98 protein-coding genes and 1 tRNA gene (1 of these 99 cut by a window edge) are annotated in these 115343 nt (G+C 71.2%); 40 read left to right on the top strand and 59 right to left on the bottom strand.

Annotation, left to right across the window (positions count from 1 at the left end; all coding sequences use genetic code 11):
• Positions 1 to 223: 223 nt before the first annotated feature.
• From GQF42_RS24480 to bldG, 3 genes are all read right to left on the bottom strand, one after another.
• Positions 224 to 2626 carry a sodium-translocating pyrophosphatase gene (locus tag GQF42_RS24480; RefSeq protein WP_158923274.1) on the bottom strand — a complete coding sequence of 801 codons (2403 nt, stop codon included), beginning with the start codon at positions 2624 to 2626 and terminating at the stop codon, positions 224 to 226.
• A 322-nt stretch (positions 2627 to 2948) separates the two neighbouring features.
• Positions 2949 to 3377 carry an ATP-binding protein gene (locus tag GQF42_RS24475; RefSeq protein WP_158923272.1) on the bottom strand — a complete coding sequence of 143 codons (429 nt, stop codon included), beginning with the start codon at positions 3375 to 3377 and terminating at the stop codon, positions 2949 to 2951.
• A gap of 157 nt (positions 3378 to 3534) precedes the next feature.
• Complete coding sequence (gene bldG, locus GQF42_RS24470; RefSeq protein ID WP_158923270.1) at positions 3535 to 3876, bottom strand: anti-sigma factor antagonist BldG; 342 nt, start codon at positions 3874 to 3876, stop codon at positions 3535 to 3537.
• Between the two features lie 81 nt (positions 3877 to 3957).
• Between bldG and GQF42_RS24465 the strand changes: the two genes are divergently transcribed.
• Positions 3958 to 6471 carry a DEAD/DEAH box helicase gene (locus GQF42_RS24465; RefSeq protein ID WP_158923268.1) on the top strand — a complete coding sequence of 838 codons (2514 nt, stop codon included), beginning with the start codon at positions 3958 to 3960 and terminating at the stop codon, positions 6469 to 6471.
• On the opposite strand, the gene GQF42_RS24460 is transcribed toward GQF42_RS24465, so the two are convergent.
• From GQF42_RS24460 to GQF42_RS24445, 4 genes are all read right to left on the bottom strand, one after another.
• Entirely contained in the window at positions 6377 to 6826 is a 450-nt protein-coding gene (locus GQF42_RS24460; protein WP_158923266.1) for an Rv3654c family TadE-like protein, read from the bottom strand. The genes GQF42_RS24465 and GQF42_RS24460 overlap by 95 nt on opposite strands.
• Positions 6823 to 7161: a TadE family type IV pilus minor pilin gene (locus GQF42_RS24455; protein WP_158930525.1), complete on the bottom strand. Its 339-nt coding sequence runs from the start codon at positions 7159 to 7161 to the stop codon at positions 6823 to 6825. The genes GQF42_RS24460 and GQF42_RS24455 overlap by 4 nt, the downstream gene beginning before the upstream one ends.
• Positions 7162 to 7183: 22 nt before the next feature.
• Positions 7184 to 7291 (bottom strand): DUF4244 domain-containing protein, encoded by a 108-nt coding sequence (locus GQF42_RS24450; RefSeq protein WP_233273448.1) that lies wholly within the window; start codon positions 7289 to 7291, stop codon positions 7184 to 7186.
• 245 nt (positions 7292 to 7536) lie between these two features.
• Positions 7537 to 8187, bottom strand: a complete 651-nt coding sequence (locus GQF42_RS24445; RefSeq protein WP_233273447.1) for an MBL fold metallo-hydrolase — start codon at positions 8185 to 8187, stop codon at positions 7537 to 7539.
• A gap of 253 nt (positions 8188 to 8440) precedes the next feature.
• On the opposite strand from GQF42_RS24445, the gene GQF42_RS24440 reads away from it, so the two are divergent.
• The 4 genes from GQF42_RS24440 to GQF42_RS24425 all read left to right on the top strand — a co-directional run bounded on the left by GQF42_RS24440 (position 8441) and on the right by GQF42_RS24425 (position 12312).
• Entirely contained in the window at positions 8441 to 9412 is a 972-nt protein-coding gene (locus GQF42_RS24440; RefSeq protein ID WP_158923262.1) for an alpha/beta hydrolase, read from the top strand.
• A gap of 511 nt (positions 9413 to 9923) precedes the next feature.
• Positions 9924 to 10763 carry a hypothetical protein gene (locus GQF42_RS24435; protein ID WP_158923260.1) on the top strand — a complete coding sequence of 280 codons (840 nt, stop codon included), beginning with the start codon at positions 9924 to 9926 and terminating at the stop codon, positions 10761 to 10763.
• Entirely contained in the window at positions 10763 to 11743 is a 981-nt protein-coding gene (locus tag GQF42_RS24430) for a hypothetical protein (protein WP_158930521.1), read from the top strand. Before GQF42_RS24435 ends, GQF42_RS24430 begins: the two co-directional genes overlap by 1 nt.
• Complete coding sequence (locus tag GQF42_RS24425) at positions 11740 to 12312, top strand: hypothetical protein (RefSeq protein WP_158923258.1); 573 nt, start codon at positions 11740 to 11742, stop codon at positions 12310 to 12312. Before GQF42_RS24430 ends, GQF42_RS24425 begins: the two co-directional genes overlap by 4 nt.
• Before the next feature lie 52 nt (positions 12313 to 12364).
• Here GQF42_RS24425 and GQF42_RS24420 read toward each other — a convergent pair whose 3' ends face one another.
• The 7 genes from GQF42_RS24420 to ssd all read right to left on the bottom strand — a co-directional run bounded on the left by GQF42_RS24420 (position 12365) and on the right by ssd (position 20910).
• Entirely contained in the window at positions 12365 to 12934 is a 570-nt protein-coding gene (locus GQF42_RS24420) for a DUF6262 family protein (RefSeq protein WP_158923256.1), read from the bottom strand.
• Entirely contained in the window at positions 12931 to 15462 is a 2532-nt protein-coding gene (locus GQF42_RS24415; RefSeq protein WP_158923254.1) for a tyrosine-type recombinase/integrase, read from the bottom strand. Before GQF42_RS24415 ends, GQF42_RS24420 begins: the two co-directional genes overlap by 4 nt.
• Entirely contained in the window at positions 15459 to 16499 is a 1041-nt protein-coding gene (locus tag GQF42_RS24410) for a tyrosine-type recombinase/integrase (RefSeq protein ID WP_199273092.1), read from the bottom strand. Before GQF42_RS24410 ends, GQF42_RS24415 begins: the two co-directional genes overlap by 4 nt.
• A gap of 395 nt (positions 16500 to 16894) precedes the next feature.
• Positions 16895 to 17677, bottom strand: a complete 783-nt coding sequence (locus GQF42_RS24400) for a type II secretion system F family protein (protein WP_199272776.1) — start codon at positions 17675 to 17677, stop codon at positions 16895 to 16897.
• Positions 17678 to 17738: 61 nt separating this feature from the next.
• On the bottom strand, positions 17739 to 18611 hold the full coding sequence (locus GQF42_RS24395; RefSeq protein WP_199272775.1) for a type II secretion system F family protein: 873 nt from the start codon (positions 18609 to 18611) through the stop codon (positions 17739 to 17741).
• Between the two features lie 5 nt (positions 18612 to 18616).
• Positions 18617 to 19807: a TadA family conjugal transfer-associated ATPase gene (locus GQF42_RS24390; protein WP_158923250.1), complete on the bottom strand. Its 1191-nt coding sequence runs from the start codon at positions 19805 to 19807 to the stop codon at positions 18617 to 18619.
• Complete coding sequence (gene ssd / locus GQF42_RS24385; protein WP_158923248.1) at positions 19804 to 20910, bottom strand: septum site-determining protein Ssd; 1107 nt, start codon at positions 20908 to 20910, stop codon at positions 19804 to 19806. Before ssd ends, GQF42_RS24390 begins: the two co-directional genes overlap by 4 nt.
• Positions 20911 to 21501: 591 nt before the next feature.
• Between ssd and GQF42_RS24380 the strand changes: the two genes are divergently transcribed.
• Positions 21502 to 22332 carry an HAD family hydrolase gene (locus GQF42_RS24380; RefSeq protein ID WP_158923246.1) on the top strand — a complete coding sequence of 277 codons (831 nt, stop codon included), beginning with the start codon at positions 21502 to 21504 and terminating at the stop codon, positions 22330 to 22332.
• 351 nt (positions 22333 to 22683) lie between these two features.
• On the opposite strand, the gene GQF42_RS24375 is transcribed toward GQF42_RS24380, so the two are convergent.
• Positions 22684 to 23508, bottom strand: a complete 825-nt coding sequence (locus GQF42_RS24375; RefSeq protein WP_158923244.1) for a Fic family protein — start codon at positions 23506 to 23508, stop codon at positions 22684 to 22686.
• Between the two features lie 169 nt (positions 23509 to 23677).
• Between GQF42_RS24375 and GQF42_RS24370 the strand changes: the two genes are divergently transcribed.
• Entirely contained in the window at positions 23678 to 24670 is a 993-nt protein-coding gene (locus GQF42_RS24370; protein WP_199272774.1) for an ATP-binding protein, read from the top strand.
• A 44-nt stretch (positions 24671 to 24714) separates the two neighbouring features.
• Here the strand turns inward: GQF42_RS24370 and GQF42_RS24365 are convergent, their stop codons facing one another.
• Complete coding sequence (locus GQF42_RS24365; RefSeq protein WP_158923240.1) at positions 24715 to 25989, bottom strand: polysaccharide deacetylase family protein; 1275 nt, start codon at positions 25987 to 25989, stop codon at positions 24715 to 24717.
• A gap of 492 nt (positions 25990 to 26481) precedes the next feature.
• Between GQF42_RS24365 and acs the strand changes: the two genes are divergently transcribed.
• The 4 genes from acs (at position 26482) to GQF42_RS24345 (ending at position 31635) form a co-directional block, all read left to right on the top strand.
• Positions 26482 to 28437 carry an acetate--CoA ligase gene (gene acs, locus GQF42_RS24360; protein WP_158923238.1) on the top strand — a complete coding sequence of 652 codons (1956 nt, stop codon included), beginning with the start codon at positions 26482 to 26484 and terminating at the stop codon, positions 28435 to 28437.
• Between the two features lie 206 nt (positions 28438 to 28643).
• Positions 28644 to 30092 (top strand): Na+/H+ antiporter NhaA, encoded by a 1449-nt coding sequence (gene nhaA, locus GQF42_RS24355; protein WP_158923236.1) that lies wholly within the window; start codon positions 28644 to 28646, stop codon positions 30090 to 30092.
• Between the two features lie 125 nt (positions 30093 to 30217).
• Positions 30218 to 30706 (top strand): phage holin family protein, encoded by a 489-nt coding sequence (locus GQF42_RS24350; protein WP_158923234.1) that lies wholly within the window; start codon positions 30218 to 30220, stop codon positions 30704 to 30706.
• Positions 30703 to 31635, top strand: a complete 933-nt coding sequence (locus GQF42_RS24345) for an alpha/beta fold hydrolase (RefSeq protein ID WP_158923231.1) — start codon at positions 30703 to 30705, stop codon at positions 31633 to 31635. Before GQF42_RS24350 ends, GQF42_RS24345 begins: the two co-directional genes overlap by 4 nt.
• A 354-nt stretch (positions 31636 to 31989) precedes the next feature.
• On the opposite strand, the gene GQF42_RS24340 is transcribed toward GQF42_RS24345, so the two are convergent.
• From GQF42_RS24340 to nth, 3 genes are all read right to left on the bottom strand, one after another.
• On the bottom strand, positions 31990 to 33189 hold the full coding sequence (locus tag GQF42_RS24340) for a MarP family serine protease (protein ID WP_158923229.1): 1200 nt from the start codon (positions 33187 to 33189) through the stop codon (positions 31990 to 31992).
• A 118-nt stretch (positions 33190 to 33307) separates the two neighbouring features.
• On the bottom strand, positions 33308 to 34000 hold the full coding sequence (locus GQF42_RS24335; protein ID WP_158930513.1) for an NUDIX hydrolase: 693 nt from the start codon (positions 33998 to 34000) through the stop codon (positions 33308 to 33310).
• A 56-nt stretch (positions 34001 to 34056) separates the two neighbouring features.
• Positions 34057 to 34992 (bottom strand): endonuclease III, encoded by a 936-nt coding sequence (gene nth / locus GQF42_RS24330; RefSeq protein ID WP_158923227.1) that lies wholly within the window; start codon positions 34990 to 34992, stop codon positions 34057 to 34059.
• Positions 34993 to 35268: 276 nt separating this feature from the next.
• Here nth and GQF42_RS24325 point away from each other — a divergent pair, with 276 nt between their 5' ends.
• Both GQF42_RS24325 and GQF42_RS24320 read left to right on the top strand, forming a co-directional pair.
• A complete protein-coding gene (locus GQF42_RS24325) occupies positions 35269 to 35943 on the top strand; it encodes a Crp/Fnr family transcriptional regulator (protein ID WP_158923225.1) in 675 nt (224 codons plus the stop codon).
• Positions 35944 to 36102: 159 nt separating this feature from the next.
• Positions 36103 to 36924 (top strand): nucleotidyltransferase domain-containing protein, encoded by an 822-nt coding sequence (locus GQF42_RS24320; protein WP_158923223.1) that lies wholly within the window; start codon positions 36103 to 36105, stop codon positions 36922 to 36924.
• A 7-nt stretch (positions 36925 to 36931) separates the two neighbouring features.
• On the opposite strand, the gene GQF42_RS24315 is transcribed toward GQF42_RS24320, so the two are convergent.
• From GQF42_RS24315 to GQF42_RS24300, 4 genes are read right to left on the bottom strand one after another with little or no spacing between them, the layout of a single operon-like run.
• The gene (locus GQF42_RS24315) at positions 36932 to 37762 is read right to left on the bottom strand and encodes an MBL fold metallo-hydrolase (protein ID WP_158923221.1); all 831 of its coding nucleotides are present in this window, start codon (positions 37760 to 37762) and stop codon (positions 36932 to 36934) included.
• Positions 37759 to 38643: an NUDIX hydrolase gene (locus GQF42_RS24310; protein ID WP_158923219.1), complete on the bottom strand. Its 885-nt coding sequence runs from the start codon at positions 38641 to 38643 to the stop codon at positions 37759 to 37761. Before GQF42_RS24310 ends, GQF42_RS24315 begins: the two co-directional genes overlap by 4 nt.
• 59 nt (positions 38644 to 38702) lie before the next feature.
• Entirely contained in the window at positions 38703 to 39179 is a 477-nt protein-coding gene (locus GQF42_RS24305; RefSeq protein WP_158923217.1) for a RidA family protein, read from the bottom strand.
• Entirely contained in the window at positions 39176 to 39337 is a 162-nt protein-coding gene (locus tag GQF42_RS24300; RefSeq protein ID WP_003975360.1) for a DUF4177 domain-containing protein, read from the bottom strand. Before GQF42_RS24300 ends, GQF42_RS24305 begins: the two co-directional genes overlap by 4 nt.
• 164 nt (positions 39338 to 39501) lie before the next feature.
• Here GQF42_RS24300 and GQF42_RS24295 point away from each other — a divergent pair, with 164 nt between their 5' ends.
• Both GQF42_RS24295 and GQF42_RS24290 read left to right on the top strand, forming a co-directional pair.
• Positions 39502 to 40479 carry an ArsA family ATPase gene (locus GQF42_RS24295; protein WP_158923215.1) on the top strand — a complete coding sequence of 326 codons (978 nt, stop codon included), beginning with the start codon at positions 39502 to 39504 and terminating at the stop codon, positions 40477 to 40479.
• Positions 40476 to 41897, top strand: a complete 1422-nt coding sequence (locus GQF42_RS24290) for an ArsA family ATPase (protein ID WP_158923213.1) — start codon at positions 40476 to 40478, stop codon at positions 41895 to 41897. Before GQF42_RS24295 ends, GQF42_RS24290 begins: the two co-directional genes overlap by 4 nt.
• A gap of 594 nt (positions 41898 to 42491) precedes the next feature.
• Here GQF42_RS24290 and wblA read toward each other — a convergent pair.
• Positions 42492 to 42830 carry a transcriptional regulator WblA gene (wblA, locus tag GQF42_RS24285; protein ID WP_199273091.1) on the bottom strand — a complete coding sequence of 113 codons (339 nt, stop codon included), beginning with the start codon at positions 42828 to 42830 and terminating at the stop codon, positions 42492 to 42494.
• A gap of 493 nt (positions 42831 to 43323) precedes the next feature.
• On the opposite strand from wblA, the gene GQF42_RS24275 reads away from it, so the two are divergent.
• Complete coding sequence (locus tag GQF42_RS24275; RefSeq protein WP_158923211.1) at positions 43324 to 45639, top strand: transglycosylase domain-containing protein; 2316 nt, start codon at positions 43324 to 43326, stop codon at positions 45637 to 45639.
• A gap of 169 nt (positions 45640 to 45808) precedes the next feature.
• Here GQF42_RS24275 and GQF42_RS24270 read toward each other — a convergent pair whose 3' ends face one another.
• The gene (locus tag GQF42_RS24270) at positions 45809 to 46276 is read right to left on the bottom strand and encodes a GatB/YqeY domain-containing protein (RefSeq protein ID WP_158923209.1); all 468 of its coding nucleotides are present in this window, start codon (positions 46274 to 46276) and stop codon (positions 45809 to 45811) included.
• Positions 46277 to 46429: 153 nt separating this feature from the next.
• Between GQF42_RS24270 and GQF42_RS24265 the strand changes: the two genes are divergently transcribed.
• From GQF42_RS24265 to GQF42_RS24255, 3 genes are all read left to right on the top strand, one after another.
• Complete coding sequence (locus tag GQF42_RS24265) at positions 46430 to 47356, top strand: metallophosphoesterase (protein WP_158923207.1); 927 nt, start codon at positions 46430 to 46432, stop codon at positions 47354 to 47356.
• Positions 47357 to 47627: 271 nt separating this feature from the next.
• Positions 47628 to 48386, top strand: a complete 759-nt coding sequence (locus tag GQF42_RS24260; protein WP_158923205.1) for a Pr6Pr family membrane protein — start codon at positions 47628 to 47630, stop codon at positions 48384 to 48386.
• Positions 48387 to 48452: 66 nt separating this feature from the next.
• Positions 48453 to 48526 (top strand) — tRNA-Pro (locus GQF42_RS24255).
• A 268-nt stretch (positions 48527 to 48794) separates the two neighbouring features.
• Here the strand turns inward: GQF42_RS24255 and GQF42_RS24250 are convergent.
• The 5 genes from GQF42_RS24250 to GQF42_RS24230 form a co-directional block, all read right to left on the bottom strand.
• Positions 48795 to 49850: an NHL repeat-containing protein gene (locus GQF42_RS24250; RefSeq protein WP_233273446.1), complete on the bottom strand. Its 1056-nt coding sequence runs from the start codon at positions 49848 to 49850 to the stop codon at positions 48795 to 48797.
• Between the two features lie 287 nt (positions 49851 to 50137).
• Entirely contained in the window at positions 50138 to 51352 is a 1215-nt protein-coding gene (gene dxr / locus GQF42_RS24245; protein ID WP_199272773.1) for a 1-deoxy-D-xylulose-5-phosphate reductoisomerase, read from the bottom strand.
• A gap of 152 nt (positions 51353 to 51504) precedes the next feature.
• Entirely contained in the window at positions 51505 to 53322 is a 1818-nt protein-coding gene (locus tag GQF42_RS24240; RefSeq protein WP_158923201.1) for an APC family permease, read from the bottom strand.
• A 210-nt stretch (positions 53323 to 53532) separates the two neighbouring features.
• The gene (gene lysA / locus GQF42_RS24235) at positions 53533 to 54861 is read right to left on the bottom strand and encodes a diaminopimelate decarboxylase (RefSeq protein WP_158923199.1); all 1329 of its coding nucleotides are present in this window, start codon (positions 54859 to 54861) and stop codon (positions 53533 to 53535) included.
• A 14-nt stretch (positions 54862 to 54875) separates the two neighbouring features.
• Positions 54876 to 55214, bottom strand: a complete 339-nt coding sequence (locus tag GQF42_RS24230; RefSeq protein ID WP_158923197.1) for an SAV_915 family protein — start codon at positions 55212 to 55214, stop codon at positions 54876 to 54878.
• A gap of 277 nt (positions 55215 to 55491) precedes the next feature.
• Here GQF42_RS24230 and GQF42_RS24225 point away from each other — a divergent pair, with 277 nt between their 5' ends.
• A complete protein-coding gene (locus tag GQF42_RS24225) occupies positions 55492 to 56058 on the top strand; it encodes a universal stress protein (RefSeq protein ID WP_158923195.1) in 567 nt (188 codons plus the stop codon).
• Positions 56059 to 56116: 58 nt separating this feature from the next.
• On the opposite strand, the gene GQF42_RS24220 is transcribed toward GQF42_RS24225, so the two are convergent.
• The 7 genes from GQF42_RS24220 to GQF42_RS24190 form a co-directional block, all read right to left on the bottom strand.
• Positions 56117 to 58663 (bottom strand): sensor histidine kinase, encoded by a 2547-nt coding sequence (locus GQF42_RS24220; protein WP_158923193.1) that lies wholly within the window; start codon positions 58661 to 58663, stop codon positions 56117 to 56119.
• A gap of 1 nt (position 58664) precedes the next feature.
• A complete protein-coding gene (locus GQF42_RS24215; RefSeq protein ID WP_158923191.1) occupies positions 58665 to 59348 on the bottom strand; it encodes a response regulator in 684 nt (227 codons plus the stop codon).
• Positions 59349 to 59440: 92 nt separating this feature from the next.
• Complete coding sequence (locus GQF42_RS24210; RefSeq protein WP_158923189.1) at positions 59441 to 60148, bottom strand: potassium-transporting ATPase subunit C; 708 nt, start codon at positions 60146 to 60148, stop codon at positions 59441 to 59443.
• Positions 60149 to 60153: 5 nt separating this feature from the next.
• Positions 60154 to 62289 (bottom strand): potassium-transporting ATPase subunit KdpB, encoded by a 2136-nt coding sequence (kdpB, locus tag GQF42_RS24205; RefSeq protein ID WP_199272772.1) that lies wholly within the window; start codon positions 62287 to 62289, stop codon positions 60154 to 60156.
• Positions 62286 to 63950: a potassium-transporting ATPase subunit KdpA gene (gene kdpA, locus GQF42_RS24200; protein ID WP_158923187.1), complete on the bottom strand. Its 1665-nt coding sequence runs from the start codon at positions 63948 to 63950 to the stop codon at positions 62286 to 62288. Before kdpA ends, kdpB begins: the two co-directional genes overlap by 4 nt.
• An 8-nt stretch (positions 63951 to 63958) precedes the next feature.
• Positions 63959 to 64048: a K(+)-transporting ATPase subunit F gene (kdpF, locus tag GQF42_RS24195; protein WP_018533641.1), complete on the bottom strand. Its 90-nt coding sequence runs from the start codon at positions 64046 to 64048 to the stop codon at positions 63959 to 63961.
• A gap of 404 nt (positions 64049 to 64452) precedes the next feature.
• Positions 64453 to 66309: an APC family permease gene (locus GQF42_RS24190; RefSeq protein ID WP_158923185.1), complete on the bottom strand. Its 1857-nt coding sequence runs from the start codon at positions 66307 to 66309 to the stop codon at positions 64453 to 64455.
• 222 nt (positions 66310 to 66531) lie between these two features.
• On the opposite strand from GQF42_RS24190, the gene GQF42_RS24185 reads away from it, so the two are divergent.
• Both GQF42_RS24185 and GQF42_RS24180 read left to right on the top strand, forming a co-directional pair.
• The gene (locus GQF42_RS24185; RefSeq protein WP_158923183.1) at positions 66532 to 67044 is read left to right on the top strand and encodes a hypothetical protein; all 513 of its coding nucleotides are present in this window, start codon (positions 66532 to 66534) and stop codon (positions 67042 to 67044) included.
• 24 nt (positions 67045 to 67068) lie between these two features.
• Positions 67069 to 67275, top strand: a complete 207-nt coding sequence (locus GQF42_RS24180; RefSeq protein ID WP_158923180.1) for a hypothetical protein — start codon at positions 67069 to 67071, stop codon at positions 67273 to 67275.
• A gap of 290 nt (positions 67276 to 67565) precedes the next feature.
• On the opposite strand, the gene GQF42_RS24175 is transcribed toward GQF42_RS24180, so the two are convergent.
• Together GQF42_RS24175 and GQF42_RS24170 are read right to left on the bottom strand one after the other, a co-directional pair.
• Positions 67566 to 68360 carry a DUF4118 domain-containing protein gene (locus GQF42_RS24175; RefSeq protein ID WP_158923178.1) on the bottom strand — a complete coding sequence of 265 codons (795 nt, stop codon included), beginning with the start codon at positions 68358 to 68360 and terminating at the stop codon, positions 67566 to 67568.
• A gap of 10 nt (positions 68361 to 68370) precedes the next feature.
• On the bottom strand, positions 68371 to 70893 hold the full coding sequence (locus GQF42_RS24170; RefSeq protein WP_158923176.1) for an ATP-binding protein: 2523 nt from the start codon (positions 70891 to 70893) through the stop codon (positions 68371 to 68373).
• Positions 70894 to 71127: 234 nt separating this feature from the next.
• Between GQF42_RS24170 and GQF42_RS24165 the strand changes: the two genes are divergently transcribed.
• Positions 71128 to 72705, top strand: coding sequence for a Na+/H+ antiporter (locus GQF42_RS24165; protein ID WP_158923174.1), 1578 nt, complete (start codon positions 71128 to 71130; stop codon positions 72703 to 72705).
• A gap of 109 nt (positions 72706 to 72814) precedes the next feature.
• Here the strand turns inward: GQF42_RS24165 and GQF42_RS24160 are convergent, their stop codons facing one another.
• On the bottom strand, positions 72815 to 74185 hold the full coding sequence (locus tag GQF42_RS24160; RefSeq protein WP_158923172.1) for a hypothetical protein: 1371 nt from the start codon (positions 74183 to 74185) through the stop codon (positions 72815 to 72817).
• 1055 nt (positions 74186 to 75240) lie between these two features.
• Between GQF42_RS24160 and GQF42_RS24155 the strand changes: the two genes are divergently transcribed.
• The 4 genes from GQF42_RS24155 (at position 75241) to GQF42_RS24140 (ending at position 79854) form a co-directional block, all read left to right on the top strand.
• Positions 75241 to 76050: an SDR family NAD(P)-dependent oxidoreductase gene (locus GQF42_RS24155; RefSeq protein ID WP_158923170.1), complete on the top strand. Its 810-nt coding sequence runs from the start codon at positions 75241 to 75243 to the stop codon at positions 76048 to 76050.
• A 198-nt stretch (positions 76051 to 76248) separates the two neighbouring features.
• Entirely contained in the window at positions 76249 to 77046 is a 798-nt protein-coding gene (locus tag GQF42_RS24150; protein ID WP_233273445.1) for a GNAT family N-acetyltransferase, read from the top strand.
• Positions 77047 to 77169: 123 nt separating this feature from the next.
• Positions 77170 to 77688, top strand: a complete 519-nt coding sequence (locus GQF42_RS24145; RefSeq protein ID WP_158923168.1) for a hypothetical protein — start codon at positions 77170 to 77172, stop codon at positions 77686 to 77688.
• A gap of 123 nt (positions 77689 to 77811) precedes the next feature.
• Positions 77812 to 79854, top strand: coding sequence for an NAD(+) synthase (locus GQF42_RS24140; protein ID WP_158930503.1), 2043 nt, complete (start codon positions 77812 to 77814; stop codon positions 79852 to 79854).
• Between the two features lie 23 nt (positions 79855 to 79877).
• On the opposite strand, the gene GQF42_RS24135 is transcribed toward GQF42_RS24140, so the two are convergent.
• The gene (locus GQF42_RS24135) at positions 79878 to 80678 is read right to left on the bottom strand and encodes a TIGR03943 family putative permease subunit (RefSeq protein ID WP_158923166.1); all 801 of its coding nucleotides are present in this window, start codon (positions 80676 to 80678) and stop codon (positions 79878 to 79880) included.
• A complete protein-coding gene (locus GQF42_RS24130) occupies positions 80675 to 81694 on the bottom strand; it encodes a permease (protein WP_158923164.1) in 1020 nt (339 codons plus the stop codon). The genes GQF42_RS24135 and GQF42_RS24130 overlap by 4 nt, the downstream gene beginning before the upstream one ends.
• Before the next feature lie 159 nt (positions 81695 to 81853).
• Here GQF42_RS24130 and GQF42_RS24125 point away from each other — a divergent pair, with 159 nt between their 5' ends.
• Positions 81854 to 83722 carry an NAD-binding protein gene (locus tag GQF42_RS24125; RefSeq protein ID WP_158923162.1) on the top strand — a complete coding sequence of 623 codons (1869 nt, stop codon included), beginning with the start codon at positions 81854 to 81856 and terminating at the stop codon, positions 83720 to 83722.
• A gap of 12 nt (positions 83723 to 83734) precedes the next feature.
• Here GQF42_RS24125 and GQF42_RS24120 read toward each other — a convergent pair whose 3' ends face one another.
• The gene (locus GQF42_RS24120; RefSeq protein ID WP_199272771.1) at positions 83735 to 85534 is read right to left on the bottom strand and encodes a S9 family peptidase; all 1800 of its coding nucleotides are present in this window, start codon (positions 85532 to 85534) and stop codon (positions 83735 to 83737) included.
• A gap of 83 nt (positions 85535 to 85617) precedes the next feature.
• Between GQF42_RS24120 and GQF42_RS24115 the strand changes: the two genes are divergently transcribed.
• Positions 85618 to 86457, top strand: coding sequence for a class I SAM-dependent methyltransferase (locus tag GQF42_RS24115; RefSeq protein ID WP_233273444.1), 840 nt, complete (start codon positions 85618 to 85620; stop codon positions 86455 to 86457).
• Between the two features lie 62 nt (positions 86458 to 86519).
• Positions 86520 to 87323 (top strand): SURF1 family protein, encoded by an 804-nt coding sequence (locus GQF42_RS24110; protein ID WP_199272770.1) that lies wholly within the window; start codon positions 86520 to 86522, stop codon positions 87321 to 87323.
• Positions 87324 to 87333: 10 nt separating this feature from the next.
• Here GQF42_RS24110 and GQF42_RS24105 read toward each other — a convergent pair whose 3' ends face one another.
• From GQF42_RS24105 to GQF42_RS24090, 4 genes are all read right to left on the bottom strand, one after another.
• Positions 87334 to 88452: a hypothetical protein gene (locus tag GQF42_RS24105; RefSeq protein WP_233273443.1), complete on the bottom strand. Its 1119-nt coding sequence runs from the start codon at positions 88450 to 88452 to the stop codon at positions 87334 to 87336.
• A 148-nt stretch (positions 88453 to 88600) separates the two neighbouring features.
• Entirely contained in the window at positions 88601 to 89284 is a 684-nt protein-coding gene (locus tag GQF42_RS24100) for a SigE family RNA polymerase sigma factor (RefSeq protein WP_158923154.1), read from the bottom strand.
• A gap of 352 nt (positions 89285 to 89636) precedes the next feature.
• Positions 89637 to 90689 carry an aspartate-semialdehyde dehydrogenase gene (locus tag GQF42_RS24095; protein WP_158923152.1) on the bottom strand — a complete coding sequence of 351 codons (1053 nt, stop codon included), beginning with the start codon at positions 90687 to 90689 and terminating at the stop codon, positions 89637 to 89639.
• 40 nt (positions 90690 to 90729) lie between these two features.
• The gene (locus GQF42_RS24090) at positions 90730 to 92001 is read right to left on the bottom strand and encodes an aspartate kinase (protein ID WP_158923150.1); all 1272 of its coding nucleotides are present in this window, start codon (positions 91999 to 92001) and stop codon (positions 90730 to 90732) included.
• Between the two features lie 195 nt (positions 92002 to 92196).
• On the opposite strand from GQF42_RS24090, the gene GQF42_RS24080 reads away from it, so the two are divergent.
• Positions 92197 to 92925 (top strand): sulfite exporter TauE/SafE family protein, encoded by a 729-nt coding sequence (locus GQF42_RS24080; RefSeq protein ID WP_158923146.1) that lies wholly within the window; start codon positions 92197 to 92199, stop codon positions 92923 to 92925.
• Between the two features lie 64 nt (positions 92926 to 92989).
• On the opposite strand, the gene GQF42_RS24075 is transcribed toward GQF42_RS24080, so the two are convergent.
• From GQF42_RS24075 to GQF42_RS24065, 3 genes are read right to left on the bottom strand one after another with little or no spacing between them, the layout of a single operon-like run.
• Positions 92990 to 93652, bottom strand: coding sequence for a DUF5063 domain-containing protein (locus GQF42_RS24075; RefSeq protein WP_158923144.1), 663 nt, complete (start codon positions 93650 to 93652; stop codon positions 92990 to 92992).
• On the bottom strand, positions 93645 to 94244 hold the full coding sequence (recR, locus tag GQF42_RS24070; RefSeq protein ID WP_158923142.1) for a recombination mediator RecR: 600 nt from the start codon (positions 94242 to 94244) through the stop codon (positions 93645 to 93647). The genes GQF42_RS24075 and recR overlap by 8 nt, the downstream gene beginning before the upstream one ends.
• Before the next feature lie 51 nt (positions 94245 to 94295).
• On the bottom strand, positions 94296 to 94640 hold the full coding sequence (locus GQF42_RS24065; RefSeq protein WP_158923140.1) for a YbaB/EbfC family nucleoid-associated protein: 345 nt from the start codon (positions 94638 to 94640) through the stop codon (positions 94296 to 94298).
• Between the two features lie 269 nt (positions 94641 to 94909).
• On the opposite strand from GQF42_RS24065, the gene GQF42_RS24060 reads away from it, so the two are divergent.
• The gene (locus GQF42_RS24060) at positions 94910 to 95659 is read left to right on the top strand and encodes an SLATT domain-containing protein (protein WP_158923138.1); all 750 of its coding nucleotides are present in this window, start codon (positions 94910 to 94912) and stop codon (positions 95657 to 95659) included.
• A gap of 48 nt (positions 95660 to 95707) precedes the next feature.
• On the opposite strand, the gene GQF42_RS24055 is transcribed toward GQF42_RS24060, so the two are convergent.
• The 4 genes from GQF42_RS24055 to GQF42_RS24040 form a co-directional block, all read right to left on the bottom strand.
• A complete protein-coding gene (locus GQF42_RS24055; RefSeq protein ID WP_158923136.1) occupies positions 95708 to 97237 on the bottom strand; it encodes a substrate-binding domain-containing protein in 1530 nt (509 codons plus the stop codon).
• Between the two features lie 137 nt (positions 97238 to 97374).
• A complete protein-coding gene (locus GQF42_RS24050; RefSeq protein WP_158923134.1) occupies positions 97375 to 99285 on the bottom strand; it encodes a serine/threonine-protein kinase in 1911 nt (636 codons plus the stop codon).
• Positions 99286 to 99361: 76 nt separating this feature from the next.
• The gene (locus tag GQF42_RS24045; protein WP_158923132.1) at positions 99362 to 99820 is read right to left on the bottom strand and encodes a MarR family winged helix-turn-helix transcriptional regulator; all 459 of its coding nucleotides are present in this window, start codon (positions 99818 to 99820) and stop codon (positions 99362 to 99364) included.
• Positions 99817 to 100461, bottom strand: coding sequence for a DJ-1/PfpI family protein (locus GQF42_RS24040; protein WP_158923130.1), 645 nt, complete (start codon positions 100459 to 100461; stop codon positions 99817 to 99819). The genes GQF42_RS24045 and GQF42_RS24040 overlap by 4 nt, the downstream gene beginning before the upstream one ends.
• 119 nt (positions 100462 to 100580) lie before the next feature.
• On the opposite strand from GQF42_RS24040, the gene GQF42_RS24035 reads away from it, so the two are divergent.
• From GQF42_RS24035 to GQF42_RS24020, 4 genes are all read left to right on the top strand, one after another.
• A complete protein-coding gene (locus tag GQF42_RS24035) occupies positions 100581 to 101936 on the top strand; it encodes an aspartate aminotransferase family protein (RefSeq protein WP_158923128.1) in 1356 nt (451 codons plus the stop codon).
• Positions 101937 to 102043: 107 nt separating this feature from the next.
• Positions 102044 to 102739, top strand: coding sequence for a GntR family transcriptional regulator (locus tag GQF42_RS24030; RefSeq protein WP_158923126.1), 696 nt, complete (start codon positions 102044 to 102046; stop codon positions 102737 to 102739).
• Positions 102740 to 102840: 101 nt separating this feature from the next.
• Positions 102841 to 103491, top strand: coding sequence for a hypothetical protein (locus GQF42_RS24025; protein WP_158930499.1), 651 nt, complete (start codon positions 102841 to 102843; stop codon positions 103489 to 103491).
• A 170-nt stretch (positions 103492 to 103661) separates the two neighbouring features.
• Positions 103662 to 105119: a hypothetical protein gene (locus tag GQF42_RS24020; RefSeq protein WP_158923124.1), complete on the top strand. Its 1458-nt coding sequence runs from the start codon at positions 103662 to 103664 to the stop codon at positions 105117 to 105119.
• Positions 105120 to 105186: 67 nt separating this feature from the next.
• Here GQF42_RS24020 and GQF42_RS24015 read toward each other — a convergent pair whose 3' ends face one another.
• The 3 genes from GQF42_RS24015 to GQF42_RS24005 all read right to left on the bottom strand — a co-directional run bounded on the left by GQF42_RS24015 (position 105187) and on the right by GQF42_RS24005 (position 108817).
• A complete protein-coding gene (locus tag GQF42_RS24015; RefSeq protein WP_158923122.1) occupies positions 105187 to 107004 on the bottom strand; it encodes a bifunctional metallophosphatase/5'-nucleotidase in 1818 nt (605 codons plus the stop codon).
• A gap of 255 nt (positions 107005 to 107259) precedes the next feature.
• Entirely contained in the window at positions 107260 to 107487 is a 228-nt protein-coding gene (locus tag GQF42_RS24010) for a hypothetical protein (protein WP_158923120.1), read from the bottom strand.
• A gap of 46 nt (positions 107488 to 107533) precedes the next feature.
• Positions 107534 to 108817, bottom strand: coding sequence for an adenylosuccinate synthase (locus tag GQF42_RS24005; protein ID WP_158923118.1), 1284 nt, complete (start codon positions 108815 to 108817; stop codon positions 107534 to 107536).
• A gap of 197 nt (positions 108818 to 109014) precedes the next feature.
• Here GQF42_RS24005 and GQF42_RS24000 point away from each other — a divergent pair, with 197 nt between their 5' ends.
• The gene (locus GQF42_RS24000; protein ID WP_158923116.1) at positions 109015 to 109836 is read left to right on the top strand and encodes a diacylglycerol kinase family protein; all 822 of its coding nucleotides are present in this window, start codon (positions 109015 to 109017) and stop codon (positions 109834 to 109836) included.
• Positions 109837 to 110123: 287 nt separating this feature from the next.
• Positions 110124 to 111635 (top strand): APC family permease, encoded by a 1512-nt coding sequence (locus tag GQF42_RS23995; protein ID WP_158923114.1) that lies wholly within the window; start codon positions 110124 to 110126, stop codon positions 111633 to 111635.
• A gap of 6 nt (positions 111636 to 111641) precedes the next feature.
• Here GQF42_RS23995 and GQF42_RS23990 read toward each other — a convergent pair whose 3' ends face one another.
• On the bottom strand, positions 111642 to 112142 hold the full coding sequence (locus tag GQF42_RS23990) for a GbsR/MarR family transcriptional regulator (protein ID WP_199272769.1): 501 nt from the start codon (positions 112140 to 112142) through the stop codon (positions 111642 to 111644).
• 74 nt (positions 112143 to 112216) lie between these two features.
• Between GQF42_RS23990 and GQF42_RS23985 the strand changes: the two genes are divergently transcribed.
• Positions 112217 to 113128: an ABC transporter ATP-binding protein gene (locus GQF42_RS23985; protein WP_158923110.1), complete on the top strand. Its 912-nt coding sequence runs from the start codon at positions 112217 to 112219 to the stop codon at positions 113126 to 113128.
• Entirely contained in the window at positions 113125 to 114708 is a 1584-nt protein-coding gene (locus tag GQF42_RS23980) for an ABC transporter permease (RefSeq protein ID WP_158923108.1), read from the top strand. Before GQF42_RS23985 ends, GQF42_RS23980 begins: the two co-directional genes overlap by 4 nt.
• Before the next feature lie 16 nt (positions 114709 to 114724).
• Here GQF42_RS23980 and GQF42_RS23975 read toward each other — a convergent pair whose 3' ends face one another.
• Positions 114725 to 115343, bottom strand: the 3' portion of a protein-coding gene (locus GQF42_RS23975) for a cytochrome P450 (RefSeq protein ID WP_158923106.1). 605 nt of this gene lie beyond the right edge of the window; only the last 619 of its 1224 coding nucleotides appear in the window; the start codon falls outside the window, past its right edge — the gene reads right to left on this strand; it ends in the stop codon at positions 114725 to 114727.

Genomic DNA, 115343 nt, shown 5'->3' with positions numbered 1-115343 from the left:
GATAGGTCCCTTCCCTGGCTCTCGGCCCACGGACCCTACACGGCGAACGCACACCCTCCACATCCCGTACGCCCCCTAAAGCGCCCTTTGTGACTCTTTACACCAAGAGAGAGAAGGCTCACCACGTGGGCGAGCCCACAGACGCAAGCGGGCGGGCGGCGCGTCAGCACGCGCCGCCCGCCCGCCCGTTGAACAGAGCTTCCCGGGCACCCTCCGGGCAGGGTTACGAAACCACCGCCGTATTGGCCGAGTTGGCGACCCGCTCGGTGCTCTCGTCGTCGCCGACGGCGATGCCGCGCCGCTTGGAGATGTACACGGCGGCGACGATCACGGCGAGTGCGAGGACCGCGATCAGGATCCGTACGCCTAGGTTCTTGTCGCTGCCGTACGAGAACTTGATCACCGCGGGCGCGATGAGCAGCGAGACCAGGTTCATGACCTTCAGCAGCGGGTTGATCGCCGGTCCCGCGGTGTCCTTGAAGGGGTCACCGACCGTGTCTCCGATCACCGTGGCCGCGTGGGCCTCACTGCCCTTGCCGCCGTGATGACCGTCCTCCACCAGCTTCTTGGCGTTGTCCCAGGCACCGCCGGAGTTGGCGAGGAACACCGCCATCAGCGTGCCCGCGCCGATCGCGCCGGCGAGGTAGGAGCCGAGCGAACCGACGCCGAGCGTGAAGCCGACGAAGATGGGCGCCATCACGGCGAGCAGCCCCGGTGTGGCCAGCTCCCGCAGGGCGTCCCTCGTACAGATGTCGACGACCTTGCCGTACTCGGGCTTCTCGCTGAAGTCCATGATCCCGGGCCGCTCGCGGAACTGCCGACGTACCTCGAACACCACCGAACCGGCAGAGCGCGACACGGCGTTGATGGCCAGTCCGGAGAAGAGGAAGACGACCGCGGCGCCCGCGATGAGGCCGACGAGGTTGTTGGGCTGCGAGATGTCCAGCGACAGGCTCAGCGGCGCGCCCGGCCCGGTGAGCCTCGTCCCGACGGCCTGCACGTTGGTGGTGATCGCGTCGCGGTACGACCCGAACAGCGCCGACGCGGCGAGGACGGCGGTGGCGATGGCGATGCCCTTGGTGATGGCCTTGGTGGTGTTGCCGACCGCGTCCAGGTTGGTGAGCACCTGCGCGCCCGCGCCCTCGACGTCCCCGGACATCTCGGCGATGCCCTGGGCGTTGTCGGAGACCGGACCGAAGGTGTCCATGGCGACGATCACGCCGACCGTGGTGAGCAGACCGGTGCCGGCGAGGGCGACCGCGAACAGCGCCAGCATGATCGACGTACCGCCGAGCAGGAACGCGCCGTACACGCCGAGCCCGATGAGCAGCGCGGTGTAGACGGCGGACTCCAGGCCGAGCGAGATGCCGGACAGGACAACGGTTGCCGGGCCTGTGAGGGAGGTCTTGCCGATGTCTCGCACCGGACGGCGGTTGGTCTCGGTGAAGTAGCCGGTGAGCTGCTGGATGACGGCGGCGAGCAGGATGCCGATGGCGACCGCGACGAGGGCGAGGATCCGTGGATCGCCGTCCTTGCCCCGGATCGCCGCGTCCGTCACACCGTGCAGGCCGGAGTACTTCGACGGCAGGTAGACGAAGACCGCGACCGCGACCAGCACGAGGGAGATCACCGCGGAGATGAAGAAGCCACGGTTGATCGCGCTCATGCCACTGCGGTCGGTGCGCCGCGGGGCGACGGCGAAGATGCCGATCATCGCGGTGACGACGCCGATGGCGGGCACGAGCAGCGGGAACGCCAGCCCGGAGTTGCCGAAGGCGACCTTGCCGAGGATCAGTGCGGCCACCAGCGTCACGGCGTACGACTCGAACAGGTCGGCCGCCATGCCGGCGCAGTCGCCGACGTTGTCGCCCACGTTGTCGGCGATGGTCGCGGCATTGCGCGGATCGTCCTCCGGAATGCCCTGCTCGACCTTGCCGACCAGGTCGGCGCCGACGTCGGCGGCCTTCGTGAAGATGCCGCCGCCCACACGCATGAACATGGCGATCAGGGCGGCGCCGAGGCCGAAGCCCTCCAGCACCTTCGGCGCGTCGGCCGCGTACACCAGCACCACGCAGGAGGCGCCCAGCAGGCCGAGCCCCACCGTGAACATGCCGACTACGCCGCCCGTGCGAAATGCGATCTTCATTGCGGTGTGCGAGACGGTGGTGAGATCCTTTTCCGGTTCGCCCGGTGCCGGTGTGGCTTCCCGGGCGGCCGCGGCGACCCGCACATTGCTGCGCACGGCGAGCCACATGCCGATATAGCCGGTGGCCGCCGAGAAGGCGGCACCGACCAGGAAGAACACCGAGCGTCCCGCCCGCTGATTCCAGTTGTCCGCGGGCAGCAGCATGAGCAGGAAGAAGACGACGACGGCGAATACGCCGAGGGTGCGCAACTGCCGGGCGAGATACGCCTTCGCGCCTTCCTGGACCGCCTCGGCGATCTGTTTCATGCTGTCGGTGCCCTCGCCCGCCGCCAGCACCTGGCGCACCAGGACCGCCGCTACCACCAACGCGGCCAGGGCGACCACCGCGATGACGGCCACGAGGATCCGGTTGTGATCGGTCAGGACCGCGGCTGCGAGGGACAGGGGATGGTCCGGCTGAGATGTAGAAAGCCCCGCCATTCGTCCTCCTTGACGCTTGGGCTGAGCTCAAGATGTGGACGGATTCTAGGTACCCAGGAGTGATCTCAACAGAGCGCGGTAAACGGAATTAGCCTCCACCGGCTCAGAAACAAATGATCGAGATCCCGCCATGACACCCGAATGGAGTAATGCCCTCGGCCCATTGGCCCCCGGATTGCCGCTTGATCGAATCGGCGAGGGTTTGATCGTGAATTCCTTCACGAATTCGACGGCCCTGGAAGGGGACACGGAGGGGTCCGGAAAAGCAGCGAGGGCCCTGCTCGGCAGGGCCCTCGGAAGCGTGAACGCGAACGGCGGCGGTTCAGAGCAGCGCGGCCGACGGGGGTGTGGTCGGCCAGGTCATGCGGATCAGGCCGCCGTCCTGCCCGGTGGTGACCTCCACGTCGTCGACGAGGCCGCTGATGACCGCCAGGCCCATCTCGTCCTCCTCGACCTCCGCCTCACCGTCCGGCGCTGCGCCCGACGCATCCGGGACGGCGTGCGGCGCCTCGTCGCCCACCTCGATGGAGAACTGTTTCTCCTCCTCGATCAGCGCCACCTTCACCGGCGCCGAGATACCGATGCTCTGGTGCAGCCCCACGGCACGGGAACAGGCCTCGCCGACGGCGAGCCGGACCTCGTCCAGGACGGCCTCGTCCACTCCGGCCCTGCGTGCCACCGCGGCCGCCACCAACCGGGCGGTCCGGACGTGCTCGGGCAGCGCGCTGAAGCGGAGTTCGACGGTGGCCATGCATCCCCCTCGCGACTACGGGCGTGCGGTGGAGGGCCGGGCCGCCGAGCGCCCGCGCCCCCTGGTGTACTTCGATGCCCCGGGCCGCCGCCGGCCCGGGACGGGGACCGACCGGCGCACGGGCCCACGAGGGCCCGGCACCGGTGACCGGTCCGGGTCAGTCGGTGGCCGCCACCGCTTCCTCGACCGAGGCGTGGATCGGGAACACCTTGGTGAGGCCGGTAATGCGGAAGATCTTGAGAATGCGCTCCTGGTTGCAGACCAGGCGCAGCGAGCCCTCGTGGGCACGCACCCGCTTCAGGCCGCCGACCAGCACGCCGAGACCGGTGGAGTCGAGGAAGTCCACGCCCTCCATGTCGACGACGAGGTGGAAATTGCCGTCGTTCACCAGCTCGACCAGCTGCTCGCGCAGCTTGGGCGCGGTGTATACATCGATTTCGCCACCGACCTTGACGATCGTGCGATCGCCGACGGTCTCGGTCGACAGAGACAGGTCCACGGATCCTCCAGCACCTTGCTATCGAGCGGTCGCCCCTCGGGCACCTCGGCTTGCGGCCCCCGGGGCGCTTCGCCAGCCGCGATGGCATTCAATCACTTACCGGCAGGCGTGCACGACGCCTTGGCTCCATTGTCCGTCACGCCAGTGACACACTCGGTGCCGATGGCCAAGAATCACCGATCCGATCGATCCCCGGCGGACCCGGCGTCCCGCCCGTCTCCGGGCGTGGTCCTGGACCGGCTCGCCTCGGGGCCGAGCCGGGCTGCGCGCATCACTCATACGGAGCACTTGCCCCCGCGCGTGGGCCGCCATGCCGTCTGGCCTGACCGGATTCGGTCCGAGGTGATCGCGGCTGTGCAGGAGGCGGGCATCGAGCACCCCTGGGCGCACCAGGCGCTGGCCGCCGAGCACGCCCTGGACGGCGCATCGGTGGTCGTGGCCACCGGCACCGCCTCCGGCAAGTCCCTCGCGTACCTCGTGCCCGTCCTGTCCACCCTCCTGGACGGCTCCGAGGCCCCGAACGGCCGCGGGGCCACCGCCCTGTACCTGGCCCCCACCAAGGCACTCGCGGCGGATCAGTGCCGGTCGGTGAAGGAACTTTCACAACCCCTTGGCAACGCCGTACGCCCCGCCGTGTACGACGGCGACACCCCGTTCGAGGAACGGGAGTGGATCCGCCAGTACGCCAACTACGTCCTGACCAACCCCGACATGCTGCACCGCGGGATACTCCCCTCCCACCCGCGCTGGTCCTCCTTCCTGAAGGCGCTCAAGTACGTCGTCATCGACGAATGCCACACCTACCGGGGCGTCTTCGGCTCGCACGTCGCCCAGGTGCTGCGCCGCCTGCGCCGCCTGTGCGCCCGCTACGGCGCCTCGCCCGTCTTCCTGCTCGCCTCGGCGACCGCCGCCGAACCGGCCGTCGCCGCCCGCCGGCTGACGGGTCTGCCCGTGGTCGAGGTCGCCGACGACGCCTCCCCGCGCGGGGAACTCGTCTTCGCCCTGTGGGAACCCCCGCTCACCGAGCTGCACGGCGAGCGGGGCGCCCCCGTACGGCGTACCGCCACCGCCGAGACCGCCGACCTGCTGACCGACCTGACCGTGCAGGGCGTTCGCTCGGTGGCCTTCGTGCGGTCCCGGCGCGGCGCCGAGCTGATCTCGGTGATCGCCCAGGAGCGACTGGCCGAGGTCGACCGCTCCCTGGCCCGGCGGGTCGCGGCCTACCGGGGCGGCTACCTCCCCGAGGAGCGGCGCGCCCTGGAACGCGCCCTGCACTCCGGCGAACTCCTCGGGCTGGCCGCCACGACGGCCCTGGAGCTGGGTGTGGACGTCTCCGGCCTCGACGCGGTGGTGATCGCCGGCTATCCGGGCACGCGCGCGTCCCTGTGGCAGCAGGCGGGCCGTGCGGGCCGCTCCGGCCAGGGCGCACTGGCCGTGCTGGTGGCCCGCGACGACCCGCTGGACACCTTTCTCGTGCACCATCCGGAGGCCCTGTTCGACCAACCGGTGGAGTCGACGGTCCTCGACCCCGACAACCCCTACGTCCTCGCCCCGCACCTGTGCGCCGCCGCCGCGGAACTCCCGCTGACCGAGCAGGACATGGACCTGTTCGGTCCCGCCTGCGCGGACGTGCTGCCGCAGCTGGAGGCCGCGAAACTGCTGCGCCGGCGCACCAAGGCCTGGCACTGGACACGCCGGGAGCGGGCCGCCGACCTGACCGACATCCGCGGCGAGGGCGGCCGCCCCGTGCAGGTCGTCGAGTCCGGCACCGGCCGCCTGCTGGGCACGGTCGACGCGGGCGCCGCACACTCCGCGGTCCACGAGGGCGCGGTCCACCTCCACCAGGGCCGCACCTATCTGGTGCGCCGGCTGGACCTGGAGGACTCGGTCGCCCTGGTCGAGCAGGCCGACCCGCCGTACTCCACGGTGGCCCGCGACACCACCTCGATCTCCGTCCTGGAGACGGACACCGAGATCCCGTGGGGCACCGGCCGCCTGTGCTACGGCTCGGTCGAGGTCACCAACCAGGTGGTCTCCTACCTGCGCAGACGCCTCATCACCGGCGAAGTGCTCGGCGAGACGAGACTCGACCTCCCTCCCCGTACGCTGCGCACGCGCGCGGTGTGGTGGACGGTCACGGACGACCAGCTGGACGAGGCCCGGATCAACCCGGAGATCCTCGGCGGCTCCCTGCACGCCGCCGAACACGCCTCCATCGGCATGCTGCCCCTGTTCGCCACGTGCGACCGCTGGGACATCGGCGGCGTCTCCGTGCCCCTGCATCCCGACACCCTCCTTCCGACGGTCTTCGTCTACGACGGCCACCCGGGCGGCGCGGGCTTCGCCGAGCGCGCCTTCCGCACCGCCCGCAGCTGGCTCGCCGCCACCCGCGAGGCCATCGCCTCCTGCGAGTGCGAGGCCGGCTGCCCGTCCTGCATCCAGTCCCCCAAGTGCGGCAACGGCAACGACCCGTTGCACAAGCGGGGGGCCGTACGGCTCCTCACGGTGCTGCTGCGAGGGGCGCCGCAGGAGCAGCCCGGGTACGGGGCGAAGGAGGATCCGGCAACGGCCCCGCAGGGCCCGCTCTCGCCCTGACCCGCGCCGCGAACGGCCCTCTTCCCGAAGCCGCCGTCACGTCCGAGATCTCGCCCACGAGCGCGCACCGCACCAGCCGTACGTCCTGGGCCGCCGCCACCCGCTCGGCCCGGGCACAGGCCGCCGCAGCGCCCTCGGCCCAGTGGTCCGCCGCCGCGAGCGCGGCCAGATCGGCGCCGCCGGCCGCGCGGTGCCGGACGACGACGGCGTGCCCCAGCGCGAGCACCGCGCCGAACACCGCACACAGCAGCGCGATCGCCCCGAGGCTCCACACGGTGGCGGATCCCCGGTCCCGGTCGCAGCACGGCCGGGCCCCGGAAGACCCCTGTCCTCTGCCCTGCTCCTGCCCTCTCACGGCCCCTCCTCCCGCGCTCCCACCGTTTCCTCGGCCGACGCCACGGCCTGCTCCCGGACTTCCAGGGGCAACCCGCGCAGCACCTGCAGTCCGGCCACCACCGTCACCCGGACCTGGCCGTCCTCGCGCTCCACGCTCACGCGGGCCCCGGGCGGGGCCGCCTCCCGGGTCACCGTCACCACCGCGTCGGCCGGGTCCTGCCGGGCGGCGGCCCGGGCGCCCGCGCGGGCAGCGTCCACGCACTGGATCTGTGCCGCCACCACGAGCAGCGCCCCGGCCAGCGCCATCGTGAACGCCACCAGCACACAGAGCACCACGGCCGCCTCCGCGGTCACGAACCCCCGGTCCGCGTCCCCCTCACATCCGCGCACTGAGGGCCTTCTTCACGATGGCCTGCAGCTCCGCCCGGACCTGGCCGCTGGTGACGACCTCGTAGAGCAGCAACGCGAATCCGACGGCCGCCACCGTTATCTAGGGTTGTCAAGCGATCCTGCTGGTAGCTGGCGTACAAGCGTGTAAGGCACATGAGGCAAGTACGAGGTTGAGGCTGACTGGCTACCTTGGCTGTGCAGGTGACGAAGCGCCATCGATCGGTCTGATCCTGCCGTGCGCCTGTGTGAGAGGCCGCATGATCCGTGGCGGTCCCGGGAGTGCGAGCTAACGGAATGTGCACAGCGGGGTCATCAAGGACGCCTGCCGCGCCAAGTGCCCTAAACAGGCGTGTTTTCGCTGGGTGCGAAGGGGACTCCGTGGCCGGGAACGATCAATGCCGGTTGCAAGTCGAGGATCTTGCGGCGGTTGATGCGCAGGGCGTCGGGATCACTGGCGAAGGGGTCCTCGGCGGGGCCGTCGGTGTGCCACCACATGTGGGTGAGGGCAATGGTTCCTTCATCTGTCTCGGCGATGGTCGTGATGTCCTGAGGGCTGTGTCCAGGAGTTTCGATGAGTCGGATAGAGGAGGAGATCTGGAAGCCGTCGGCGGGCCGGACGGTCCAGATGTCGTTGTAGTAGATGGCCCAGAAGTCGTGACAGCGGGCGTTGGGGAAGAGGGCGGCGTTGACGGTGTGGTCAGGGTGATGGTGGCTGAAGACCACGTCCGTGGCCTGCCCCGGTGTCACGCCCGCGGCGGTGAGCGGGTCGAGGATCAACTTGCGGTCGGCGACCATGCCGGGGTCGACGACGACGATCGCGTCTCCGTCGCGCAGCAAGGCGACGGTGGAGGCGACGTGCCATGGTTGATCGCGGCCGTCGCGACCGACATTCCGCGGGGCAAGCGGGTCGTAACCAGCAGTCAACAGGGTAAATGTTGCTACCACGGGGTAAATCACTCCTTCTTGGATAGAGGCGAAATATCCGATCAAAGGGTATGTGTGCACTGTCCGTGTCGGCGGCCTGGAGGCGTGCCTGTCGGGGGCCGTGTTGGCGGTCTCAGGGCGGTGTCGCAGGTTCGAATCCTGCCGGGGCACGGCCGACTCGCCGGTAGCCATCGCTTGAGCAAGGGGCACCCGGGTTGCGCGGAAGACCCAGCCATGAGGGCATGTAAGTAGGTTTTCACCCGAATGGACTATTTTGGCGGGTCAGCCCGAACCTATATCGAGAGAGGTAGGTCTCCCCATGGTGGATCTCCCCAACCCCCCGACCCCGTTTCTTGAGCCTGCGGCTCAAGAACTGGCTGACGCCACCTCCGGGCACCCCCAAATCCACGAGGTACCGCCGGCCCAGGGTCGCGACATCCTTGCCGGCCTTCAAACGGGAGAAGGAGTGGCCAAGCCGGACATCGATGAGCAATGGGTGACGGTCGACGCTGGCGAGTACGGTCAGGTCCGTACACGCATCATCAGGCCGGCCGGAGCCAGCGGCATGCTCCCTGTCATGCTGTACATCCACGGTGCCGGCTGGGTGTTGGGGGACGAGAACACGCATGACCGCCTTGTGCGCGAACTCGCCACCGGCGCAGGTGTGGCGTGCGTCTTCCCGGTCTACGACCGGGCTCCCGAAGCCAAGTATCCGACGCAGATCGAACAGAACTACGCGGTCGGAAAATGGATCACCCAGCACGGCGCAGAGTATGGCCTAGACGCCTCTCGCCTGGCGGTGTGCGGCGACTCTGTGGGTGGCGACATGGCGGCCGTGTTCGCTCTGATGGCACAAGAACGTGGCGACGTACAGGTCAAACGCCAGATCTTGCTCTACCCCGTCACTGACGCCAACTTCGACACCGCCTCTTACCTGCAGTTTCAGGACGGCTACTACCTGACACGCGCAGGCATGATGTGGTTCTGGGACCAGTACGCACCCGATGTCAGTCAGCGACAGGACCCCTGGGTATCACCGCTTCACGCCAGCCTGGACCAGCTCAGAGACCTGCCACCCACCCTCGTCATCACTGACGAAGCCGACGTTCTGCGGGACGAGGGAGAGGCCTACGCAGCACGCATGCGTGAAGCAGGCGTTGACGTCACCGCGTTGCGCGTCGAGGGAATGCTGCACGATTTCCTGATGCTCGACAGCCTCCGAGACTGTAAGGCAACCAACGTGGCACGCCACCTCGCCGTAGACACCCTGCAAGAGCTTGCCTCAGCTTGACCGACAACACCATTTCGGCTTCGCCCCATCCCGGGGCCACCGTGTGTCCGCATCTCGCGGGTCCGGGGTGGGCCGCCCTAGCCCCACCCCTTGCGTGCAGCCCGTGGGGGGCATGCAGGTCCCAAGCGGTTCTGAGGTCAGAACGGGAGCTCGGGCCTGACGGCGCCGAGGGGCTTGCGTCCCCGAGACGGCCGTCTACGACCGCCCGCGCTGTCGCGTAGTTGCTCCCCGCAGGCCGAAGCAAGGATCGACTTTTACTGGACCGGGCCGCATCACCAGCAGCATCTTTCGCACAACATCAACGGCTACTGAGGACTCGTCGGCACGGGCTGACGTACGGCCTCATTCACCGGCGCGAGTGCTCCCTGGCCGCCACTTGACGGTACAGCCACGCTGCTCAGCACAGGAACGCGTCAACTCGGCAGACATAACAGCCGCCTCGAAGATCAAACAGTGTGCGTTCATCCGATTACTCTGTGCGCTCGTCTTATCGGTTCTATGAGGAATCCGTATGAGCTACACAGAGCAGGACGTGCGCGAGGGGCGCCGGCTGATGGACAACGGCCGGGAGAACCGGCTGGTGATCGGCGACAAACTGCTGTCCGTCACAATCCCGGGCCAGGACGGCGCCTTCGACCGGTACTGCGACGAGATCAGCCTGAACCCACGCACCGCTCGCGAGTATCGCCACACCGCCCGGATGTGCACCCCGCCCGTGCGGCAGTCCGTGGCCGACAGCGGCGTCCACGTCAGTTACAGCGCGCTTCGCGAGGGGGCCCGCCTGGCGCCGTCCGGCAAGCCGTACGACGAGGGCTACGGCATGCTCCGCTCGCTGCTGAAGGAAGCGCGTAAGGCGGGCGCCGGCCGCGTCAGCGTGCCCCAGTACCGCCGCGCCCTGGGGGTGGAGCCGGCTTTGCGGGACCTGCTGGACCCCTCCAGCGGCACGACCCTGGCCGACTATCTCGACTCCCTGCCGCCCCAGGAGCGTGACCAGGCTCTTCGGGACCTGGTGGAGAAGAGGGCGGAGGTCCACGACGCCCTCAAGCGGGTCATGGACGACAAGCGTCGCCGGGACCGCGAGACCCGCGGCCCGGACTGCGGTGGAGGGAGGTCCGACAAGGCCGCAGCCGCGGCCCGGGACCTGGTGCGGCTCAGTGACCAGGGAGCCGCTTTCATGAGCCGCTACCCGCCGTCCGCCTCGCTCGCCTTCACCGACGAACAGATGATCGCCTGCAAAGAAGCTCTGGGGACCCTGGAAGTCCTCGCCAAGTGGATCAGGGTCAGGGTCCTCGACGCCCAGACGGCTGGCGCTGGCAGCCACACCCAGACCCGCGATCTGGTGGGTGTGTGATGGAGCCGGCTGCAGACGATGGCGAGGACCGCCTCAACGCCGATATCGAGGAGTTCGCCACCCATGACCGCAAAGGCGGCTGGGCCCGAGCACTCCTGATCGCCCGCCGCGTCAAGCCCGACGAAGGCCACGGCGTTGGATTCGAACAGGAGTCCACGAAACGGTTCGACCGAACCGTTTTCCGGCGTATCAGCGCGCGAGAGTTCGCCCGCCGATCGCACACCAGCCACAAGCGCGTCATGGCCTTCCACGAGGCATGGAAGCGGGCGGCGGCCGACAAGCGTGTTCCCTCGATCGACGAGCTGGAACCCGGCCGCCACGTCGATCTGCCGGACGAGGAGGAAGTCCCGTTCTTCGGCGAGCACGGCTACTACCGCAGCTACGAGGCCCGTATGAACAACGGCGAGCGACGGCAGGCGATCGAGCAGGAAGCCGAACGAGCCGGAATCAAGCCGGGCTCCCCGGTCTACGTGGCTCAGCAGCCGAAGGCGCTGAAGACGGCGATCCTGGCCGACGCCACCACTCGTGCCGCAGCCCAGGAGGCGCTGGCGGAGTTCGAACGGCGCGAGGCACGAGCGGACCTCGAAGACCGTGTCGCAGCCCGCCAGGCGGCCAGGGAAGACGACCGCGAGCGCGATGTGGACCAAGCCCTCCCGGGCCGTCGGGCCCATGAGGAGGAAGCCGCGGAAGTCGAGCGGGCAGTTCGCACCGCGTCGCGGGAGGCGTCCGAACCCGACGTGGCCCTGCAGGTCTTCACCGAGATGACCGAGGTCCGCCTGGCCACGCTGCGGACGCTGTCGTTGCTGCAGCGCCATCAGGTGCAGTTCACCGGCGACCGCACCCGGGCCATCACCGACCTGTGCACCGCCTCCGAAGCGGCCATCGCCTTCATCCGCGACCTGACTGCCGGCCCTTACACGGCGCTGAACGACGACGCTCTGCAAGCGTTCCTGGACGAGAGTGAGAAGAAGCTCCGGTGAGCCCCAAACACGACAACGACACCCCCTCCCAGCTGGAACAGGACGCCATCGACGTCCTGCTGTGGCTCGGACCCAACACAGGCCGTGAACTGTCCTACGCAGACATCTCCCGCGGCACCGGCATCCCCGATGGCCGGCTGCGGCGTGCAGTGCCGAAGGCTCGGGCCGCCGCCCACGTGCTCGGGCACCGGCTGGAGCAGTTCATGACCTCCCGCGACCCGCTCAAGCGCGGTGCGAGGGTGACACGCTTCCACAAGTCCGGGCAGGGCGACGAGTTCGGCGCCCGGGATGCGTTGCTCGCCTGCCGCAAAGCGGTGGCCTACATGGGCGACATGCACCGTGCATGCTCGTTCGAGGCCCACAACCCCAACAGTCTCGACCGGGAAGCGTTCGGGCAGATGGCGGATGCCGCCGAAGGCGGCATCCGGACCTTTAGCGGCGTGGAGAGGCTGGGCAGCAAGGTCGTCCAGAATCAGGGAACGATGCGGCGCCAGGCCGAGCGGATCGCGGATCTGGAGGCCCAGATCGCCGAGTTGACCTCGGGCGGCCCGTCCGCCGCCCCGGCCTGACCCCGGTGTGCCCGGCGGCTGTCGCCGCCGGACCGCCTCACCTCGCGCCGGGTCAGGTGCGGTTGATCCGCTTGAACATCTCCTTGCCCGCGGTCCGGGCGGCGGCCAGGTCGTCCTCCGTCTCGGTGAGTTTGCGCTTGAGGTCGTCGCGTTCGGCACGTATCTCGTCGCGTTCCAGGGTGATCCGTTCCACGGCCGCCAGCAGTTCGTTGACCCGCGCGGTCAGCTCCTTGGTCCCGACCTGGTCCAACTGGGCGCCCAGCGAGCGCTGGACGGCCTTCTTCAGACGGTCACGCTCCTCACGCAGGGCCTTGTTCTCCTCGCGGACCAGGGCCAGATCGGTGGCCAGACTCGCCGCGGAGGCGTCCCGGCCGGCCTGCTTCGTGCGGCGCTCGGCCTTGGTCTGGCTCTTCATGGCAGCCTCGATGTGCTCGCGGACGCCTTCGGCGTAGACGAGCCACCTGGACACGTCGGCGGCGCGGGCGACGGCGAGGAAGGTGACCGTCTCACCCCTGGCCTTCATCGCGTCCACCGTGGCCAGCACTCTGGTCCGCTTGGTCCGGCTGTCCTTCTTGCGGGTCTCGCGCAGGATGTCGCCGGGGGTCCGCTTGGCCTCGCTCATGCCGTGCTCCCGCCCCGCTGGCCGGGCAGGCCGGGCATGCCCAGGGAGACCGAGCCGTGGCCCTGGACGGCCCGCACCTTGCGCAAGACGGCCGATGCCTCCTCTACCTCGTCCCGCTCGTCCTGTCCCATGGCGTCCATCAGCTTCCGAAGTGTCTCGACGGTTCCCTTGAAAGCCGTGATCTGGTCGTCCAGGTTCCTCACCACGAACTCGTCCGCCTCCATCATGACCGCCATCTCCTTGTCGGCCTTCAGCGAGCGGATGTGGTCCTCGATGACAGGCAGATAGGACGGGTCAGGCCGGTAGAAGGGACAAGCGGCGCACTGGAAACGGATCGGGCATGCCTTCCCGCCCGCCTTGACGTTGGAGGGTTCGGTACAGTTGCCGAACACCACCGCAACCGAGCGGGCCTCGTACGCGGTAGCGGACGCCATCGGTGCCGACTTGCCCCTGCGGTCGACGGTGTGCAGACGCATCACGTTGACCGCCTCCCGCTTCCGCTTGTGACTGATCTTGTAGTACCGCTGGGTGGTTTGCATCGATTTGTGGTCCATCAGCTCCCGCAGCACCTCGATGCGCACCCCGGCGTCCGCGTAGCGCTGGCAGAACGAGTGACGGAAGACGTACGGGTAGATCAGCGAGCGGTCGAACGGCAGCCGGTCGCCGTTCCCGTCGAACTCCTCGGACAGCAGGACGGGGACACTGTCGGCCCATTTGCGGATGATCGGTGCGATCTGCTCGGGCGCCAGGTGGCGGATCTTGCCGTTCTCCCCGGCCGGCGGGAACAGGAACGTCTCGCTGCCCGTGGGCAGGTCGAGTGTGTCGCGCACAGCCAGCCACGTGCGGATGGTCTGAACGGTGTCACGCTCGATCTCCAGGCGCCGGTTCAGACGGCGTCCCTTGCGGTTGTCCCAGATCAGCAGCCATTCCCCGTCGGCGTATTCGAGGCAGTCCGTCCGCAACTCGGCGATCTCGTAGGGGCGCCGTCCGGTGTCCCGCAGCAGCTCGTAGACCGCACGGGCCATGGCACCCACCTGCTCGGGCGTCATCTTCCCGTGCGTCATCCCCTGCCCCAACAGTTCCACATAGCCGTCGAGTTGAGCGATGACGGACTCGGGTAGGGCCTTGCCGACGTCGTCCTCGTCGATCTCCTCGCTCTTGATGACGTGGCTGGAGTGCCGGGCGAAGCTCGCAGACATGCCGTCCAGGTGCCCTGCGGCCCGGTTGTAGTCGAGGATCTTGAAGAAGAACGACAGCAGGGCTCCGCGCTGCTTGCTCGACATGGCCCCGCCGTCCAGCTTGGGCAGCACGCGGAAGGTGTCGACCACGGCGTTCATGTCGGCGAAGACCAGCGCCGAGGGGTCCATGCCGCCGCCGGGCCGGACATCGAGGGCCCGGGAGGCGGCCTCGCACGCCCGCAGGCCCCTGCGGGTCTCGGTGGTGTTCGGCTTGTTCTCGGCGATCCAGGTGACCAGGATCTGCCTGAGCCACGGCTGGCGGATGTCCGTCACGTCCAGGCCGCCCGGCCGCTGGGTGGTGCCCCCGCGCAGGCTCTTGACGCCGAGTTCGGACAGGTCCAGCACGTCCCGGCCGGCCGGATCGACGCCCTCGAAGCGGTCGAACGCCAAGCGCAGGATGCGGTGCGTCTCGCGCACCAGCGCGTCCACGTTCGCCTGCATCCCGCCCGGCAACTGGTCGTTCGTCGCGATGGCGATGGATTCGGCCTTCCCCGCGAGGTGCGAGACGGCCTGGCGCACGGCCACGGGGTCGATCTTCTGACCGCGCTCGTCGCGCTGCTGCAGCGCGTACAGCATCTCCAACCGGGCCACCGGATGCAGTGGGGCCAGAGAGAACTGGTGGACGTTCAGGAACGGCGCCTGCCGGTCCAGCCACGCCGGCGTCGGGGCGGACCGCTGTCCCCGGGAAGCGGCCGTGGCCTTCTTCCAGCGGTTGTGGTGCACGCCGCACAGCCCCCAGGTGGCCCGCGCGTCGTAGCGGCAGCCCGCCACCCGGCATGCAGGCGACGGCGGATACGGCGTCTGCCGCTCGATCCACGCCTGAAGTCCGGAGTCGGGGTCACGCTGCAGGTCCCTGTGCCGCAGCGTGCCGTGCGCGTTGCACAGGCCCCACAGGACCGAGTCCCGCGGGCACCCCGTCACGCGGCAGTCGGCCCGCTCACCGGAGATCACCCGGTTACGGTCCGGCACGTAAACAGCCTTGAACTCCTTCAGCCCCAGGCTGCCGTCGCGGTGGGCCTTCTCGCAGGTGGGACACAGGCCCCGGCGGGTGCGGGTGAGCGCGTCACAGGCAGCCACATCGCACCGGTAGACGGCCGTACCCGCGTGGTCGACGTCGCCGCTGAACAAACGGGCCTCCCCGTCCCATTCACCGGGCCGCCAGGCCGGCTCGATCCGCTCGCGCAGCCAGGCCGTCCACTCGGTCAGGACCTTCAGCGGCAGACCGTCCGCCGCCTGGCCGTCGTCCCTGCGGGGCTGGTGGAGCGGGACGACGTTGCCGGACACCGTCACTGACGGGCTTCCTTCCTCTTGGCGGCCACCAGCTTCACGGCGTCGCGTTTGTCCTGGTCGGTTGCGTGGGTGTAGGGGTCCATCGACTGCGGCGACTGGTGCCCGGCCATGTTCTGGGCCACGTCACGGGCCACCCCGGAGCGCAGCCACCGGGTGATCGCCGAATGCCGCAGCATGTGCGGGCGGGCACGGAACCCGGCGCGGGCCGCGAGCCGCTTGAACAGCTCATACGTGCTGGGATACTTCATCGGCTCGCCCAGCGGGGCGCGGAACAGGTTCACGAACACCATGTCGCAGCCCTCCGCCTCCGGTACCGCGTCACGTTCGTAGCGGTAGGCGGCATACAGCTCCACGGTCTCGGCCTCCACCGGAATCCACCGCGGGTAGTGCGACTTGGCATACGCGTTGTTGCTGTTCAGCCGACGCCGCACATGGACGTGCGGCCCGTCGATGCGGCAGCCCAGCGAGGTGGAGTCGGGCAGGAAGTGCATGTCCTCGCGCCGCAGCCCCAGCCCCTCGCCGATCCGCATCCCGGTGACCGCCAGCAGGGCCACCAGGAACCGGTCGCGGGCGTGCGTCGTGCAGTCGAGGACCTTCTCGATCTGGTCGTCAGACAGCCACTCGTAACCCGGCACCGCGACGCGGTACTTGATCCTCCGGGCCTGGATCGCGCGGTGCTGGCCGTCCTCACCCGGATCGAACCCAGGCGGGGTGTAGTGCAGGAACTTCGGCTGCACGAGCTGGCTCACCACGGTCTGCGGCACCCAGCCCTGAAGCGCGGACCACGTCAGGAACTCCCCGACCGTGCCCATGATCTTGTTCGCCGTGCCCTTGTCACGAAAGCGCGGCTCAGCAGCCGGGCGACGCCCCTTCGGCGGCAGCGGCTCATCGACCAACCACCGCATCATCGCCATCAGTTGGGCCAGGCTGGGGCAGCTCCAGTCGACCGCATACTCGGTGCAGTACGACAGGTACAGGGCGATCCGGCCCGCGTACGTGCGCTGGGTGTTGTACGCACGGTCCTTGCGCCCTGCCAGCCAGGCGCACGCCTCGGTGTGAAGCTCGAAGGCGTCGTTGACCACCACCCAGTACGTAGACCCGTCCCCCGATATGGCCCGCTCAGCCCGGTAGTGCCAGTAGAGGACAGCAGACGTAGCCAACGTGCCTAACTCCCCTTGGATACCGTTCAGGCAAGTACAGAACTACCCCACTTGCCTTACATGCCTGACGTCATTCAGGAACCCAAGATAACGATGATCCCCATCGCGTACTCGGACGTCACCATGCCGGCGTCCTGCCGGCACCTCTCCCGCAGCCGTACCGCCGTTTCCCTGATCTTTCCGTTCATTCCGACCCCCGTGAGGTTCCGGCCTTCTGTGTCATGTCGTTCGTGCCCGTGTGCGCCCGCTCGGTCCCGTTCGCCCCGTATGCCTCACCCCCCTCCCAACGCCCCGCCCGCGAGTCCGATCACGACCGGAAGCACACCGACCGCGATGAACGCCGGCAGGAAGCACAGGCCGACGGGCGCGGAGATCAGTACGGCGGCGCGCCGGGCCCGGGCCGTCGCCGTGCGGGACCACCGCGCGCGTGCGTCCGAGGCGAGGCGGGCGGCCGGGCCGGCCGCCGGCAGCCCGGACTCGTCGGCCCGCTCCAGCAGCCGCGCCAGCGCCCTGGCGTCGGGCAGTGCGGCCAACCGGCGCCAGGCATCGGCCGGTTCACCACCGAGCCGGACCTCTGCCGCACCCCGCGCCAGCGCCTTCCCGACCGGTCCGCCGAGCGCCTCCCCCACCGCCTGGGCGGCGACCACCGGGCCGGCTCCGGCCGCGACACAGGCGGCCAGCAGGTCGGCGGCGAGCGGGAGTTGGCGTGCGGCTGCGACCGTGTCCTCCGCCTGCGCCGGCCCGGCCGCCGCCGCGTGCCGGCTCCGCCACCGCCACAACCCGACGCCGACGCCCAGTCCCAGCAGTGCCCCGGTGGCACCGCCGACCAGCACCCACACCCCGCACACCGCCCCGGCCGGCGGCAGCCAGCGCTGCACCGCGCCCGCGATCCCGAACGACGGCCCGGTCCGCACCACGTCCAGCCCCAGCAGCCCGGCCACCCGCCGCCGCGCCCGGCGGCGCCCCCGGACCAGGGCCAGCCGCCACACCGCCCAGCCGACCCCCAGCACCGAGACCGTGGCCGTCCCCACCCTGTGGACAGTTTCCCCGCTCATACCGCCTGCCCTCCTTGATCCGCGATCCGCACTCCGCTCCCGCCCTCACCCGCTCCCGCGCTCACACCGCCTCCGCTACCCGTACGATCCGGGCCGCCCACGCCAGCCCGGCCGCCTCGAACGCCGTGCCGACCACCAGGCAGGCGAGTCCGGGGCCGGTGTGCAGCAGGACGTCGAGCGGGTGGGCGCCCATGCCCGCGCCCAGGAGCAGGCCGAGGGCGGGCAGTACGGCGAGGAGCACCGCGGTCGCCCGGGCTCCCGCCAACTGGGCGCACAGGTCGGCCCGCTGGTCCCGCTCGGCCCGCAGGGCCACGTCCAGCCGGTCCAGGCCGGCCGCGAGCCCTGCCCCCTGGTCCACGGCCACCCGCCAGCACGCGGCCAGCCCGAGCAGGCCCTCTGCGCCCGGCTGCCGGGCCGCCACGGCGAGTGCGCCGGGCACGTCCCCGCCGAACCGGGCCGCCGCGACCACGGCCGCCCGGGCGTCGCCGAGCCCGCCGGAGTCGCGCGCGGCCCGCAGCAGCGCCTCGCCCGGCTGCCGTCCGGCGCGCACCTCTCCGGCGAGGGTCCCGCACAGGGTGATCACCGCGTCGGCGCGTCGCTCCCGGGTCCTCCCGGCCTGCCGGGCCAGCCGCACCCGGCGCAGCACCGGCACCCCGGCCGCTCCCGCGACGACCGGAATCACCGAGGCGCCCAGCAGCGCGAGCAGCAGCCCGGCCACGAGCGCCCACCACTCGGCCCCGAACCGGCCGTGCAGCCGCCGTAGCTCCGCGTGCACCTGCTCCCACACCGGCGGCCCGGTCGCCACGACTCCGCCGCCCGCGAGCAGCAACCGTGCCCGCCGCATCCCGTAGTGCCGCCCGCCCATGAGCCAGACCAGCGCGCCGAGACACACCAGGGCGGCCGCCGTGGACGTCTCGCCGGTCACTTCCGTCATTCTTCTCAGTCCTCCCCGAACTCGCCCGCGGCCTCCAGGAGGTGCCGCAGCCGCTCCCAGCCCCGCTCCCGTACGAAGGCCCGCTCGCCCCAGCGCAGGGCCGGGACAGTCCGCACCAGCCCCGTGGCGTCCCGCTCCAGCACATGCACCTCGGCGATCCGGCGCCGTCCGGACCGGTCCCGCACGAGATGCAGCACCACGGAGAGCGCGGCCGCCAACTGGCTGTGCAGCGCGGCCCGATCGAGCCCCGCGGCCGTGGCCAGCGCCTCCAGCCGGGCCGGGACGTCCGCGGCGGCGTTGGCATGGGCCGTGCAACAGCCGCCCTGGTGACCCGTGTTGAGGGCCGCCAGCAGATGTACGACCTCGGGTCCGCGCACCTCTCCGACGACGAGCCGGTCGGGCCGCATCCGCAGTGCCTGCCGGACGAGGTCCTCCAGGGTGACCAGGCCCGCGCCCTCCTGGTTGGCGGGGCGGGTCTCCAGCCGGACGACGTGCGGGTGGTCGGGGCGCAGCTCGGCCGAGTCCTCGGCGAGCACGATCCGCTCGTCCGCGCCGACCAGGCCCAGCAGGGCGCTGAGCAGGGTCGTCTTGCCGCTTCCGGTGCCGCCGCTGACGAGAAAGGACAGCCGGGCCGCCAGCAGCGCCCGTAGGATCCGGTCGCCGCCGGGCGGCACCGTACCGGCCGCGACCAGCTCCTCCAGGGTGAACGCCCGGGGCCGTACGACCCGCAGGGACAGGCAGGTGCAGCCGACGGCGACCGGCGGCAGTACCGCGTGCAGCCGGGTACCGTCGGGCAGCCGGGCGTCCGCCCATGGACGGGCGTCGTCCAGGCGCCGTCCGGCCACGGCGGCCAGCCGTTGCGCGAGGCGTCGTACCGCGGCCGGGTCGGGGAATGCCACCGGCGTCAGCTCCAGGCCGCCGCCGCGGTCGACCCACACCCGGTCCGGGGCGGAGACCAGGACGTCGGTGACGTCCGGGTCGGCGAGCAGCGGCTCCAGGGGCCCGCTGCCGACCAGTTCGCTCCTCAGGTGGGCGGCGGCGCCGAGGACTTCTGCGTCGCCGAGCACCCGGCCCTGTTCGCGCAGGGCCTGGGCCACGCGCGCGGGGGTGGGTTCTGCGCCGCTCTCGGCAAGCCGGCGCCGGACACCGTCGAGCAGGGCGGCGCCGTCGGCCCGGTCGAGTCCGGGAAGTGTCATCGGGCGCCTCCGGCCTCGACCAGCGCGCGCTCCCAGAAGGCCGCGCAGAAGCGGGCGAGCGGGCCGCGGCCGGCAGCGCCGGGTGGTTTCGCGCCACCCTGGGGGCGCAGCAGCGCCGGCTCGACCGGCACCTCTCCGGCCAGCGGCAGGCCGAGCAGCCGGGCCACCTCCCTGCCGTCCAGACCGGGCGCGTACGGCCCGCGGACGGCCACGCGCACATCGCGCACGACCATGCCGACGGCGGACGCCACCCGCCCGGCGGCCGCGACCGCCCGCAGTTCCGCGGGGACCACGAGGAGGGCCAGGTCCAGCTGGGCGAGGGCTTCGGCGACGCCGTCGTCGAGGCGGCGGGGCAGGTCGACCACGACCGTGCCGCCGCGGCGCCGGGCGGCGGCGAGCACCGCACGCACCGCCTGGTGCGGGACGGCGACGCAGTCGCCGCGGTCCCAGCTGAGCACGCGCAGCGCGTGCAGTTCCGGCAGCGACTCCTCCAGCGCGCCGCCGCCGACCCGGCCGCGGGAGGCGGCGAACGCGGGCCAGCGCAGCCCTTCGGCGCTCTCGCCACCGAGGAGTACGTCGAGTCCGCCGCCGAGCGGGTCGGCGTCGACGAGGAGGGTGCGCAGGCCCTCGCGCGCGGAGGTGACGGCGAGGGCACACGCGAGCGTGGAGGCACCGGCCCCGCCCCGGCCGCCGATCACCCCGACGGTGAGGGCGGGGCGCCCGACTCCCTCGGCGACGTCGGCGATGCGGTCGACCAGCCACTGCTCACCGTCGGGCAGCATCAGGACGTGGTCGGCGCCGATCCGGACGGCTCGCTTCCACACCCCCGAGTCGTCCTGGTCACGGCCGACCAGCACCACTGCGCGCCGGCGCGCGGCCGTGCCGACCCGCCGGGCGGCGTCGTCCCCGACCAGCACGAGCGGGGCCGTGTCCCAGGCGTCGCCGTGGTCCGGTACGCCGTGGTGGACCTCGGGCGTGACACCGGCGGCCGCGCACAGGCGCAACAGGTCGTCGAGGAGGTCGGGGTCCTCGGTGACGATGAGCGGCCTGCCCGGCCGGTCCGGCGCACCGGGTGGCGGGTCGTGGGTGAGAGTTCCGGTCACGGGTGTTCCCCCTTCGCTGCGTGGGCCGCGCAGCCCCGTCGGCCCCGCGATTCCCGAACGTGGAGAACCGGCAAGCGGCCCTCCTGTGAACAGCCGACAGAAACCGGCCATACGCGCTCCGGCAATCGGAACCGGCCATGAACTCGCCCCGGCCGAAGCGCGCAGGAATCACGGTGCAGCGATCCGCGAAATAAAGTGGATCTTGGTCGAAAACTGTGGACAACTCGCCCCCCTGTGAATATCTCCGTCACCCATACCAGTGACGTCTGTACCGATCCCTGTGCGACTTCCACAGAGCAGCGCCACCATCACCGTGAGTAACGGATCACGGGCATGCGAAAGGAAGGCCCGCCGCGGCACCACACGGGCCGCACGGTCGCGGAAAGGAATGGAGGATGACCGAAAACCCACCCGGACATGCGACGACCCCCGCCGGGGGGGAGAGCGGGGGTCGTCCCCACGGCCGACTCGGGGGGGGAGGAGTCGGACCGGGTTAGCACGGTCGCGAACGATCCGTGACTTCCATGGTGTACCCGAGAGCCCTCTCAGGCAAACCCACGCGCCCCACCTTACGCCGAATGGTGGGCGCCTATGCTCAGGGGCGTGGAAAACCACTCCTTGCCTCGCGCAGCAGCCTTCTTTGACCTGGACAAGACGGTCATTGCGAAGTCGAGCACGCTCACCTTCAGCAAGTCCTTCTACCAAGGCGGGCTGATCAACCGCAGGGCCGCACTGCGTACCGCATATGCCCAGTTCGTCTTCCTGGCCGGCGGCCTGGATCACGACCAGATGGAGCGCATGCGCGAGTATCTGTCCGCGATGTGCCGCGGCTGGAACGTCCAGCAGGTGCGGGAGATCGTCGCCGAGACCCTGCACGACCTGATCGACCCGATCATCTACGACGAGGCCGCCTCCCTCATCGAGGAGCACCACACGGCCGGGCGGGACGTGGTGATCGTGTCGACCTCGGGCGCCGAGGTGGTCGAGCCGATCGGCGAACTGCTGGGCGCGGACCGGGTGGTGGCCACGCGCATGGTCGTCGGCGAGGACGGCTGCTTCACCGGGGAGGTGGAGTACTACGCCTACGGCCCGACCAAGGCCGAGGCGATCCGCGAGCTGGCCGCATCCGAGGGCTACGACCTCGAGCGCTGCTACGCCTACAGCGACTCGGCGACCGATGTGCCGATGCTCAGGACGGTCGGGCGCCCGCACGCGGTCAACCCGGACCGGGCACTGCGCCGCGAGGCACTCGCGCGCGGGTGGCCGGTTCTGGAGTTCCGCCGGCCGGTCCCGCTCAAGAAGCGACTGCCCGCACTCCCCGTCCCGCCCCGCCCCGCCTTGGTCGCCGCGGCGGCCATAGGAGCGGCGGCCGCGACCGCAGGCCTCGTCTGGTACACCAACCGGCGCCGGAGCACGGCCTGAAGTCGCGCCCGTTTCACCCCTGTTTGAACCTGAAAGTAAAGAAGTGCAGGCAGGGGTTCCGCTTCACCCCGGCTCGCGGTAGAAAGAACTCAGGCCCGCGAGACCAAAGGACATCCGAGAGGATCACCTACCACTACGCAGTCGGCCCCACGGACCCCCGCATGAACGCCGGGCACCCACGCGACGTCGACCCGTCGATTACGGGCCAGCAGCACCAGGTGACGGGCAAAGCTCCCGACCTGATGGGCACATATCGAGGACGCTTGGTAACCGGGTGAGCATGCCAGCGGCGGTACGAGTACTCGTACCGCCGCAACTCTTGTCCCGGCGCGTTCGCGCCGGATCGCCGGCTCAGGCCGCGCCGCGCTGGAGCGCCTCGCACACGGCCGTCGACTCGCGCACGCCCAGCTCGACCGCCTTGCCGCAGTGGGCGATCCAGGCCGCCATGCCCTCGGGGGTGCCGGATATGTATCCGTCCAGCGCCGCCAGGTAAGTGGCGCGGCCCAATTCGGCGTATCCGACCTCGGCCGGGCAGACCGCCTTCGGGTCCAGGCCGCTGCCGATCAGGACGATGCGCTCGGCCGCGCGCGCGACCAGGCCGTTGTGGGACACGAAGGGGCGCAGTGCGAGCAGTTCGCCGTGCATCACGGCGGCCGTCACCAGCGCGGGCGCGGACGTCCCGGCGATGACCAGGTCCGCGAGCCCCTCCAGCCGCCCGGAGACCTCCGCGGCGTCCGGCAGCGGCAGCTCGATCAGCGGCTCGTCCACCGCCTCGCCCGTCTGGCGCGGCCTGCCGACCTCGTCACCGTCGCCCGCCGCGGCGATCAGGTGCAGCCGGGCCAGCACCCGCAGCGGCGACTGCCGCCAGATGGACAGCAGCTGTCCCGCCTCGGCCGACAGGCGCAGCGCGCCACCCACCACCCGGGCCTCGGCGTCACCGCTGAAGTCGGTGCGCCGGCGCACCTCCTCCAGGGCCCAGTCGGCTCCGGACAGCGCCGCGGAGCCGCGGGCGCCGCGCAGGGCCGCCTCGGCGGTGATCTCGGTGCTGCGGCGCCGCATGATCCGGTGTCCGTAGACCCGGTCCACGGCCTTGCGCACGGACTCCACGGACTCGGCCACGCCGGGCAGTGAGCCCAGGGCCGCGAGCGGATCGGCGGTCGCGCCTGTCGTACTCATGAGTACGACACTACGCGCCCACCTGCCGCCGGACCGCCTCCCCCCGAGCGGCTGCGCGCCCCGCCCGATCGGCCCTCACCTCGGACCCGATCGGCCCACCCCTCGAAGGAGTGGTCTTCCTTCCTCCCCACTGACACATACAGCTATCACCCGACTACCGTTGGTGAACATGAAAATTGCTTTCGTCGGGAAGGGCGGCAGTGGCAAGACCACGCTCTCCTCCCTCTTCATCCGTCACCTCGCGGCTGCCGGCGCCCCCGTGGTCGCCATCGACGCGGACATCAACCAGCACCTCGGCCCGGCGCTCGGCCTCGACGAGGCGGAGGCGACCGCGCTGCCCGCCATGGGCGAGCGACTGCCACTGATCAAGGACCATCTGCGCGGCACCAACCCGCGCATCCACTCCGCCGCCGAGATGATCAAAACAACCCCGCCCGGCGAGGGCTCACGCCTGGTCCGGGTCCGGGAGCCGAACCCGGTCTACGACGCCTGTGCCCGCCCGGTGGAACTCGACGGCGGCGCCGTCCGTTTGATGGTCACCGGCCCCTTCACGGACGCCGACCTGGGGGTCGCCTGCTACCACTCCAAGACGGGAGCGGTGGAGCTGTTCCTGAACCACCTCGTCGACGGCCCCGACGAGTACGTCGTGGTCGACATGACGGCGGGTTCGGACTCCTTCGCCTCCGGCATGTTCACCCGCTTCGACATGACGTTCCTCGTCGCCGAGCCGACCCGGAAGGGGGTCTCCGTCTACCGCCAGTACAAGGAGTACGCCCGCGACTTCGGCGTCGCCCTGAAGGTCGTCGGCAACAAGATCCAGGAACAGGACGACATCGACTTCCTGCGCGCGGAGGTCGGGGACGACCTGCTCGTGACGGTCGGGCGCTCGGACTGGGTGCGCGCCATGGAGAAGGGCCGCCCGCCCCGGTTCGATCTCCTGGAGGAGGCCAACGCCCGCGCCCTGCACACCCTTAGGACCACCGCCGATGCCACGTACGAGCGGCGGGACCGGGAGCGCTACACCCGCCAGATGGTGCACTTCCACCTGAAGAACGCCGAGGCCTGGGGCAACGAACGCACCGGGGCCGACCTGGCGGCACAGGTCGACCCCTCCTTCGTGCTCGGCGAGGACGTCGGTGCGGACGTGACGGCTCCCGTCTGACCGTGCGCGGCGACGACGCCCGCCCGACTCCTGCCGCTTGACGCCTACTGCCTGACCGCCGGCGCCCCGGGCACCCCCTTGGGCGCCGGAGCGGGACGCCCGGAGAGGAAGGACGCCCAGCCCTGCCGGGGCGCCTCGCCCACCGCCAGGGTGCGCAGCTTCTCGAGGGTCTTCGGGTTCTGCGCATCCAGCCAGTCGGCCAGCTGGTGGAAGGACACACAGCGCACGTCGGGCTTGTTGCACACCTCCTTCACCGTGTCCTCGACGGCGCGCATGTACGTGCCGCCGTTCCAGGACTCGAAGTGGTTGCCGATGATCAGCGGCGCGCGGTTGCCGTCGTAGGCCCGGTAGAAGCCCTTGACGAGCCCGTCACGCATCTGGTCGCCCCAGTAGTCGAACTTGTCCGGGTCGCCCTGGGTCTTGGTGCCCGACTGGTTGACCATGAAGTTGTAGTCCATGGTCAACTGCTCATAGGTGTGGCCGGGAAAGGGGACCAGTTGCATGGACAGATCCCACAGCCCCTCCTTCTTCTTGGGCCACACCTGGTTGTCGACCCCGCTGGAGTCGTAGCGGAAGCCCAACTGCCGGGCCGCCCTGGTGAAGTTCGCCTGCCCTTCCAGGCAGGGGGTGCGGGCGCCGATCAGCTCCTTGTCGTAGTCGAAGGGCAGCGGGGCCGCCGTCGTCATGCCGGTGTTGGTCTTCCAGGTCTTCACGAACTGCTTGGCCTGGGCGATCTCGCTCTTCCACTCGTCCACCGACCAGGTGCCGACCCCGCCGTCGGGACCGCAGAAGTGGCCGTTGAAGTGGGTGCCGATCTCATTGCCCTCCAGCCAGGCCAGCCTCGCCTGTTTGACGGTGTCGGCGATTCCCTGCGGCTTGTTGAAGCCGATGTCGGAACGGCCCGGCGAGTGCTGCGGGGGCCTGTAGAGGTCGCGCTTGTCCTCCGGCAACATGTACACGCCGCTGAGGAAGTACGTCATGGTCGCACGGTTCTCCTTGGCGACCTTGCGGAAGTGCGAGAACAGCTTCTGGCTGTCCTCGCCCGCGCCGTCCCAGGAGAAGACGACGAACTGGGGTGGCTTCTGGCCGGGCTCGAGCCGCTCCGGCCGGGCCAGATGCGGCTGCGCGCCGGTGTACGCGGTCGATCCGTCGCCGATCAGCCGGACCACGCTGTGGGGTGGTGGTGCCGCCGCCCCCTTCTGCGCGCCGGGCGACGCCCCTTCCTTCGAGCCGTGGGAGCCGGTCGCGCAACCGGCGAGTGACGAGGCGCAGGCCGCGGCGGCCACGACGCCGACGGCGATCCGCTGGGTGGCGGTCATGTTCCGCCCACCTTCTTCCTTCTCTCGGGTAAACGCTGACGAGGGCCGTTTTCTGGCGATGTGCCGGGCTTGCTCCGGCAGCGCCCAAAGTCGCATGGGACCGAGAAGGAATTAGTACGACAAGCTGATCAAATGATTACTTCACTCATGTGAGGCATTGATTAGGTCATTTGCCCCGAAAAGTCACACCCTCCCTTTACTCTTATTGCGAGTCATTTACCGGGCGTGCGCCATCCCGCCCAGCCGGCCCGGCCGCATCGCATCCGGACCGCCGCACCCGGGGTGGAGTGGCGCGTCTGCGAGCTTCGGTCAAAGGGGAGTTGGGGCCACAGGGAGGCACTTCCGGGCGGCCGAGGAACGGGCATATCCGTGCGAGCCCACACGTTCCCGACAGGTCTAAACCAATTTGTCCGACAACTCTTGTCATCGGACCCCCGGGTCTGATGAGCTGTGGGCTGGGACACAACGGACACCCTTCGAAAGGGAGATGTCGTGAGCAACGAAAGCCTGGCCAACCTGCTCAAGGAAGAACGCAGGTTCGCGCCGCCCGCCGACCTGGCCGCGCACGCCAACGTCACCGCGGAGGCGTATGCACAGGCCAAGGCTGACAGGCTCGGCTTCTGGGCCGAGCAGGCCCGTCGGCTGACCTGGGCCAAGGAACCGACCGAGACGCTGGACTGGTCGAACCCTCCGTTCGCGAAGTGGTTCAAGGACGGCGAACTGAACGTCGCCTACAACTGCGTGGACCGCCATGTGGAGGCGGGGCACGGAGCCCGTGTCGCCATCCACTTCGAGGGCGAGCCCGGCGACAGCCGCTCGATCACCTACGCGGAGCTGAAGGACGAGGTCTCCAAGGCCGCCAACGCCCTGCTGGAGTTGGGCGTACGCAAGGGCGACCGAGTCGCCATCTACATGCCGATGATCCCGGAGACCGCGATCGCGATGCTGGCCTCGGCCCGGATCGGCGCCGCGCACTCGGTCGTCTTCGGCGGCTTTTCGGCGGACGCGCTCGCCACCCGGATCCAGGACGCGGACGCCAAGGTCGTCATCACCGCCGACGGCGGCTACCGGCGCGGCAAGCCGTCGGCGCTCAAGCCGGCCGTGGACGAGGCGGTCGAGAAGGCGGCGGGCGTCGAGCACGTGCTCGTGGTGCGCCGTACCGGGCAGGACGTGGCCTGGTCCGACGAGCGGGACGTGTGGTGGCACGACCTGGTCGGCCGGCAGTCCGCCGAGCACACCCCGGAGGCGTTCGGGGCCGAGCACCCCCTGTTCATCCTCTACACCTCCGGTACGACGGGTAAGCCCAAGGGCATCCTGCACACCTCCGGCGGTTACCTCACCCAGACGGCGTACACCCACTGGGCGGTCTTCGACCTCAAGCCGGAGACGGACGTGTTCTGGTGCACGGCCGACGTCGGCTGGGTCACCGGGCACTCGTACATCGTCTACGGCCCGCTGGCCAACGGCGCGACGCAGGTCATGTACGAGGGCACTCCGGACACCCCGCACCAGGGCCGGTTCTGGGAGATCGTGCAGAAGTACGGCGTCACGATCCTCTACACGGCGCCGACCGCGATCCGGACGTTCATGAAGTGGGGCGACGACATCCCCGCCAAGTTCGACCTGTCCTCCCTGCGCATCCTCGGCTCGGTGGGCGAGCCCATCAACCCCGAGGCGTGGATCTGGTACCGCAAGCACATCGGCGCGGACCGGACCCCCGTCGTGGACACCTGGTGGCAGACGGAGACCGGCGCGATGATGATCTCGCCGCTGCCCGGCGTCACCACCGCCAAGCCCGGCTCCGCGCAGACCCCGCTGCCCGGCATCGGCGCGACCGTCGTGGACGACGAGGCGCACGAGGTGCCCAACGGCGGCGGTGGCTATCTGGTGCTGACCGAGCCGTGGCCGTCGATGCTGCGCACGATCTGGGGCGACGACCAGCGGTTCATCGACACCTACTGGTCCCGTTTCGAGGGCAAGTACTTCGCCGGTGACGGCGCGAAGAAGGACGACGACGGCGACATCTGGCTGCTCGGCCGGGTCGACGACGTAATGCTCGTGTCCGGGCACAACATCTCCACCACCGAGGTGGAGTCGGCGCTCGTCTCGCACCCGTCGGTCGCCGAGGCAGCCGTCGTCGGCGCCGCCGACGAGACCACCGGACAGGCGATCGTCGCCTTCGTGATCCTGCGCGGTACGGCCGCGGAGACCGAGGCACTCGTCGGCGAGCTGCGCGACCACGTGGGCGCCACGCTCGGCCCGATCGCCAAGCCCAAGCGGATCCTGCCGGTGGCCGAGCTGCCCAAGACCCGCTCCGGCAAGATCATGCGCCGGCTGCTGCGCGACGTCGCCGAGAACCGCCAGCTCGGTGACGTCACCACGCTGACGGACTCCACGGTCATGGACCTGATCCAGACCAAGCTGCCGGCCGCGCCGAGCGAGGACTGAGCAGCACCGCCTCACCAGGGGGCACCCGGCCGACAGGCCGGGTGCCCCCTGCGCGTCTAGCGTGAGGAGCACCGGTCCCCACAGCACCCCTTGGGCAACCACGAAACCTTAGGTAAGCTAAGTAAAGCGTCAAGAACGCAACAAGGGTGTGCCGGGAAGTCTGGTCGGCGAGACGAGCCGTCCTGCCCAGCCACCGGAGGTCCCCCGTGACCGCGCCCCGCGCCCGCACCCGCACCGCACCCCGCAAGGTCCTGGGCCGGCTGTCCCTGCCCGAGCGGGCCTTCGTGGCGGACGCGCTGCGCACCGAGACCGTCGGCGGGGTCCTGCTGCTCCTCGCCGCCGTGGCGGCGCTGATCTGGGCGAACATCCCCGCCCTCCACCACAGCTACGAGGCGGCCGCCGACTTCCACCTGGGCCCCGGCGCGCTCGGCCTCAACCTCTCCGTCGCCCACTGGGCCGCCGACGGGCTGCTCGCGGTGTTCTTCTTCGTCGCCGGTATCGAACTCAAGCGCGAGCTGGTCGCCGGGGACCTGCGCGACCTGAGGGCCGCCGTGCTGCCCGTGATCGCCGCGCTGTGCGGCATGGCCGTACCGGCGCTCGTCTACACCCTCACGGCTGTCACCGGACACGGCTCGACGCTGGGCTGGGCGGTGCCCACCGCCACCGACATCGCCTTCGCGCTCGCCGTCCTCGCGGTGATCGGCACCTCCCTGCCCGGCGCCCTGCGCGCCTTCCTGCTCACCCTCGCTGTCGTCGACGACCTCTTCGCGATCCTGATCATCGCGGTCTTCTTCACCGACCGGCTGAACTTCGCCGCCCTCGGCGGGGCCGTCGCCGCCCTGGCGGTCTTCTGGCTGCTGCTGCGCAAGGGCGTGCGCGGGTGGTACGTGTACGTGCCGCTCGCGGTCGTGATCTGGGCGCTGATGTACAACAGCGGCGTGCACGCCACCATCGCCGGTGTGGCGATGGGCCTGATGCTGCGCTGCACCACCCGGGAGGGCGAGGAGCACTCACCGGGCGAGCACGTCGAGCACCTGGTGCGGCCCCTGTCGGCCGGGCTCGCCGTACCGGTGTTCGCGCTGTTCAGCGCCGGGGTGAAGGTCTCCGGCGGGGCACTGCAGGACGTGTTCACCAAGCCGGAGACGCTCGGCGTGGTCCTCGGACTGGTCGTCGGCAAGGCGCTCGGGATATTCGGCGGCACCTGGCTCACCGTCCGCTTCACCCGCGCCTCGCTCAGCGAGGAGCTGGCCTGGGCCGACGTCTTCGCGGTGGCCTCCCTGGCCGGAATAGGCTTCACCGTCTCCCTGCTCATCGGCGAACTGGCCTTCGCCGGGGACACCGTCCTGACCGACGAGGTGAAGGCGGCAGTCCTCGTCGGATCGCTCATCGCGGCGGTGTGTGCGACGGTGCTGCTGAAGATACGCAACGCCAAATACCGCAGGCTGTGCGCGGAAGAGGAGCGCGACGACGACCTCGACGGCATCCCGGACGTGTACGAGCAGGACGACCCGGCCTATCACCTGCGCATGGCCGAGATCCACGAGCGCAAGGCCGCCGAACACCGGCGCATCGCCGCCGAGCGGGCTGCCGCGGCCCGCCACGGGCTTGCGGAAGTGACGGGCGGGGCAGGCGAGGAGAGCGACCGTCCGGCATGATCTGACGAGACGGTACAAAACTAGACGGCCACACAAGCAGGACGGCCGGACCGGACGGCCGCACGAGCCAGGTGGCCGTACCGACCGGACACCTGCGGCACGAGACATCTTTGAGGGAGAACGCGATGAGCGCACCCGACGGCAGCCCGGTCGGCGCCGAACGCAGCATCGGCCAGCTGTTCGCCTCGGCGACGACCGAAATGTCGGCGCTGGTGCACGACGAGATCGCGCTGGCCAAGGCCCAGCTCAAGCAGGACGTGAAGCGCGGAGCGGCCAGCGGCGGTGCCTTCACGGTGGCGGCCGTGGTGCTGGTCTTCTCCCTGCCGATGCTCAACTTCGCCCTTGCGTACGGCATCCGGACCTGGAGCCACTGGAACCTGGCGATCTGCTTCGTGCTGTCCTTCGCGGCCAACGTGCTCGTGGCCCTCCTGCTCGCGCTCATCGGCCTGGTCTTCGCGAAGAAGGCCAAGAAGAGCCAGGGCCCGCGGAAGGTGGCCGCGTCGATGAAGGAGACGGCGGGCGTCCTGCAGAACGCCAAGCCGCACCCCCGCGCGGAGCTGCCGCAGGACCGCACCCCCGCGGCCATCGAAGCTGTGGCACGCTCGTCGTCATGACCGACCCCGCACCTTCCGCCGTACGGATCGACGTTCCCGGCGGGAAAAGAGTGAGTCACCGGGACGTCGCCGCCAACGGCGCGCGCTTCCACATCGCCGAACTCGGCGACGGCCCGCTGGTGCTGCTGCTGCACGGCTTCCCGCAGTTCTGGTGGACGTGGCGGCACCAGCTGGTGGCACTCGCGGACGCGGGCTACCGGGCGGTGGCGATGGACCTGCGAGGCGTCGGCGGCAGCGACCGCACGCCCCGTGGGTACGACCCCGCGAACCTCGCGCTGGACGTCACCGGCGTGATCCGCTCGCTCGGCGAGCCGGACGCGGCGCTGGTCGGCCACGACCTGGGCGGCTATCTGGCGTGGACGGCGGCGACGATGCGGCCCAAGCTCGTACGACGCCTCGCCGTGGTGTCGATGCCGCATCCGCGGCGCTGGCGCGCGGCGATGCTGCGCGACGCCCGGCAGACGGCCGCCAGCTCCTACATCTGGGGTTTCCAGCGGCCGTGGATTCCGGAGCGTCAACTCACGGCGGACGGCGGTGCGCTGGTGGGCCGGCTGATCCGGGACTGGTCCGGCCCACAGCCTCCGGAGGACGAGGCGGTGCAGACGTACCAGCGGGCCATGTGCATCCCCTCGACCGCGCACTGCTCGATCGAGCCGTACCGCTGGCTGGTCCGTTCGCTGGCCCGCCCGGACGGCATCCAGTTCAACCGCCGTATGAAACGCCCCGTTCGGGTGCCCACGCTGCATCTGCACGGCTCACTGGATCCGGTGACCCGCACCCGCAGTGCTGCCGGTTCGGGCGAGTACGTCGAAGCCCCGTACCGCTGGCGGCTGTTCGACGGCCTGGGTCACTTCCCGCACGAGGAGGACCCGGTGGCGTTCTCCACGGAGCTGGTCAACTGGCTGAGGGACCCCGAACCCGACCGGTGACCGATGGGTGACGGGCCGGATGCGTGGAGTATCCGCTTCCTGAACACTTGTCCGTCGAACGGCCACATGCCTGCCGCATAGGCCAATTGGGGGGCGCACACGCGGTTATCGACCTTCGAGCGGGGCACACGTCGGGGTATGGGCTGGACGCACGACAGTGACGCACCCCGCAACCGCCGCTCGACCGCCGGTGTGAGCGCGCCGCAGCGAGGCACCCCGCACCTTGCGGAGGCGGACCTCAGGGTAGGGATCCCGCACATCCTTCGCCGCCGGGCCCGCTGGGTCTCGGTGCGCCTGCGCCATCCGCGCGGCTGAACGTCCGCGCGGGGCAGCACGGGGCTTTCCCTCCGGGCGTCACAGGGCGCAGCTGTCCGTACCCACTTCTTCGGTCGCCGTACGTCCCCGGTCGATGTCGGGGCGGATCTCGTCAGCCGTGAGGGCGTAGCCGGTCTCCGCGTCGTCGAGGGACTTGGCGAACACCACGCCGTACACCCTGCCCTCGGGGGTGAGCAGCGGGCCGCCCGAGTTGCCCTGACGGACGGTCGTGTACAGGGAGTAGACGTCTCGGCTGACCGTGCCGCGGTGGTAGATGTCCGGGCCGTTGGCCGTGATGCGCCCGCGCACGCGCGCGGCGCGCACGTCGTACGAGCCGTTCTCCGGGAAGCCGGCGACGATCGCACCGGCGCCCCCGGACGCGTCCGCGCCGGAGAACCGCAGCGCGGTCGACCTCAGGTCCGGTACGTCGAGGACGGCGATGTCGCGCTTCCAGTCGTACAGGACGACCTTGGCGTCGTACTTGCGGCCCTCGCCGCCGATCTGCACCGTCGGCGCGTCGACTCCGCCGACCACGTGCGCGTTGGTCATGACGCGGCGGTCGGCGAAGACGAAGCCGGTGCCCTCCAGGACCTTGCCGCAGCTCTGGGCGGTGCCGGTGACCTTGACGATGGAGCGCTGGGCGCGGACGGCGACCTGGCTGCTGGCGAGCGTCGGGTCGGGCGGCTGGACGTCCTTGATCGGCTCGTTGGCGAAGGGGCTGAAGACCTGCGGGAAGCCGTTCTGCGCGAGAACGGTGGAGAAGTCCGCGAACCAGGTGTCGGCCTGCGCGGGCAACGCCCGGGAGACCCCGAGGAGCACCTTGGAGCCGCGCACCTCCTTGCCGAGCGTCGGCAGCGTGGTGCCGGCCAGGGCGGAGCCGATCAGCCAGGCGACCAGCAGCATCGCGACGACGTTGACGAGCGCGCCGCCGGTGGCGTCCAGGGCGCGGGCCGGGGACCAGGTGATGTACCGGCGCAGCTTGTTGCCGAGGTGGGTGGTCAGGGCCTGGCCGACGGAGGCGCAGACGATGACGACGACCACGGCGACCACCGCGGCGGTCGTGCCGACGGTCGCCTTGTCGGTCACGGCGTCCCAGATGACGGGCAGCGTGTACACGGCGACGAGGCCGCCGCCGAGGAACCCGATCACCGACAGAATGCCGACGACGAAGCCCTGGCGGTAGCCGACGACCGCGAACCACACAGCCGCGACCAGCAACAGGATGTCCAGCACGTTCACTGCTTGAGGCCTCGCCTATTCCCTATCGCTTCCCGCGGCTCGGACGGGGGTCCGGCCCGCCACTCAGTGGCAGAGGGACACAGCGCCCCCGGAATGACACAGCACGGGGGACACCCTGTCATGACCGCCAGTCGAGCGGGACCCGCTTGTCTCTGTCCCAGGGGCGCTCCCAGCCCGCGTAGTGGAGCAGGCGGTCGATCACGCCGGCCGTGAAACCCCACACCAGGGCCGATTCGACCAGGAATGCCGGACCTCGGTGACCACGGGGATGGACGGCGGTGGCGCGGTTGGCGGGGTCCGTGAGATCCGCCACGGGGACCGTGAAGACCCGCGCGGTCTCGTTCGGGTCCACGACACCGACCGGGCTGGGCTTGCGCCACCAGCCGAGCACGGGGGTGACGACGAAGCCGCTGACCGGGATGTAGAGCGCGGGCAGCACGCCGAAGAGCTGGACTCCGGACGGGTCGAGGCCCGTCTCCTCCTCGGCCTCGCGCAGCGCGGCTCTGAGCGGGCCGTCGGCGTGCGGATCGCCGTCCTCGGGGTCGAGCGCGCCGCCGGGGAAGGACGGCTGCCCGGCATGCGAGCGCAGCGAACCGGCGCGCTCCATGAGCAGCAGCTCGGGGCCTCTAGCGCCCTCGCCGAACAGGATCAGCACCGCCGACTGCCGGCCCGCACCGTTCTCCGGCGGGAGGAAGCTGCTCAGCTGGATCGGCTGGACCGTCTCCGCCGCCCGCACCACCGGCGCCAGCCAGTCGGGCAGCCCCTCCTTGCTCAGTGTCACCGCGCCCCGCGCCTCGTCGGCCCTCGTCATCGCCACCCCCGTCGCCTCTGCCTGTTCCAACGCCCGAGGGCCCCGAGATCGTTCCGTCACACGGCCCCCAGCGGTGCGGCCGGCTTGCCGCCCGCGTCGAGGTACGCCTGCGGGGGCTTGAGGCGCTGGCCGGGGAAGCCGCCCTTCTCGTACTTCAGGAGCTTGTTCGCCTTCTCCGGATCGGTCTCGCCCTCGCCGTAGGCCGGGCAGAGCGGGGCGATCGGGCAGGCACCGCAGGCGGGCTTGCGGGCGTGGCAGATCCGGCGGCCGTGCCAGATCACATGGTGGGACAGGTCGGTCCACTCGCCCTTGGGGAACAGCGCCCCGACGGCGGCCTCGATCTTGTCCGGGTCGGTCTCGTCCGTCCACTGCCAGCGACGGACCAGCCGCTGGAAGTGGGTGTCCACGGTGATCCCGGGCCGCCCGAAGGCGTTGCCGAGGACGACGAAGGCGGTCTTGCGGCCGACACCGGGCAGCTTGACCAGGTCCTCCAGCCTGCCGGGCACCTCACCGCCGAAGTCCTCGGCCAGGGCCTTGGAGAGCCCTATCACCGACCTGGTCTTGGCCCGGAAGAACCCGCAGGGGCGCAGGATCTCCTCGACCTCGTCCGGGTTGGCGGCGGCCAGGTCCTCGGGGGTCGGGTACTTGGCGAAGAGCGCCGGGGTCGTCTGGTTGACGCGCAGGTCCGTGGTCTGGGCGGACAGCACGGTGGCGACCAGCAGCTGGAAGGGGTTCTCGAAGTCCAGCTCCGGGTGGGCGTACGGGTACACCGCGGCCAGCTCGCGGTTGATGCGGCGGGCGCGGCGGACCAGGGCGGTGCGGGACTCCTGCGCCGCGGGCTTCACCTCGGCCTTCCCGACGGGCACCGCCTTCTTCACGGCGGGGGGCTTCCCGCCCGCCACGGCCTTCCTGGTCGCCGTGACCTTCTTGGCGGCGACCTTTTTGGCCGTTTTTCCGGTTTTCTTACTATCGCCGAGGCTCTGTTCGCCCACGGCGGAATCACGACGTACAACCACCCGCTAAGCCCCCTTGGCCTGTGCTCTCACCGGTGATTTGGACACCCGGCCAGCCTAGAGCCCGGCACCGACATCCGCCCCGGACCCGATGGATCGGCCCCCGATTGGACCCCTGACGCTTACCCCGGGACACCTGTGCGGCATCCTTGTGACAGATCACACTGTTTGGACCGTCCGGCAAAATGGGGAGCACGGTCCCCTGGTACACGGGGGAGCAAGATCCCCTGAGCAGGTCGACAAGGGAGAGTACTCGTGGACGACGTTCTGCGGCGCAATCCGCTCTTCGCGGCACTCGACGACGAGCAGGCCGCTGAGCTCCGCGCCTCCATGAGTGAGGTGACCCTCGCGCGCGGTGACTCACTGTTCCACGAGGGCGACCCGGGTGACCGGCTGTACGTGGTCACCGAGGGCAAGGTCAAGCTGCACCGCACCTCCCCCGACGGCCGCGAGAACATGCTCGCCGTCGTCGGAGGCGGCGAGCTGATCGGTGAGCTGTCGCTCTTCGACCCGGGCCCGCGCACGGCCACCGCGACCGCGCTGACCGAGGTCAAGCTGCTCGGTCTCGGCCACGGTGACCTCCAGCCCTGGCTGAACGCCCGCCCCGAGGTGGCCACCGCCCTGCTGCGCGCCGTGGCGCGCCGGCTGCGCAAGACCAACGACGCCATGTCCGACCTGGTCTTCTCCGACGTGCCCGGCCGCGTGGCGCGCGCCCTGCTGGACCTCTCGCGCCGTTTCGGCGTGCAGTCCGAGGAGGGCATCCACGTCGTCCACGACCTCACACAGGAGGAGCTGGCCCAGCTGGTCGGCGCCTCGCGCGAGACCGTGAACAAGGCGCTGGCGGACTTCGCCCAGCGCGGGTGGCTCCGCCTGGAGGCACGGGCCGTGATCCTGCTGGACGTGGAGCGGCTCGCCAAGCGCTCCCGCTAGTCCCTGGTCCTCGGGGGTCCTCGGGCGGGCGCCGGAAGCTCTCGGTCCTCGGGCGCCGTAGGTCCTTGGTCCCCGGGCGCCGGACGAGCGGTGTCGGTCCGCCGCCCGTCGCCCGAAAACCCGCTGCCCGGGGCAGGGGCCGTACGGGACAGTTGCCCCATGGCTGACACGACCCGCCGCCCCGGCCTGGACGCCCAGGGCTTCATCGCGCGCGAAGGCTCCCTCGCGCGCGTGCCCGACGCCTTCGGCCCGGTCGTGGCCGCCGCCCGAGACCGACTGCAGGCCGCCTTCGGGGCGCGGCTGCACAGCGTCTACCTCTACGGGTCGATTCCGCGCGGCACCGCGCGCGTGGGGCGCAGCGACCTGGATCTGTTCGTCGTCCTGCACGAGGAGCCGGCCGACGCCGACCGGGAGGCCGTTCGGGCGCTCGGTGAGGCCGTCGACCAGGAGTTCTGGCAGGTCGACGGCGTCGGCACCCTGCTGTACGGCCGGGACCGGCTGCTGAGCGATCTGGAGCGCTACGACCTGGGCTGGTTCGTCGCCTGCCTGTGCACCCCGCTGCTCGGCGACGACCTCGCCGAGCAGCTGCCGCGCTACCGGCCCGACTCCCGGCTCGCCCGCGAGACCAACGGCGACCTGGCCCTGTGGCTCCCCCGCTGGCGGAAGCGGATCGCGGCCACCGAGGACACCGAGGAGGCGCGGCGCCCCCTCGTCCGCTTCATGTCCCGGCACCTGGTCCGTACGGGCTTCACCCTGGTCATGCCCCGCTGGAACGGCTGGACCAGCGACCTGCGGGAGATGGCCGAGGTGTGCGGCACCTACTACCCCGAACGCGCCGCACAGCTCCGCACAGCGGCCGAGCACGGCCACGAACCCACCGGCGACCCACAGATACTGCGGACCTGCACCGAGGCCCTCGGCCCGTGGCTCGCCACCGAGTACGCACGCGTACACGGCATCAAGGCACCCAGACCGGAGTGAGCCGGGGCTAGATCAGACCGTGTTCGGCCAGGTAGTCGAGCTGGGCCCGTACCGACAGCTCCGCCGCCGGCCACAGCGAGCGGTCCACGTCGGGGTAGACGTGGGCGACGACCTCGGCCGGGGTGCGATAACCGTCCTCGACCGCCGTCTCCACCTGGGCGAGCCGGTGCGCGCGGTGGGCCAGGTAGAACTCGACGGCGCCCTGGGCGTCCTCCAGGACCGGCCCGTGGCCCGGCAGGACGGTGTGGACGCCGTCGTCGACCGTCAGGGAGCGCAGCCGGCGCAGGGAGTCCAGATAGTCGCCCAGGCGGCCGTCGGGATGCGCCACGACCGTCGTACCACGCCCGAGGATGGTGTCGCCGGTCAGCACCGCCCGGTCGGCCGGGAGATGGAAGCTCAGCGAGTCCGCGGTGTGCCCGGGAGTCGGGACAACCCTCAGCTCCAGGCCACCGACCGTGATCACGTCCCCGGCGGCCAGGCCCTCGTCGCCGAGGCGCAGTGCCGGGTCGAGGGCACGCACGCGCGTGCGGGTCAGTTCCGCGAAGCGGGCGGCACCCTCGGCGTGGTCGGGGTGGCCGTGGGTGAGCAGGGTCAGCGCTATGCGCCTGCCGGCCTTCTCCGCGGTGTCCACGACCGTGCTCAGATGGCCGTCGTCCAGCGGGCCCGGGTCGATGACCACGGCCAGGTCGGAGCCGGGCTCGGCCACGATCCAGGTGTTGGTGCCGTCCAGGGTCATCGCGGAGGCGTTGGGCGCGAGGACGTTGACGGCCCGTTCGGTGGCAGGGCCGGAAAGCACCTGGCCGCGGGGCTGACCCGGCAGCGTACTCGCGTCGGTCATGCGGGGCCTCCACCGGTCGGACCGGGAGTCGTCGGGACGTGCTTGGTGAACTCCTCGTACCCCGGCCAGGACAGGACGATCTCACCGTCCACCAGTCGGGCACCGGCCATCACCGGGGTCATGTCGCGCGCGGGTGCCGCGGCGAGCGCCTCGGCTGCGCGGGCGTACGGCAGCAGCTGGCGCAGGGTGGCGATGGTGGGCGGCATCATCAACAGCTCGCCCTTGTCGTAGCCGGCCGCCGCCTCCTCGGGGCCGATCCACACCGTGCGGTCGGCCTCCGTGGAGGCGTTGCGGGTGCGCTGGCCCTCGGGGAGGACGGCCACGAAGAACCAGGTGTCGTAGCGGCGGGACTCGAACTCCGGGGTGATCCAGCGGGTCCAGGCGCCCAGCAGGTCCGAGCGCAGCACCAGACCGCGCCGGTGGAGGAACTCGGCGAAGGACAGCTCGCGCGCGACCAGCGCGGCCCGGTCCGCCTCCCAGTCCGCGCCGGTGGTGTCACCGACGACCGAGTCCGCGTCGGGCCCGGCGAGCAGGACGCCCGCCTCCTCGTACGTCTCCCGGACGGCCGCGCACACGATCGCCTGGGCGCGCGCCTCGTCGACGCCGAGCCGGTTGGCCCACCACGCGCGCGTGGGGCCCGCCCAGCGCACCAGACGGTCGTCGTCGCGCGGGTCGACACCGCCCCCCGGATACGCGTACGCGCCTCCGGCAAAGGCCATGGAGGCGCGTCTGCGCAGCATATGGACGACCGGACCGGAATCGGTGTCCCTCAGGAGCAGCACCGTGGCCGCGCGCCGGGGGGCCACCGGGGTGAGGGTGCCGTCCGCGAGCGCGCGGATGCGGTCCGGCCACTCCGGGGGGTACCACTGACCGTTCGCCATGGCCGGAGGCTATCCCGTGCAGGGCGAATGTTCGAGAGGTACCCGAGGCCGGCCCGGGGTCACGCGGCCGGGCGGTCCCGGACCTCGACCTGGATCTCGACCTCGACCGGCGCGTCCAGCGGCAGGACCGCGACGCCGACCGCGCTGCGCGCGTGCACGCCCTTCTCGCCGAAGACCTCGCCGAGAAGTTCGCTGGTGCCGTTGAGGACCGCGGGCTGCCCGGTGAAGTCGGACGCGGAGGCGATGAACCCGACGACCTTCACGACACGCACGATGCGGTCCAGGTCACCGACGACGGACTTCACGGCGGCCAGCGCGTTCAGCGCGCACACGCGGGCGAGGTCCTTGGCCTCCTCCGGCGTCACCTCGGCGCCCACCTTGCCGGTGACCGGCAGCTTGCCCTCGACCATCGGCAGCTGGCCTGCGGTGTACACGTACACACCGGACTGCACGGCCGGCTGGTACGCGGCCAGCGGCGGCACGACCGCCGGCAGGGTCAGGCCCAGTTCGGCCAGCTTGGTCTCGACCGCGCTCATGCCTGCTTCTCCCGCTTCAGGTAGGCCACGAGCTGCTCGGGGTTGTTGGGCCCGGGCACGACCTGGACAAGCTCCCAGCCGTCCTCGCCCCAGGTGTCCAGAATCTGCTTCGTGGCATGGACGAGCAGCGGCACGGTTGCGTATTCCCACTTGGTCATGAGGCCGACTGTAGCCGCTGCGACCAGCGGGGCGGACGGCCGACGGCGACGTGAGTTGTCCACAGGCCGGGCGGCGGCCCGCGACGGGCTCGGGACCGGAGTGTGACGGCCGTTATCCACAGCCTCCCGCGTGACCGTCGGCCGGACTGGTTAGTCTCGAAGGCGTGAGCAGGCTCCAGGTCGTCAGCGGCAAGGGCGGGACCGGAAAGACGACGGTCGCCGCCGCACTCGCGCTGGCCCTCGCAACCGAGGGGAAGCGGACGCTTCTCGTGGAGGTCGAGGGCCGGCAGGGCATCGCCCAGCTCTTCGAGACGGAGGCGTTGCCGTACGAGGAGCGGAAGATCGCGGTCGCTCCGGGCGGTGGCGAGGTGTACGCCCTCGCCATCGATCCGGAACTGGCCCTTCTGGACTACCTCCAGATGTTCTACAAGCTGGGTGGAGCCGGCCGGGCGCTGAAGAAGCTCGGCGCCATCGACTTCGCCACCACCATCGCACCCGGCATCAGGGACGTGCTGCTGACCGGCAAGGCGTGCGAGGCGGTGCGCCGCAAGGACAAGAGCGGCCGGTTCGCGTACGACTACGTCGTCATGGACGCCCCGCCGACCGGCCGCGTGACCCGTTTTCTGAACGTCAACGACGAGGTGGCGGGGCTGGCCAAGATCGGCCCGATACACAATCAGGCGCAGGCCGTGATGCGGGTGCTGAAGTCACCGGAGACGGCCGTGCACCTGGTGACACTGCTGGAGGAGATGCCGGTCCAGGAGACCGCCGACGGCATCGCCGAACTCCGCGCGGCCCGGCTCCCGGTGGGCCGCGTCATCGTGAACATGGTCCGGCCCGAGGTGTTGGACGCGGCAGATCTGGAACTCGTACGGACCGTGGGGCGTTCCTCCGTCGCACAGGCGCTCTCGGCCGCGGGACTCGGCGGCGCCCGGCGCGGCGGGAACGCCGAGAAACTGGTGACCCCGCTGCTGCGGCAGGCGGCGGAGTACGCCGAGCGGTACGCACTGGAGCAGGAGCAGCGCGCGGTCCTCGGCGAGCTGGACCTGCCGATGGACGAACTGCCGCTGCTCGCCGAGGGCATGGACCTGGCGGGGCTGTACGAACTCGCCACCGAGCTGCGGAAGCAGGGGTTGTCATGAGTCCGGACCCGGCCGAGGCACACAGGACGGCATCCGAGGCGTTCGAGGCCGCCGAGGGACGCGATAAGGCCCGTCGGCTCTCCCCCGCGCGCGTGCTGGACGTCGACCTGCTGCTGGACGACCCGAAGACCCGCATCGTGGTGTGCTGCGGCTCGGGCGGGGTCGGCAAGACGACGACGGCGGCGGCGCTCGGCCTGAGGGCCGCCGAGCGGGGCCGCAAGGTCGTCGTGCTGACCATCGACCCGGCCCGGCGGCTGGCCCAGTCGATGGGCATCGACTCGCTCGACAACGTCCCGCGCCGGGTGAAGGGCACCGAGGATCGAGGAGGGGCATCGCGCAGCGATTCGGTCGGGGGCGGTGGCGAGCGAGGGGCGGGCGGCGAGCTGCACGCCATGATGCTCGACATGAAGCGCACCTTCGACGAGGTCGTGGAGGCGCACGCGGACCCCGAGCGGGCAGCCGCGATCCTGGCGAACCCCTTCTACCAGTCGCTCTCGGCGGGCTTCGCGGGCACGCAGGAGTACATGGCGATGGAGAAGCTGGGCCAGCTGCGCGCGAGGGACGAGTGGGACCTGATCGTGGTCGACACCCCGCCGTCCCGCTCCGCGCTGGACTTCCTGGACGCGCCCAAGCGGCTCGGCTCCTTCCTGGACGGCCGGCTCATCCGCCTGCTGACGGCCCCCGCCAAGCTGGGCGGGCGCGCGGGCATGGCCTTCCTCAACGTCGGCATGTCGATGATGACCGGCACGCTGGGCAAGCTGCTCGGCGGTCAACTGCTGAAGGACGTCCAGACGTTCGTGGCCGCGATGGACACGACCTTCGGCGGGTTCCGTACGCGCGCGGACGCCACGTACAAGCTGCTCCAGGCGCCCGGCACGGCGTTCCTGGTGGTCGCGGCGCCGGAGCGGGACGCGTTGCGCGAGGCGGCGTACTTCGTGGAGCGGCTGGCCGCGGAGAAGATGCCCCTGGTCGGCCTGGTGCTCAACCGGGTGCACGGCAGCGGCGCCGACGGGCTGTCGGCCGAGCGGGCGCTCGCCGCCGCGGAAAATCTTGCGGACCCCCGCATTGTCGATCAGGGGGGCGGGAAAGCTGGACTTCGTAACTCTCCCGACACGTACGGCAGTTCACAACCTCCCGCATCCGAGGCCGCAACCGACGCCCCTGCTTCCGAAGAAGGCTCCCCCGCCGACGCGGAGCGCCCCGTCGACCGGCTCACCGCGGGACTGCTGAGGCTGCACGCCGATCGCATGCAACTGCTCGCGCGCGAGCAGCGCACGCGCGACCGTTTCACCGCCCGCCACCCCGAGGTGGCGGTCGTCGAAGTACCCGCCCTGCCCGGCGACGTGCACGACCTCACGGGCCTGCGCGACATCGGCACCCGACTGGCCGCGGGTACGCAGGCGGCGAACGGCGGGTGAACGCGCCGTCGAGCGGTCGAGCAGTCACCATGCCATGGAGTGCCCCATGGAGTGCTCCATGGGCTGAGCGTCGCATTGCCGGCTGACCGCACGGACGGGCTGACCGCACGGACGGGCTGACCGCACGGTCGAGTGAGCACAGCGAGCATGTGGTCAGCATGTTGAGCGTGTGGTCGAGTGAGCGTGTGGCGTGTGGTCGTACGCAGTGCGCGGGCACACACGTCCGCACCACGAGCCACGAAACGCGCCCGCGTCTGCAGGCGCAAGCAGCAGGGCGTTGCACGAGGCAGGGGGTCGAGGGTGTCTCCGGGGCAGGCACGGCGGGACGCCTCTGCCGACGAGCAGGATGTCGCCCCGGACACCCGGGCGCGCAAGGCGTGTCCCTGGGCGGTGGGACTGCCGCGCAAGCGCGCAGGACGTCTCTCCACGCGGGGCCTCGGGCCGATCACGGCTTCCCCCAGGCCCAGGCGCGATCGGCACTCACCAAGCCACACCGAGCCACACCGAGCCACGCCAAGCCGAACCCTGCCACGCCGCATGGCGGCCGGGCGGCGTCTCGGCGTTCCCCCGGGCGGTTGCCGCAGGAAATTGCCCTCAGCTCACCGCCGCGTAGTGCTCGTACACCTCGTCGCTGTCGAGGGGCACGATTCCCGTGCCGCGCTCGTACTCCAAGCGGGCCGTCTCCAGCAGCCTGCGCCAGGAGGTCACGGTCGGCCGCCTGCGCAGCAGCGCACGGCGCTCCCGTTCTGTCATGCCTCCCCACACGCCGAATTCGACGCGGTTGTCCAGCGCATCGGCCAGGCACTCGGTACGTACCGGACATCCGGTGCACACCGCCTTGGCCCTGTTCTGCGCTGCTCCCTGAACGAACAGTTCATCCGGATCGGTAGTGCGGCAGGCAGCCTGCGCACTCCAGTCGGTTACCCAGCCCATACCGGCGCCGTCCTCTCCCGAATCGAGGCTCCCCCACGGCGGCAGCGGCATATTCACCGCCGCCAGTTGAGGACGTTACGGAAGGTGGGCACAGGGCAACACCCCCTTCGGGCCCAATCTTGAATGGCCCGAACGGACTATGGGTAAGCGGCAGATCACCCGCGGGAGTGAGCTGACGACATACGCGACTCTCCCGGCAAACCGGGACAGCTCTGGTGCGCAACATCGGGCACCGGATGACACACGAGGCGGATTCGGACACGCGCCTCCCAGGAACCGGGCACGCTCCCGCGCAAAAACCCGGGATACGACCGGAACGATTCGGGGTCGCCGGACGTATTGATACGTGACCGCACTGCTGTGACAGTTGAGAGCAGCTTAGGCCAAGGCCTGCGCGCATGTCCGGCGAATGAGAAGGTCCGCTCCCCGCTTTGCCGTGCCGTGACGCGGCCGCTCCTTAGGAACGCTCAGAAGTACGGATTAGGCTGCCCTCATGCCAAAGAAGCGCTCGGGCGGTGGCCTGTCGCCAACGCAGCAGGCCGCCAAGTTCCTCGGTGTCAGTGTGCTCGCCGGAGCCGTGATGGCGGGCATCGCACTGCCGGCCGCCGGTGCGCTGGGCCTCGCGGCCAAGGGATCGGTCAAGAGTTTCGACGAGATCCCGGCCAACCTCAAAAGCCCCCAGCTGAGCCAGCGCACGACGATCCTGGACAGCCAGGGGAAGCAGATCGCCTCGGTCTACTCCCGCGACCGTACGGTGGTCGACCTCAAGGACATGTCGCCGTACATACAGAAGGCGATCGTCGCGATCGAGGACTCGCGCTTCTACCAGCACGGTGCGATCGACCTCAAGGGCGTGCTGCGCGCCCTGAACAAGAACGCGCAGCAGGGCGGGGTCGCGCAGGGCGCCTCCACGCTCACCCAGCAGCTGGTGAAGAACTACTTCATCGAGGAGGCCGGCGACGACCCGACCAAGGTCGCCGAGGCCACCCAGCAGACCATCGGCCGCAAGATCCGCGAGCTGAAGTACGCGATCCAGATCGAGGACAAGCTCGGCAAGAAGAAGATCCTCGAGAACTACCTGAACATCACCTTCTTCGGCGAACAGGCCTACGGCGTCGAGGCCGCCGCCCAGCGCTACTTCTCCAAGCACGCCAAGGACCTGACCCTCCCGGAGGCGGCTCTGCTCGCGGGCATCGTCCAGTCCCCGAGCCGCTACGACCCGGTCAACGACGAGGCGGAGGCCACCAAGCGGCGCAACATCGTCCTCCAGCGCATGGCCGAGGTCGGCGACATCTCCCAGAAGGAGGCCGACCAGGCCAAGGAGGAGCCGCTCGGGCTGAATCCGAGCCAGCCCAAGAACGGCTGCATCACCGCGGTCAACGGCGCCGGCTTCTTCTGTGACTACGTGCGTGACGTCGTCCTGACCGACCCGGTCTTCGGCAGGACCAAGGAGGACCGGGCACAGCTGTGGAACCGCGGCGGTCTGACGATCCGTACGACGCTCGACCCGCAGGCCCAGGAAGCCGCGCAGGTGTCCATCAAGAAGCATGTCTACCAGTCCGACCCGGTGGCGACGGCCGCGACCGTCGTCGAGCCCGGGACCGGCAAGATCCTGGCGATGGGCCAGTCCCGCCCGTACGGCTTCGGCAAGAACGAGACGCAGATCAACCTCTCCGTCAACTCGGACATGGGCGGCGGCGCCGGCTACCAGCCCGGTTCGACGTTCAAGCCGATCGTCGCGGCGGCAGCGATCGAGGGCGGCAAGCCCCCGACGCAGCAGTACTCGTCGCCGTACGAGATGCCCTATCCGAGCCCGGTACAGGCGTGTGACGGCAAGGTCTGGCGCAACGACCCGAACAACCCGGCCAAGCTCACGAACGAGAACGAGTCCGAGCGCGGCCCGATGGGCATGAAGGAAGCGACCGCCAAGTCGGTCAACACCTACTACGTGCAGCTGATAAGCGACATCGGCATCTGCCCGGTCACGCAGATGGCACAGAAGTTGGGCGTGCAGCGCGCGGACGGCCGCAAGCTCGACCAGGCGCCCTCCATCGCGCTCGGCACCCAGGAGATGTCCCCGCTGACGATGGCGAGCGCCTACGCCACCTTCGCCTCACGCGGTACGTACTGCACCCCGGTCGCCATCACGTCGATCACCCAGAAGGTCGGCAGCCAGGAGAAGTCCCTGCCGGTGCCCAGGTCGACCTGCTCGCGCGCGATGTCGCAGAAGACGGCCGACACCGTCAGCACGCTCCTCAAGGGCGTGGTCGAGGACGGTACGGGCCAGGAGGCCGGCCTCGACGACCGCCCGAGCGCGGGCAAGACGGGTACGACGGACCAGCGCTACGCCGCCTGGTTCGTCGGCTACACCCCGAACATGGCGGCCGCGGTCTGGGTCGGCGACCCGGCCCACAAGCGCCAGATGACCAACATCACCATCGGCGGCGTCCCGTACGACAAGGTCTACGGCGGCCAGGTGCCCGGCCCGATCTGGCGCGACATGATGAACGGCGCGCTGGAGGGCAAGCCCGCACCGGACTTCAACCTGATCGACATCCCCGACGACAACAAGGGCAAGGGGGACGGTCAGGGAAAAGGCCAAGGGGGGGCGGACGGCGGGAAGAACGGGGACAGCACGGGGGGAATCGGGGGCCTGATCGGCGGCCTGACGGCCGGGGGAACAACCGGAAACACGGGTGACATCGGCGGTGCCGTCCCGACCCCGACCTTCTCCCTCCCCGGCAACTTCATCCAGGGCCAGGGCAACGGCGGAAACAACGGCAACGGAAACGGCGGCTGGCCGGGCTAGGCGCTCGTCCCGGTGCCGGGTGGCATGAGTACGGCGGTGGGCCGCATCCTCAAGTGAGGGATGCGGCCCACCGCCGTAGTACCGCCCGGGGCCGGCCCTGGAGCAACTTCTGCCTCGGGAACAGCTTCTGCCTCTGTCCCTGAGGCAGCCCCTGTCCCTGAGGCAGCTTCTATCCCTGAAGCAGCTTCTTCACCGCGGCGGCGACGCGGCCGCCGTCGGCCTGGCCGGCCACCTTGGGGTTCACGATCTTCATGATGGCGCCCATGGCCTTCGGGCCCTCGGCACCGGCCGCCCTGGCCTCCTCCACGGCTTCGGCGACGATCGTGTTCAGCTCGTCGTCGGACAGCTGCTTGGGCAGGTACCCGGCGAGCAGCTCGCCCTCCGCCTTCTCCCGCTCCGCCGACTCGGCACGACCACCCTGCGCGAAGGCCTCGGCCGCCTCGCGACGCTTCTTCGCCTCGCGGGTGATCACCTTGAGGACCTCGTCGTCGGACAGCTCCCGCTTCTCCTTGCCCGCGACCTCCTCCTTGGTGATCGCGGTGAGCGTCAGCCGGAGCGTCGAGGAGCGGAGCTCGTCGCGCTCCTTGATCGCAGTGTTGAGGTCGTCCTGCAGCTTCGACTTGAGCGTGGTGGTCATGGGATCGATTGTCGCAGGTGTGCCACATCGAACGCCCATTGATTTAGGGGCTGGTTCGAGGGCTGCTTCAGGGGCTGCTTCAGGGCCGGCTTCAGGGCTGTTTCAGGGGCAGCCGCTCTCTTCGGGGGCACCGGCGTCTGACACGATGGACGTATGCGCGCGCGATACGGAGTACCCCTGGGAATCATGGCGGCAGGCGCCGCCGGAGTGGCCTACGCGGCAGGCTTCGAGGTCCGCTCCTTCCGCCTGCGACGGCTGACGGTCCCCGTCCTCCCCGCAGGCATGCGCCCGCTGCGCGTGCTCCAGGTCTCCGACATCCACATGGTCGGCGGCCAGCGCAAGAAGCAGCGCTGGCTGCAGTCGCTGGCAGGTCTGCGCCCGGACTTCGTGATCAACACGGGCGACAACCTGTCCGACCCCGAGGGCGTCCCCGAGGCCCTGGACGCGCTGGGCCCGCTGATGGAGTTCCCGGGCGCGTACGTCTTCGGGTCGAACGACTACTACGGCCCCAAACTCCGCAACCCCGCCCGCTACTTGATGGAGAAGACGAACGGCCGCCACGGCCTGAACGGCAACCCGCCGGCGGTCGGCGCCATCCACAACCCCTGGGAAGACCTGCGCGACGCCTTCGACGAGGCGGGCTGGCTGAACCTGACGAACACACGGGGCGTACTCAAGGTCGAGGGCGTGTCGATCGAGCTGACCGGCCTGGACGACCCGCACATCAAGCGCGACCGCTACGCCCAGGTCGCGGGCGGCCCCTCGGGGACGTACGACTTCTCGATGGGTGTGGTCCACGCCCCCTACCTGCGCGTCCTCGACTCCTTCACGGCGGACGGCTACCCCCTGGTCCTGGCCGGCCACACCCACGGCGGCCAGCTGTGCATCCCCTTCTACGGCGCCCTGGTCACCAACTGCGACCTGGACACGGACCGGGTGAAGGGCCTGTCCACGCACACCTCCGGTGACCACACCTCCTACCTCCACGTCTCAGCGGGCTGCGGAACGAACCGCTACACCCCGATCCGCTTCGCCTGCCCACCGGAGGCGACGCTGCTGACGCTGGTCGAGCGGGGGTAAGGGGCTACGGAAACAGAGGGGAGCGGAAACGGGGGACGGGGGAACAGGAGGAAGCGGGAACAGGGGGAAGCGGGAACAGGGGGACGGCAGCGAACCCGAGCACCGCCCCGACCACGGCCCGGTCCGACCACGCCCCGTCCCGGCCCCTTCCGTTCCAGTCCGTTCCGGTCCATTCCGTTCCACTCCTCCATCCGTTCCTCGAGCCTCACGTCGTAACCCACCCGGGCTACGCCAAATGGCCCCGCACCTCCCCCGCTCCTAGCGTGAGGGCATGACCGCCCCGATACCCAGGGACATCCCGGACCTCCCCGCGGTCCCGGGTCCGCCCCTGCTGCTGCCCGCCCCGGTCCCGGCCACGGCGGTGGTGGCCCCGGTTCGCCGCCCTCTGGTCGCCTTGTTCCGTCTGCTCACCGCCCTGGCGGCGGCCGGCGGCGTGGCTCTGGAACTGCTGCTGGGCAGCCCGGCCCGCATCCTGGGCTACTTCGGCATCCAGACGAACATCCTGCTCGCCGTCGTCATGCTCCTGTCGGCGACGAGGGCCTGGCGGGCCCGCCGCCCGCTCCCGTCCGGCGTGACAGGCGCCACACTCCTGTACGCCCTGGTCACGGCGCTGGTCTACCACTTGCTCCTGGCCCACACCACGCCCCCGTTCTCCATGACCGGCGCGACGACGCTCCCCTTGCGGTGGCACGGCTCGTGGGCGACCCTCCAGATCCTTCACACGGTGACCCCGGTGGCGGCCCTGCTGGACTGGCTGCTGCTCACCCCCGCGGCCCGCCTGCACCTGCGCCAAGCCGCGACCTGGCTCCTCTACCCCCTCGCCTACCTGGCCTTTTCCCTGACGCGAGCGGCACTCCTCGCACCCAAGAACCCCGCCCGCTACCTCTACCCCTTCCTGGACGCGGGCGCCCACGGCTACCGCAGCACCCTGGCCAACGCCCTCCTGCTGGGCCTCGGGATCTACGGCCTCGGCGTCCTCCTGGTAGCCCTGGACCACACCCGCCCTACTCCGGTCCGCCGCCGCGTCTAAACCGGATTTCGTCTACAGCCACCGGTGGGCTAAAGTAAACGTCGTCGCCGCGAGAAGCAGTGACATCGGGGTGTAGCGCAGCTTGGCAGCGCGCTTCGTTCGGGACGAAGAGGTCGTGGGTTCAAATCCCGCCACCCCGACGCTGGTCAGAGACCACCTACTAGTGACTAGTAGGTGGTCTCTTTCATGTCGGGGGGCCAAGCAGGGGGCCAAACGAAGTTGATCAGGCCACTGCATCGCCCTCCTCCGGGTCCTCCGCAACCAGGGAACGAGCACCCTCGCCGTCGTCGACTCCGCATCCCGCAGCGGCTCTCACGATGCGCCCGGCACTCTGTATGACCCTCGCTGACCGAACGCACACGGACCGAAGGCCCCGGAGAGGTCCGGGGCCTTCGCGTTTCTCGTGGATCAGTGCAGGACGTCGAGGAAGTTGGTGGCGTCGTCGACGAAGTAGACGGCGTCTCGGTCCAGGTCCACCGCCAGACCGAACAACGCGCCCGCACCGGGCGGGGAGCCGCTGCTGTCGAGTTGCCGGACGGCCACCTGGCGGCCCGCCGGTGTGGTCTCGACGATGTTGCCGTCGCCCCCGTTGACGGTCAGGATGTGGCCGTTGGGCGCGATGGCCAGGCCGAGGGGGCCGTTGAGCTTTCCGCCACTGGTGACGTCCCCGCCGGTGCCGGCGCTGGATGTCCGGGTCAGCGCGCGCGGGATGACGGCGATCAGGTTCTTGACCGTGTCGGCGACGTAGAGCGAGCCGTCCTTGGCGAGTCCGACGCCTGTCGGGCCGATCACCAGGGCGTCGGGGTCGGTCTTCTGGGCGAAACCCGAGCCGATCGTGGTGGTCTGCACCCGCTGTGGCGGCTGGTCGCCATGGCGCTGAAGGGTGATGCGCAGGACGGTGCCCCGGTCCACCTCGTTGCCGCCGCCCGCCACGGTGCCGTTGAGCACGTTGGTGACGAACAGGTCGGTACGGTCGCCGTCGCTTGCGGCGGTCATGTCCCACGGGCCGTTGATGCCGCCACCGGCGAACGTCTCGCGGACCCTGCCGTGGCTGTCCAGGACCAGCAGGCACCCTGCCTGGGCGGTGGCTGAGGTGCCGTCGGCGGTCGGCAGGCTGCCGACCACCACCCACCCGCCCGGCAGGATGCTCAGGGCGGTGGTGAGCCCCACGCCGCCGGGGCACGGGCCGGGCAGGTGGGCCGGGTCGATCCGGGCGAAGAGCCTGGCAGTGCCCCGCGGGCTGATCTGAACCAGGGTGGTGCCGGTGCCCTGCTGGTTCTGACTGTTGTTGAAGTTGCTGACCAGCACGTCGCCCCGGTGCAGGCGCCCGGCGTCCCGCCTGACCACGGCCGTGCCGTAGGGGTTCACATCGCCGTTCTCGGGAACCGTGGAGGCGATCTCACGCACGTGGTGCAGACGGCCGAGGAACGTCGCATCGGCCGAGGCGGGGCCCGCTGCAGCCACTACCGACATGGCCACGGCGGCTGTCAACGCGAACAGCCCTCGTGCCAGTGGTGACAGAAAGTTACTCCTCATAAGCGCCACGTTAAAAGTGATGGTGGGATTTGGTGCGCACGGACACGCTCTGCCCTCGGGCATTTCGCTCCGCCGGTGGGCGGAGCGCGCGGGCGCGAAGGATGCCGCGCCACAGGACACCCTCAGGGGCGGGCATGGTGAGGCTCTTGGCGTCAGCGACACGCCGGAGGTGAGGCCAGATCAGGCCAGATCAGGCCAGATCAGATCAGGCCAGATCAGGTCAGCTCCGTGGCCTCGCGGGCGCGGTGTCGGGCCCACTGTTCGGCCTCGGCCACCGCTTCCAGGGTCATGGTCTCGTTCGGCACGTGGTCGTGCTCCTCGACGACCTGCCGGAGTGTGTCGACGATGCCGTTGAAGGAGAGCCGGCCTGCCGCGAAGGCGGCGACGCATTCCTCGTTGGCCGCGTTGAACACGGCCGGCATGGTGCCGCCCGCCTGCCCGACCTCGCAGGCCAGCCTCACCGCGGGAAACGCCTCGTCGTCGACGGGGTGGAACTCCCAGGTGGACGCCTTGGTCCAGTCGCAGCACGGCGCCGCGTCGGGTACCCGGTCCGGCCAGCCGAGGCCGAGCGACAGAGGCAGGCGCATGTCGGGCGGGCTCACCTGGGCCAGCGTCGAACCGTCGACGAACTCGACCATGGAGTGGACCATCACCTGCGGGTGGATCACCACGTCGATACGGTCGAAGGGGACGTCGAAGAGCAGGTGCGCCTCGATGGCCTCGAGGCCCTTGTTCACCAGGTTGGCGGAGTTGATGGTGTTCAGGGGTCCCATGGCCCAGACCGGGTGCGCCAGGGCCTCCTCGGGGGTGACGTCGGCCATCTGGGCGCGGGTGCGGCAGCGGAACGGGCCGCCGCTCGCCGTGAGCACGAGCCGGCGCACGGCCTCCTTCCTGTCTCCCTGGAGGCACTGGAAGAGGGCCGAGTGCTCGGAGTCCACCGGGATGATCTGACCGGGCTTGGCCCGCTTCTTGACGAGCGGGCCGCCGACGATGAGCGACTCCTTGTTCGCCAGGATCAGCCGGCTCCCGGCGTCGAGCGCCGCCAGCGTGGGGGCGAGGCCGACCGAGCCTGTGATGCCGTTGAGCACGGAGTCACAGGGCAGAGAGGCGAGTTGGGTGGAGGCTTCGGGGCCGGAGACGACCTCCGGCAGCGACCGCCCGGCAGCTCCCCGGACCTCCGCCTCGGCCTTCAGGGCCAGGAGCAGATCGGCCTCGGCTCCCGGCGTGGCGACGGCCACCGTCTCCACGCCCAGTTCCAGGGCCTGTTGGGCGAGGAGACGCAGGTTCCCACCGCCTGCGGAGAGCGCCTTGACCTTGAACCGTTCGGGAGCGCGCCGGATGACATCGATGGCCTGTGTGCCGATGGACCCGGTCGAGCCGAGGATGACGACGTTGCTGACCTCGCTGCTGTTGACAGTCACGGCGCACATCGTAGGACTCGGGCGATCGGCCGCCGCCCCGCTCCGACCGGAAATCGAGCGCCCTTTGTGCAGGCCTCACCGTGCCGACGCCGGTCGGTTCCGTCATCGGCATACCCGCCTCGGGGCAGGCGTCATACCCGCCTCGGGGCAGGCGTCCGGCCTCACACCCCCAGCCGGTAGGGCAGCATGCACACCACCACGTCCGTGCGCGCCCGCAGCACCGTGGCGAGGAGCAGTCCGCGCTGGTTCTGGAGGATCTCGTAGCGGCGGTGGCGGGGTTCGACCTCGGGGATGAGGACGGCGATCTGGCGGCCGCCCTCGGCGGCGCGCTGGACGTAGTCGACGATCGGCTGGACCAGGGAGCGGTGCGGGCTGTCGATCAGGTCGAGGCGGACGCCGGGGTTCCAGCGGTCCCAGGCCTCGCGCAGGGCCTGCTGCCTGGCCGGGTCGGCGTGGACGGCGACCACGACCACCTCGTCACCCAGTGAGAGGGCCGCGCTGACGGCGTGCCGGGCGAGCTTGCTGACCTCACCGAGCGGGACGATCACCAGGCTCGCCGTACGGCGGTCCGGTGGGCCGGGGATGCGGCCCAGGCCCAGCTCCTCACCGACCGCCGTGTAGTAGCGCTCGACGCGGGAGAACAGGAGCATCAGCAGGGGGACGGCGAGGACGACCACCCAGGCTCCGGCCAGGAACTTCGTCGTCAGGAGGATGACGCCCGCCAGGGTCGTCAGCAGTGCGCCCGTGCCGTTGATCAGGGCCCGGTGCCGCCAGCGGTCCGGTTTCTCGCGGGCCCAGTGCAGGACCAGGCCCAGCTGGCTGAGGGTGAAGCCGATGAAGACGCCGATCGCGAAGAGGGGGATCAGACGGTGGGTGTCGGCGCCGGTGGCCGCCAGGAGCAGGGCGGCCAGCAGGGCCAGGGTCAGCACGCCGTAGCGGTAGACGGGACGTTCGGCGCGCAGGCCGAACAGGTGGGGCAGGCGGTTGTCCCGGGCCAGCAGGCTCATCAGCACGGGCAGGCCGCCGAAGCTGGTGTTGGCGGCGAGGCCCAGGACGAGCATGACGACGAGGTTGGTGGCGTAGTAGGGCCAGCCCGTGCCGTAGGCCCCGGCCGTCAGCTGGGCCAGGACGGTGACGTCGCCGCGCGGGGCCACATGGTCGCGGCGGATCAGGAGCGCCAGGCCGACCAGCATCATGCCGAGCAGGGCGCCCAGCATCAGTTCGGTGCGCTGGGCGCGCTCGACGCGCGGAGCGCGGAAGGTGGGGACGGCGTTCGCGATCGCCTCGACACCCGTCAGGGCCGAGCAGCCGGACGAGAACGCCTTCAGGAGCAGCAGGACGCCCAGTGACTCGTGCGGCGGGAAGGAGAGGTCCTTGCCGACCGTCGCCGCCGGGTGCGCACGCAGCAGGCCCACCGCGACGATTCCCAGGATCGCCACGATGAACAGCACGGTGGGCAGCATCAGCACGCGGGCGCTCTCGGCGACGCCCCGCAGGTTCACCGCCGTCAGCAGGGCCAGGCCGATCAGGCACACCAGCAGCTTGTCGCGGGCGAGGGCCGGGAACGCGGAGGCGAGCGCGTCCGCGCCGGCGGTCAGGCTGACGGCCACGGTGAGGACGTAGTCGACGACCAGGCTGGCCGCGGCGAGCAGGCCGGCCGTCGGGCCCAGGTCCTTCTTGGCGACGGCGTAGGCGCCTCCGCCGTCCGGGTGTACGGCGATGACCTGACCGTACGACACCACCAGTACGGCGAGCAGGAAGACGATCGCCAGGGTGACGGGGAAGGTCGCGGTCAGGGCGCCGGTGCCCGCGGCCACCAGGGCCAGCACGATCGACTCGGGGCCGTACGCCACCGAGCTGAGCGCGTCCAGGGACAGCGCGGCCAGGCCCTCGAGACTGGTGAGGTGGTGTTTCTGGCCCTCGCCGGGGCGCAGCGGGACACGCGGTCGCAGGTCGCGACGTGCCAGGCCAAACACCATCGGGACCTCGCCGGGGCCGGTCGGGGGCTCGGACCCAGTGTGCTGGGTGCCCCTGCCGCCTCGCTCGCTGGACTGGCCCGGGCGGGGCGGGGCCGGTGTGGGTGAGGGAAGGCCCCGCCCCGCCCGGGAGCTACAGGGGTGCCGGGAGTACCGGGGCGCTGTGAGCAGCAGGGGTGCTGTGAGCAGCCGGGCTGCTCACAGGTCCACGTCCTACAGGCCCACGTCCCGGCTGCGGATGTCCTCCAGCGACTCGCGGCGCACCAGCAGGCGGGCCGTGCCGTCGCGTACGGCGGCCACCGGCGGGCGGCCGACCAGGTTGTAGCCCGAGGCCATCGACAGGTGGTAGGCGCCCGCCACGGGGACGGCGAGCAGGTCGCCGGGGTGGATGTCCTCGGGCAGGTCGGCCCGTTCGGCCAGCACGTCGCCCGCCTCGCAGTGCCGGCCCACCACGGTCACCGGGGACGGGGCGGCGGTGCTGTGCCGCCCGACCAGGCGGGGCGCGTAGCGGACGCCGTACAGCGCCGGGCGCGGGTTGTCGCTCATCCCGCCGTCGACCGCCACGAAGACGCGGTCCCCGGTGTGCTTGACGGACAGGACGCGGTAGAGCGCGATGCCCGCGGGGCCCACGATGGCCCGGCCGGGCTCGATGATCAGGCGCGGGACGGTCAGCCCGGCCGTGCCGCACGCGTCGACCAGCTCGGCGCGGACCTTGCGGGCCAGTGCGGTCAGGTCCAGGGCGTCCTCGCCGGGGCGGTAGGCGATGCCGTGGCCGCCGCCGAGGTCGAGTTCGGGCAGGACCAGTCCGTGCTGCTCGTACAGCCGGCTCATCAGGCCGACGATCCGGCGCACGGCGACCAGGTACGGCTTGACGCTGGTGATCTGGGAGCCCAGGTGGCAGTGCAGTCCGGTCAGTTCGAGCTGCGGCTGGTCGAGAATGCGGGCGATGGCGTGCTGGGCGTAGCCGTCGGCGATGGACAGGCCGAACTTCTGGTCCTCGGTGCCGGTGCGGATCTTCTCGTGGCCGCCCGCGCTGATCCCGGGCACGACCCGGACCATCACCTTCTGGTGTCCGTCCGGGCCGACGGCGGCGGCCAGCCGCGCGATCTCGGAGGGGGAGTCGATGACGATCCGTCCGACGCCCAGGCGCAGGGCGGTCTCCAGGTCGCGCGGCGACTTGGCGTTGCCGTGCAGCACGATCCGCTCGGCCGGGAAGCCGGTGGTGACGGCGAGTTCGAGTTCGCCGGCGGAGCAGACGTCGAGACCGAGGCCCTCCTCGTCCATCCAGTGGGCCATCGCCCGGCACAGGAACGCCTTGGCCGCGTAGAGGACTTCGGCGTCGGGGAAGGCGTCCCGGTAGGTACGGCAGCGGTCGCGGACCTCCGCCTCGTCGAGGACGTAGACGGGGGTGCCGAAACGGTCGGCGATCTCGGCGAGCGGTACGCCGCCCACGGCGAGGTCGCCGTGCGGGAACTCGGCGGTGGAGGCGGGCCACACCGACAACTCGGCGGTCGTGGTGGTGGGTTCGTGAACCGTGGTCATCGTGGCTGCCCCTCTCAGGCGGACCGCAGGGCGGGGATCTCGGCGCTGACCGGGGTGATGGGCGCGGGGGCCGGGGCGGTGAACTGCGGGTCCACCGTGAGGGAGGTGACGCCGAGCGGGGCGGTCAGCGCGCGCAGCGCGGGCTCGGCGAGGCGGATCCACGGCTGGGCGGGGCCGAGCGTGGCGGTCAGCAGGAGCGGGGAGGTGAAGCCGACGGCGGTCCGGTCGCCGAGAGGGGTGCGGAAGAGCCGGGGCGCGCATCCGCAGGGGCCCGGCCGGACCGGGACGTACAGGGGTCCGGCCGGGACGGGATCAGATGGCTCGGGGTCGTCGCCGTGGAGAAGTTCTGCCATGGGGTGCCTCCCGAAGGGCAGGGAGCGAGTGGTCCAAGGTGCCCCGGACGCGGGGAGGCGGACCGGGGCTCGCCGTCGACGTTATGCCCGCCGTACCGGGGGTTTCGGCGGGCCCTGACGGGACGCTGATGGCGATCGGCATGACCTTGACGGGACGCTGACGCGCCCGGTCGCAGGCGGTGGGAGCGGTCGTCAGAAGAGTGTCAGGAAGTGGTGCCGGGGCTGTTCGAACGGCTCGGACGGCGGTGTGATGGAACGGATTTCCGAGGAGGATCCGATGTCCGATTACCACCCGCTCTCGGCCACCCGGGTCGTGGTGGGAGTGAGCGGCTCGCTGGGCGGTTCGACCGCACTGGCCCGGGCCGCAGCAGAGGCCAGGCGCCGGGGGGCCGAACTCTGGCCGGTGCTGGCGTGGGAGCCGCCGGAGGGCGATCTTGCCGGCCGCAGGTTCCCGGCCACGACCGCCATGGTGCCGCAGTGGGAGCGGCTCGCGCACGAGCAGCTCCTCGAGGCGCTGCGGGAGGTGTTCGGCACCGCGGACACCGGACTGCCCGGGCAGGCGCTGGTCGTCAGGGGCGCCCCCGGACGCGCGCTGGTGCGGATCGCCGACCGGGAGGACGACGTCCTCGTCATCGGCACCGGGCAGCGGGGGCGGCTGCGCCGGGCGCTGTGGCCGTCGGTCAGCCGCTACTGCCTCGCCCACGCCACGTGTCCGGTCCTCGCGGTGCCGCCGTCCCCGCTCGAGTCCGCGCTGGCGTCCGTGCACCGCCGCAACGTCTGGCGGCTGCGGCTGGACACCGGGCGGCTGGCGCGGGAGTTCGAGACGGTACCGCCCGAGGCCTGAGATCCGTGATCTGATATCTCGTCATCTCATGTACTTGCTCATCCGGTCCGCCCGTAGTTCAGGACGCCACCACCGCCGACACCCCCGGCTGCTGCGGCCGTCCCCGTTCCGGTGCCGTCGGCACGGTCAGCACCATCGTGAGCCCGCCACCCGGTGTGTCCTCGGCGTGCAGCGTCCCGCCGACCGCCTCCGCGAAGCCCCGTGCCACCGCCAGGCCGAGGCCGACGCCGACACCACGTGGGGCGTCGCCGTAGCGCTGGAAGGGTTCGAAGATGCGGCCCTTGGCCTCGTCCGGGACGCCGGGTCCGCGGTCGACCACCCGCACCTCCACCCGGTCGGCGAGGGCGCTGGCGGAGACCAGCACCGGCTCCCCGGGCGGGCTGTACTTGACGGCGTTCTCGACCACGTTGGCGACGGCCCGCTCCACCAGCCCCCGGTCGATGTGCACCATGGGCAGCGTCTCGGGGATGTCCAGCTCCACGCTGTCCTCGGGGACCCCGCCGAGCGCCATCGGGACCACCTCGTCCAGGTCGGTCTCGCGGATGATCGGGACGACCGTGCCCGTCTGCAGGCGGGACATGTCCAGCAGGTTGCCGACCAGAAGGTCGAGACGGTCGGAGCCCTCCTCGATGGCCGCCAGCAGTTCGGCCTGGTCCTGCGCGCTCCACTCGACGTCGTCGGAGCGCAATGAGGTGACCGCGGCCTTGATCCCGGCGAGCGGGGTGCGCAGATCGTGGCTGACGGCCGCGAGCAGGGCGGTCCTTATGCGGTTGCCCTCGGCGAGTTCCTTGGCCCGGTCGGCCTCGTGCTGCAGGCGCTGGCGGTCCAGGACGACGGCGGCCTGTGCGGCGAACGCGGCCAGGACCCGGCGGTCGGCGGCGGGCAGCACCCGGCCGCTGAGGGACAGGGCCATGTGGTCGCCCACGGGTACGTCGACGTCGGCGTCCTCCGGGGTCCCGGCCGGCCGGGGGCCCACACTGCCGGCGCACGTCCACGGGGCCGTCTCGCCCGAGCGCTCCAGCAGCGCGACCGATTCCATGCCGAAGGTCTCGCGCACCCGGTCCAGCAGCTCCCCCAGACCGGTCTCGCCGCGCAGGACGTTGCCGGCGAGGAAGGAGAGGATCTCCGACTCGGCACGCAGCCGGGCCGCCTGGTGGGTGCGGCGGGCCGCGAGGTCCACGACCGAGGCCACGGACACGGCGACCCCGACGAAGATCGCTATGGCGACGATGTTCTTGGGGTCGGCGATCGTCAGGGTGTGGATGGGCGGAGTGAAGTACCAGTTCAGCAGGAGGGAGCCGGCCACCGCCGAGGCCAGGGCCGGGAAGAGGCCGCCGAGCAGCGCCGCCGCGACCGTCAGGGTCAGGAACAGCAGCATGTCGTTGGCGAGGCCGACGTCCGGGGTGACGCCGGTGAGCAGCCAGGTCAGCGGCACCGGCCCCAGCACGCCGACGAGCCAGCCCCGGATGACCCGGGAGCGGCCGAGGCGGGCGCCCCGGGCGACGGGCAGCCCGCGGCCCTTGCCCGCCTCGTCGTGCGTGATGAGGTGGACGTCGAGGTCCGGCCCTGACTCGACGGCGACCGTGGCGCCGACGCCCGGCCCGAAGACGTACTGCCAGCTCCTGCGGCGCGAGACGCCGAGGACGATCTGGGTGGCGTTGACGCCCCGCGCGAAGTCGAGGAGCGCGGCCGGTATGTCGTCGCCGACCACGTGGTGGAAGGTGCCGCCGAGGTCCTCCACGAGGGTGCGCTGGTCGGCCAGTTCCTTGGGCGAGGCGGAAGTGAGGCCGTCGCTGCGGGAGATGTAGACCGCCAGCACCTCACCGCCGGCGCCCTTCTCGGCCAGGCGCGCCGCACGCCTTATCAGGGTGCGTCCCTCGGGGCCGCCGGTCAGGCCGACCACGATCCGCTCGCGCGAACCCCAGATGGTCGACACCCGGTGCTCGCGGCGGTACTCGTTCAGGTACTCGTCGACCCGGTCGGCCACCCACAGCAGCGCCAACTCCCGTAGCGCGGTGAGGTTTCCGGGGCGGAAGTAGTTGGCGAGGGCCGCGTCGACCTTGTCCGGCTTGTAGATGTTGCCGTGCGCCATACGGCGCCGCAGCGCCTGCGGGGACATGTCGACCAGCTCGATCTGGTCGGCGCGCCGTACGACCTCGTCCGGCACGGTCTCCTGCTGCCGGACGCCGGTGATCGACTCGACCACGTCGCCGAGTGATTCCAGGTGCTGGATGTTGACGGTCGAGACGACGTCGATCCCGGCGGCGAGCAGTTCCTCGACGTCCTGCCAGCGCTTGGCGTTGCGCGAGCCGGGGATGTTGGAATGCGGCAGCTCGTCCACGAGCGCCACCTGGGGGCGGCGGGCGAGAACGGCGTCCACGTCCATCTCGGTGAAGACGCTGTCCCGGTACTCGATCTCCCTGCGCGGGATCTGTTCCAGGCCGTGCAGCATCACCTCGGTGCGCGGCCGGTGGTGGTGTTCCACATAGGCGACCACGCAGTCGGTGCCCCGCTCGATACGGCGGTGTGCCTCCGACAGCATCGCGTACGTCTTGCCGACGCCAGGTGCTGCGCCGAGATAGATCCGGAGCTTGCCGCGTGCCATGTCATTCCTCGAAGCGGTAACCCATGCCGGGCTCGGTGATCAGATAGCGGGGGTGGGACGGGTCCGTCTCCAGCTTGCGGCGCAACTGGGCCATGTAGACCCGCAGATAGTTGGTCTTGTTGCTCTGCGAGACACCCCAGACCTCCTGCAGAAGATGCTTCTGGGTGATCAGGCGGCCGGGGTTGGTCACCAGGATCTCCAGCAGATGCCACTCGGTCGGCGTCAGCCGGACGTCCCGCTCGCCGCGTACGACCTTCTTGGCGAGCAGGTCGATGCTGAAGTCCGCCGTCTCCACCAGGGTCATCTCGGGGACGAGCGGGGTGTCCTCGGTGCGGCGTACGGCGGCACGCAGCCGGGCGAGCAACTCGTCCATGCTGAACGGCTTGGTGACGTAGTCGTCCGCGCCGGCGTCGAGCGCGTTGACCTTCTCGTCGGAGGCCTGCCGGGCGGACAGCACCATGATCGGTACCCGGCTCCAGCCGCGCAGCGCCTTGATGACGTCGACGCCGTCCATGTCGGGCAGGCCGAGGTCCAGCAGCACCACGTCGGGCTGGCGCGCGGCGGCGAGCCGGAGGGCGGTGGCCCCGTCCGGGGCCGCGTCCACGCCGTAGTGGCGTGCCTGCAAGTTGATGACGAGGGCCCGTACGAGCTGCGGGTCGTCCTCCACCACGAGCACCCGGGTCATGGGTGTGTACTTCTCCTGTCATGCCTGCGGGAGTCGGCGGAGCCGGGATGCCTCCCGGAGCGCCGACTCCCGTCGCGAATCGCGTAAGGGCGTCACTTCTTCGCCACGAGGTCCTTGAGCGCGATGTTGAGTTCGAGGACGTTCACCCGGGGCTCTCCCATGAAGCCGAGGGTGCGGCCGCTCGTGTGGTCCTTGACCAGCTTCTCGACCTGGGCGACGGACAGACCGTTCTTCGCGGCGACCCGGTGGACCTGGAGGTCGGCGTAGTCGGTGGAGATGTCCGGGTCGAGGCCGGAGCCGGAGGAGGTGACGGCGTCGGCCGGCACGTCGGACGGCTTGACCGTGTAGCCCGGCACGGAGTTGTCCTGGACCACGGCGGCCTTGGCGGCGAGCACCTGGGCGCAGAGCGTCTTGTCCGCGGGCTTGTCCGGGCACTTGCCCTTCACCGCGCCGCTGTCCGCGGACAGGTTGGTGGCGCCGGACAGGATCAGCGAGTACCGCGTGTTAACGCTGTTGGTGCCGAGGCCGTTCTGCGGACGGCTCTGGAACCACTTGAGGTCCGGGTCCGGGCTCGTCTGGCCCTTCTTGAGCGGCAGGTTGTACTGCTGCCCGATCAGGGACGAGCCGACGACCTTGCCGTCCGCCTTGATCTCCGAGCCGTTCGCCTTGCCGGAGAACGCCGCCTGGGCGATGCCGGTGACCACCAGCGGGTAGATGACGCCGGTGACGACGGTCAGCACGAGCAGTGCCCGCAGCCCCGCGCCCAGCAACCGGGCCGTGTTCACAAAGGAGTTGTTCATGGCGATCAGCCGATTCCGGGGATGAGGGAGATGAGCATGTCGATGATCTTGATGCCGATGAACGGCGCGATCAGTCCGCCGATGCCGTAGATCCCGAGGTTTCTGCGGAGCATCTTGTCGGCGCTGACCGGCCTGTACTGCACGCCCTTGAGGGAGAGCGGCACCAGCGCGATGATGATCAGCGCGTTGAAGATGACGGCCGACAGGATCGCGGAGTTGGGCGAGGACAGGTGCATGATGTTCAGCTTGTCCAGGCCCGGGTAGACCGCCGCGAACAGCGCCGGGATGATCGCGAAGTACTTCGCGACGTCGTTGGCGATGGAGAACGTCGTCAACGCACCGCGCGTGATCAGCAGCTGCTTGCCGATCTCGACGATCTCGATGAGCTTGGTCGGGTTGGAGTCGAGGTCGACCATGTTGCCGGCCTCCTTGGCGGCCGACGTACCGGTGTTCATCGCCACGCCGACGTCCGCCTGGGCGAGCGCGGGCGCGTCGTTGGTGCCGTCACCGGTCATGGCGACGAGCTTGCCGCCCGCCTGCTCGCGCTTGATGAGGGCCATCTTGTCCTCGGGGGTGGCCTCGGCGAGGAAGTCGTCGACGCCGGCCTCCTCCGCGATCGCCTTGGCGGTCAGCGGGTTGTCACCCGTGATCATGATCGTCTTGATGCCCATGCGGCGCAGTTCCTCGAACCGCTCCCGCATGCCCTCCTTGACGACGTCCTTGAGGTGGATGACACCGAGGACGCGGGCGCCCCGGTCGTCCTTGACCGCGACGAGCAGCGGGGTGCCGCCCGCCTCGGAGATCCGGTTGGCGATGGTGTCGGCGTCCTCGGCGATGACGCCGCCCTGCTCCTTCACCCAGGCGATGACCGAGGCGGTCGCGCCCTTGCGGATCATGCGGCCGTCCACGTCCACGCCCGACATACGGGTCTGGGCGGTGAACTCGATCCACTCGGCGTTCTCCAGCTCGCCCTGGTGGCGCTCGCGCAGCCCGTACTTCTCCTTCGCCAGGACGACGACGGAGCGGCCCTCGGGGGTCTCGTCGGCCAGCGAGGACAGCTGGGCCGCGTCCGCGACCTCGGCCTCGGTGGTGCCCTTGACCGGGGCGAACTCGGCGGCCTGACGGTTGCCGAGGGTGATGGTGCCGGTCTTGTCGAGCAGCAGCGTGGAGACGTCACCGGCGGCCTCGACGGCACGGCCGGACATCGCCAGCACATTGCGCTGCACCAGGCGGTCCATGCCCGCGATGCCGATGGCGGAGAGCAGGGCGCCGATGGTGGTCGGGATGAGGCAGACCAGCAGGGCGACCAGCACGACCATGGTCAGGTGCGTGCCCGCGAAGTTCGCGAACGGCGGCAGGGTCGCCACCGCCAGCAGGAACACGATGGTCAGCGACGCCAGCAGGATGTTCAGCGCGATCTCGTTCGGCGTCTTCTGCCGGGCCGCGCCCTCGACCAGGTTGATCATCCGGTCGATGAAGGTCTCGCCGGGCTTCGTCGTGATCTTGATGACGATCCGGTCGGACAGCACCTTCGTACCGCCGGTGACGGCGCTGCGGTCACCGCCGGACTCGCGGATGACCGGCGCGGACTCACCGGTGATCGCCGACTCGTCGACCGATGCGACACCCTCGATGACGTCGCCGTCACCGGGGATGATGTCGCCGGCCTCGCAGACGACCAGGTCACCGATGGTCAGCACGGTGCCGGGCACCTGCTCCTCGGTGCCGTCCTCGAGCAGCCGGCGGGCGACGGTGTCGGTCTTGGCCTTGCGCAGGGTGTCCGCCTGCGCCTTGCCGCGTCCCTCGGCGACCGCCTCCGCGAGGTTGGCGAAGATCACGGTCAGCCACAGCCAGGCGCTGATGGTCCAGCCGAACCAGTCGCCCGGGTGCTGGAAGGAGAAGACGGTGGTCAGGATGGAGCCGACCCACACCACGAACATCACGGGCGACTTGACCATCACCCGCGGGTCGAGCTTGCGCAGCGCCTCCGGCAGCGACTTGACCAGTGCCTTGGGGTCGAACAGGCCCGCTCCGACACGGCCCTCGGCGGGCTTGTGCCCGGTGGGGACGTCGCTGTGCGGCGCCCGGGTGGGAGTGGCTGTGGACATGGAGTCCTCTGAGTTCTCTGTGCGGGTGGTCATGACGCCAGCCCCTCGGCCAGCGGGCCCAGCGCGAGGGCCGGGAAGTACGTCAGACCGGTGATGATCAGGATCGCGCCCACCAGCAGGCCGGTGAACAGCGGCTTCTCGGTGCGCAGGGTGCCCGCGGTGGCCGGGACCGGCTTCTGCTCGGCGAGCGAGCCGGCCAGTGCCAGGACGAAGATCATGGGCAGGAAGCGGCCGAGCAGCATCGCGAGACCGGTCATGGTGTTGTACCAGTCGGTGTTCGCGTTCAGGCCGGCGAAGGCCGAGCCGTTGTTGTTGGCCGCCGAGGTGAAGGCGTACAGCACCTCGGAGAAGCCGTGCGCGCCGGAGTTCAGCATCGAGTGCGGCGGGGTCGGCAGGGCCATGGAGGCCGCGGTGAAGACCAGCGCCAGGGCGGGGGTGATGAGGATGTAGCAGGCGGCGAGCTTCATCTCGCGACCGCCGATCTTCTTGCCCAGGTACTCGGGCGTACGGCCGACCATCAGGCCCGCGATGAACACCGCGATGACCGCCATGATCAGAATGCCGTAGAGGCCGGAGCCGGTACCACCGGGCGCGATCTCGCCCAGCATCATGCTCAGCATCGCGATACCGCCGCCGAGGCCGGTGAAGGAGGAGTGGAAGGAGTCCACCGCACCGGTCGAGGTGAGCGTGGTCGACACGGCGAAGATGGACGAGCCGCCGACGCCGAACCGGGTCTCCTTGCCCTCCATCGCGCCGCCCGCGGCCTGCAGCGCCGCGCCGTGGTGGGCGAACTCGGTCCACATCATCAGCGCGACGAAGCCCAGCCAGATGGTGAACATCGTGGCGAGGATCGCGTAGCCCTGCTTCACCGAGCCGACCATGACACCGAAGGTGCGGGTCAGCGAGAACGGGATGACGAGGATCAGGAAGATCTCGAAGAGGTTCGTGAACGGGGTGGGGTTCTCGAAGGGGTGGGCGCTGTTGGCGTTGAAGTAACCGCCACCGTTGGTGCCCAGCTCCTTGATGGCCTCCTGGGAGGCGACCGCGCCGCCGTTCCACTGCTGCGAGCCGCCCATGAACTGGCCGACCTCGTGGATGCCGGAGAAGTTCTGGATCGCGCCGCACGCCACCAGCACGATCGCGGCGACCGCAGCGCCCGGCAGCAGGATGCGCAGCGTGCCGCGGACCAGGTCGGCCCAGAAGTTGCCCAGCTCACCGGTGCGCGAGCGGGCGAAGCCGCGCACGAGGGCGACGGCGACGGCGATACCGACCGCGGCGGAGAGGAAGTTCTGCACGGCCAGACCGGCGGTCTGTACGACGTGACCCATGGTCTGCTCGCCGTAGTACGACTGCCAGTTGGTGTTGGTCACGAAGGACACGGCCGTGTTGAACGACTGTGCCGGGTTGACCGCGGAGAAGTGCAGCGAGCCGGGCAGGACGCCCTGGAGCCGCTGGAGGAGGTAGAGGAAGAGGACGCTGACGGCCGAGAAGGCGAGGACGCCGCGCAGGTACGCGGGCCAGGTCATCTCGGCGTCGGGGTTGGCGCCGATGCCCTTGTAGATCCACTTCTCGACGCGCAGGTGCTTGTTCGAGGAGAAGACCCGGGCCATGTAGTTGCCGACGGGGACGTAGACGAGCGCCAGGGCGCCTATGAGGGCGAGCAGCTGGAGCACAGCGGCGAGTACGGGACCCATGTCTGTTCTCAGAACCTCTCCGGGTAGATCAAGGCGAGGACGAGATAGCCCAGCAGGGCGACGGCCACGACGAGGCCGACGATGTTCTCGGCGGTCACAGCTTGGTCACCCCCTTGGCGACGAGGGCCACCAGCGCGAAACCCGCGAGCACGGTGACGACGAAGGCCAGATCGGCCATCGCGAACTCCTGGAGTGAGGTTCGGTTGAATCGGACGAGTAAGAGGAAAGCGCCTGTCTGGCCGGATCCGGTCGTCCGTTGACGGCCCTCTTACGGTCGCCACCGTCGCTTTGACGGGACTCTTACGACCTCTGACCCATTACCGGCGAGTAGGCCACCGTGACGGTCGGTGATCCACTCGTTCGTATCAGGCACGCCTGGGCCGTACGCCGGTGCCGACCCGGCGCCGCGCGTGAGGGCAGCGGGTCGGTGCAGCGGGGCGGTACCGCGCGTCAGTGCGGCGCGTCAGTGCGGCGCGTCAGTGCGGCGCGTCAGTGCGGCGCGTCAGTGCAGCCGGAAGCGCAGGCGGCAGATCACCGCGTCCGTCTCCCGGCGCACGGCGTGCGCGACGACGGCGCCCCGCTGGTTCTGCAGGAGGCGCTGCCACAGGCGCTCCGGCTCCGCCTCCGCGATCAGCACCGTGACCTGGGTGCCCGGCTCGGCGGCGGCCACGTCGCGGACGTAGGCGGCGATGGGCTTGCCGAGGGTGCGCCGGGCGCAGGACAGCCTGACCAGCTCCACGCCGGGATCCCAGTCCGCCCAGGCTCGCTCCAGGGCGTGCAGCTGGGCCCGGTCCTCGGGGTCCGGGTAGCACACGGTCACGGCGCGGACCTCGTCACCGAGGGAGGCGGCCGAGGTCAGCGCCTCCGAGGTCAGCCGGGACAGCGTGGACACCGGCACGATCACCAGGGAGCGGTCGCGGTGCGGGGCCTGCGGGATCCGGCCCAGCCCCAGCCGCTCGCCGATCCGGCCGTAGGCGCGGTGCACGGTCTCGAAGGCGACCACCAGCAGCGGGAGCGCGATGACGATCAGCCAGGCGCCCTCGCTGAACTTGCTCGCCGTGACGACGACGGCGGCGACGCCGGTGAGGAGGGCGCCGAAGCCGTTCAGGAGCGCCTTCCCGCGCCAGCCGGGACTTCCTCCCGCCCGGCGTTCCAGCCACCAGTGCCGGACCATGCCGACCTGGGCGATGGTGAAGCCGACGAACACACCGATCGCGAACATCGGCACCAGGGTGTTGGTGTCACCGCCGGAGAACACCAGCAGCGCGGCCGAGACGACGGCGAGCGCGAGCACACCGTGCCGGTGCACCTGGCGGTCGGCCTTCAGGGCGAACACGTGCGGCGCGTAGTTGTCCCGGGCGAGCAGCTTCAGCAGCACCGGCAGCCCGCCGAAGGAGGTGTTCGCGGACAGCGCCAGCAGGATCATCGTCGCGAACTGGACGACGTAGAACGCCCAGTTGTGGCCGAGCGAGGCGTCCGCGAGCTGGGCGAGGACGGTGACGCCCTCGACCGGCTGGAGGTGGAAGCGGCCGATCAGCACCGACAGGCCTGTCAGCATCAGCCCGAGTACGGTGCCCAGGGCGATCTCCGCACGCTGGGCCCGGCGGACCCGCGGCACCCGGAAGGAGGGGACGGCGTTGGCGATGGCCTCCACGCCGGTCAGCGCGGCACAGCCGGAGGCGAATGCTTTCAGCAGGAGGAGCGCACCCACGGAGGTGGCGTTGTCGGCGACGACCGAGGCGTGCCCGGCCGCCGTCGCCGTGCTCACGGGGTGGGAGCGGAAGAGGCCGACGACGATCAGGACGAAGATCGAACCGACGAAGACGACGGTCGGCACGATGAACGCCTTCGCGGACTCCACGATGCCGCGCAGGTTGACGCCCGTGATCAGGGCGAGCACCGCCAGGCACAGCCACAGCCGGTCCCCGTACAGGGACGGAAAGGCCGAGGTCAGCGCGGCGACACCGGCCGTGACGGCGACCGCGACGTTGAGGACGTAGTCGAGGACCAGCGAGGCGGCGGCCACGAGACTCGTCCGCGCGCCCAGATGGGTCTTGCCCACGGCGTAGGAGCCGCCGCCGTCCGGGAAGGCCGCGATGACCTGCCGGTAGGAGGCCACCAGGACGGCGAGCAGGGCGGCGATGGCCAGCGTGACGGGCATGGTGAAGCCCAGCCCGTGGGCGCCGGCGCCGGCGAGGACGAGCACGATCGCCTCGGGGCCGTACGCGACCGACGCCATGGCGTCCAGCGACAGGGCCGCGAGGCCCGTGACGGCGGTCAGCCGGTGGCGTTCGCCGGTATCAGGCGGCTCCTCGCCGGCGGGAACGGCATCCGGCTGCTCGGTGGTCAGGACGGACATGGGCGCGTGCTCCTTCTTCCCTCTGCCGCGCACGAGGGCTGACACAGGACTGAAGCGTGCGCGGGCGCACCCAGGTTCTGTCCGTTTCCCGTCGCCGCCGACTCTTCCTTGCGACATCTTCGCGCCCAACGGGCTGGTCTTGACGTGACCTTGACGGGACCCGACGTCAGAGTCGTGTCAAGGTACGCGGATCCCCTTCCGCAGGTCGGTACCGTCGTCGCCATGGCGGGTTCCGGCACGGTGGCGAACGACCAGGACCGCACACAGCAGTGGTGGAGCGCCGTCCGCTGCGCCGGCCTCCTGCTCACCCTGCTGCTCCTGGTCGACTGGGGCTCCGGCCGCGGCACCCCGTGGCGTACGGCGCTGTGGGTGGCGGTCGCCTGGCTGCTGTTCGCCGTGCTCTGCCCGGCCCGGGTCTGCGCCGGCCCGAACTGGCTGGCCTCGCGCCGCCTGGGCCGCGAACACCGCGTCCGTACGGACCTGCTGGTGTCGGTCCGCTGCCTCGACGGTGTCTCCCAACGGCTGCTGCTGCGGGACGCGTTGGGCGGGCGCGTCGAGATCGACCCCGAGGTCCTGGTCCGCAACCCGGACCTGTGGCTCCGCCTCGACGAGGGCGCCCGCAGGGCGACGGCGGACGGCCTGCTGCTGTGCGGCGAGACCGCGCTGCGCCGCCTGTCGGCCCGGATGGACCGGGAGACGGCGCGGGCGGTGTTCAGGGCGTCGGGACTGGAATAGCCAAGGTGGTGCACAATGCCTGGCATGAACGGGCAGACGGGTCGGTCCCGCTGGTGGTACGGACTGCGCGGCTTCGCCTTCGTCCTGCTGGGCGGCGGCCTCGGCGCCTTCACGTACGGGGCCCTCACGCACCGGCCGGGCGCGATGCCGTGGGGCGGGATGTTCTTCGGGGCGGTGGTGTGCGGGGTGCTCGGCGCGGCGTTTCCGCCCCGGCGCCGGCGCCCGCGCTGAGCCCGCCCGCCCCGGCGCGGCTCGCTCCCGCCGGTTCACCGGATGCGGCTGCGCCCCGGTCATGAGGACGTCCGGCCCCTGCCGCGTGGTCACGAGGACCACCCGGTCGCCCGCCCGCAGCACCCTCCCCTGCGGCGGGCGCCAGTGCACGCCGCCCAAGTTCCGTGCTTGGATGCAGAGTTGACGTCACATCGCCATGGAACGGCGTACGGCACGACGCCGTTTCCACCGCGGGACCGCCGCGACGTCAGGGGCGCGTCAGGGAACCCCGCCGCCCCGGACGCCGCCGCTCACCTGCGCACCGGCCCGGACGTGTCCAGTGCCGCCCCCGTCTGGTCCGCCAGGGTCACCGCGACCAGGCGGGCCTGGAGCGGGGGCACCGGGCCCGGCCCTGGGATGAGCATGAAGCGGCCCAAGTAGTGGCCGTTGCCGTAGGTGCGCAGTTCGATCTCGCCCTCCGGCCAGCCGGCGGTGTCCACGTCCCACGTCCGCCTGCCCACGCTCACGCCCCCGTCGGCGCCCAGACGGGCCGGCCGGCCGAGCAGGGTGCCGTACTCGAAGCGGCAGGCCCGCAGGCCGAGCAGTTCGGTCAGCTCGCCGCGTACGTGGTCGACGACGGTGTTGGCCGAGTCGGCGGACCTGACGAGGTCGGCCGTGCGGTGGATGCGGGCCAGATGCGCCTCGTCCGTGACCGTGACGACCTCCAGCTTCCGTGCCCGGGCGGCCAGTTGGGAGACGATCGCGCCCACCGCCAGCAGCAGCACCGCCGTCGTCACATCCCCCGCCGTGGTGATGTCGAAGGTCTCGTACGGCGGCGTCAGGAAGAAGTCGAACCACGCCGCCGCCGACAGGGCCGCGACCACGCCCGCCGTACGGCTGCCGAGCGCGGACACCGCGACGACGACCACGACGAGCACAAGTGCTGCGTTGGCGTGCGGCAGGCTCGTCCGCAACGGGGCGAGGGCCAGGGACACCAGGAAGGGGGCCGTCAGGCCCGCCGCCAGGGCGAACCGGTCCCGCGGTGCCCAGGCCGCGGGCACCGTCGGACGATGCCGCCACGTACCGGTACCGGTCACAGCGCTCATCACGCACCTCCTACGCTCTGTTCACGCTCTCCTCGGTCGGTTCGGCGCCCACCGCCAACGCCGCGAACGGCAGCGAGACCACCATCGTCAGTCCGCCGCCCGGGGTGTCCTCGGGGCTGAGGGTGCCGCTCATCGCCTCGGTCAGGCCCCGGGCGAGGGCGAGGCCCAGGCCGAGGCCGGTGGTGTTGTCGGTGTCGCCGAGGCGCTGGAAGGGCTCGAAGAGACGGTCGCGGCCGTCGGGGGGCAGGCCCGGCCCCCGGTCCACCACCCGCAGCTCCACCCTCCCCGCCAGCGCGCTGGCCGTGACCAGTACCTTGCGGCCGGGCGGGGTGTGGCGGGCGGCGTTGCCGACGAGGTTGGCGATCACCCGCTCCAGCAGCGGCGGGTCGGCGAGCACCGCCGGGATCTCCTCCACGTCGGCCACCTCGACCTCCGGCACGTCCGCCAGCGCCTGCGGCAGCACCTCCTCCAGGGAGGTGGCCCGCAGGTTGAGGGTGAGGGCGCCGGCCTCCAGACGGCTGAGGTCGAGCAGGTTCTCCACCAGGCGGTTGAGCTTGGCCATGGACTCGTCCGCGGTGGCGAGGAGTTCCTCGCGGTCATGCGCCGAGAAGGCGACGTCCCGGCTGCGCAGCGAGGTGACCGCGGCCCAGCCCGCGGCCAGCGGGGTGCGCAGGTCGTGGCCGACGGCCCGCAGCAGGGCCGTGCGCAGCCGGTCGGCGGCCTTCACCGGCTCCACCTCCGCCGCCGCCTCGGCCAGCCGGGCCCGCTCCACCGCCGAGCCCGCGTGCGCGGCGAAGGCCGCCAGCACCCGGCGCTCGGAGGAGGAGAGGGTACGGCCGTGCAGCACGAGCCAGGCGCCCGGGCCGGCGGGTACGGCCGTCACCCCGGCCGTCACCCCGGCCGTCACTCCGCCCGCCGCGTCGGGCGGCTCGTCCACCAGGTTCGCCGACTCCATCCCGAAGGTCTCACGGGTGCGCTCCAGCAGAGCCGGGATGGTCGCCTCGCCCCGCACGATGCTGCCGGCCAGCGACGACATGGTCTCGGCCTCGGCGGTGGCCCGGGCGGAGCGGCGCGACAGCCGCAGCGAGCGGTCCACCACGGCGGCCACGGTGGCCGCGACCACCGCGAACACCATCAGGGCCACCAGGGCGTTCGGATCGTCCAGGGTGAAGGCGCCTATGGGCGGGATGAACCAGTAGTTGAGCAGCAAGGACGCCGTCACCGAGGCGATCACCGCCGAGGTGACGCCGCCTATGCAGGCCACGCCGACCACGGCGAGCAGGAACAGCAGGGCCTCGCTGGTCAGGTTGAGCGTGCCCCGCAGCTGGGCGAGAACGGCGGTGAGGAGAACGGGCAGCACCAGTCCGGCCACCGGGCCCGCGATCAGCCGGGCCGTCGACAGCGTGCGGCGGCGCGAGGGCAGCAGGGTGCCGCGGCCGGCCCGCTCGTGAGTGACCCGGTGGACGTCGATGTCCCCGGACAGCTCGGTGACCGTCTCGCCGGTGCCGGGCCCGGTCAGGAACCGCGATAGCCGCCCACGCCTGCTGGTGCCGAGCACCAGCTGGGTGGCGTTCTCGGCGCGGGCGAACTCCACCAGCGCGGTGGCCACGTCGTCGCCGACGACCGAGTGGTAGCTGCCGCCGAGGTCCTCCACGAGCCGGCGCTGCCGGGCGAGGGAGGCGTGCGAGACCCCGGCCGCGAGCCCGTCGCTGCGGGCCACGTGCACGGCGAGCAGATCCCCGCCGGCCGACCGGTCCGCGATCCGCGCGGCCCGCCGTACGAGCGTGTCGCCCTCCGGCCCGCCGGTCAGTGCGACGACGACGCGCTCCCGGGTCTCCCACACCCCGCCTATGCCGTGTTCCGAGCGGTACGCCTGCAGGGCCTCGTCGACCCGGTCGGCCACCCACAGCAGCGCCAGCTGGCGCAGGGCGGTCAGGTTCCCGGGCCGGAAGTAGTTGGCGAGGGCCGCGTCGATCTTCTCGGGGGTGTAGATGTTGCCGTGCGCCATCCGGCGGCGCAGCCCCTCCGGGGGGATGTCCACCAGCTCGATCTGCGAGGCCCTGCGGACGACCTCGTCCGGCACGGTCTCGTGCTGCGGCACCCCGGTGATCTTCTCGACCACGTCGTTGAGGGACTCCAGGTGCTGGACGTTCAGCGCGGTGATGACGTCGATACCGGCGTCGAGCAGGGTCTCTATGTCCTGCCAGCGCTTGGGGTTGCGGCCGTCGCCGGGGATGTTGCTGTGCGCGAACTCGTCCACGATCGCCACCTGCGGGCGCCGGTCGAGGACCGCGGCCAGGTCCATCTCCTCGAACTGTCCGCCCCGGTAGGAGCAGGACGCCCGGGCCACGCTCTCCAGTCCCTCGAGCATCTCCTCGGTGTGCGCCCGGCCGTGGCACTCCGCGAATCCGATCACCACGTCCGCCCCGCGCGCGGCACGGCGTCGCCCCTCGTCGAGCATCCGGTAGGTCTTGCCGACCCCCGGGGCCGCCCCGAGGTAGACCTTCAGTCGTCCGGGCCGTACGTCACTCATCGCCGCCGACGCGCTCCGCTCACTGATTCACTGATCCGACTGCTCCGTGGGTTCTTCCTCCAAGGAAGCCGTGTCGCGGGGCGGGCCGCTCGCTTGTTAGCGCTTCCTTGGCGGTGGCCCCGTGGACCTTGACACTGTCTTGATGGGGCCGGGCCCTATAGGGTGAGGGCAGGTGTGCCGGGAAGTCTGGTCGGCCGGGGGCCGGGGTGGCTTCCGCAATCCCAGGGGGACGGCATGCGCAGCGTAGGTACGGTTCTTGCCCTGGTGGTTCTCGCCACGGTCGTCGCCACCTTCGCGCGCCGCTGGCGGATCCCCGCGCCGTCGCTGCTGGTGGTCGCCGGTCTCACGGTGGCTCTCCTGCCGGGCACCCCCCAGATCGCGATCAGTCCCCAGATCATCGGCCTCGTCGTGCTGCCTCCGCTGCTGTACGCGAGCGCCGAGGACATGCCCTGGCGGGAGCTGCGCGCGGTCTGGAAACCGGTCGGCATCCTCGCGATTGGTCTGGTGCTCGCCTCGGCGGCGGCCGTCGGAGCGGTGGCGGTGTTCGTGACCCCGCTGCCGTGGCAGATGGCGTTCGTACTGGGCGCGGTGCTGGCCAGCACCGACCCGGTGGCGGTCACCGCGCTCGGCCGCCGGCTCGCCCTGCCGCCCCGGGTACAGGTCCTGGTGCAGGCGGAGAGCCTGTTCAACGACGCGACCTCGCTGGTGCTGGTCCGGGTGGCGGCGGGTATCGCCGTGGCGTCGGCCGCCGCCGGCTGGGGCCCGGCCGGCGGCCAGTTCTTCCTGCTCGCCGGCGGTGGCACGGTGATCGGAGCGGCGGTCGCAGGGGTGATCACCCTGATCCGGCGGCGCACCGAGGACCCGGTGCTGGAGACGGTGATCGCGCTGGTCACCCCGTATGCCGCCTACCTCCTGGCGGAGGTCGCGCACACCTCCGGCGTGACCTCGTGCGTGGTCGCCGGGGTGGTGCTCGGCGGCCGGGGCGACCGCCTCACCAACGCCCGCATACGACTTCAGCTGCACGCCGTCTACGGCACCGTGGTGTTCCTGCTGGAGAGCGTGGTGTTCAGCCTGATAGGGCTGGCCCTGCCGGCGCAGGTGCGGGCACTGGCGCACGGCGACCGGGCCTGGCCGCTGTACGCCCTCGCCGTCGCCGCCACGCTGATCGCCGTACGGCTGCTGTGGCTCGCGCCGCTGTCGGCGGTCGTGCAGCGCAAGGGCGGCATCAGCCGGCTGAACTGGCGGATCCCGGTGGTGCTGACCTGGGCCGGCACCCGGGGTGTGATGCCGCTGGCCGCCGCGCTGTCCATCCCCGAGGTCATGAAGGACGGCACGCCGCTCGAGGGCCGGCCGCTGGTGCTGGTCCTGACCACCTCGGTCGTGGTCGTCACACTCGTCGTGCAGGGTTTCACCCTGGCCCCGGTCGTGCACGCCTCGGGCATCGCCCTGGAGCCCGCCCACACCGCCCGCGAGGAGGCTCAGGCCCGCTCCCACCTGGCCCACGCGGGCCTCGCCCGGCTCGAGGAGCTGGCCGAGCTGGAGGTCGTGTCCGACGTCGTCCTGGACCGGCTCCGCCGGGGCCTCGCCGCGCGCCTGGAGGACGCCCGGGACCGGCTCGCCGAGAGCGACGGAGCGGACGGTACGGCCACCGAGTCGGCCGACCTCGTCTACCGGCAGCTGCGGCGGGACCTGATAGCGGTGGAGACGACGGAACTGCAGCGGCTGTACGACGAGCACCGGATCAGTGACACCACGCGGCGGCGGCTGCAGCGGTCGCTGGATCTGGAGGAGGCGCGGCTGACGGACGTCTGAAGTCCGCTGCCGTCCAGCCGCGCCCCGCGGGGGCGCGGGGAACGGCGCGACCGGCCACAACGGCGCCGCAGCCGACCGGCGGCACACCACCGCCCTTCCCGCGGAGCGCTCAGCGGAACTCCGCCAGCCTCGGCCGCAGGCCCAGCACGGTCAGCAGGACGGCCGCCGCCAGCAGCCCGCCCGCCCACGGCAGCAGACCGTCGACCGCCGCGCGCCCCTCGTCCACCGACGAGTCGAAGTGGGCGCGGTTGATGCCCGTCACCTTGTCCAGCGCGACCATCCACGCCTCGAAGCGGGCGTTGGACGTGCCCGGCTCCCAGCCCATGCAGAACTCGGCCGCCTCGCTCTCCCTGCCGGCCGCCAGCAGGGCGCGGATCTTGCGGTCGTCGCGCTGGTAGACGGCGTACGCGTCGACGGTCCGTTCCGCCGCGGCCCGCTCGCCGGGGAAGGTGATGTTGTCCAGCTCGCGCCGGAACTCGCCGGTGAAGCGCAGGTCGTGGTGGTCGGCCCGGTACGCCTGCCAGGTGGCGGCCAGCTCCGCGTCGTACGTCGACAGGGTGGCGCCCTTCAGGCCGTACAGAGCCTGCGACTTGGCGAGGAACGCGTCCTGGTACCGGGTGCGGCGCTGCGGGTCGAGCAGGTAGCGGCTCTCGTCGGCGTTGGCGTCGTAGGCGAGGGCACGGGCGCGGGAGAGGGCGACGACGGAGTCGAAGGCGTCGTGCCGGGCCACCCGCAGGTGCGCGGACGATGCGGACAGCAGTTGGGTGCCGAGGACCACCGCGAGCAGGGTGCAGGCGGTGGCGGCCAGCGCGCCGGGGTTCAGGACGCGCCGGAAGCGGCGGGCGAGGTACCACTGCAGGACGCCGAGCACCGCGAGCAGCAGCGCACCGAGGGCGAGGACGGCGACGAGCTGGGCGGAGAGGGCGGCGCGGGCGGAGGTGTACTCGGCTTCGAAGGCCGCGTCGTTCGAGGACACCAACGTGCTTGCCGCGGGCAGGAGTTGACCGCGCAGGAGGTCGGTGGCGCGGCGGTAGTCGGCGAGGGCGGCCGGTCTGCCGCCGCGGTGGCCGTCGTTCTCCAGGGCCCGGCCGACCAGCTCCTGGTACTCGGCGAAGTCGTCGGTCAGCGACTCCACCGTCCTCTCGTCGGCCCGGCTGCCCTGTGCGGCGACGGCGAGGGTGCGCAGATCGTGCCCGATCTCGCGCCGGGCGTCGCCGTAGAAGCCGACGGCCTTGGTGTACGGCGTGGCCAGCCGCCCCTGTCCCGCGTCGCCGTTGGACAACAGGATGTTGGCGGCCTGGGCGTCCATGTCGTTCAGCGCCAGGTTCAGGTCGGCGGCGCTGGTGGTGCGGGGCGCGTCCCGGTCGGCGACGCTGCTCCAGGTGCCGAGCGCGGCGATCCCCGCGACCAGCAGCAGCCCGGCGAGGGCGGTGGCGAGCAGGACCGTGGCCGCGCGCAGAAGACGCAGCCGCGCGGGCACGACAGCCCAGTAACGGCGGCGCAGAGCGGCCCGCGCGGCCCCGGTCCGTCGCCAAGGGCGCAGCCCCGGACCCGGTCCGGCCGTCCGCGAACCCCCTCGCTGCCGCGGTCCGGGGCTGCGCCCGGACGGGGCGACCGCCGCTCTCCGTGGCGGTGTGCTCTCCTCGGCCCCTTCTTCGGTGCGAGGACTCTGCGCTGACCCGGCCGTGATGGTCACGGTCCCTCCAACGTCACGCCACGGACGGTCGCCCGTCCCCCGTTGGTGATCAGTCTGCGACCGGATCCGGCCACCGACGGCCTCCGTTGACGCCGCCCTGACGGTTCTTCAGCCAGGTTTGACGGCTCGTTGACGGCCCGGCGGGCGAAGCCGTATGAGTGGCGCAAATGACCCGCCGAGCGGGCCGGGCGCGGCCGTTCACAGGACTGGACTCACTGTCGGCCGCCGCCCCGGTGCCGCCGGCGTCAGCGGCTCGGCGGCTGTGGAATGCGCACTCCACGGCGGCGCGCAGGCGGGGCCCGGTGCGCGTCCGAGAGGCAGGCACCCGTGCGGTACGCCGGCCGCCAAGGAGGTCGGCGACATGGTCGACCTCGACTCAACCCGACCAAGCTGATCGAGATCGTCGAGATCGTCGAGATCGGCAAGCAACTCCTCATCACCCGGGGCGCGCCGGCCCTGCGAGGCCCGTCAAGGCCGTCAAGGCCGTCAAGGCCGTCAAGGCCGTCAAGGCCGTCAAGGAGGCGTATGCGCACGTCAGGGCCCCGTCAGAGAAGGCGTTTCCAGCTTGCCGGGGCCATGCGGCACGGCTTCCATGGAGGACGTGAACAGCGCCTGGCTCCTCTTCGACCGGCCGCCGAGTCCCGTTCGGCCGCCGCGTCGTACGCCGCGCTGAACGGAAACGGCCGCGTCCGCCGACGCCCGTCCCGCCGACGCCGTTTTCCGTGACCCGAGGGGCGCCGTGATCGGCTCCGGCGCCCCTCGCCGACTCCCCTTCACCCCAGCACGCCCACCGCCCCTGGCCGGGCGGCGCCCGCGTGCCCGCAACCCTGGATGGGATCATGACCGACTCCACCCTTTCGTCCCGCACTGTCCTTGTCACCGGAGCCACCTCCGGCATCGGCTGCGAAACGGCACGCCGGCTCGCCGAACGCGGCGCCACCGTGCTGCTGCACGGCCGTACGACGGCTCAGGCGCAGGCGACGGCCGACCGCCTCATCGCCACGGCGGGCGTCCCGGCCTCGCTCCTGCGGCCTTACGGCGCGGACTTCACCCACCTCGAGGAGGTCGAGACCCTCGCCCGCACGATCGTCAGCGAGCACCCGCACCTGGACGTCCTCGTCAACAACGCGGGCATGGCCGCCCCCGAGCGGCACACCGTCACCGCCGACGGCAACGAGATCGCCTTCCAGGTCAACTTCCTCGCCCACTACCTGCTGACCTGCCTGCTCGAGCCGGCGCTGACCAGCGACCCGGGCGGTCGTGTGGTGAACGTGTCCTCCTCGCTGCACCGCACGGCGTCCATCAGCTGGGCCGACCCCAACCGCGCCCGCCGCTACTCGCGCCTCGCCGCCTACGCCCAGTCGCAGCTCGCCCTCACGGTCTTCGCGGCCGACCCGCGCGTCACCGCCGTCTCCGTCCACCCGGGCGTGTGCGACACCGCGCTGCTGCCGCTCTACGCCCACGAGGGCGGCTCCCCCGCCGAGGGCGCCGCGCACGTGGTCCGGCTGTGCGACCCGGCCGTCGAGATCGTCAACGGCGCCTACTACGACCGCGACGAGCGCGTCGACCCGGCCCCGGCCGCCACGGAGGACCGCACGGTCCGCCGCCTGAACAAGCTGGCCGACCTGCTGGTCGGCCGCACCGCCTGAAGCGCACACGGAACAGGAAGTCGTACATGTCGAAACGCGCCCGCAAGAAGAAGGACCGCCGCAAGAAGAAATCGAACCACGGCCGCAAGGCCGGCCAGGGCTGACCGGCCCGGCAAGCGGGCGGGCGAGCGGGACGAACGGTCCCCGCTCGCCCGCCCGGTCCGCATCCCCGTCCGTCGTTCCGCATGCCCGCAGGGCATGGACACCCAGGAGACCTTGGTGATCGAGATCTCGCCGCCGGACGCACGGGCGCTCACGCACTGGTTCCCCAGCGGCGCCCCCGGCCCCGCCGCCATCGGCGAGCATGTGCTGGCCACCGGCATCGGCCGCTGGTGGGCCGACCGCCCCGCCCAGCCCCGCACGGTCGCCGTCTCCTGCGCCGGTCACGTCGTCCTGCGCGGTACTCCGGAGGACCTCCGGCCGGGCTTCCTCGCCCCGCTGGCGGGCAACCGGATCGAGGCCCCGGCCCGGTTCCTGCCCGCACTCGGCAGCGCCTTCGGCCGGCTCACCCCGTGGGAGCGCATGGTCTGGACGCTCCAGGCCCCGCCCCAGCGCGCGACCGTCCCGCACACGGTGACGGTACGCCACCTGGAACCGGCGGACACCGACGCCCTGCATGCCCTCGGCCCGGACGCGGCCTGGCTCTCGGCCAGCTGGGGCGGACCGCTCGGCCTCGCCGCCTGCGGCCACGCCTGGGCCGCGGTGGACCGCACCGGCCACATCCTGGCGGTGGCCTGCACCTACTTCCGCGGCACGGGGTACGAGGACGTGGCGGTCTACACGGTCCCCGACCGCCGCCGCCATCACCTCGGCCTCGCCTGTGTCACCGCCCTGTGCGCGGACATCGCCGCCCGCGGCCGCACCCCCTCCTGGAACTGCTCCCTGCACAACCGCGCCAGCCGACTGCTGGCCTGGCACGCCGGCTTCCGCCTGGTCCGCGAGTACGTCCACTACGCGGTAGGCAGCCCGGTACGGCAGACCCGGCTCAGCATCTGAGCGCTGCGCCGGAAATGCCGTGCGCCGGGGCGCGTAAGGATTCCGTCAGGATCCACGCCCGCGGTGTCAGGACTGCGTCAGCAGCGGTCGCGGGGCTCCGTGCGCGCGCCTAGCGTCGGGAGTATGCGACGGAGCGGAACCGCGGGCACCGCCGGCGACCGCCACTGGCATGGCAGCGCCCGGCTCGCGGTGGGCTGCGCCATGGTGTTCGCCGCACTGGCCTTCCTGGTCGACTGGGACGCCGGCACCCTGACGGCGCCACGCGCCCTGCTCTGGACCGCTCTGTCGGTCGCGGTGTGCGTCGTGCTGCTGCCGCAGCGGGTGAGCGCGGGCCCCGGCTGGCTCGCGGTGCGCACGCCCTGGCGCCGGCGCGTCGTCCACACGGACGCGCTGGCGGCCGTACGGCAGTACGACGGCGTCTCCTCCCACCTGGTCCTGCGGGACGTCCACGGCCACCGGCTGGAAGTCGATCCCCGGGTGCTCGCCGCCAACCCCCTGCTCTGGCACGAGGTCGACACCGGCGTCCGCCGTTCCCTGGAACGCGGCACACTCCGCCACGGCGCGGACGTCCTGGACCGCCTGGGCCGGCACATCGACGCCGAGGCGGCCCGGGCGGTGCTCCGCGCCTCGGGCCTGTCCTGACCCCTCGGCCCGCACTGCCTCTCCCCTCCCCCGGCCCCTGGCTCCCGGCCCTCTCGGCCCGACGCGGCCGGCCCCCGTAGGCTTCCCCTGTAGGAACGTCGTGGAGCCGTGAGAGAGGTCCCGTTGAGCTTCTGGTCGATCTATCAGCACGGTTTCGCTCGTGTCGCCGCCTGCACCGGCCACACCGTCATTGCCGACCCGCCCGCCAACGCCGCCTCCGTCCTGCGCCATGCGCGCCGGTGCGCCGAGGAGGGCGTGGCCGTCGCCCTGTTCCCGGAGCTGTGCCTGTCCGGGTACGCGATCGAGGACCTGCTGCTCCAGGACGCCATGCTGGACGAGGTCGAGTCGGCCCTCGCCACCGTGGTCGCCGAGTCCGCCGGCCTGCTGCCGGTGCTGGTCGTCGGCGCCCCGCTGCGCCACCGCGGCCGGCTCTACAACTGCGCCGTGCTCGTGCACCGCGGCCGGATCCTGGGCGTCGTACCCAAGTCGTACCCGCCGAACTACCGCGAGTTCTACGAGCGCCGCCAGATCGCCGGCGGCGACGACGAACGTGGCGGAACGATCCGGCTCGGCGGCGTCGAGGTCCCCTTCGGCGTGGACCTGCTCTTCGCCGCGCAGGACGTCCCCGGGCTGGTGCTGCACACGGAGATCTGCGAGGACATGTGGGTCCCCGTGCCGCCCAGCGCGGAGGCCGCCCTGGCCGGCGCGACCGTGCTGCTCAACCTCTCGGGCAGCCCGATCACGGTCGGCCGCGCCGAGGACCGCAAGCTGCTGTGCCGCTCGGCGTCCGAGCGCTGCCACGCCGCCTACGTCTACGCGGCGGCCGGTCTCGGCGAGTCGACCACCGACCTGTCCTGGGACGGCCAGACGCTGATCTACGAGAACGGGGTGCTGCTGGCCGAGACCGAGCGCTTCCCGCTCGGCGAGCAGTATGCGGTCGCCGACGTCGACCTCGACCTGCTGCGTCAGGAGCGGCAGCGGATGGGCACCTTCGACGACAACCGCCGCACCCACGCCGCCCGCACCGGCGACTTCCGTACGGTCTCCTTCGAACTGTCCCCGCCGGCCGGCACCGACCTGGGTCTGCGCCGCCGCGTGGAGCGCTTCCCGTTCGTGCCCGCCGACGCCGAACGGCTCGCCCTGGACTGCTACGAGGCGTACAACATCCAGGTCGCCGGGCTCCAGCAGCGCCTTGCGTCGATCGGCGGCCCCAAGGTGGTCATCGGTGTCTCGGGCGGGCTCGACTCCACGCACGCGCTGATCGTCGCGGCCCGCGCGATGGACCGCGCCGGGCGCCCGCGCAGCGACATCCTCGCCTTCACCCTGCCCGGCTTCGCCACCAGCGACCACACCAAGGACAACGCCCACCGGCTGATGCGCGCCCTCGGTGTCACCGCCGCCGAGCTGGACATCACGCCGACCGCGCGGCTGATGCTCAAGGAGATGGGCCACCCCTTCGCCTCCGGCGAGCCGGTGTACGACGTCACCTTCGAGAACGTCCAGGCGGGCCTGCGCACCGACTACCTGTTCCGGCTGGCCAACCAGCGCGGCGGCATCGTGCTCGGCACCGGCGACCTCTCCGAGCTGGCGCTCGGCTGGTGCACCTACGGCGTCGGCGACCAGATGAGCCACTACAACGTCAACTCCGGTGTGCCCAAGACCCTCATCCAGCACCTGATCCGGTGGGTCATCAGCAGCGGCCAGTTCGACGACGAGACCGGCAAGATCCTCGCCGCGATCCTCGACACGGAGATCAGCCCCGAGCTGGTGCCGGGCGAGGAGATGCAGTCCACCGAGTCGAAGATCGGCCCGTACGCCCTGCACGACTTCACCCTCTGGTACGTGCTGCGCTACGGCTTGCGCCCCTCGAAGATCGCCTTCCTGGCCTGGCACGCCTGGCACGACGCGCAGGCCGGCGCCTGGCCGCCCGGTTTCCCCGAGGCCGAGCGCCGCGCCTACGACCTGCCGGAGATCCACCGCTGGCTGGAGGTCTTCGTCCGCCGGTTCTTCGGTTTCTCCCAGTTCAAGCGCTCGGCCATGCCGAACGGCCCGAAGGTCTCGGCCGGCGGCGCGCTCTCGCCCCGCGGCGACTGGCGCGCCCCGTCGGACGGCAACGCCCAGGCGTGGCTGCGGGACTTGGAGCGCTTCGACCTGACGGGCGCGTAGGCGCGCCCCGGGCCGTCGGGCGTTCAGTTGTTCCAGGTCTCGTCGTAAGGATCGTGCGGCACCGGCACCGGCCGGACCGAACCGACCCTCAGATACGGAATGGGCCCGCCGTTGACGGGATCGCGCTCCAGCCGGGAGGCATACGTACCCGTCACCTCCAGCCAGGCGTCCGGCCGCAGCACGGGCGGCAGCTGGCCGGTCAGCCCGATCTTGACCGGCTGCGCGTCCGCCGCACAGCAGTTGAGGGCCATCCGCACCAGATACGGCTGCCCCGAACCGTCCAGCGCGAGGAACCCGGTGACCCGGACCGTCCGTCCGCCCAGGGAACGGCCGTTGCCGTAGGCCGCGCGGGAGGCGTAGTCGACCACGGACAGCTGCGCGGGCCCGCTGCTGCCGGGCAACGGCCCGAGGCCGTACGGCTTCTGCAGCGCGGTCCCCGAGCGCAGCGCGCTGTACGAGCCGAGGGCGGGCGGCGCGACGAGGATGAGCGCGAGGAGAGGCAGCAACAGGAGCCAGGAGACGCGGGGTTCGGGGTGGGCATGACCCCCGTGGGCATCACCCTCGCCGGCAACACCCTCGTGGGCATCACTCTCATGAGCATGGCCTTCGTGGACATGGCCTTCGTGCGTCTGCTGCCGCGTTCGATGCCGCCTGCGCTCGTACCAGACGGTCGCCAGCGCCCCCACGCTCAGCACCGCGCCCGACGCCAGCAGCAGCGGCTGCAGCCCCGCCTTGACGTACCGCAGGTACAGACCGGTGCTGCCCGCGTGCAGCAGGGCGGCGCCGAGCAGGAACATGACGGCGGCCTGGGAGTGACGGTTCACAGCAGCACCGTCCCGGTCACCACGGCGCCCGTGACGGCCATCGCGAAGGTGGCGGGGGCGAAGCGCAGGGCGAAGCCGCGGCCGAAGGTGCCGGCCTGCATCGCGAACAGCTTGAGGTCGATCATCGGGCCCACCACCAGGAACACCAGCTTGGCCGTCAGGGAGAACTGGGTCAGGGAGGCCGCGACGAACGCGTCCGCCTCCGAGCAGATGGACAGCAGCACGGCGAGGACGGCGAGGGCGAGGATCGCGACCAGCGGGTTGGCGGCGGCCGTGCGCAGCCACTCCGCGGGGGCCACCGCCTTCAGGGTCGCGGCGGCCATCGCGCCGAGCACCAGGAACCCGCCCGCGTGCACGGTGTCGTGCCGTACCGAGTTCCAGAACGCCTCCCCCCTGGTCGCGCCCTCGTGCGCGCCGTGGGCCGGCGGGCGCAGCCAGTCGGTGCGGCCCAGTCGCTGCCACAGCCAGCCCATCGCGCACGCCACCAGCAGGCTCGCGGCGAACCGGCCGAGAACCATCTCCGGGTTGCGGGGAAAGGCCACGGCGGTGGCGGTCAGCACGATCGGGTTGATCGCAGGGGCGGAGAGCAGGAAGGCGAGGGCCGCGGCCGGGGTGACGCCCCGGCGCACCAGCGCGCCCGCCACCGGCACCGACGCGCACTCGCAGCCCGGCAGGATCGCGCCCGCGACCCCGGCCACCGGGACGGCGAGGGCGGGGCGGCTCGGCAGGGCGCGCGCGAAGAAGGCCGGCGGGACGAACACCGCGAGCGCCGCCGAGAGCAGCACACCGAGCACCAGGAAGGGCAGCGCCTGCATGGTCACCGCGACGAACACCGTCATCCAGCTCTGCATCAGCGGGGTGCCGAGGAGTCCGCGGATCGGGGACTGGGCGAGCACGGCGAGGAGCAGCGTCAGGACCAGCACCAGCGGAGAGCTGAGCCGGCGGCCCTCCTGATCCGACGAGGCGTCAGCGGGGCTTGTCTCCGCACCGGGTGGGGCGTCTTCGGTGATGGCCACGGGCGGTTACCTCCGGCTGGTGTGCTCCCTCCCCCTGGGTACGCGCATGTTTGCGCAGGTGTTCACACCGTTGCTGGAACCACTCTTCTTCTTGGGGCACTCTTTTCCCTCGTGGTGAGCGTTCCGTATCAAGGAGGGCCGAGGGCCCCACGTGCGCACATGGTGGTGTGCGGGGACGACGGGCTCGCGCACCGGCTGGCCGCCGAGTTGCGCGGGGTCTACGGCGAGCAGGTCACCCTGGTCGTACCGCCGAACGAGCGCACCGCCCGCCCGCCGGTGGTCGGCCGGGCCCGGGCGGCGTCGGCGGCGCTGTTCGACCGCGTGGTGAGCGCGACGGTGGGCCGGGCGGGTGCCGTCGCCGGGGCCACGACACCGCCCGCCGCGAGCGCCTCCGGCGGCGCGGACGGGCAGGACGGGCCCCGGGTGCTGGAGGCCGTCGGCCTCGACGAGGCCGTGCTCGCCGAGGCCGGGGTGGAGCGGGCCGCCGCGCTCGCCCTCGTCTTCGACGACGACGAGACCAACATCCGCGCCGCCCTGACCGCCCGCCGTCTCAACCCGCGCCTGCGCCTCGTCCTCAGGCTCTACAACCGCCGGTTGGGCCAGCACATCGAGGAACTCCTCGACCAGGCGGCCGCGTTGGCCACGGGCGACGGCGAGGGCCCCGCGGACGCCTCCACGACCGTGCTGTCCGACGCCGACACCGCCGCGCCCGCGCTCGCCGCGACCGCTGTCACGGGCACCAGCAAGGTCGTCCAGACCGAGGGCCTGCTGCTGCGGGCCGTGGAACGCCCGCTGTCCGCGGACGGGCGGCCCGCCGGCTCCGGGCTGTACACGCTGGCCCTGCTGTCGGCGGGCGACCGGGCCGGCGGGGAGGGCCCGGACGGCAACGGGGAGCAGGAGACGCGGCTGCTGCCCGACGACGAGGAGGTCGCCCGGGCCGGCGGGCGCACGGCGCTGGTGCTGGAGCAGGCGTCGGCGGCGGGCGGCCCGGCAGCGACCGCGACCGGCCGCCGGACGGGCGGACGTGGGGCGAACGGCCGCGGGGTGGGCGGCGTGCCGCCGCTCGCCTCGCTGTTCTCGCGCCGGCTGCGGTGGTCGCTGGCAGGCATGGTGGCCTGCGTCGTCGCGCTCGCCGTCGCGCTGTGGCTGGTGAGCGGGATCCAGCCGCTGCGCGCCTTCTACTACACCCTGCTCGACCTGTTCGCGATCGACGACCCCGCCAAGGAGGCACCCCTCGGCCGGCAGATCCTGCAACTCCTGTCCGCGCTCGTCGGGTTGCTGCTGCTGCCGGTACTCCTGGCGGCCGTACTCGAGGCGCTCGGCACCTTCCGCACCGCCTCCGCGCTGCGCAAGCCGCCGCGCGGCCTCGGCGGGCATGTGGTGCTGCTCGGTCTGGGCAAGATCGGCACCCGGGTACTGACCCGGCTGCGCGAACTGAACGTCCCCGTCGTGTGCGTGGAGTCCGACCCGGAGGCACGCGGACTCGCGACCGCGCGCCGGCTGCGGGTGCCGGTGGTGCTCGGCGACGTCACCCAGGAAGGCGTCCTGGAGGCCGCCAAGATCCACCGGGCGTACGCCCTCCTGGCCGTGACCAGCGCCGACACCACCAACCTGGAGGCCGTGCTGTACGCGCGGACCGTACGGCCCGATCTGCGGGTGGTGCTGCGGCTGTACGACGACGACTTCGCCACCGCCGTGTACCGCACCCTGCGGGCCGCCTATCCGCACGCGCTGACCCGGAGCCGGAGCGTCACGCACCTGGCCGCGCCCGCGTTCGCCGGGGCGATGCTCGGGCGGCAGGTGGTGGGCGCGATCCCCGTGGGCCGCAAGGTCCTGCTCTTCGCCTCCGTGGACGTGGCCGGCCATCCCCAGCTGGAGGGCCGCACCGTCCGCGAGGCCTTCCGGGCCGGCTCCTGGCGGGCCCTGGCCCTGGAGGGCCGCACCGACACGGCCCCGGACCATGTGCTGGAGAAAGGGGACCGTGTCGTCGTCGCCGCCACGCGCAGAGGCCTCGCGGAACTGCGCTGACCTGCGAGGGGGCTACGCCTTGGGCAGGTGCCGCGCCGCGAAGTCCATCTCCAGGCGGACCTGCTTGATGCGTTCGTCCACCACCAGGGAGCCGTGTCCGGCGTCGTAGCGGTAGACCTCGTGGGACGCGCCGCGGGCCTCCAGGCGCTTGACGTAGTTGTCGATCTGACGGATCGGACAGCGCGGGTCGTTGAGGCCCGCCGAGATGTAGACCGGCGCCTTGACCTGGTCGACGTAGGTCAGCGGGGAGGACGCCTCGAAGCGCTCGGGGACCTCCTCCGGGGTGCCGCCCAGCAGGGTGCGGTCCATGGCCTTCAGGGCTTCCATCTCGTCGTGGTACGCGGTGACGTAGTCCGCGACGGGCACGACCGCGATGCCCACCGTCCACGCGTCGGGCTGGGTGCCGATGCCGAGCAGGGTGAGATAGCCGCCCCAGGAACCACCGGTGAGCACCAGGCGGTCCGGGTCGGCGAGGCCGGACGACACCGCCCAGTCACGGACCGCCGCCACGTCCTCCAGCTCGATCAGGCCCACCCGGTGCTTGAGGGCGTCCGTCCAGGCCCGGCCGTACCCCGTCGAGCCGCGGTAGTTGATGCGGATCACCGCGTACCCCTGGTCGACCCAGGCGGCCGGGCCCGCGGCGAAGGAGTCGCTGTCGTGCCAGGTCGGCCCGCCGTGCAGGTCGAACACCGTCGGCAGGGGGCCGCTCGCGCCCGCCGGCTTCTGGATCAGGGCGTGGATCCGGCCGCCGGGCCCCGCCACCCAGGCGTCCTCCACCGCCACCGACGGCGGGCACGTCAGACCGGGCGGGTCCAGGACCACCCCGCCGGACGTGGAGCGCACGGCCGACGGCTGCTCGGCCGAGGACCACAGGTACTCCACGCTGCCGTCGGGGCGGGCCGTGGCGCCGGAGACCGTGCCGGGCGGGGTCGGGATGCGGGTCAGCTCGCGGCTCGCCAGGTCGAGGCGGAACAGCTCGCTGCGGGCCTCGAAGCCGTGCGCGACGAGGAGGGCCGAGCCGTCCGGATACCACTCGGCGCTGACGTCACCCGGCAGGTCCAGGGCGAGGTCGGTCTCCTCGCCCGAGGCCACGTCCCACACCAGGGGCTCCCAGCGGCCCCGGCGCTGGTGCCCGATGAGCAGGCGGGTGTCGCCGTCCACGGGGGCGAAGCCGAGCACCTCCAGGCCCAGCTCCTCGGTTCCGTTCTTGGTGTCGTCCAGCTCAGCGACCGTCGTGCCGTCCGGGCGCAGCACACGCAGTGCCGCATGCATGGCGTCGCCGTGCTCGGTGTGCTCGACGGCGATCAGCGAGCCGTCGTGCGAGAGGTCGCCGACGCCCGCCGACTCGCGGTGCCGGTAGATCTCGACCGGGTCCTCTCCCTGCCGGGCGAGGTGGATCGTCGTACCGTCCTCGTCCGTGGAGCGGCCGACGACCGCCGTGCGTCCGTCGCGGGCCAGGGCCAGCCCGGCCGGGTAGGAGGGCTCGAGGCCGGGGACCGCCGGCTCGGCCTGCCCGCCCGTGAAGGGCTGGCGGCGCCAGATGCCGAACTCGTCGCCGTCCTTGTCGTCGAACCACCAGATGAAGGCGCCGTCCGGTGAGAGCACGCCGTCCGTCGTGCCGTTCGGCCGGTCCGTCGCCTGGCGCTGCTCGCCCGTCGCACGGTCCCAGGCATACAGCTCGTACGTCCCCGTCGCGTTCGACACGAACAGGGAGCGGTCCGGTGCGTCCTCGGCCCAGTCGGGCAGCGACACCCGCGGCGCCCTGAACCGCTTCTCCCAGTCCGGCATGTCCTGCGTACTGCTCTCACTCATCGCCCCAGTCATGCGCCCATACTGCCTGGCCGCGCCGACAATTGGGTGGCGGGTGCGCGCAGCCTGTGGATAACTTTCGGATCATGACCACAGAAGACCCGTCGGCGTCCGTCCCGTCGAACTGGCGCGAGGACAATCGCGCCATGTGGGACGAAAGAGTTCCCGTCCATGTCGCGGGCGACTTCTACGACCTCGACGCCTTCCGCACCCGCCCGGACGTCCTGCGGGACTTCGAGACGGCCGAGGTCGGCGACGTCACCGGGAGGACCCTGCTGCACCTGCAGTGCCACATCGGCACCGACACCCTCTCCTGGGCCCACCGCGGCGCCGCCCGCGTCGTCGGCCTGGACTTCTCCGCCCCGGCCGTGGAGGCCGCCCGCGCGCTCGCGGCCGGCCTCGGCCACGGCCCCGAGCGCGCCGCCTTCGTCACGGGCGACGTGTACGACGCGGCGCAGTCGGTGCCCGAGGCGTCGTACGACATCGTCTACACCGGGCTCGGCGCGCTGTGCTGGCTGCCCGACATCCGCCGCTGGGCCGAGACGGCCGCCTCCCTGGTCGCCCCCGGCGGCTTCCTCTACCTCGCCGAGTTCCACCCGGTCACCGAGTCCCTGGACGACGCGACCGGCACCCGGATCGTGCGCGACTACTTCGCCCGCGACGCCCAGGTGTGGGACGAGCCCGGCACCTATGCCGACCCGGACGCCGAGACGGTCCACAACCGCAGCGTCCAGTGGCAGCACACGCTCGGCGACGTCGTCTCCGCGCTCGCCGCGACCGGACTGCACATCGAGTTCCTGCACGAGCACGACGTGTCGGTCTTCCCCCGTTTCGAGAACTTCGAGGTCCGGGGCGGCTACCACCGCTTCCCGGACGGCCATCCGCGCATCCCGCTGATCTACTCGCTGAAGGCCACCAAGGGCTGAGGGACAGGCCGAGGGCCGACCCGCGGACGGGTGCCCGGCGGTGGCGCCGTACCGTGGTGGGCGTGTACCGCTTTCTGCTGACACCCCGCTGGTGGGGCATCAACGTCTTCGTGCTGCTCGCCATCCCGTTCTGCATCTTCATGGGGTCGTGGCAGCTGAGCCGGTTCGAGGCGCGGGTGCACGACAGCCATGCCGCGACCAAGCAGGCCGCCTCCGACCAGCGGGAGACCGCCAGGCCGCTGGACTCGATGCTGCCCGTCGACACGGCCACCTCGGGACGCCGGGTCACCGCGCGCGGCCACTACGGCACGCAGCTGCTGGTACCCGGCCGGCAGCTGGGCGACAAGCAGGGCTTCTACGTCCTGACACTGCTGCGCACCGACTCCGGCAAGGCGCTGCCCGTGGTGCGGGGCTGGCTGCCGGGCACGGCACAGGCGGCGAAGGCCCCGGCCCCGCCCACCGGAGAGGTCACGGTCACCGGCGCACTCCAGGCGTCCGAGACGCCCGGGGACAACGGGGTCAGCGCGGCCGGCGGGCTCCCCGCCGGGCAGACGGCGGCGATCAGCTCGGCGTCGCTGGTGAACCTGGTGCCGTACAAGCTGTACGACGCCTGGATCACGCTCGACAGGGCCGACTCCGGGATGACGGCCGTCCCCGCGAGCGCCCCGGCGGGCACCGGGCTGGACCTGAAGGCCTTCCAGAACCTCGGCTACACCGGCGAGTGGTTCGTCTTCGCCGGCTTCGTGGTCTTCATGTGGTTCCGCCTGCTCAGGCGCGAGGCCGAGGCGGTACGGGACGCCGAGCTGGGCCTGGCGCCCAAGGAGCAGGAGGAGCCGCAGGACACGGCGCCGGTGAGCGCCCCGTAGCCGGGCAGGTCTACGACCCCGCCAGCACCCCGGTGTAGTAGACGGTCCCGGCGCACTCCGCCGGCACCGTCGCCGAGGCCGAGGGGGAGCCGCCCTGTGCCGTGTGCGTGACCACGACGCTGCCGTCCGCCGTGCCCTCCTCGGTGACCGGCTGGGGGGTCGCGCCCGATGCCGTGCCCCCCGTGGTGGCCGAGCCGCCGGTGGCACCCGCGTCCTGACTGGGCGTCGGGTCCGGCGTGGCGCCGCCGGTGGTGGTACCGCCGCTGGTGGTGCCACCGGTGGTGGGGCAGGTCTGCGAGGGCACGAAGGCGAACTTCTCCTCGTAGGCGGCGCCGGGCTGCAGCACCAGCCCCGAGACCTCCAGCGAGGGATCGGGCAGTCCGGTCGCCGGGTCCCCGGCCGTGTGCCGGACGGCGCCGATCTTGGCCTGCTGGGCCGCGCCCCGGGCGACGGGTGTGACCGTGCCCGCGCCGGTGACGCCGCAGGCGGCGACGGAGGTGTTGGTGACCTTGAAGGTGCCGTAGACGATGCCCGCGGAGTCGGGGGCGTCGGTGTTGCCGGTGGCCGAGCCGAGCTGGACGGCCGTGCACGGCGGGGCCTCGCCGGCGACCAGGGTCGCGGTCGGGTTGGCGCCGCCCGCGGAGTCCGTGCCGCCGCCCCCGCTCCGGCCCTTCTCGCCGGGCCTGCCGGGCTGCCTGCCCGGCTTGGCGCTCACGGCGCCGGGGTCCTTCCTGCCGCCCGTGTCGCCGTTCTTGTCCTTGTCCTGCCCTGCGCCGCCCTGGGCCTGGGAGGACTGGCCGGCCATGGCGGTGTTGGGGTCGGAGCCGCCGGAGTCCGACACCTGCACGAGGGCGGGGATCGCGGTGCCGAAGAACAGCGCCGCGGCCGCCACCCCGACGACGGCCTGGCGCTTGCGGGCCCGCCGGGCGGGCACCGCCCGGCGCAGGTGCTCCAGCGTGCCGTCGCGCGGCTCGAGGTCGTCGACGGCGGAGTGCAGCAGACGCCGCAGGGCCGGCTCGTCCTGGCCGGAGCCGCCGAAGTACTGGCCGGGGCCGTCGAGGTACTGGCCGGAGCCGTCGAAGTCCGGGCCGAGCCCCTCGGGGTCCTTCTCGTCGGGGCCGTGGTTCACAGTTCCGTTCCCAGCGTGCGATTGCGTGTGCTCTTGCTCATGCCGCTTCGTCGGTTCGCGCCAGGCGAAGGGCTCGTGCCGTTCGTGGGAGTGACGTGCATCGGAATCGCCCCCTGCCTCTCGCTCGGTCATGCTGTCTCTCGGTCGCTCATGCCGGTGCCTCCATGGCCACCCGCAGCGCGGCGATGCCGCGCGAGCCGTACGCCTTCACCGAACCCAGCGAGAGCCCGAGGGTCTCGGCGACCTGGGCCTCGGTCATGTCCGCGAAGTAGCGCAGCACAAGGACCTCGCGCTGGCGGCGCTGCAGCCCCTTCATCGCCTTGATCAGATCCCGGCGCTCCAGCTGGTCGTAGGCGCCCTCCTCCGCACTGGCCATGTCGGGCATCGGCTTGGAGAGCAGCTTCAGGCCGAGGATGCGCCGGCGCAGCGTGGACCGGGAGAGGTTGACGACCGTCTGGCGGAGGTAGGCGAGGGTCTTCTCGGGGTCGCGGACGCGTTTGCGGGCGGAGTGCACGCGGATGAAGGCCTCCTGGACGACGTCCTCGCAGGAGGCGGTGTCGTCGAGGAGCAGCGCGGCGAGACCCAGCAGCGAGCGGTAGTGCGCGCGGTAGGTCTCGGTGAGGTGATCGACGGTGGTCCCGACGGTCGCGGACGCGGCGGCCCCCGCACTCTCGTCGGATCCGTCTCGCTGACCGGGTATGCGGGCGGGCCGCGCGGCGGGCATGGGCGCGATCACCGGCATGCCGCCGGGCGGGCGGGGCCGGAGCACCGCACGGGGCGGCCGGAGAGCCGCGGTGCCGCGGGCCGCGCTGAGTTCGAGTACCTCTGCCACGCCTGTTGGACACGTCCGACCCCGCCAGGGTTGTACGTGCCGGGCGTCACATGTGCGACAACCGACGGTGCCTCAAGTGCCGTCATGCGTCCCGCTCTTCCCTTATGTCCCATGCGCCCGAAGCGTCCCCACGCCTCGGGCACGACGTCCCCACGCCAGGATCGTTCGCCCCCAGGCCCCGCAAGGGTGACCGCAAAGACGCTCCCCGCCCTGCAAGCGGTTGCGCGGGGCGGGGAGAAGATTCCTCTGGTGATCCTCTGCTGCCGTACGGCTTGGTTCAAGCGGTCCGGACCATGCTCCTGAACACACTTCTTACGCAGACCCTACAAATGGCACCAAAGGTAAGGGAAACTCAGCAGAACTCGGCAGCGACCAGCTCCGCGATCTGTGCGGTGTTCAGCGCGGCACCCTTGCGCAGGTTGTCGCCGCACACGAACAGCTCGAGCGCGGTCGGGTCGTCCAGGGCCCGCCGTACCCGGCCCACCCAGGTCGGATCGGTCCCCACGACATCCGCCGGAGTCGGGAACTCACCGGCGGCCGGGTCGTCGTACAGCACCACGCCGGGCGCGGTCGCGAGGATCTCCCTGGCCCCGTCCACGGTGACCTCCCCCTGGAAGCGGGCGTGGACGGTCAGCGAGTGCGTGGTGACCACGGGCACCCGGACACAGGTCACGGCGACCGGCAGCCGAGGCAGCCCGAGGATCTTGCGGGACTCGTCGCGGACCTTCATCTCCTCCGACGACCAGCCGTCCTCGCGCAGCGACCCGGCCCAGGGGACGACGTTCAGCGCGACCGGCTCCGGGAAGGGCCCGGTGTCGTCCCCGACGGCCCGCCGTACGTCCCCGGGCTTGGTACCCAGCTCGGTGCCGGCCACCAGGGACAGCTGGGCGCGCAGCGCCTCCACACCGGCCCGGCCGGCCCCGCTCACCGCCTGGTACGACGACACCACCAGCTCGCGCAGCCCGAACTCGGCGTGCAGCGCGCCCAGGGCGACGATCATCGTCAGGGTCGTGCAGTTGGGGTTGGCGACGATCCCGCGCGGGCGGACCCGTGCGGCGTGCGGGTTGACCTCGGGCACCACGAGCGGCACCTCGGGGTCCAGCCGGAAGGCGGCCGAGTTGTCGACGACGACCGCACCGCGTGCGGCGGCGATCGGCGCCCACTGCGCGGCGACCTCGTCGGGCACGTCGAACAGGGCGATGTCGACCCCGTCGAAGGCGTCCTCCGTCAGGGCCACCACCTCGACCTCCTCGCCGCGCACGGCCAGCTTGCGGCCGGCCGAGCGCGGGGACGCGACCAGGCGGATCTCACCCCAGACGTCCGCGCGCTGGGACAGGATCTGGAGCATGACCGCGCCGACGGCTCCGGTCGCTCCCACGACCGCGAGCGTCGGCCTGCCGGTCATCGTCGTACGCCTCCGTGCAGGGCGCCCCGGTACGAGGCGGTCATCGGCCCGTGCCGCCGTAGACGACGGCCTCGTCGGTGTCGGAGTCGAGCCCGAAGGCGGTGTGCACGGCGCGGACGGCCTCGGGCACGTCGTCCTTGCGGGTGACGACCGAGATACGGATCTCGGAGGTCGAGATCAGCTCGATGTTCACGCCCGCGTCGCTCAGCGCCTCGAAGAACGAGGCCGTGACCCCCGGGTTGGTCTTCATACCCGCGCCGACCAGCGAGATCTTCCCGATCTGGTCGTCGTAGCGCAGCGAGTCGAAGCCGATGCCGGGACGGTTCTTCTCCAGCGCGTCGATGGCCTTGCGGCCCTCGGTCTTGGGCAGCGTGAAGGAGATGTCCGTCAGGCCGGTGGAGGCGGCGGACACGTTCTGCACGACCATGTCGATGTTGATCTGGGCATCGGCGATGGTCCGGAAGATCGCGGCGGCCTCACCCGGCTTGTCCGGTACGCCGACGACCGTGATCTTGGCCTCGGAGGTGTCGTGCGCGACACCGGAGATGATGGCCTGCTCCACCTTCTGGTCCCCAATCGGCTCACTGCTGACCCACGTGCCCTGCAGTCCGCTGAAGCTGGACCGGACGTGGATCGGGATGTTGTAGCGGCGGGCGTACTCCACACAGCGGTGGAGCAGCACCTTGGAACCGGAGGCCGCCAGCTCCAGCATGTCCTCGAAGGAGATCCAGTCGATCTTCTTCGCCTTCTTCACCGCACGCGGGTCGGCGGTGAACACACCGTCCACGTCGGTGTAGATCTCGCAGACCTCGGCGTCGAGCGCGGCGGCGAGCGCCACGGCCGTGGTGTCGGAACCACCGCGGCCGAGGGTGGTGATGTCCTTCTTGTCGGCACTGACGCCCTGGAAACCGGCGACGATCGCGATGTTGCCCTTGTCCAGCGAATCCCGGATCCGGCCCGGCGTGACGTCGATGATCCGGGCTTTGTTGTGGACCGAGTCGGTGATGACGCCTGCCTGGCTGCCGGTGAAGGACTGGGCCTCGTGGCCCAGGTTTTTGATCGCCATCGCCAGCAGGGCCATGGAGATCCGCTCTCCGGCGGTCAGCAGCATGTCGAATTCGCGCCCGGCAGGCATCGGAGAAACCTGCTCGGCGAGATCGATCAGCTCGTCCGTCGTGTCGCCCATCGCGGAAACGACGACGACAACCTGGTTGCCGTTCTTCTTCGCTTCCACGATCCGCTTGGCGACGCGCTTGATGCCTTCGGCATCGGCTACGGAGGAGCCTCCGTACTTCTGCACGACAAGGCCCACGTGCGCTCCTCGCTCGGTTCGTTTGTGTCGGCTCAGTCTAACGAGCGCCCGAATTCCACCACCCTGCTCCCGCATGGTGAGACATGGGACGTCGGGCGTCCGCGTCCCGCACCTGCCCAGCCAACGCCGGACCACGCGGGAAAGTGCCCCGCGTCACAGCCGTGACGGATTAGGTTTCCAACCACGGGGGTGAGCATGACGGAGATTCTGCTCGCGGCGGTCGTCCTGCTCGGCGGATGCGTGCAGTGGCTGACCGGGATGGGCTTCGCGCTGGTCGCCGTACCGGGCCTGGTGCTGCTGCTCGGCCCCGCCCAGGGGGTCGTCCTCGCGAACTGCGCCGCCGGCGCGATCAGCGTCGTCGGCCTGGCGGGCGGCTGGCGCCGGGTCCGCCCGGCGGCGATGGTCCCGCTGTGCCTGGCGGCGGCCTGCACGGTCCCGGCGGGCGCCTGGACCACCCGTCAACTCCCGCGCCCGGTACTGCTGTCGACCATGGGCGCACTGGTGACGGCGGCCGTCCTCCTCGTGCTGCGCGGCGCCCGGGTCCCGGCCCTGAGGGGCGGCCGGGGCGCGATGACGGCCGGCGCACTGGGCGGCTTCATGAACGCGGCGGCGGGAGTGGGCGGCCCACCGATGTCCCTGTACGCCCTCAACGCGGGCTGGACGGTACGGGAGTTCGTGCCCAACGCCCAGTTCTGCGGCGTCGCCGTGAACGCCTTCTCCGTCGCCGCGAACGGCGCGCCCCACCTGACGGCACCGCAGTGGCTCACCACGGCGGCGGCGATGACGGCAGGCGCCCTGGCGGGCAGCAGGATCTCCACCCGGATCCCCGAACGCGGGGCCCGCCACCTGGTCCTCCTGCTGGCCCTGGCGGGCGGCGCCACCACGATGGCGAAGGGCCTGTGGGGAGTCGTGAACGGCCACTGAGGCCACCGGGACTCCCCAAGTGCCGCTGTGCGCCGGGGGATCGGGATCGGGAGATCCGGAGTCGTTACTTGCCCGGCCCCATCCCCAGCGGTCCCCCGATCTCCTCCGCCATGACCCGCCCCGCCTCGAACTCCAGGGTCTCGTCGCCCATCGTGGCCTGGTCGGTGTCGAGACCCTCCAGTTCCTCCAGGGGCTGGTTGAGGCGGACGTGGATGAGGACCGACTGCAGGGCGCGCAGGACGGCGGAGGCCGTGGGGCCCCAGTTGGAGAAGTAGGAGAACTGCCACCACCACAGGGCCTCGGTGGTGCGGCCCGCGCGGTAGTGGGCCATGCCGTGGCGCAGGTCGATGATGACGTCGGCCAGGTCGTCGGAGATCCGGGCCGGGACGGGCGCCCTGCGCGGCTCGTAGGGGTCGAAGACCTCCGAGTACACGTCCACCGGGTCCAGGAGGCGGGCCAGGTTCTCGCGGAGTTCGTCGACGTCCGGCTCCAGGCCGAGGTCGGGCTCGTAGCGCTCGTCGGGGACGATGTCCTCGTGTGCGCCCAGGCGCCCGCCGGCCAGCAGGAGCTGGGATACCTCCAGGAGGAGGAAGGGCACGGTCGAGCCGGGCTCGTCGCCCCTCGCCACCTCCGTTACGGCCACCAGGAAGCTCTCGACCTGGTCCGCGATCTGGACCACGAAATCGTCCGGGTTCTGCGCGGTCGCGTGCAGTGTGGCGTCAGACATCTAGGAGTCGTCTCCCCTCGAAGGCGCGGCCGAGGGTCACCTCGTCCGCGTATTCCAGGTCGCCACCCACCGGGAGGCCGCTGGCCAGGCGGGTGACCTTCAGGCCCATGGGCTTGATCATCCGGGCGAGGTAGGTCGCGGTGGCCTCGCCCTCCAGATTCGGGTCCGTCGCCAGGATCAGTTCTGTGACCGTCCCGTCGGCCAACCGCGCGAGAAGTTCTCGTATACGCAGGTCGTCGGGACCCACGCCCTCGATCGGGCTGATCGCGCCGCCCAGGACGTGGTAACGGCCACGGAATTCGCGGGTGCGCTCGATCGCCACCACGTCCTTGGGCTCCTCCACCACGCAGATGACCGAGGAATCGCGGCGCGGGTCACGGCAGATGCCGCACAGCTCCTCCTGTGCCACGTTGCCGCAGGTCGCGCAGAAGCGGACCTTCGCCTTCACCTCCATCAGGGCCTGGGCGAGACGCTGCACGTCCGTCGGCTCCGCCTGCAGGATGTGGAAGGCGATCCGCTGCGCGCTCTTGGGACCGACGCCGGGCAGCCGCCCCAGCTCGTCGATGAGGTCCTGGACCACGCCTTCGTACACCGGACTGCCCTTCCTGGAGACCTTTCGGTACGTACCGTAGTTGGCCCGGCCTCAGAACGGCAGACCGGGGATGCCCGTGCCGCCGCCGAGGCCCTGGGCCAGCGGGCCGAGCTTCTGCTGCTGGAGCGCCTGCGCGTTCTCGTTGGCCGCGTGGACGGCCGCCACGATCAGGTCGGCGAGGGTCTCGGTGTCCTCCGGGTCCACCGCCTTCGGGTCGATCCTGAGCGCGCGCAGCTCACCGGAGCCGGTCACCGTGGCCTGCACCAGACCGCCGCCCGCCTGCCCGTCGACCTCCGTGTTCGCCAGTTCCTCCTGCGCCCGCTGCAGGTCCTGCTGCATCTTCTGGGCCTGCTGGAGCAACTGCTGCATGTTGGGCTGGCCACCACCGGGAAACACGATCAGCTCCTCTGTGTCCTTCTCGGTTTTCTCCGCTGAGCATGAGCCTACGTGGTCCACGCCCCCGTCGCCGCGCCACTCTTTCGAGTGAGAAGGTCAGCAGCCCTATACCTGATCAAGGCCCTCTTACGAGCGGAAAAGACAGGAAAAGCCCCTCTCCCCCACCCATTGGGCAGTAGGAAGGGTCCCGCGCGTCGGCAGGGCAATCGGCAGGAGATGTCACGCAACGTGATCGGTCGGGATCGGTCGGGATCAGTAGGGAGTGCCGGGTGGGTCAACCGGAGATGCAGCCCGAGGGTCCGCCTCAGGACGGGCGGGGCGAGGGTGCGGCCGGGCTGCGGCCGGGCGATCTGACCGGGCGGTCCTTTCCGCTCGGGGACTGGGGGGAACCCGCCGAACGACTGGACGAGCTGTACCGGTGGGTGGAGCGCGGAGCCCTGCAGACGGCGTCCTGGTACCTGCGCGACCGGGTGTGGAAGCGGCGTGGGGCGCGGGTGCTGCGGGCCGGTGCGGCGACGGGCGCGGCGGCCGGTGCGGCGCTGCCGCTGCTGGACCTGACCGGGGCGGCGCACGGGGTGGCGCCCTGGGGCTGTTTGGCGCTGCTGCTGGCGGTGGCCTGTATCGGCATGGACCGGTTCTTCGGCGTGACCTCCGGATGGATAAGGGACGTGGCCACGGCACAGGCGGTCGCGCGACGGCTGCAGGCGTTGCAGTTCGACTGGGCGTCCGAGAGCATCCGGGAGGTGCTGGGCCCGGCGGAGGGCACGGCGAGCGAGGCGGCCGAGCGGTGCCTGGGCGTGCTGCGGCGCTTCTCGGAGGACATCACGGAGCTGGTGCGTACCGAGACGACCGACTGGATGGTCGAGTTCCGCACCGGCTCGGCCCCCCTGGGCATCCAGACGGCGGTCGCGTCCGTGCCGCGGCAGGACAGCGGGGGTTCCGGGGGCCGCTTCCCGCTCCCCCCGGCGAACGGCACTCGCCCGAACATGCCCAGGCAGCGCCCGCCGGAGCCTCGATGACGCCCTGAACCGCCACCCCACGGGCGCCCCACGAGCACCCCGCGGCGGCTACGCACACAGCTTCATCCCCTCCGGGGTCCAGCACGGCACGTGCCCGTGCGTCCGGATGATGTCCTGGCCGGTCCCCCGGATCAGGTACGTCAGGAAGCTCGAGGCCAGCGAGTCCGCCGGCGGCTGCCCATAGGTGTAGGCGTACTCGATCTCGCGGTAGGGATACGTGTTGTGGCCGTGCTCGATGGCGTCCACCGACGGCGCGTTGCCGTCGAGGTCCAGTACGCGCAGCCCCTTCGCGTCCGTGGCCAGGTTCAGCTCGCTGTAGCCGATCGCGCCGGGCAGCTGCGCCACCTCGTTCAGCACCTGCTCGGTGGAGTCGAGTTCGCAGCGGGTCACCGGCGCCGTCGCGTCGTCCTTGTGGACACAGTCGACGGAGGAGTTCGCCATCTCGCCCCGGCCCAGCACATGCCGCTGGAAGACCTGCCGGGTACCGGAGTTGGCGTCCCGGCTGACCAGGCGCACGGGCAGCGAACGGCCGCCCAGCTGGCTCCAGTTGGCGATCCGCCCCTGGTACAGGCGTCGCACGTCGGCCGTCGACAGGTTCGTCAGGCCCACGTCCTTGTTCACGACGAGGGCGAAGACCGACAACGCGACACGGTTCTCGCGGAGTTCGGGCATGTCGTCCGGCTTGGGCCCGTCGGAGAGGGCCACGAGCGGCGGCGAGCCCTTCGTCCCGGCCTGCACCCCCTGTGCCGCCAACTCCCTCGTCCCTGCCGTGGATCCGTGCGCGTCCACGATCACGCTCGACCCCGTGCAGTCGTGCTCGTACTTCGTCGCCACCTCCTGCACCACCGGCGCGAACGCGGTCGACCCGGTAACGGTCAGCTCGCCCTTCGCGCAGCCGATCGGGGGCGGGGTGTCGTCGCGGGTCACGACGATGCTCGCCAGGGTCACCACGGACAGCGTGAGCATGATGGTGATGAGCCGGGAGGCGCGGCTGAACAGCGGCGGCTTGTCGTCGGGCGTGGCACTGCGGTTGGGATGGACCTCGCCCTCCCTGATCCCGCCGACGATCCGGATGTCCCGGCCGACGTCCCCGCCGGACAGCAGCACGAGCAGCTTGAAGTAGTCCCCCTTGTTCAGCGGGACGCGCGGGATGCGCAGAGCGTTGCCCTCGTAGCCGAAGCCGCGCTCGGCGGTGAAGTGGTCGAGCAGATGGTCGGTGTCGGTCGGCTGGGAGACGGAGACGCCGCGGACGGTCCGGTCCACGAACACCGCGGTCAGGCCGTGGCGTTCGGGGCTGGTGTAGTCGTCGCGGTCGATGCCGAGGGAGCCGTCGTTCTCGATACGGAGCAGGACCAGTGTCGCGTCGCTCATGTCCGGGGCCTCGTCGAAGAGGCCGAGGCGTCGGTTGACGCGGCCGGAGCGGACGTCGTCGCCTATGGGGTTGTCCATCTGCACGCGGTAGCCGATGCGCTTGCGGCGCGGCACCCGGCGCTCGTACATGACCATGCCCGCGGAGGCGGCGATGCCCAGCAGCGCCGTGCCGACCGCGACGATGTTCTCCGTGCTCAACCACGACATGTGGTGCCCCCGCCACTCCCCGGAGCCGGATCGTGCGGACACGGTACGCGGGCCGGCGAAGCACAGACGGGGGCGAACCGGACGTCGCCCCCGATATTCCCCGAACGTTCAACTACCCAACAGCAAAGGCCGTTACGTCACTGCTTGGTGTACGTCAGGCTCTCCCCGCCGCTCCTCTCTCGCCGCTCGAGCGCCGCACCCGGCAGCAGGGTGAGTTCGGTCGCCTGCCCCGGGGCACAGGAGGAGGCGGGCTCACCGGAGCTGACGGTGGACGGCCCGATCTCCAACGGACCTCCGGCACTGGGCTGTTGGGTGAGTCTGGCCGCGAAGACACAGTGGTACGTCCCGCCGCCGTCGGTCGGCCCGTCCGCGACCAGCGTCAGCACGGTGTCGCCCACCCTGCCCTGCCGGATGGTCAGTTGGCGGGTGCCGGTCCCGTTGGCACCGTCGATCGTCGTCTCCCAGGTGCCCAGATAGCCGGCCGGGACCGCTCCGTCCGAGGGTCCGGCGGAGGAGGACGGCGCGGACGTGCTCGGCGTCGGCCCGCCGGAGCCCCCGCCGCCCGCCGCCGGCGCGGAGGTGGCGCCGGACGGGTCGCCGCCCTGTCCGCCGGCCCGGGGGTGCCCACCGCTGCCGTTCATCAGCGCGTACACCGACCCGCCCGCCCCCAGCGCCACGATCAACGCGATCACGACGAGCAGCGCGGTCGAGCGCGCACTGCGCCGCTCGGCCTCCTCCGGCTCGCCGCCCACCGCGGGCCCGTACGGCGGGGTGGGCCCGAACCCGGCGCCGTAGGGTCCCGCGTACGGATGCTGCGGGGATCCGTGGGTCCCGGCCACCGCCTGGTGCTGCGGGGGATACGACGAGAGCGACGCCGGGGCCGGCGGTGCGGACGGAACGGACGGGGGGTACGGCTGCGCCGGCTGCGGATGCCCCGACACCACGGTGGGCAGCCGGTCGGCACTCACCCGGCCGGCCCCGTCGCCGTCTCTTTCGTCGGACACGGCGGCATGCTCGGGAGACCCGCCCCGGGGGCTCGGTGAAGCGGCCCCGCCCGCACCCGCCGACCGTACCTGCGCCCCACCGGCGTCACCCGGATCCGGCGAGGCGTCCTGCGCACCCTCCGGCTCCTCCGTCTCCAGCAACTGCACGGCGTGCCGGCCCAGTTGAGCGACCAGCACCCCGGGCAGCCAGGGATCCCGGGACCGCCCCCCGGAGACGGTGTCCTCCGCCCCCGTCCGCTCCAGCACCGCATCCAGCGTGGGCCGGGTGGCGGGATCCTTGCGCAGGCACTGCCGCACCAGGTCGGCGATGCCCTCCGGCACCCCCGTGAGATCCGGCTCCTCCTGGGCGATCCGGAACATCAGCGCGTGCCCGCCGCTGCCCGCCGTACCGAACGGCAGCGCCCCGGAGGCCGCGTAGGCCAGCACGGACCCGAGGCAGAAGACGTCGCACGCCGGCGTGATCCGGTCCCCCCGCACCTGCTCCGGCGCCATGAACCCCGGCGACCCGACCAGCTGCCCGGTCCGGGTCAGTTCGTCCCCGCCCGGCGAGGTCGTCTCCAGTGCCCGTGCGATCCCGAAGTCGATCACCCGGGGGCCGTCGATGGTCACCAGCACGTTCGACGGCTTCAGGTCCCGGTGCACGATCCCCGCCGCGTGGATGTCCTTGAGCGCGTGCGCGAGGCCCGCCGCGAGGATCCGTACCGACCGCTCCGGCAGCGCCCCGTGATCATGGCCGACCACCTGCTGCAGGCTGGGCCCGGCCACATAGCCGGTGGCCACCCAGGGCACGGCCGCCTCGGTGTCCGCGTCGAGCACGGGCGCGGTCCAGTACCCGCCGACCCGCCGCGCGGCCTGCACCTCCTGCCGGAAGCGGGCCCGGAACTCCTCCTGCCGGGCCAGTTCCTCGCGGACGAGTTTCACCGCGACGGTACGGCCCCGCTCCGACCGGGCCAGATAGACGTGCCCCATCCCGCCGGCGCCCAGTCGTGCCAGGAGCCGGTAGCCCCCGATCCGGTGCGGATCTCCCGGTCCCAGCCTGTCCATGCGTCGCGCCGCCTCCCCTACGTGTGCAACGGACCGAGAATAATCCGGTCGTACGGGGAGTCGAGCGGGCTCGCCTCTACGGTTCCGTAACGGGCCTGCCGAGCTGTTCCAGCACCTGCGAGAGCCGTTCGAGCAGTCGTACCGCCTCGGCCAGTTCGCTCTCGCCCATCGCCTGGGCGAGCCGCCCGGCATGGGCCGCGTGCCCGGGCCCGATGCGCGCCACGGCCGCCCGCCCCTCCTCGGTGGGCGCGAGGAGCTTCGCCCGCCGGTGGGCCGGGTTCGGCCGGTACACGGCGAGTCCCCGCCCCACCAGCAGATCGGCGATGCGCTGCACGCTCTGCCGGGTGATGCCCATGGCCCGCGCGATGCCCGCGACCGGCAGCGGCTCGGGCAGCACCGCGCCGAGCACCTGCCACCAGGCGGCGGTCAGCCCGGCCGGCCGGGCCAGCTCCTCGGCGACGGCGAGGAACTGGCCGTTGAGCCGGAACACCCCGAGGGCGCTGCGGCTGAGCAGTTCCTGCTGTTCCCTGCTCATGGCGTGCCCGCCCGCTGGAGCACGTGGTACGCCTCCGCGTCGGAGTCGTGGTACAGCCGGTACCAGGCGTCCAGCACCTCCCCCTCGTACACCCCGAGGAGCCGGAAGACCTCCCGGGCGAGGGCGACGGGCTCGGTGGGCCCGGCGGTGATCAGTGCGCCGTCGGTCACCGCGTCCGTCTCGACGTACCGCTCGCCCCCGGCGTAGCCGGTGACTCCCGCCAGGTAGTACGGGCTCGCGCTGGTGTGGGCGCGCTCGTCGAGCAGGCCCTCGCGGGCGAGGCCGGCGGTGGCGCCGCAGATCGCGGCGACGGGGACGCCCGCGTCGAGGAAGGCGCGGGCCGCGCGGGCGAAGGGCGCGAGGCCGTTCGTGCCCGCTGCGACGGGGGAGGCGGCCGGCCGGGTCCACAGGTCGGCGCCCGGCAGGATCAGCAGGGAGCTGTCCTCGGGACACAGCTCGTCCAGCACGAGGTCGGGCGTGATGCGCAGTCCGCCGATGCTGACGACGGGCTCGCGGCCGGGTCCCACGGTCAGCACCTCGTACCCGGCGCGGGCGAGGTACGCGGTCGTATGCCCCGTCTCCCAGTCGGCGAGGCTGTCGTAGACCGCCAGATGCACCCGTTTGCCCGTCGACGCATTCATGGCAGCATGCTGTCAATTCGACAGCCTGCTGTCCATAGACAACCTGTCGCGGAAACCCCCCGTCCACAGAACAAGACGCCGATAGGCCTTCCGCATCGCGGACATTTACGCTCGGCGGCATGACCCCTCAGCCCAATCCCGAAGCCGGTGCCGCAGTGAAGGCCGCGGACCGCGCGCACGTCTTCCACTCCTGGTCGGCCCAGGACCTCATCGACCCCCTCGCCGTCGCCGGCGCCGAAGGGTCGTACTTCTGGGACTACGACGGCAAGCGGTACCTGGACTTCACCAGCGGGCTCGTCTTCACCAACATCGGCTACCAGCACCCCAAGGTCGTCGCGGCGATCCAGGAGCAGGCCGCGACGATGACGACCTTCGCGCCCGCGTTCGCCGTCGAGGCGCGCTCGGAGGCGGCCCGGCTGATCGCCGAGCGGACCCCCGGCGACCTGGACAAGATCTTCTTCACCAACGGCGGCGCCGACGCCGTCGAGCACGCGGTGCGCATGGCCCGGCTGCACACGGGCCGCCCGAAGGTGCTCTCGGCGTACCGCTCGTACCACGGCGGCACCCAGCAGGCGATCAACATCACCGGCGACCCGCGCCGCTGGGCGAGCGACGGCGCCGCGGCCGGTGTCGTCCACTTCTGGGCGCCGTTCCTCTACCGCTCCCGTTTCTACGCGGAGACCGAGGAGCAGGAGACCGCGCGGGCCCTGGAGCACCTGGAGACGACGATCGCGTTCGAGGGGCCGGGCACGGTCGCCGCGATCATCCTCGAGACCGTCCCCGGTACGGCCGGGATCATGGTCCCGCCGCCCGGCTACCTGGCCGGTGTCCGCGAGATCTGCGACCGCCACGGCATCGTCTTCATCCTGGACGAGGTCATGGCGGGCTTCGGCCGCACGGGTGAGTGGTTCGCCGCCGACCTCTTCGGTGTCGTGCCGGACCTGATGACCTTCGCCAAGGGGGTGAACTCGGGGTACGTCCCGCTCGGTGGTGTCGCCATCTGCGAGCGGATCGCCGACACCTTCGGCAAGCGCCCCTACCCCGGCGGCCTGACCTACTCCGGGCACCCGCTCGCCTGTGCCGCCGCCGTCGCCACGATCAACGTGATGGCCCAGGAGGGCGTGGTCGAGAACGCCAGGCAGCTCGGTGCCGGCCTCCTCGGCCCCGCGCTCGCCGACCTGGCCGCGCGGCACCCGAGCGTCGGCGAGGTCCGCGGCACCGGCATGTTCTGGGCGCTGGAGCTGGTCAAGGACCGCGAGACCCGCGAGCCGCTGGTGCCGTACAACGCGACCGGCGAGGCGAACGCGCCCATGGCCGCCTTCACGGCCGCCGCCAGGCAGCACGGCCTGTGGCCCTTCGTGAACATGAACCGCACCCACGTGGTCCCGCCCTGCAACGTCACCGAGGCCGAGCTGAAGGAGGGCCTCGCCGCCCTGGACGCCGCGCTGAGCGTGGCCGACGGATACACCGCGTAACCGAACCGCAGCTGCCGCCGTGCAGATCGAACGCGTAAGGTGACGTGCTCGTAAGAAGGACGAGAGGTACGCGAGTACGTCACCCACGCGCGAGGAGAGACCCCACCATGCCCGGCACCGGCGCTGTGACACGCAGCACCCTGCGCCAGCAGATCGCGGACGCGCTCCGCGACGAGGTGCTGGCCGGGCGGCTGCAGCCGGGCCGGGCGTTCACCGTCAAGGAGATCGCCGAGCAGTACGGCGTCTCCGCGACCCCCGTCCGCGAGGCGCTGGTCGACCTGTCCGCCCAGGGCATACTCGAGGCCGACCAGCACCGCGGCTTTCGCGTGCCGGAGTACTCCGTCGCCGACTACCGGAACATGATCGAGGCCCGCTGCCTGGTCACCGACGGCATGTTCCAGTCCCTCGGAGGCGGCCACCCCGCCTTCCGCACCCCGCCGGACGACCCCCGTACGGCCGCTGCCCTGGCCACCGTCCGCCGCCGCGGCGAGGAGGCCCAGCGCGCCGCCACGGCCGGTGACCTCACCATCCTCATCGGCTACGACCTGCGCTTCTGGCGCGAGCTGAGCGCCCTGTTCGGCAACCCCTACCTCGCCGACTTCCTCAACCGCCTGCGCGTGCAGTCCTGGGTCTGCGCGGTCCAGCACCTGCTGCGCCTGCCCGATCTGCGCGGCCGTCTGTGGGCGGGGCACACGGACCTGGTCGACGCGCTCGCCCGCCGCGAGGCCGAGGCCGCGCGCGAGATCGTCGCCGCCTCCAACGCCCACTCCCTGGCGCTGCTGGAGGACCTGACCACGCGCTAGGTGACCGGTACCGTGCGCACACGGGGAGCAACCCGGTGCAACACCGATTACTCTTCCCAGACACCCCCCGCGTGGACCCTTCTGTGTGCGAGGAGCCCTCTTTGGCCTGCGACCTGTGGCTGGTACCGCTCGTGGACGTGTTGTGCCACACCCCCGACAACCCGTTCGCCGAGGAACTCACGCAGTACAACAACGCATTGACGGCGGCCGGCCTCCCGCCGGTGCCCGTGTACCAGTACATGCCGGGACTGTCCGGCGAGGTCGCCCCGGTGGCCGGCTTCGACTACGACGCCCTGCACTTCCTGCGCCGCGCCTACCTGCTCCAGGTCTGCGGTCTGCCGGTGACCCCGGTCGGCGAACTGGGCGGCGACTACGAGCAGCTGCTGGAGATGTTCGAGTCCACGGCCCAGCAGTCCCACCTGGTCTGGCACTACGACCACGCGGGCGCATACGTCCCCGTCGACTTTCCGCACCCGCTCTCCAACGACGAACTCCTCGCGGGCGGCGGCCCGTTGGGCAGCTCCCAGACCCTGCTGAGGGAACTGGAACACGTGGCTCCGTCGATCGGCATCGACCCGGCGAACCCCCCGGCGGCCCCGGCCGCCCCCACGGCCCCGACGGAGCTGGAGGAACCGGCGGTCCCGGGTCCGTACGACCCCAGTCCCTTCGCCCGCGAACGGCATGTGTGGCTGGGCCTGCACGCGGCGGCGACCCGCTCCCTGGCCCAGGGCTCGATGATCGTCTTCAGCTGAGGACACGGCGCCCACGGCGTGGTCCGCGTTCCTCGCGCACGCCGCGAAGTGACCGTTGGGGCATCCACTGTGCCCTCGTGTTCCCTGGTGGGGCGCGGTCGGTGCTGCGAGACTCGGGTGACATGCATGCGCATGAGAGACAAGACGCTCAGGTCACTGCCCGGCGCACGGTGACGTCGCGAGCCTCGACGCAGTCCACGCCCGCCGCCACGCTGCACACCCTGCCGCGCGGTGCGGGCAACGCAGCGGTGACGGAGGCCCTGCGGCGCGGCCAGGCCGCTCCCGTGCAGCGCATGCCCGCCGACACCGCGGCCCGGACGTCCTCGCTGGACGAGCTGGAGGCCCGGCTGAGGGAGGCCGCCCGCGACGGCAACACCAGTGTGCTCAAGCGGCACACCACGATCCTGCGCCTCGACCAGGAAGTGGCGGATCTCGAGAGCACCGACGGGCTGTCGGACGGGGACCGGGGCCGGGTGACCGGGCTGCGGCAGGGAGTCGACCAGCAGAAGGCGGCGATCGAGGAGCGCGCCCGGCGGCTGGAACGCTATCTGGCCTCCGACGGCGGCCCGTACACCATGATGGTCGACAACGGACAGCTGTGGACGGACCAGTACTGGCCCTATGCCTTCGCCCGGATGCGGGAGCGCTTCAACCCCGGCTGGTTCGGGGAGAAGTACGGCCGCGCGTACTTCGACAAGCTCTCCCGCAAGAACGTGGAGGGCATGCGGGGGGACACGTCCAAGGTGTCGGGCGACTGGGCGAAGCGGATGCGGGACGGTCTGCAGGCCCAGCTCCGCAGCAGTGTGCTCAGCCACTACACGACCGAGCGACGGGCGCGGCTGATGCTCTCCGGCGGCATGAAGACCAAGGCCGACCTGGAGGCGAGCGAGTTCGAGTACAAGCACAACACCTCGGCCTTCGACGAACACGGGCTGGCGAACCTGGGGTTCCTCTTCTTCTTCATCGAGGATCCCTCCGAACCCTTCCGTGGGACCAGGTTCTCGAAGGACGAGGAGGACCCGTCGCCGCCGGCCCGTATCCGGCTGAACATCGAGCAGTCGGGGCTGCTGTCCAAGGGCTGGGTGATGCTCAGCGACTTCGCCCAGCGGGAGTTCCCGACCGTGATGGCCGACGAGAACGACCCGGCCGAGACCGAGTCCTTCCTCCCCACCCGGGACACGGAGGAGGAGCGCAAGCATCCCGAATACCGGCGCCTGGTACGCCGGTTCGAGCAGGGCATGGGGAACCTGACCGATGCCGACCTGGACGAGTTCATGGCGCTCCAGGAGCAGGACCCCAAGCTGTCGCAGTCGCTGAGCGTCGTACGGCCGCACGTCCGGGGCGACGACGGGAGCAGGATGGTCTACGGACCCGAGGGGCAGTCGGAGAGCTACCCGGAGCCGCTCGTCCGCAACATCCTCACCGGCAAGGACATCATCCCGGGGCTGGCGGAGCGGGCCGTCCTGGAGGTGAGCAGGATCGAGCGGACCACCCCGGCCCTGGCCGACAAACTCAAGGGGATGTCCCCGCAGCAGCTGATGAAATACCTGCTCAAGGATCTGCTGCGGCCCCAGGCCATGCTCCCGAGGCAGCTGAAGATCACCGAGCGGGACATCGAGGTCCCGTAGGACGTGGTCCGTGGCGGACCGGGAACCGGCGCGACCCGGTCCGCCACGCAGCGGCCCGTACGCCCGCTCAGAAGACCGGCGTACCGTTCTGCGTCAGCTTCCAGTTGAGCTGCGCGAAGTCCGCCGGGTCCAGCGTCTTCTTGGCGGTGACGTAGTCGATCATCAGCTGGCGGATCTCGTTCGTGGAGCTGTACGCGATCGGCGCCGAGGCGATGTGCGGGTAGCCGGAACCGCCGTTCGCCCGGTAGTTGTTGACGGCCACGACGAAGACCTGGTCGTCGGCGACCGGGGAGCCGTTGTAGGAGAGGTTCTTGATGCGGGACCCCTCCGCCTGCGCGATGTCGATCTCGTAGTCGACGCCCGCCGCCACGTCGTACATGTAGTCCCAGAAGCTGTTGGCGTTGGTCAGCGTCGAGGTGTCGACCTTCGTGCCGGCCGGGACCTGGTGGTAGTACTTCGCCGCGTACTCCAGGTAGTCCTTCAGCTGGGCGCCCGTCAGCTTCTTGCCGTACAGGGTGTTGTCGTAGATGTAGAGCCCGGCGACGTCCTTGATGGTGACGCTGCCCTTGGGGATGTCGGCCGTGCGGCTGAACGGTGCCGCGACCGAGATCAGCGGGAGGGCGGCGTCGGCCGCCGACAGGCCCGCCTTCACCGTCTCCGCCTGGACCTTCTGGATGAAGTCCATGATCGGCACGTCCTTCCAGCAGGACTCCGCCGCCGAGAGGTCCTCGGTGCAGGTGCCGACCGCCGTGTTGACGTACTTCACGACCAGCTCGTGGTCGGCCTGAAGGAGCTTCTTGATCTCCGGGTCCTCGTCCACCGTGTTGGGGTTGAGGGTCTGCGCGGTCTTGCTGACGACCTTCCAGCGGCCGTGCTCCAGCTCGACCTCGAAGTCGAAGACGCTGAGCCGGTAGCCCCAGCAGTAGGGCTCGGACAGGAGCACCTCCTCGCCGGTCTCCTGGTTCTTGACGGTGTACGACGGCACCTCGACGTGGGTGTGGCCGACGAGGATCGCGTCGATGCCGGGGACCTGCTCGGCGACGAGGTTGGAGGCGTTCTCGACGTAGGGCAGTTCGTCGCCGTACGAGGAGGAGCCGTCGAGACCGGAGTGGTCGGTCAGGAAGACCACGTCACAGCCGAGCGCGCGCAGCCGCGGCACGTACTTCTTCGCCTGCTCCACCAGGCCCGGGAACACCATCTTCCCGCTGACGTTGTCCTTGTCCCACAGCGCGATACCGGGGTTGGTCAGGCCCAGGATGCCGACCTTGATGTCGGGCGCGCCGGGCACGCAGATGCGCTTCACGGTGTACGGGTGGAAGGCGGGCTTCAGGGTCTTCGCGTCCAGCGCGTTCGCGCCGAGCAGCGGGAAGTGGCACTGCTGCTCGAACCTGCGCAGCACCTCGATGCCGTAGTTGAACTCGTGGTTGCCGAGGGCGGCGGCGTCGTAGCGCATGTGGTTCATGGCCACGGCCATCGGGTGCCTGGGGCCCTTCTTGCCGTCGGTCCCGGTGATCGGGTCGATCCGCGCGAAGTAGTAGGCGAGCGAGGTGCCCTGGATGATGTCGCCGGCGTCGACGAGCAGGACGTGGTCCTCACCCTTCGTCTCGCGCTGCTGCTTGATGAGCGTGGCGACACGGGCGACGCCCACCGAGTTGCCCGCCTTGTCGGAGTAGGCGGCGTCCTTGTAGTAGTCCCAGTCGAAGACGTGGCTGTGCAGGTCCGTCGTGCCGAGGATGGAGAACGTCCAGGTGCGCCGGTGGTGGCCCGGCCGCTGCTCGGACGCCTGCGCGGGCGCCGCCGCGACGGACCCCGCGGCGGCGACGGCCGCCCCGGTGACGGCCGACTTCTTCACGAACTCCCGGCGGTTCATGGGACTGAGGGGCATTCAAGGCTCCTGGGAAGGCTGGAGTGAGGCAAGCATCTACGCGTGTCGTGCGGGGACTACCCGCGTAGATGCTTGCCTCACTCCGGTTCCGCTGGAAACCAGGAAAAACCCAAGGGAAGGTCAAGGAAGTTCATGTCCATGACCAGCCCGGGGCGTCGTCACCGAACTTTCAACTGCTGTAGTCCGGGCGTTGGTTGCCGTTGCCGTTGCCGGACGTCGGTCGCGGCCGGGGCCGCCCACGAGCGCGGCGGCCGGTCATCCCGCGAGGCCGCCGACGCGGCCGATGAGCCGGATCTCCGGCGGCCACAGCACCCCGCTCGCCATCAGCAGGGCGGGCCCGAGATGCACCGGGCACACAGCGAGCGGGGGCAGACCGTAGCGGGCGATCTCGAAGACGGCCGGGTCGGAGCAGTCCGTGCCGTCGGCGCGGTCGCCCTCACCGCCGAACGGCCCCCGGCACCGTGCGTTCCGGTGGACGCTCATACTCCGATTGTGCATCGTCCGGAACGCACGGCTGTGGAGCCGATCCCTACAGGAACGAGTTGATCTCGATCGTCTCGTCCCGGCCCGGGCCCACGCCGATCGCGGAGATCGGGGCGCCGGACATCTCCTCGAGCGCCCTGACGTAGTTCTGGGCGTTCTTGGGCAGGTCGGAGAAGGACTTCGCCTTGGTGATGTCCTCGGACCAGCCCGGGAAGGTCTCGTAGACCGGCTTGGCGTGGTGGAAGTCGGTCTGCGAGTACGGCAGTTCCTCGACGCGGCGGCCGTCGATCTCGTACGCCACACAGACCGGGATCTGCTCCCAGCCGGTCAGGACGTCCAGCTTGGTGAGGAAGAAGTCGGTCAGGCCGTTCACGCGGGTCGCGTAGCGGGCGATGACCGCGTCGAACCAGCCGCAGCGGCGGTCACGGCCGGTGGTCACGCCCCGCTCGCCGCCGATGCGGCGCAGCGCCTCGCCGTCCTCGTCGAACAGCTCGGTCGGGAACGGACCGGCCCCGACCCGGGTCGTGTACGCCTTGAGGATGCCGATGACCCGGCTGATCTTCGTCGGGCCGACGCCCGCGCCGGTGCAGGCACCGCCCGCGGTCGGGTTCGAGGAGGTGACGAAGGGGTACGTGCCGTGGTCGATGTCGAGAAGGGTGCCCTGACCGCCCTCGAACAGGACGACCTTGTCGTCCTCCAGCGCCTGGTTCAGGACCAGGACGGTGTCGGCGACGTACGGCTTGATCTGCTCGGCGTAGCCCAGCAGCTCCTCGACCACCTGGCCGACGGCGATCGCGCGCCGGTTGTACAGCTTGGTGAGGATCTGGTTCTTGACGTCGAGGGCCGCCTCGACCTTCTGGGTCAGGATCGACTCGTCGTAGAGGTCCTGGACCCGGATGCCGACGCGGTTGATCTTGTCGGCATAGGTCGGGCCGATGCCGCGCCCGGTGGTGCCGATCTTGCGCTTGCCGAGGAAGCGTTCCGTCACCTTGTCGACGGTCACGTTGTACGGCGTGATGATGTGCGCGTTACCGCTGAGCAGGAGCTTGGACGTGTCGACGCCACGCTCGTTCAGACCGCTCAGCTCGGAGAGCAGGACCGACGGGTCGACGACGACGCCGTTGCCGATGACCGGAACACAAGTAGGCGAGAGGATTCCGGAAGGGAGAAGGTGGAGCGCGTACTTCTGGTCGCCGACGACGACCGTGTGGCCGGCGTTGTTGCCGCCCTGGTAACGCACTACATAGTCCACCGAGCCACCGAGCAGGTCGGTCGCCTTTCCCTTGCCTTCGTCACCCCACTGAGCACCGAGCAGCACAAGTGCGGGCACGCGCGTACACCCCTTCCGGGCGGGGCATGTCCAAGGTCGGGGGCTTGGGCGTAAGGTTCACCGCCGCGTGCCACAGCGACCGCCGTTGGTCGCACAACCGTCGGACCGGATGCCCCGGAATAGACGAAGCCCCTGGCGCAATAGCGCAAGGGGCTCTTGCACAAAGATGCTACCCGAGGAAGTGAGGCAGGACCGAGGTGGCGACTTTCGCGACGTCCGAGCAGCTGCTGGTGATCATCGATCCGGCGGCACGGCAGACGGACGGCGAGTCCGTACGCATCGCGAAAGACGTGCTCAGCGCGGGTGCGGCGGCGAAAATGTGCCTCCCGGACGACCCGGAGGAATTCGCCCGGGCACTGAGCCGAAGGGGTTCTCGGCGGCCGGTGGTGATCGGCGACGACCACGCTCTGCTACGAGCGGTCACCCAGCTGTACCGGGAGCGGGAGCTTGCCGGGTGCGGCCTGTCGGTGGTCCCCGTGGGCGAGGCGTCCCTGGCGGAGTCCCTGGGCGTGCCCTGCGGTGCGGTGGCCGCGGCCCGCGCGGTCCTGGACGGCACGGAACGCCGCCTCGATCTGCTGGTCGACGACAGCGACGGCGTCGTCCTGACCGAGCTGGCCATCCCCCCGGCCCGGCGGCACGTCCCGGAGCGGCTGTCCGCCGCCCCCTGGTACCGCTCACTGGTCCGCACCCTGAACCCCCGCCCGGTCCGCCTCGCGGCCGTCCCCTCCCCCGGCCCGGCCCGGCTCAGGGTGGAGGTCGACGGCGAGACCCTCGTGGACCTGGCCCACCCGGTGGAGGCGGTGACGGTCATACCGACCACCTCCGGCACCGCCGCGGTGGAGGTCCGGCCGCTGTCGGTGGGCGCGGAGGCGACCCCGCTGCGGGCCTCGGGCCACACGGTGACGGTCACGGGCCCCGACTTCCGCTACCGGGCGGACGCGGCCGTCTCGGGGCCGGTACGCAAGCGCACGTGGCGGGTGATGGAGGGGGCCTGGGGGCTGGTGCTGCCCTCGGCTTGAGGTGGGGGCGCGGAAGCCGGTGGTGTCGAGGACGCAGCCGAACGGATCCGGAATCTCGATTCTCACCGAACGACCGGCTGATGCGCGCCTGGTGGCCGCGGCCGGACGCCACTCAACGTAGCCGAACGAACACGCTCTCCGTACTGGGAGTCAAAAAGGGCAGCCCAATGGTCTGGTGACAAATATTTAACCCGGCCGACCCCTTCCCGTGCCCCCGTCCGATCCACCATCCTGCTCCATCAGGACCCACCAGGACCCATGGAACCGGACACGGAGGGGGCCACCCGATGGCAGTGGAAGAGGGCGTTGCCCCAGTGGCGGGAACGGACGGCGACGAGGCGGTTCACCGGCTGAAACCCAATGCCGTAGGACTGCTGGGTGTGGTGTTCATGGCCGTGGCGACGGCCGCGCCGATCACCGCGATGACCGGGAACGTGCCCTTCATGGTGTCGTCCGGCAACGGGATCGGGGCACCCGCGAGCTATCTCGTGGCAATGGTCGTGCTGGCAATCTTTTCCGTCGGTTTCACCTCGATGGCGAAGCACATCACGTCCACGGGCGCCTTCTACGGCTTTATCTCCTACGGCCTCGGCCGCACGGTCGGCCTCGCCTCCGGGCTGCTCGCGACCTTCGCCTACGTCGTCTTCGAGCCCGCGCTCATCGGCATCTTCTCGACCTTCGCGACGACGACCCTGCGGGACCAGACCGGCACCCACGTGCCCTGGTGGGCCTTCGCCGTGCTGATGCTCGCGATCAACGCGACCGGCACCTGGTTCGGGGTCAGCGTCGCCGAGAAGCTGCTGGTGGTCCTGCTGGCGACCGAGGTGACCGTCCTCGCCGCCATGGCGGTGTCCGTCGCCCTGCACGGCGGCGGACCGCACGGCTTCACCTTCGCCCCGGTCGACCCGGTCAACGCCTTCAAGGGCACGTCCGCCGGGCTCGGCCTCTTCTTCGCCTTCTGGTCCTGGGTCGGCTTCGAGTCGACCGCGATGTACGGCGAGGAGTCCCGCGACCCCAAGAAGATCATCCCCAAGGCCACGATGATCAGCGTGCTCGGCGTCGGCGTCTTCTACGTCTTCGTCTCGTGGATGGCCATCTCCGGCAACGGCGAGGCCGAGGCCGTGCGGGCCGCCTCCTCCGCCAACCCGCTGACGATGTTCTTCAACCCCACCGAGCGCTATGTCGGGCACTGGGCGGTCGACGTCATGCAGTGGCTGATGATCACCGGTTCCCTGGCCTGCGGCATGGCCTTCCACAACTGCGCCGCCCGCTATCTGTACGCCCTGGGGCGCGAGGGTGTCCTACCCTCGCTGAAGAACACCGTCGGGCGGACCCACGCCCGGCACGGCTCCCCGCACATCGCCGGACTGGTGCAGACGGCCGTCACCGCGGTGCTGCTCGGCGCGTTCTGGGCCGCGGGCAAGGACCCGTACACCGGCACGTACGTCCTGCTCGCCATCCTCGGCACCATGGCGATCCTCGTCGTCCAGGCCGTGTGCTCCTTCGCGGTGCTGGCCTACTTCCGCTCCCACCACCCCGAGAGCCGCCACTGGTTCCGCACCTTCGCCGCACCGCTGATCGGCGGCATCGCGATGCTCGGCGTCGTGGTGCTCCTCGTGTCCAACATGGGCGCCGCGGCCGGCCCCGAGTCCGGCTCGCTGGTGCTGAAGGCGACACCGTGGCTGGTGGCGGCGGTCGCGGCGACGGGTGTGGGGTACGCGCAGTACCTCAAGCGGCGGGCGCCGCAGCGCTACGCGCTGCTGGGGCGGACGGTGCTGGAGGAGACCAAGGAACGCTGAACGGGCTCAGCGCCCGTACTTACGCTCCCGGTACGCCGCCCACCGCTCCATCATCTGCGCCACGTCCTTCTCCACGAACTCGAAGAAGTCCAGCGTCTCGGCGAGCCGGCGCCCCGCGGGGGTGCCGGCGCCGAGGCTGGTGACGCCCTCGCGCAGGGCGTCCTCCCAGCGCTTGATGATGGTCTCGCGACTGGTGAGGGCCTCGTACCACTGGTTGCTGTGCACCCGGTACCGCTCCCGGCGCGAGCCGGGCTCGCGCTCCCGGGAGACCATGTGGACCTGGGCGAGGTAGCGCACCGCGCCGGAGACGGCCGCGGGGCTGATCCTCAGCTGTTCGCCCAGTTCGGCGGAGGTCAGGGTGCCGTCGTCGGAGGCGAGCAGCGCGGCGAAGACCCGGGACGCCATGCGCGGCATGCCCGCCTCGACCAACTGCGCCGCAAAGCGTTCCACGAACCGCGAGACCGACTCGGGGTCCCGCTCCGTACCCGGCGTACTCGACTCCGTCATGCCTCTCACCCTATCCGGCATTCATGCGCTTCCTTAACTTCACAAATTTCTGAAAGTAGCGTACGTTCCATGGCATGACCAAGGCAATCACGGTCTCCGGGCTCCACAAGTCCTTCGGCCGTACCCGCGCGCTGGACGGTCTCGACCTGGACGTCGAGGCCGGTGAGGTGCACGGCTTCCTCGGCCCCAACGGCGCCGGGAAGTCGACCGCCATCCGCGTCCTGCTCGGACTCCTGCGCGCCGACGCGGGCGCCGCACAGGTGCTGGGCCACGACCCGTGGCGGGACGCCGTCGAGGTGCACCGCCGTATCGCCTACGTCCCCGGCGACGTGACCCTGTGGCGCAATCTCTCCGGCGGCGAGGTCATCGACCTCTACGGCCGGCTGCGCGGGGGCCTGGACCGGGCGCGGCGCGCCGAACTGATCGAGCGCTTCGAGCTGGACCCCACCAAGAAGGGCCGCACCTACTCCAAGGGCAACCGGCAGAAGGTCGCCCTCGTCGCCGCGTTCGCCTCCGACGTCGACCTGCTGATCCTGGACGAGCCGACCTCGGGCCTGGACCCGCTGATGGAGGAGGTCTTCCGGCGCTGTGTGGAGCAGGAGCGCGACCGGGGCCGTACGGTCCTGCTGTCGTCGCACATCCTCGGCGAGGTCGAGGAACTCTGCGACCGGGTCAGCATCATCCGCAAGGGCCGGACCGTGGAGAGCGGCTCGCTCGCCGACCTGCGCCACCTCACCCGCACCAGCGTCAGCGCCGAACTCGTGGGCCCGCCGAACGGACTGGCCCGGCTTCCGGGCGTGCACGACCTCGACATCCAGGGCCACCGGGTCCGGCTCCAGGTCGACACCGACCGGCTCGACGCCGTACTGCGCTCGTTGAGCGCCTCCGGAGTGCGTTCGCTGACGTCGACACCGCCGACGCTGGAGGAGCTGTTCCTGCGGCACTACCAGGACCAGCCCGCCGAGATCACCGAGGTGCCGGCATGACCGGCCGCGCCTCCCGACTGACCGGCACCGGCACCCTGGTGCGCTTCGCGCTGCGCCGCGACCGGGCCGTGATCCCGGTCTGGGTGGCCGTGAACGCGCTGATGGTCCTCTCCATGCCGAACACCCTGAAGGCCCTGTACGGCACCCCTGCCGAACGCGCCGGCCTCCGCCACCAGATGGCCACCAACACCTCGCTGCGCGCCATGGTCGGACCGGTCTTCGACGACTCGCTCGGTGCGCTGACGGCCTGGCGGGTCGGGGTGTACGCGGGCGCGCTCGCCGCCGTCATGAGCCTGCTCGTCGTCGTACGGCACACCCGGGACGAGGAGGAGAGCGGGCGGCAGGAACTGATCTCCTCCGGCATGGTCGGGCGCCGGGCCCCCCTCACCGCGGCCCTGCTGACGGCGGCGGTCGCGAACGCGGCCCTGGGCGTCCTGATCGTGGCGGGCCTCGCCGGACAGGGCGCCTCCGGCGCACTGGCCTTCGGGCTCGGGGTGGCCGGCGCGGGCATGGTCTTCGCCACGACGGCGGCGATCACCGCCCAGCTGACCGAGAGCGCCCGGCTGGCCCGGGGACTCACGGCGGCCGTGCTGGGCGCGGCCTTCGTGCTGCGCGCGGCCGGCGACTCGGCCTCCTCCACCGGCTCGTCCGTGCTCACCTGGCTCTCCCCGCTGGGCTGGCTGGAGAACCTGCGCGCCTTCGCGGCCGAACGCTGGTGGGTCCTGCTGCTGTTCGCGGCCGCCACGGTCCTGCAGGCCTGCTGCGCCTACGCGTTGGCCGGGCGCCGGGACATCGGCCTGAGCTTCCTGCCGACCCGGCCGGGACCGGCGACGGGCCGCCTCGGCACCGCGGGCGCGCTGGCCTGGCGGCTGCAGCGCGGCAGCGTGCTCGGCTGGAGCCTCGGTTTCTTCCTCGCCGGAGTCGTCTACGGCGGGCTGACGGACGGCGCGGCCAAGCTCGTCGGCGACAACGCCCAGGCACGCGAGATCTTCCGGCGCATGGGCGGACACTCGGGGCTCACGGACGCCTTCCTCGCCGCGATGGTGGACATGCTCGGCCTGGTCGCCGCGCTCTACGTCGTCTCGTCCGTGCTGCGGCTGAACACCGAGGAGACCTCCGGACGCGCCGAACCGGTGCTGGCCGGTGCCGTGGGCCGGCTGCGCTGGGCCGCCGGACACCTGCTCATCGCCTTCGGCGGCGCGGCCCTGATCATGCTGCTGGCCGGGCTGGGCTTCGCCGTCGGCTACGGAGAACAGGTCGGACCGGTCCTCGGCGCCTGCCTGCTCCAGGTCGCCGCCGTCTGGGTGATCGGCGGCGTCGCCGTGCTGCTGTTCGGCGTCCTGCCGCAGGGAGCGGTGGCGGCCTGGGCCGTGGCCGGCGCGGCCCTGCTGATCGGCTGGATCGGACCGGCGCTGAACGTCCCCGCGCCCGTGCTGGACCTCTCCCCCTTCGGCCATCTGCCCAAGCTGCCCGGCGGCCACCTCGACTGGACCCCGGTCGGCGTCCTGCTCGTCCTCGCCGCCCTGCTGGTGGCAGGCGGTCTGGCGGGACTGCGCCGCCGGGACCTGGCCGCCGGCTGATCCGCCCGCCGGCTGATCAGGCCACCTGCACGCGCAGCCCCTTCAGCCCCCGCATCACGAAGTTCGGCCTGCGCTCCGGCTCCGCCGCCAGGGCAAGGGCGGGGGCCTGCTCCAGCAGGGCCCGCATCGAGGCCGCCAGCTCGATCCGGGCCAGGGGCGCGCCGATGCAGTAATGGATCCCCGCGCTGAAGGAGATGTGCGGATTGTCCGGCCGCCCGAGGTCCAGGCGCCCGGGCCGGTCGAACACCTCGGGATCGTGATTGGCCGACCCGAAGAGCATCGCGATCTCCGCGCCCCTCGGGACCGTCGTACCGTCGATCTCGATGTCGTCCAGCACCCAGCGCTCGAAGAGCTGCAGCGGGGTGTCGTAGCGCAGCAGCTCCTCCACGGCGGCGGGCACCAGGGAGTGATCGGCGCGCAGGCGGGCGAGCTGCTCCGGATTCCGGAACAGCGCCAGCCATCCGTTCACCGTGGCGTTGACCGTCGCCTCGTGCCCCGCGTTGAGCAGCAGCACCGCCGTGGAGATCATCTCCTGCTCGGTCAGCCGGTCGTCGTCCTCGTCGTGCGCCGCGATCAGCCCGGAGATCAGATCCTCCCGCGGCTCCCTGCGCCGGGCGGCGATCAACTCCCGCAGA

Origin of the sequence: Streptomyces broussonetiae, assembly GCF_009796285.1 — a bacterium.
GTDB classification, from domain to species: Bacteria; Actinomycetota; Actinomycetes; order Streptomycetales; family Streptomycetaceae; genus Streptomyces; species Streptomyces broussonetiae.
Note: the sequence above shows the minus strand (reverse complement) of the source record. Positions and strands in the feature narration are given on the sequence as shown.

Bases quoted from the DNA above. Each gene is read 5' to 3' on its own strand.
- GQF42_RS24480 (WP_158923274.1), bottom strand. From the start codon at position 2,626: ATGGCGGGGCTTTCTACATCTCAGCCGGACCATCCCCTGTCCCTCGCA.
- GQF42_RS24475 (WP_158923272.1), bottom strand. From the start codon at position 3,377: ATGGCCACCGTCGAACTCCGCTTCAGCGCGCTGCCCGAGCACGTCCGG.
- GQF42_RS24465 (WP_158923268.1), top strand. From the start codon at position 3,958: ATGGCATTCAATCACTTACCGGCAGGCGTGCACGACGCCTTGGCTCCA.
- GQF42_RS24440 (WP_158923262.1), top strand. From the start codon at position 8,441: ATGGTGGATCTCCCCAACCCCCCGACCCCGTTTCTTGAGCCTGCGGCT.
- GQF42_RS24435 (WP_158923260.1), top strand. From the start codon at position 9,924: ATGAGCTACACAGAGCAGGACGTGCGCGAGGGGCGCCGGCTGATGGAC.
- GQF42_RS24430 (WP_158930521.1), top strand. From the start codon at position 10,763: ATGGAGCCGGCTGCAGACGATGGCGAGGACCGCCTCAACGCCGATATC.
- GQF42_RS24420 (WP_158923256.1), bottom strand. From the start codon at position 12,934: ATGAGCGAGGCCAAGCGGACCCCCGGCGACATCCTGCGCGAGACCCGC.
- GQF42_RS24400 (WP_199272776.1), bottom strand. From the start codon at position 17,677: ATGAGCGGGGAAACTGTCCACAGGGTGGGGACGGCCACGGTCTCGGTG.
- GQF42_RS24395 (WP_199272775.1), bottom strand. From the start codon at position 18,611: ATGACGGAAGTGACCGGCGAGACGTCCACGGCGGCCGCCCTGGTGTGT.
- GQF42_RS24390 (WP_158923250.1), bottom strand. From the start codon at position 19,807: ATGACACTTCCCGGACTCGACCGGGCCGACGGCGCCGCCCTGCTCGAC.
- GQF42_RS24380 (WP_158923246.1), top strand. From the start codon at position 21,502: ATGCTCAGGGGCGTGGAAAACCACTCCTTGCCTCGCGCAGCAGCCTTC.
- GQF42_RS24375 (WP_158923244.1), bottom strand. From the start codon at position 23,508: ATGAGTACGACAGGCGCGACCGCCGATCCGCTCGCGGCCCTGGGCTCA.
- GQF42_RS24370 (WP_199272774.1), top strand. From the start codon at position 23,678: ATGAAAATTGCTTTCGTCGGGAAGGGCGGCAGTGGCAAGACCACGCTC.
- GQF42_RS24365 (WP_158923240.1), bottom strand. From the start codon at position 25,989: ATGACCGCCACCCAGCGGATCGCCGTCGGCGTCGTGGCCGCCGCGGCC.
- GQF42_RS24350 (WP_158923234.1), top strand. From the start codon at position 30,218: ATGAGCGCACCCGACGGCAGCCCGGTCGGCGCCGAACGCAGCATCGGC.
- GQF42_RS24345 (WP_158923231.1), top strand. From the start codon at position 30,703: ATGACCGACCCCGCACCTTCCGCCGTACGGATCGACGTTCCCGGCGGG.
- GQF42_RS24335 (WP_158930513.1), bottom strand. From the start codon at position 34,000: ATGACGAGGGCCGACGAGGCGCGGGGCGCGGTGACACTGAGCAAGGAG.
- GQF42_RS24320 (WP_158923223.1), top strand. From the start codon at position 36,103: ATGGCTGACACGACCCGCCGCCCCGGCCTGGACGCCCAGGGCTTCATC.
- GQF42_RS24315 (WP_158923221.1), bottom strand. From the start codon at position 37,762: ATGACCGACGCGAGTACGCTGCCGGGTCAGCCCCGCGGCCAGGTGCTT.
- GQF42_RS24310 (WP_158923219.1), bottom strand. From the start codon at position 38,643: ATGGCGAACGGTCAGTGGTACCCCCCGGAGTGGCCGGACCGCATCCGC.
- GQF42_RS24305 (WP_158923217.1), bottom strand. From the start codon at position 39,179: ATGAGCGCGGTCGAGACCAAGCTGGCCGAACTGGGCCTGACCCTGCCG.
- GQF42_RS24300 (WP_003975360.1), bottom strand. From the start codon at position 39,337: ATGACCAAGTGGGAATACGCAACCGTGCCGCTGCTCGTCCATGCCACG.
- GQF42_RS24290 (WP_158923213.1), top strand. From the start codon at position 40,476: ATGAGTCCGGACCCGGCCGAGGCACACAGGACGGCATCCGAGGCGTTC.
- wblA (WP_199273091.1), bottom strand. From the start codon at position 42,830: ATGGGCTGGGTAACCGACTGGAGTGCGCAGGCTGCCTGCCGCACTACC.
- GQF42_RS24275 (WP_158923211.1), top strand. From the start codon at position 43,324: ATGCCAAAGAAGCGCTCGGGCGGTGGCCTGTCGCCAACGCAGCAGGCC.
- GQF42_RS24270 (WP_158923209.1), bottom strand. From the start codon at position 46,276: ATGACCACCACGCTCAAGTCGAAGCTGCAGGACGACCTCAACACTGCG.
- GQF42_RS24265 (WP_158923207.1), top strand. From the start codon at position 46,430: ATGCGCGCGCGATACGGAGTACCCCTGGGAATCATGGCGGCAGGCGCC.
- GQF42_RS24260 (WP_158923205.1), top strand. From the start codon at position 47,628: ATGACCGCCCCGATACCCAGGGACATCCCGGACCTCCCCGCGGTCCCG.
- dxr (WP_199272773.1), bottom strand. From the start codon at position 51,352: ATGTGCGCCGTGACTGTCAACAGCAGCGAGGTCAGCAACGTCGTCATC.
- GQF42_RS24240 (WP_158923201.1), bottom strand. From the start codon at position 53,322: ATGGTGTTTGGCCTGGCACGTCGCGACCTGCGACCGCGTGTCCCGCTG.
- lysA (WP_158923199.1), bottom strand. From the start codon at position 54,861: ATGACCACGGTTCACGAACCCACCACCACGACCGCCGAGTTGTCGGTG.
- GQF42_RS24230 (WP_158923197.1), bottom strand. From the start codon at position 55,214: ATGGCAGAACTTCTCCACGGCGACGACCCCGAGCCATCTGATCCCGTC.
- GQF42_RS24225 (WP_158923195.1), top strand. From the start codon at position 55,492: ATGTCCGATTACCACCCGCTCTCGGCCACCCGGGTCGTGGTGGGAGTG.
- GQF42_RS24220 (WP_158923193.1), bottom strand. From the start codon at position 58,663: ATGGCACGCGGCAAGCTCCGGATCTATCTCGGCGCAGCACCTGGCGTC.
- GQF42_RS24215 (WP_158923191.1), bottom strand. From the start codon at position 59,348: ATGACCCGGGTGCTCGTGGTGGAGGACGACCCGCAGCTCGTACGGGCC.
- GQF42_RS24210 (WP_158923189.1), bottom strand. From the start codon at position 60,148: ATGAACAACTCCTTTGTGAACACGGCCCGGTTGCTGGGCGCGGGGCTG.
- kdpB (WP_199272772.1), bottom strand. From the start codon at position 62,289: ATGACCACCCGCACAGAGAACTCAGAGGACTCCATGTCCACAGCCACT.
- kdpA (WP_158923187.1), bottom strand. From the start codon at position 63,950: ATGGGTCCCGTACTCGCCGCTGTGCTCCAGCTGCTCGCCCTCATAGGC.
- GQF42_RS24190 (WP_158923185.1), bottom strand. From the start codon at position 66,309: ATGTCCGTCCTGACCACCGAGCAGCCGGATGCCGTTCCCGCCGGCGAG.
- GQF42_RS24185 (WP_158923183.1), top strand. From the start codon at position 66,532: ATGGCGGGTTCCGGCACGGTGGCGAACGACCAGGACCGCACACAGCAG.
- GQF42_RS24180 (WP_158923180.1), top strand. From the start codon at position 67,069: ATGAACGGGCAGACGGGTCGGTCCCGCTGGTGGTACGGACTGCGCGGC.
- GQF42_RS24175 (WP_158923178.1), bottom strand. From the start codon at position 68,360: ATGAGCGCTGTGACCGGTACCGGTACGTGGCGGCATCGTCCGACGGTG.
- GQF42_RS24170 (WP_158923176.1), bottom strand. From the start codon at position 70,893: ATGAGTGACGTACGGCCCGGACGACTGAAGGTCTACCTCGGGGCGGCC.
- GQF42_RS24165 (WP_158923174.1), top strand. From the start codon at position 71,128: ATGCGCAGCGTAGGTACGGTTCTTGCCCTGGTGGTTCTCGCCACGGTC.
- GQF42_RS24155 (WP_158923170.1), top strand. From the start codon at position 75,241: ATGACCGACTCCACCCTTTCGTCCCGCACTGTCCTTGTCACCGGAGCC.
- GQF42_RS24150 (WP_233273445.1), top strand. From the start codon at position 76,249: ATGGACACCCAGGAGACCTTGGTGATCGAGATCTCGCCGCCGGACGCA.
- GQF42_RS24145 (WP_158923168.1), top strand. From the start codon at position 77,170: ATGCGACGGAGCGGAACCGCGGGCACCGCCGGCGACCGCCACTGGCAT.
- GQF42_RS24125 (WP_158923162.1), top strand. From the start codon at position 81,854: ATGGTGGTGTGCGGGGACGACGGGCTCGCGCACCGGCTGGCCGCCGAG.
- GQF42_RS24120 (WP_199272771.1), bottom strand. From the start codon at position 85,534: ATGAGTGAGAGCAGTACGCAGGACATGCCGGACTGGGAGAAGCGGTTC.
- GQF42_RS24115 (WP_233273444.1), top strand. From the start codon at position 85,618: ATGACCACAGAAGACCCGTCGGCGTCCGTCCCGTCGAACTGGCGCGAG.
- GQF42_RS24095 (WP_158923152.1), bottom strand. From the start codon at position 90,689: ATGACCGGCAGGCCGACGCTCGCGGTCGTGGGAGCGACCGGAGCCGTC.
- GQF42_RS24080 (WP_158923146.1), top strand. From the start codon at position 92,197: ATGACGGAGATTCTGCTCGCGGCGGTCGTCCTGCTCGGCGGATGCGTG.
- GQF42_RS24075 (WP_158923144.1), bottom strand. From the start codon at position 93,652: ATGTCTGACGCCACACTGCACGCGACCGCGCAGAACCCGGACGATTTC.
- GQF42_RS24055 (WP_158923136.1), bottom strand. From the start codon at position 97,237: ATGTCGTGGTTGAGCACGGAGAACATCGTCGCGGTCGGCACGGCGCTG.
- GQF42_RS24050 (WP_158923134.1), bottom strand. From the start codon at position 99,285: ATGGACAGGCTGGGACCGGGAGATCCGCACCGGATCGGGGGCTACCGG.
- GQF42_RS24045 (WP_158923132.1), bottom strand. From the start codon at position 99,820: ATGAGCAGGGAACAGCAGGAACTGCTCAGCCGCAGCGCCCTCGGGGTG.
- GQF42_RS24040 (WP_158923130.1), bottom strand. From the start codon at position 100,461: ATGAATGCGTCGACGGGCAAACGGGTGCATCTGGCGGTCTACGACAGC.
- GQF42_RS24035 (WP_158923128.1), top strand. From the start codon at position 100,581: ATGACCCCTCAGCCCAATCCCGAAGCCGGTGCCGCAGTGAAGGCCGCG.
- GQF42_RS24030 (WP_158923126.1), top strand. From the start codon at position 102,044: ATGCCCGGCACCGGCGCTGTGACACGCAGCACCCTGCGCCAGCAGATC.
- GQF42_RS24015 (WP_158923122.1), bottom strand. From the start codon at position 107,004: ATGCCCCTCAGTCCCATGAACCGCCGGGAGTTCGTGAAGAAGTCGGCC.
- GQF42_RS24010 (WP_158923120.1), bottom strand. From the start codon at position 107,487: ATGAGCGTCCACCGGAACGCACGGTGCCGGGGGCCGTTCGGCGGTGAG.
- GQF42_RS23995 (WP_158923114.1), top strand. From the start codon at position 110,124: ATGGCAGTGGAAGAGGGCGTTGCCCCAGTGGCGGGAACGGACGGCGAC.
- GQF42_RS23990 (WP_199272769.1), bottom strand. From the start codon at position 112,142: ATGACGGAGTCGAGTACGCCGGGTACGGAGCGGGACCCCGAGTCGGTC.
- GQF42_RS23985 (WP_158923110.1), top strand. From the start codon at position 112,217: ATGACCAAGGCAATCACGGTCTCCGGGCTCCACAAGTCCTTCGGCCGT.
- GQF42_RS23980 (WP_158923108.1), top strand. From the start codon at position 113,125: ATGACCGGCCGCGCCTCCCGACTGACCGGCACCGGCACCCTGGTGCGC.